The sequence below is a fragment of the Streptomyces sp. NPDC005811 genome (assembly GCF_040630405.1).
In the GTDB taxonomy this organism is placed as follows: domain Bacteria; phylum Actinomycetota; class Actinomycetes; order Streptomycetales; family Streptomycetaceae; genus Streptomyces.
Genome location: NZ_JBEXXK010000018.1, coordinates 1 through 115,343, shown reverse-complemented (window position 1 = coordinate 115,343; position 115,343 = coordinate 1). Strand labels below are relative to the sequence as shown.

General features: G+C 73.3%; 96 protein-coding genes and 2 pseudogenes (1 of these 98 running past the window's edge). 47 read left to right on the top strand and 51 right to left on the bottom strand.

Features of this window, described 5'->3' with window-relative positions; translation table 11 throughout:
* Positions 1-989: the end of a glycosyl hydrolase gene (locus ABZ490_RS20885; RefSeq protein WP_358992056.1), read on the top strand. Its footprint begins 2,026 nt before the window's first position; the window shows 989 of its 3,015 coding nt (coding positions 2,027-3,015); the start codon falls outside the window, past its left edge; the stop codon is at positions 987-989.
* Positions 990-1,002: 13 nt separating this feature from the next.
* Here ABZ490_RS20885 and ABZ490_RS20880 read toward each other — a convergent pair whose 3' ends face one another.
* The gene (locus tag ABZ490_RS20880; RefSeq protein WP_358992054.1) at positions 1,003-1,929 is read right to left on the bottom strand and encodes an SGNH/GDSL hydrolase family protein; all 927 of its coding nucleotides are present in this window, start codon (positions 1,927-1,929) and stop codon (positions 1,003-1,005) included.
* Positions 1,930-2,117: 188 nt separating this feature from the next.
* Entirely contained in the window at positions 2,118-3,005 is an 888-nt protein-coding gene (locus ABZ490_RS20875; protein WP_358992052.1) for an oxygenase MpaB family protein, read from the bottom strand.
* Between the two features lie 218 nt (positions 3,006-3,223).
* Here ABZ490_RS20875 and ABZ490_RS20870 point away from each other — a divergent pair, with 218 nt between their 5' ends.
* Positions 3,224-3,487 (top strand): WhiB family transcriptional regulator, encoded by a 264-nt coding sequence (locus tag ABZ490_RS20870; RefSeq protein ID WP_358992050.1) that lies wholly within the window; start codon positions 3,224-3,226, stop codon positions 3,485-3,487.
* Between the two features lie 61 nt (positions 3,488-3,548).
* On the opposite strand, the gene ABZ490_RS20865 is transcribed toward ABZ490_RS20870, so the two are convergent.
* Positions 3,549-4,166 (bottom strand): TetR/AcrR family transcriptional regulator, encoded by a 618-nt coding sequence (locus ABZ490_RS20865; RefSeq protein WP_358992049.1) that lies wholly within the window; start codon positions 4,164-4,166, stop codon positions 3,549-3,551.
* A gap of 113 nt (positions 4,167-4,279) precedes the next feature.
* Here ABZ490_RS20865 and ABZ490_RS20860 point away from each other — a divergent pair, with 113 nt between their 5' ends.
* Both ABZ490_RS20860 and ABZ490_RS20855 read left to right on the top strand, forming a co-directional pair.
* Positions 4,280-5,056: an SDR family oxidoreductase gene (locus ABZ490_RS20860; RefSeq protein WP_358992048.1), complete on the top strand. Its 777-nt coding sequence runs from the start codon at positions 4,280-4,282 to the stop codon at positions 5,054-5,056.
* 158 nt (positions 5,057-5,214) lie between these two features.
* Positions 5,215-6,006, top strand: coding sequence for a beta-glucanase (locus ABZ490_RS20855; protein WP_358992046.1), 792 nt, complete (start codon positions 5,215-5,217; stop codon positions 6,004-6,006).
* 12 nt (positions 6,007-6,018) lie between these two features.
* Here ABZ490_RS20855 and ABZ490_RS20850 read toward each other — a convergent pair whose 3' ends face one another.
* The 3 genes from ABZ490_RS20850 to ABZ490_RS20840 all read right to left on the bottom strand — a co-directional run bounded on the left by ABZ490_RS20850 (position 6,019) and on the right by ABZ490_RS20840 (position 7,652).
* The gene (locus ABZ490_RS20850; RefSeq protein ID WP_358992044.1) at positions 6,019-6,393 is read right to left on the bottom strand and encodes a roadblock/LC7 domain-containing protein; all 375 of its coding nucleotides are present in this window, start codon (positions 6,391-6,393) and stop codon (positions 6,019-6,021) included.
* A gap of 66 nt (positions 6,394-6,459) precedes the next feature.
* Positions 6,460-7,305, bottom strand: a complete 846-nt coding sequence (locus ABZ490_RS20845) for a hypothetical protein (protein WP_358992042.1) — start codon at positions 7,303-7,305, stop codon at positions 6,460-6,462.
* Positions 7,302-7,652 carry a hypothetical protein gene (locus tag ABZ490_RS20840; RefSeq protein ID WP_358992040.1) on the bottom strand — a complete coding sequence of 117 codons (351 nt, stop codon included), beginning with the start codon at positions 7,650-7,652 and terminating at the stop codon, positions 7,302-7,304. The genes ABZ490_RS20845 and ABZ490_RS20840 overlap by 4 nt, the downstream gene beginning before the upstream one ends.
* 164 nt (positions 7,653-7,816) lie before the next feature.
* Between ABZ490_RS20840 and ABZ490_RS20835 the strand changes: the two genes are divergently transcribed.
* From ABZ490_RS20835 to ABZ490_RS20820, 4 genes are all read left to right on the top strand, one after another.
* The gene (locus ABZ490_RS20835; RefSeq protein WP_358992038.1) at positions 7,817-8,182 is read left to right on the top strand and encodes a hypothetical protein; all 366 of its coding nucleotides are present in this window, start codon (positions 7,817-7,819) and stop codon (positions 8,180-8,182) included.
* Positions 8,183-8,601: 419 nt separating this feature from the next.
* A complete protein-coding gene (locus tag ABZ490_RS20830; RefSeq protein WP_199844660.1) occupies positions 8,602-8,778 on the top strand; it encodes a hypothetical protein in 177 nt (58 codons plus the stop codon).
* Positions 8,779-8,821: 43 nt separating this feature from the next.
* A complete protein-coding gene (locus tag ABZ490_RS20825; protein ID WP_358992035.1) occupies positions 8,822-10,048 on the top strand; it encodes an aminotransferase class V-fold PLP-dependent enzyme in 1,227 nt (408 codons plus the stop codon).
* Between the two features lie 132 nt (positions 10,049-10,180).
* The gene (locus ABZ490_RS20820) at positions 10,181-11,329 is read left to right on the top strand and encodes an abortive phage infection protein (protein WP_358992033.1); all 1,149 of its coding nucleotides are present in this window, start codon (positions 10,181-10,183) and stop codon (positions 11,327-11,329) included.
* On the opposite strand, the gene ABZ490_RS20815 is transcribed toward ABZ490_RS20820, so the two are convergent.
* Together ABZ490_RS20815 and ABZ490_RS20810 are read right to left on the bottom strand one after the other, a co-directional pair.
* Positions 11,310-12,194, bottom strand: a complete 885-nt coding sequence (locus ABZ490_RS20815) for a hypothetical protein (protein WP_358992031.1) — start codon at positions 12,192-12,194, stop codon at positions 11,310-11,312. The two genes, ABZ490_RS20820 and ABZ490_RS20815, sit on opposite strands and share 20 nt — an antisense overlap.
* Complete coding sequence (locus ABZ490_RS20810; RefSeq protein WP_358992029.1) at positions 12,191-13,849, bottom strand: serine/threonine-protein kinase; 1,659 nt, start codon at positions 13,847-13,849, stop codon at positions 12,191-12,193. Before ABZ490_RS20810 ends, ABZ490_RS20815 begins: the two co-directional genes overlap by 4 nt.
* A gap of 158 nt (positions 13,850-14,007) precedes the next feature.
* On the opposite strand from ABZ490_RS20810, the gene ABZ490_RS20805 reads away from it, so the two are divergent.
* On the top strand, positions 14,008-14,742 hold the full coding sequence (locus ABZ490_RS20805; protein ID WP_358992027.1) for a VCBS repeat-containing protein: 735 nt from the start codon (positions 14,008-14,010) through the stop codon (positions 14,740-14,742).
* On the opposite strand, the gene ABZ490_RS20800 is transcribed toward ABZ490_RS20805, so the two are convergent.
* On the bottom strand, positions 14,727-15,158 hold the full coding sequence (locus tag ABZ490_RS20800) for a hypothetical protein (RefSeq protein ID WP_358992025.1): 432 nt from the start codon (positions 15,156-15,158) through the stop codon (positions 14,727-14,729). The two genes, ABZ490_RS20805 and ABZ490_RS20800, sit on opposite strands and share 16 nt — an antisense overlap.
* A gap of 160 nt (positions 15,159-15,318) precedes the next feature.
* Here ABZ490_RS20800 and ABZ490_RS20795 point away from each other — a divergent pair, with 160 nt between their 5' ends.
* On the top strand, positions 15,319-15,726 hold the full coding sequence (locus ABZ490_RS20795) for a hypothetical protein (protein WP_358992023.1): 408 nt from the start codon (positions 15,319-15,321) through the stop codon (positions 15,724-15,726).
* 20 nt (positions 15,727-15,746) lie between these two features.
* On the opposite strand, the gene ABZ490_RS20790 is transcribed toward ABZ490_RS20795, so the two are convergent.
* Positions 15,747-16,481 carry a hypothetical protein gene (locus tag ABZ490_RS20790; protein ID WP_358992021.1) on the bottom strand — a complete coding sequence of 245 codons (735 nt, stop codon included), beginning with the start codon at positions 16,479-16,481 and terminating at the stop codon, positions 15,747-15,749.
* Positions 16,482-16,543: 62 nt separating this feature from the next.
* Here ABZ490_RS20790 and ligA point away from each other — a divergent pair, with 62 nt between their 5' ends.
* Both ligA and ABZ490_RS20780 read left to right on the top strand, forming a co-directional pair.
* Entirely contained in the window at positions 16,544-18,634 is a 2,091-nt protein-coding gene (gene ligA, locus ABZ490_RS20785) for an NAD-dependent DNA ligase LigA (RefSeq protein WP_358992019.1), read from the top strand.
* Entirely contained in the window at positions 18,631-18,927 is a 297-nt protein-coding gene (locus ABZ490_RS20780) for a hypothetical protein (RefSeq protein WP_358992017.1), read from the top strand. Before ligA ends, ABZ490_RS20780 begins: the two co-directional genes overlap by 4 nt.
* Before the next feature lie 13 nt (positions 18,928-18,940).
* Here the strand turns inward: ABZ490_RS20780 and ABZ490_RS20775 are convergent, their stop codons facing one another.
* From ABZ490_RS20775 to ABZ490_RS20755, 5 genes are all read right to left on the bottom strand, one after another.
* Entirely contained in the window at positions 18,941-19,726 is a 786-nt protein-coding gene (locus ABZ490_RS20775) for a PaaX family transcriptional regulator C-terminal domain-containing protein (RefSeq protein ID WP_358992189.1), read from the bottom strand.
* A gap of 148 nt (positions 19,727-19,874) precedes the next feature.
* Positions 19,875-21,251, bottom strand: coding sequence for a prolyl oligopeptidase family serine peptidase (locus tag ABZ490_RS20770; RefSeq protein WP_358992015.1), 1,377 nt, complete (start codon positions 21,249-21,251; stop codon positions 19,875-19,877).
* The gene (locus ABZ490_RS20765; RefSeq protein ID WP_358992013.1) at positions 21,248-22,591 is read right to left on the bottom strand and encodes an MFS transporter; all 1,344 of its coding nucleotides are present in this window, start codon (positions 22,589-22,591) and stop codon (positions 21,248-21,250) included. The genes ABZ490_RS20770 and ABZ490_RS20765 overlap by 4 nt, the downstream gene beginning before the upstream one ends.
* 98 nt (positions 22,592-22,689) lie before the next feature.
* Positions 22,690-24,339: an FAD-dependent monooxygenase gene (locus tag ABZ490_RS20760; RefSeq protein ID WP_358992011.1), complete on the bottom strand. Its 1,650-nt coding sequence runs from the start codon at positions 24,337-24,339 to the stop codon at positions 22,690-22,692.
* Positions 24,340-24,403: 64 nt separating this feature from the next.
* The gene (locus ABZ490_RS20755; protein WP_358992009.1) at positions 24,404-25,879 is read right to left on the bottom strand and encodes a glutamate-cysteine ligase family protein; all 1,476 of its coding nucleotides are present in this window, start codon (positions 25,877-25,879) and stop codon (positions 24,404-24,406) included.
* A gap of 122 nt (positions 25,880-26,001) precedes the next feature.
* On the opposite strand from ABZ490_RS20755, the gene ABZ490_RS20750 reads away from it, so the two are divergent.
* Complete coding sequence (locus ABZ490_RS20750; RefSeq protein ID WP_358992007.1) at positions 26,002-26,562, top strand: histidine phosphatase family protein; 561 nt, start codon at positions 26,002-26,004, stop codon at positions 26,560-26,562.
* A gap of 3 nt (positions 26,563-26,565) precedes the next feature.
* On the opposite strand, the gene ABZ490_RS20745 is transcribed toward ABZ490_RS20750, so the two are convergent.
* Positions 26,566-31,656 (bottom strand): hypothetical protein, encoded by a 5,091-nt coding sequence (locus ABZ490_RS20745; RefSeq protein WP_358992005.1) that lies wholly within the window; start codon positions 31,654-31,656, stop codon positions 26,566-26,568.
* 252 nt (positions 31,657-31,908) lie between these two features.
* Between ABZ490_RS20745 and ABZ490_RS20740 the strand changes: the two genes are divergently transcribed.
* Entirely contained in the window at positions 31,909-33,426 is a 1,518-nt protein-coding gene (locus ABZ490_RS20740; protein ID WP_358992187.1) for an MFS transporter, read from the top strand.
* A gap of 38 nt (positions 33,427-33,464) precedes the next feature.
* On the opposite strand, the gene ABZ490_RS20735 is transcribed toward ABZ490_RS20740, so the two are convergent.
* On the bottom strand, positions 33,465-34,712 hold the full coding sequence (locus tag ABZ490_RS20735) for an ROK family transcriptional regulator (protein ID WP_358992003.1): 1,248 nt from the start codon (positions 34,710-34,712) through the stop codon (positions 33,465-33,467).
* A 253-nt stretch (positions 34,713-34,965) separates the two neighbouring features.
* Here ABZ490_RS20735 and ABZ490_RS20730 point away from each other — a divergent pair, with 253 nt between their 5' ends.
* The 7 genes from ABZ490_RS20730 to gap all read left to right on the top strand — a co-directional run bounded on the left by ABZ490_RS20730 (position 34,966) and on the right by gap (position 44,006).
* Positions 34,966-36,342 (top strand): extracellular solute-binding protein, encoded by a 1,377-nt coding sequence (locus tag ABZ490_RS20730; protein ID WP_358992001.1) that lies wholly within the window; start codon positions 34,966-34,968, stop codon positions 36,340-36,342.
* Positions 36,343-36,419: 77 nt separating this feature from the next.
* Positions 36,420-37,265 (top strand): sugar ABC transporter permease, encoded by an 846-nt coding sequence (locus ABZ490_RS20725; protein WP_358992185.1) that lies wholly within the window; start codon positions 36,420-36,422, stop codon positions 37,263-37,265.
* Positions 37,265-38,161 carry a carbohydrate ABC transporter permease gene (locus ABZ490_RS20720; RefSeq protein WP_358991999.1) on the top strand — a complete coding sequence of 299 codons (897 nt, stop codon included), beginning with the start codon at positions 37,265-37,267 and terminating at the stop codon, positions 38,159-38,161. The genes ABZ490_RS20725 and ABZ490_RS20720 overlap by 1 nt, the downstream gene beginning before the upstream one ends.
* A 36-nt stretch (positions 38,162-38,197) precedes the next feature.
* A complete protein-coding gene (locus ABZ490_RS20715; RefSeq protein WP_358991997.1) occupies positions 38,198-41,278 on the top strand; it encodes a glycoside hydrolase family 38 C-terminal domain-containing protein in 3,081 nt (1,026 codons plus the stop codon).
* A gap of 13 nt (positions 41,279-41,291) precedes the next feature.
* Positions 41,292-41,840, top strand: coding sequence for a DinB family protein (locus ABZ490_RS20710; RefSeq protein WP_358991995.1), 549 nt, complete (start codon positions 41,292-41,294; stop codon positions 41,838-41,840).
* 102 nt (positions 41,841-41,942) lie between these two features.
* Positions 41,943-42,899 carry a helix-turn-helix domain-containing protein gene (locus tag ABZ490_RS20705; RefSeq protein ID WP_358991993.1) on the top strand — a complete coding sequence of 319 codons (957 nt, stop codon included), beginning with the start codon at positions 41,943-41,945 and terminating at the stop codon, positions 42,897-42,899.
* Positions 42,900-43,007: 108 nt separating this feature from the next.
* Positions 43,008-44,006 carry a type I glyceraldehyde-3-phosphate dehydrogenase gene (gene gap / locus ABZ490_RS20700; protein ID WP_358991991.1) on the top strand — a complete coding sequence of 333 codons (999 nt, stop codon included), beginning with the start codon at positions 43,008-43,010 and terminating at the stop codon, positions 44,004-44,006.
* 20 nt (positions 44,007-44,026) lie between these two features.
* Here the strand turns inward: gap and ABZ490_RS20695 are convergent, their stop codons facing one another.
* Both ABZ490_RS20695 and ABZ490_RS20690 read right to left on the bottom strand, forming a co-directional pair.
* The gene (locus ABZ490_RS20695; protein WP_358991989.1) at positions 44,027-45,775 is read right to left on the bottom strand and encodes a glycoside hydrolase family 3 N-terminal domain-containing protein; all 1,749 of its coding nucleotides are present in this window, start codon (positions 45,773-45,775) and stop codon (positions 44,027-44,029) included.
* Positions 45,776-45,825: 50 nt separating this feature from the next.
* Positions 45,826-47,142: an MFS transporter gene (locus ABZ490_RS20690; RefSeq protein WP_358991987.1), complete on the bottom strand. Its 1,317-nt coding sequence runs from the start codon at positions 47,140-47,142 to the stop codon at positions 45,826-45,828.
* Positions 47,143-47,356: 214 nt separating this feature from the next.
* On the opposite strand from ABZ490_RS20690, the gene ABZ490_RS20685 reads away from it, so the two are divergent.
* Entirely contained in the window at positions 47,357-48,007 is a 651-nt protein-coding gene (locus tag ABZ490_RS20685) for a TetR family transcriptional regulator (RefSeq protein ID WP_358991985.1), read from the top strand.
* An 849-nt stretch (positions 48,008-48,856) separates the two neighbouring features.
* On the opposite strand, the gene ABZ490_RS20680 is transcribed toward ABZ490_RS20685, so the two are convergent.
* Positions 48,857-49,750, bottom strand: coding sequence for a PhzF family phenazine biosynthesis isomerase (locus ABZ490_RS20680; RefSeq protein WP_358991983.1), 894 nt, complete (start codon positions 49,748-49,750; stop codon positions 48,857-48,859).
* Positions 49,751-49,833: 83 nt separating this feature from the next.
* Here ABZ490_RS20680 and ABZ490_RS20675 point away from each other — a divergent pair, with 83 nt between their 5' ends.
* Entirely contained in the window at positions 49,834-50,721 is an 888-nt protein-coding gene (locus ABZ490_RS20675) for a LysR family transcriptional regulator (protein ID WP_358991981.1), read from the top strand.
* A gap of 89 nt (positions 50,722-50,810) precedes the next feature.
* Complete coding sequence (locus tag ABZ490_RS20670) at positions 50,811-51,206, top strand: hypothetical protein (RefSeq protein WP_358991979.1); 396 nt, start codon at positions 50,811-50,813, stop codon at positions 51,204-51,206.
* 211 nt (positions 51,207-51,417) lie between these two features.
* On the opposite strand, the gene ABZ490_RS20665 is transcribed toward ABZ490_RS20670, so the two are convergent.
* Positions 51,418-52,506 (bottom strand): LacI family DNA-binding transcriptional regulator, encoded by a 1,089-nt coding sequence (locus tag ABZ490_RS20665; protein WP_358991977.1) that lies wholly within the window; start codon positions 52,504-52,506, stop codon positions 51,418-51,420.
* A gap of 243 nt (positions 52,507-52,749) precedes the next feature.
* Here ABZ490_RS20665 and ABZ490_RS20660 point away from each other — a divergent pair, with 243 nt between their 5' ends.
* The 7 genes from ABZ490_RS20660 to ABZ490_RS20630 all read left to right on the top strand — a co-directional run bounded on the left by ABZ490_RS20660 (position 52,750) and on the right by ABZ490_RS20630 (position 63,078).
* Positions 52,750-54,039: an extracellular solute-binding protein gene (locus ABZ490_RS20660; protein ID WP_358991975.1), complete on the top strand. Its 1,290-nt coding sequence runs from the start codon at positions 52,750-52,752 to the stop codon at positions 54,037-54,039.
* A 5-nt stretch (positions 54,040-54,044) separates the two neighbouring features.
* A complete protein-coding gene (locus ABZ490_RS20655; RefSeq protein ID WP_358991973.1) occupies positions 54,045-54,935 on the top strand; it encodes a sugar ABC transporter permease in 891 nt (296 codons plus the stop codon).
* Positions 54,932-55,783: a carbohydrate ABC transporter permease gene (locus ABZ490_RS20650; protein WP_358991971.1), complete on the top strand. Its 852-nt coding sequence runs from the start codon at positions 54,932-54,934 to the stop codon at positions 55,781-55,783. The genes ABZ490_RS20655 and ABZ490_RS20650 overlap by 4 nt, the downstream gene beginning before the upstream one ends.
* Positions 55,784-55,806: 23 nt before the next feature.
* A complete protein-coding gene (locus ABZ490_RS20645; RefSeq protein ID WP_358991969.1) occupies positions 55,807-57,054 on the top strand; it encodes a glycosyl hydrolase in 1,248 nt (415 codons plus the stop codon).
* Positions 57,051-59,051 carry an endo-beta-N-acetylglucosaminidase gene (locus tag ABZ490_RS20640; RefSeq protein WP_358991967.1) on the top strand — a complete coding sequence of 667 codons (2,001 nt, stop codon included), beginning with the start codon at positions 57,051-57,053 and terminating at the stop codon, positions 59,049-59,051. Before ABZ490_RS20645 ends, ABZ490_RS20640 begins: the two co-directional genes overlap by 4 nt.
* 28 nt (positions 59,052-59,079) lie before the next feature.
* Positions 59,080-62,109 carry a glycoside hydrolase family 38 C-terminal domain-containing protein gene (locus tag ABZ490_RS20635; RefSeq protein WP_358991965.1) on the top strand — a complete coding sequence of 1,010 codons (3,030 nt, stop codon included), beginning with the start codon at positions 59,080-59,082 and terminating at the stop codon, positions 62,107-62,109.
* Positions 62,110-62,193: 84 nt separating this feature from the next.
* Positions 62,194-63,078 (top strand): hypothetical protein, encoded by an 885-nt coding sequence (locus ABZ490_RS20630; protein ID WP_358991963.1) that lies wholly within the window; start codon positions 62,194-62,196, stop codon positions 63,076-63,078.
* A gap of 28 nt (positions 63,079-63,106) precedes the next feature.
* On the opposite strand, the gene ABZ490_RS20625 is transcribed toward ABZ490_RS20630, so the two are convergent.
* The 4 genes from ABZ490_RS20625 to ABZ490_RS20610 all read right to left on the bottom strand — a co-directional run bounded on the left by ABZ490_RS20625 (position 63,107) and on the right by ABZ490_RS20610 (position 66,574).
* A complete protein-coding gene (locus ABZ490_RS20625) occupies positions 63,107-64,486 on the bottom strand; it encodes a DUF2079 domain-containing protein (protein ID WP_358991961.1) in 1,380 nt (459 codons plus the stop codon).
* Between the two features lie 82 nt (positions 64,487-64,568).
* Positions 64,569-65,141 (bottom strand): hypothetical protein, encoded by a 573-nt coding sequence (locus tag ABZ490_RS20620; RefSeq protein ID WP_358991959.1) that lies wholly within the window; start codon positions 65,139-65,141, stop codon positions 64,569-64,571.
* Positions 65,134-65,637 (bottom strand): SigE family RNA polymerase sigma factor, encoded by a 504-nt coding sequence (locus ABZ490_RS20615; protein ID WP_358991957.1) that lies wholly within the window; start codon positions 65,635-65,637, stop codon positions 65,134-65,136. Before ABZ490_RS20615 ends, ABZ490_RS20620 begins: the two co-directional genes overlap by 8 nt.
* A 127-nt stretch (positions 65,638-65,764) precedes the next feature.
* Positions 65,765-66,574, bottom strand: a complete 810-nt coding sequence (locus tag ABZ490_RS20610) for a helix-turn-helix transcriptional regulator (RefSeq protein WP_358991955.1) — start codon at positions 66,572-66,574, stop codon at positions 65,765-65,767.
* Positions 66,575-66,712: 138 nt separating this feature from the next.
* On the opposite strand from ABZ490_RS20610, the gene ABZ490_RS20605 reads away from it, so the two are divergent.
* Entirely contained in the window at positions 66,713-67,447 is a 735-nt protein-coding gene (locus ABZ490_RS20605; RefSeq protein ID WP_358991954.1) for an SDR family oxidoreductase, read from the top strand.
* Positions 67,448-67,477: 30 nt separating this feature from the next.
* Here the strand turns inward: ABZ490_RS20605 and ABZ490_RS20600 are convergent, their stop codons facing one another.
* Entirely contained in the window at positions 67,478-67,957 is a 480-nt protein-coding gene (locus tag ABZ490_RS20600; RefSeq protein ID WP_358991952.1) for a nuclear transport factor 2 family protein, read from the bottom strand.
* Positions 67,958-68,124: 167 nt separating this feature from the next.
* On the opposite strand from ABZ490_RS20600, the gene ABZ490_RS20595 reads away from it, so the two are divergent.
* The gene (locus ABZ490_RS20595; RefSeq protein ID WP_358991950.1) at positions 68,125-68,814 is read left to right on the top strand and encodes a hypothetical protein; all 690 of its coding nucleotides are present in this window, start codon (positions 68,125-68,127) and stop codon (positions 68,812-68,814) included.
* Between the two features lie 36 nt (positions 68,815-68,850).
* Here the strand turns inward: ABZ490_RS20595 and ABZ490_RS20590 are convergent, their stop codons facing one another.
* Complete coding sequence (locus ABZ490_RS20590; protein ID WP_358992183.1) at positions 68,851-69,678, bottom strand: NAD(P)H-binding protein; 828 nt, start codon at positions 69,676-69,678, stop codon at positions 68,851-68,853.
* A gap of 113 nt (positions 69,679-69,791) precedes the next feature.
* Here ABZ490_RS20590 and ABZ490_RS20585 point away from each other — a divergent pair, with 113 nt between their 5' ends.
* Positions 69,792-70,178, top strand: a complete 387-nt coding sequence (locus tag ABZ490_RS20585; RefSeq protein ID WP_358991948.1) for a helix-turn-helix domain-containing protein — start codon at positions 69,792-69,794, stop codon at positions 70,176-70,178.
* 59 nt (positions 70,179-70,237) lie between these two features.
* Here ABZ490_RS20585 and ABZ490_RS20580 read toward each other — a convergent pair whose 3' ends face one another.
* Positions 70,238-70,828 carry a TetR family transcriptional regulator gene (locus tag ABZ490_RS20580; RefSeq protein ID WP_358991946.1) on the bottom strand — a complete coding sequence of 197 codons (591 nt, stop codon included), beginning with the start codon at positions 70,826-70,828 and terminating at the stop codon, positions 70,238-70,240.
* A 187-nt stretch (positions 70,829-71,015) separates the two neighbouring features.
* On the opposite strand from ABZ490_RS20580, the gene ABZ490_RS20575 reads away from it, so the two are divergent.
* The 5 genes and pseudogenes from ABZ490_RS20575 to ABZ490_RS20555 all read left to right on the top strand — a co-directional run.
* Positions 71,016-72,023, top strand: coding sequence for a patatin-like phospholipase family protein (locus ABZ490_RS20575; RefSeq protein WP_358991944.1), 1,008 nt, complete (start codon positions 71,016-71,018; stop codon positions 72,021-72,023).
* Between the two features lies 1 nt (position 72,024).
* Positions 72,025-73,524, top strand: a complete 1,500-nt coding sequence (locus tag ABZ490_RS20570) for an NAD(P)/FAD-dependent oxidoreductase (protein WP_358991942.1) — start codon at positions 72,025-72,027, stop codon at positions 73,522-73,524.
* Positions 73,525-73,756: 232 nt separating this feature from the next.
* Positions 73,757-73,936: a hypothetical protein gene (locus ABZ490_RS20565; protein WP_358991940.1), complete on the top strand. Its 180-nt coding sequence runs from the start codon at positions 73,757-73,759 to the stop codon at positions 73,934-73,936.
* Between the two features lie 93 nt (positions 73,937-74,029).
* Positions 74,030-75,367, top strand: a complete 1,338-nt coding sequence (locus tag ABZ490_RS20560; RefSeq protein ID WP_358991938.1) for a cytochrome P450 — start codon at positions 74,030-74,032, stop codon at positions 75,365-75,367.
* Positions 75,368-75,550: 183 nt separating this feature from the next.
* Positions 75,551-76,525, top strand: a pseudogene (locus tag ABZ490_RS20555) (chitinase); the annotation flags it as partial.
* Positions 76,526-76,711: 186 nt separating this feature from the next.
* Here the strand turns inward: ABZ490_RS20555 and ABZ490_RS20550 are convergent.
* Complete coding sequence (locus ABZ490_RS20550) at positions 76,712-78,877, bottom strand: hypothetical protein (RefSeq protein WP_358991936.1); 2,166 nt, start codon at positions 78,875-78,877, stop codon at positions 76,712-76,714.
* A 148-nt stretch (positions 78,878-79,025) separates the two neighbouring features.
* On the opposite strand from ABZ490_RS20550, the gene ABZ490_RS20545 reads away from it, so the two are divergent.
* Positions 79,026-79,604 (top strand): carboxymuconolactone decarboxylase family protein, encoded by a 579-nt coding sequence (locus tag ABZ490_RS20545; RefSeq protein WP_358991934.1) that lies wholly within the window; start codon positions 79,026-79,028, stop codon positions 79,602-79,604.
* On the top strand, positions 79,601-80,455 hold the full coding sequence (locus tag ABZ490_RS20540; RefSeq protein WP_358991932.1) for an RNA polymerase sigma-70 factor: 855 nt from the start codon (positions 79,601-79,603) through the stop codon (positions 80,453-80,455). The genes ABZ490_RS20545 and ABZ490_RS20540 overlap by 4 nt, the downstream gene beginning before the upstream one ends.
* 231 nt (positions 80,456-80,686) lie before the next feature.
* Here the strand turns inward: ABZ490_RS20540 and ABZ490_RS20535 are convergent, their stop codons facing one another.
* From ABZ490_RS20535 to ABZ490_RS20510, 6 genes are all read right to left on the bottom strand, one after another.
* Positions 80,687-81,922: a cytochrome P450 gene (locus ABZ490_RS20535; RefSeq protein WP_358991930.1), complete on the bottom strand. Its 1,236-nt coding sequence runs from the start codon at positions 81,920-81,922 to the stop codon at positions 80,687-80,689.
* Between the two features lie 33 nt (positions 81,923-81,955).
* A complete protein-coding gene (locus ABZ490_RS20530; RefSeq protein ID WP_358991928.1) occupies positions 81,956-83,341 on the bottom strand; it encodes an FAD-dependent oxidoreductase in 1,386 nt (461 codons plus the stop codon).
* Positions 83,338-83,580, bottom strand: a complete 243-nt coding sequence (locus ABZ490_RS20525) for a ferredoxin (protein WP_358991926.1) — start codon at positions 83,578-83,580, stop codon at positions 83,338-83,340. Before ABZ490_RS20525 ends, ABZ490_RS20530 begins: the two co-directional genes overlap by 4 nt.
* 112 nt (positions 83,581-83,692) lie before the next feature.
* A complete protein-coding gene (locus tag ABZ490_RS20520) occupies positions 83,693-84,334 on the bottom strand; it encodes a hypothetical protein (RefSeq protein WP_358991924.1) in 642 nt (213 codons plus the stop codon).
* Positions 84,335-84,461: 127 nt separating this feature from the next.
* Complete coding sequence (locus tag ABZ490_RS20515) at positions 84,462-84,962, bottom strand: GNAT family N-acetyltransferase (RefSeq protein WP_358991922.1); 501 nt, start codon at positions 84,960-84,962, stop codon at positions 84,462-84,464.
* Positions 84,963-85,007: 45 nt separating this feature from the next.
* The gene (locus ABZ490_RS20510; RefSeq protein WP_358991920.1) at positions 85,008-87,032 is read right to left on the bottom strand and encodes a SpoIIE family protein phosphatase; all 2,025 of its coding nucleotides are present in this window, start codon (positions 87,030-87,032) and stop codon (positions 85,008-85,010) included.
* A gap of 223 nt (positions 87,033-87,255) precedes the next feature.
* On the opposite strand from ABZ490_RS20510, the gene ABZ490_RS20505 reads away from it, so the two are divergent.
* The 3 genes from ABZ490_RS20505 to ABZ490_RS20495 all read left to right on the top strand — a co-directional run bounded on the left by ABZ490_RS20505 (position 87,256) and on the right by ABZ490_RS20495 (position 90,141).
* Positions 87,256-87,756, top strand: coding sequence for a hypothetical protein (locus tag ABZ490_RS20505; RefSeq protein WP_358991918.1), 501 nt, complete (start codon positions 87,256-87,258; stop codon positions 87,754-87,756).
* A 180-nt stretch (positions 87,757-87,936) separates the two neighbouring features.
* Positions 87,937-89,577: a cytochrome c oxidase subunit I gene (gene ctaD, locus ABZ490_RS20500; RefSeq protein WP_358992181.1), complete on the top strand. Its 1,641-nt coding sequence runs from the start codon at positions 87,937-87,939 to the stop codon at positions 89,575-89,577.
* A 3-nt stretch (positions 89,578-89,580) separates the two neighbouring features.
* Entirely contained in the window at positions 89,581-90,141 is a 561-nt protein-coding gene (locus ABZ490_RS20495; RefSeq protein ID WP_358991916.1) for a hypothetical protein, read from the top strand.
* On the opposite strand, the gene ABZ490_RS20490 is transcribed toward ABZ490_RS20495, so the two are convergent.
* The 6 genes from ABZ490_RS20490 to ABZ490_RS20465 form a co-directional block, all read right to left on the bottom strand.
* The gene (locus tag ABZ490_RS20490) at positions 90,126-90,893 is read right to left on the bottom strand and encodes a GNAT family N-acetyltransferase (protein WP_358992179.1); all 768 of its coding nucleotides are present in this window, start codon (positions 90,891-90,893) and stop codon (positions 90,126-90,128) included. The genes ABZ490_RS20495 and ABZ490_RS20490 overlap by 16 nt on opposite strands.
* 102 nt (positions 90,894-90,995) lie before the next feature.
* Entirely contained in the window at positions 90,996-92,588 is a 1,593-nt protein-coding gene (locus tag ABZ490_RS20485; protein ID WP_358991914.1) for a protein kinase, read from the bottom strand.
* 143 nt (positions 92,589-92,731) lie between these two features.
* Positions 92,732-95,632, bottom strand: coding sequence for a poly(A) polymerase (locus ABZ490_RS20480; protein WP_358991912.1), 2,901 nt, complete (start codon positions 95,630-95,632; stop codon positions 92,732-92,734).
* Positions 95,632-97,374, bottom strand: a complete 1,743-nt coding sequence (locus ABZ490_RS20475; protein ID WP_358991910.1) for an RNA ligase family protein — start codon at positions 97,372-97,374, stop codon at positions 95,632-95,634. The genes ABZ490_RS20480 and ABZ490_RS20475 overlap by 1 nt, the downstream gene beginning before the upstream one ends.
* A 100-nt stretch (positions 97,375-97,474) precedes the next feature.
* A complete protein-coding gene (locus ABZ490_RS20470) occupies positions 97,475-99,961 on the bottom strand; it encodes a SpoIIE family protein phosphatase (RefSeq protein WP_358991908.1) in 2,487 nt (828 codons plus the stop codon).
* Positions 99,962-100,043: 82 nt separating this feature from the next.
* Positions 100,044-100,493 carry an Lrp/AsnC family transcriptional regulator gene (locus ABZ490_RS20465; protein WP_358991906.1) on the bottom strand — a complete coding sequence of 150 codons (450 nt, stop codon included), beginning with the start codon at positions 100,491-100,493 and terminating at the stop codon, positions 100,044-100,046.
* Between the two features lie 120 nt (positions 100,494-100,613).
* Between ABZ490_RS20465 and ABZ490_RS20460 the strand changes: the two genes are divergently transcribed.
* Together ABZ490_RS20460 and ABZ490_RS20455 are read left to right on the top strand one after the other, a co-directional pair.
* The gene (locus ABZ490_RS20460; protein ID WP_358991904.1) at positions 100,614-101,405 is read left to right on the top strand and encodes a hypothetical protein; all 792 of its coding nucleotides are present in this window, start codon (positions 100,614-100,616) and stop codon (positions 101,403-101,405) included.
* 103 nt (positions 101,406-101,508) lie between these two features.
* Positions 101,509-101,703 carry a zinc-binding dehydrogenase gene (locus ABZ490_RS20455; RefSeq protein ID WP_358991902.1) on the top strand — a complete coding sequence of 65 codons (195 nt, stop codon included), beginning with the start codon at positions 101,509-101,511 and terminating at the stop codon, positions 101,701-101,703.
* A gap of 133 nt (positions 101,704-101,836) precedes the next feature.
* On the opposite strand, the gene ABZ490_RS20450 is transcribed toward ABZ490_RS20455, so the two are convergent.
* Genes ABZ490_RS20450 through ABZ490_RS20440 form a run of 3 tightly spaced genes read right to left on the bottom strand, consistent with a single transcriptional unit; the run spans position 101,837 to position 103,902 of the window.
* On the bottom strand, positions 101,837-102,292 hold the full coding sequence (locus ABZ490_RS20450; protein ID WP_358991900.1) for an Lrp/AsnC family transcriptional regulator: 456 nt from the start codon (positions 102,290-102,292) through the stop codon (positions 101,837-101,839).
* Positions 102,293-102,352: 60 nt separating this feature from the next.
* Entirely contained in the window at positions 102,353-103,252 is a 900-nt protein-coding gene (locus tag ABZ490_RS20445) for an amidohydrolase family protein (protein WP_358991898.1), read from the bottom strand.
* Entirely contained in the window at positions 103,249-103,902 is a 654-nt protein-coding gene (locus tag ABZ490_RS20440; RefSeq protein WP_358991897.1) for a TetR/AcrR family transcriptional regulator, read from the bottom strand. Before ABZ490_RS20440 ends, ABZ490_RS20445 begins: the two co-directional genes overlap by 4 nt.
* A 256-nt stretch (positions 103,903-104,158) precedes the next feature.
* Between ABZ490_RS20440 and ABZ490_RS20435 the strand changes: the two genes are divergently transcribed.
* Positions 104,159-105,124, top strand: coding sequence for a D-alanyl-D-alanine carboxypeptidase family protein (locus tag ABZ490_RS20435; protein ID WP_358991895.1), 966 nt, complete (start codon positions 104,159-104,161; stop codon positions 105,122-105,124).
* Positions 105,125-105,155: 31 nt separating this feature from the next.
* Here the strand turns inward: ABZ490_RS20435 and ABZ490_RS20430 are convergent, their stop codons facing one another.
* From ABZ490_RS20430 to ABZ490_RS20400, 7 genes and pseudogenes are all read right to left on the bottom strand, one after another.
* Positions 105,156-106,481: an MFS transporter gene (locus ABZ490_RS20430; RefSeq protein WP_358991893.1), complete on the bottom strand. Its 1,326-nt coding sequence runs from the start codon at positions 106,479-106,481 to the stop codon at positions 105,156-105,158.
* A 93-nt stretch (positions 106,482-106,574) separates the two neighbouring features.
* Positions 106,575-107,747, bottom strand: a complete 1,173-nt coding sequence (locus ABZ490_RS20425) for a glycoside hydrolase family 43 protein (RefSeq protein ID WP_358991891.1) — start codon at positions 107,745-107,747, stop codon at positions 106,575-106,577.
* A 38-nt stretch (positions 107,748-107,785) separates the two neighbouring features.
* Positions 107,786-109,882: a hypothetical protein gene (locus tag ABZ490_RS20420; protein WP_358991889.1), complete on the bottom strand. Its 2,097-nt coding sequence runs from the start codon at positions 109,880-109,882 to the stop codon at positions 107,786-107,788.
* Between the two features lie 13 nt (positions 109,883-109,895).
* Complete coding sequence (locus tag ABZ490_RS20415) at positions 109,896-112,346, bottom strand: glycoside hydrolase family 2 TIM barrel-domain containing protein (RefSeq protein ID WP_358991887.1); 2,451 nt, start codon at positions 112,344-112,346, stop codon at positions 109,896-109,898.
* Positions 112,347-112,398: 52 nt separating this feature from the next.
* Entirely contained in the window at positions 112,399-113,862 is a 1,464-nt protein-coding gene (locus ABZ490_RS20410; RefSeq protein WP_358991885.1) for an MFS transporter, read from the bottom strand.
* Positions 113,863-114,135: 273 nt separating this feature from the next.
* Positions 114,136-115,116 (bottom strand): LacI family DNA-binding transcriptional regulator, encoded by a 981-nt coding sequence (locus tag ABZ490_RS20405; protein ID WP_358991883.1) that lies wholly within the window; start codon positions 115,114-115,116, stop codon positions 114,136-114,138.
* A gap of 142 nt (positions 115,117-115,258) precedes the next feature.
* Positions 115,259-115,342, bottom strand: a pseudogene (locus ABZ490_RS20400) (50S ribosomal protein L17); the annotation flags it as partial.
* Position 115,343: the final 1 nt, after the last annotated feature.

Sequence of the window (115,343 nt, the reverse complement as noted above, 5' to 3'; positions counted from 1 at the left end):
ACAAGGCGGCCGTCGGTGACGCCCTCGCCGGGCTGGGCGTCACCCCGGACGTGCGCCACGCCACCGCGTCCACCCTCCTCAACGCCCACCGCGCCACCGGGGACGCCGACTTCTACTACCTCTGCAACGGCAAGCACGCGGAGACCGTCAAGCCGCCCGTGGCCGCGATCGACCACGACGTCACGCTGCGCCGCACCCGGGGCCGCACGGGCGTGCCGTATCTGCTCGACCCCTGGACCGGCCGGGCCGTGCGCCTCGCCCGCTACACCGAGGACGGCGACGACGTCACCCTGCGGGTCGCCCTCCAGCCCGGACAGGCCGTGATCGTGGCACTCGGCCGCCCCGGCCTCTTCGGCGACCGCCAAGGGAACCGCCCGCATGCCGTCAGCACCGATGCCCCTGAAGTCCTCTACACGGAGAGGGGGTTGACGATCCGTGCGGCCGCGCCCGGCACGTACACCACCCGGCTGTCCACGGGGCGCACCGTCACCGCCACCGTCGCGTCCGTGCCCGACCCGATCACCCCGGAGCGCTGGGACCTGGAGGTCGAGGACTGGTCGCCGGGAGCCGGTCCGACGCAGACCGAACGCCTGCGCCGCACCCTCGCGCTCGACACCCTGCTGCCCTGGTCACGCATCCCCGACCTCGCCGACTCCGCCGGCATCGGCCGTTACCGTACGACGGTCACCCTGCCGGACGACTGGACGGCCGCCCACGACGCCCGGCTGGAGCTCGGCCAGGTCAGCGACACCGTACGGGTCACGGTGAACGGGACACGCGCCCCGGCGGTCGACCGGCTCCACCCCGTGGTGGAGGTCGGCGCGCTGCTGCGCCCCGGCCGGAACCTGATCGAGGTGGAGGTCGCGACCCCGCTCGTCAACCGCCTCAGGGTCGCGCAGCCCGCCGTCTTCGGTACCGTCGCCCGCCAGGACCACGGACTGTCCGGGCCGGTGCGGCTGGTGCCGTACGCCCGCCGGGTGCTGTCCTGACCGAAGGGGCGCGTCAGCGGCCGGGCCGCCCCTTGCCGATGCGGTGCAGGACGGCCTCGGCCATGGCGGCCTCGCCCTTGGCGTTGGGGTGGGCGGGAGCCGCCGGGGAGGCGGGCCGGAGCGGTTCGATCCAGCGGTCCGCCGCGGGCTTGCACATGTCGTGCCCGACGGTCGGCCCGTAGGTGTCGACGTACTCCGCCCGGCTCCCGTACGCCACCAGACGCAGCATCAGGTTCAGGCGCTTCTCGGTGTCCCGGAGGTAGGGGAAGTCCCCCGCCGCGAAAGGCACCGAGGGGGCGCAGCCGCTGCCGTCGTCGGGCAGGAGGTCCGGATAGCCGACGACGAGCACCCGCGCGTGCGGCGCCCGGCGGTGCACGTCCCGCAGCACCTGGGCCACCTTGGGCGCCGTCCGGGCGATCGTGACGCTCAACTGGTCGACCCCGGAGGCCCCGTAGTACTTCTGGCAGGGGCTGCCGGCCGGGTCCTGCGCGGCCAGCGCGGCGCAGGTCCCGATGATGGTGCCGAAACCGACGTCGTTGCCGCCGATCTGCACGGTCACCAGGTCGGTGTTGCGGCCCACCGCGTCGAGCTGGGGACCGTTGGTGCCCTGTGCCTTCCACATCTCCGCGGTCGTCGCCCCGGAGCAGCTGACGTCCTTGAAGGGTGTGGTACCGAGCCGCGCGGCCACGAGCGACGGGTAGTTGTGGTCGGACCGGGCGCAATTCGCGTCCGTCTGCTGGGGGATGAGGGGACCGGAGGTGTACGAGTCCCCGAGGGCCACGTACGCCTTCGACTTCCCGCCGCCCCCGCCCCCGCCCCCGTGTGCCGCCGCGGGCACCGCCGATGCGGCGACCAGGGCACAACCACCCAGGACCGCAAGGAAGGTGACCCCTCTGCGACGCTGTCCGACCGCAGCCTCTCCGCGTCCCTCGCGCTGCATCACAGCTCCTCCCCCTCCGAGCCCGTCCGGGCCGGCGCCGGCGGCCCGGACGGCCGCCGTGCTGTTCGACGGAGTTTGTATACCGCCCGGTAGCCCGCCAGGGCCAGAGGTGGGAAGGACTGTGTTCGCGCGTCTGTACGGGATGCCGAGGGGCCGGGGCCCGCGGGGGCGAGCCGTCCGTCACGGGATCAGCCGCCGGCCGAGGTCACCCGCTGCCGGGCCGGTGCCATCGCCCAGCGGATCGTCGCGGTCGTGGCGCGGCCGAGCGGCAGCAGGCAGACGTCCTCGACCAACGGCAGCCTGGGCAGCCGCAGTTGCTCGGAGGCCCAACGCGGCAGCAGCGCCACGGCGTTGGCGGCGAGCACCCCGTAGGGGAGCCGGGCGACGAGCGGTACCGGAGGGTGCAGCAGCAGGAAACGCGCGGCCTCCCGGGCCTGTGCGGTGACCGCCAGCTCGGGACGGTACGCGGCCAGCCGCTCCGCGAGTTCCGCCCGGTCGCGGGGCGGGTCGGGGACGCCCAGCTCCCGCGCGACCCGCGCCATGTCCTCGACATAGCCGTCGCACTCGTCGTCCGACAGGGGACGCGCGCCGTAGCGCTGATGGGCGCGCAGGAAGCTGTCCGTCTCGGCGAGGTGCACCCACCCGAGCAGATGGGGATCGGAGGCGTGGTACGGCTCTCCGTCCGCGGTGAGTCCCCGCACCCGCTCGTGCACCGCCCGCACCCGGGCGCACGCCTGCTCGGCGTGTTCGGCGGTGCCGTATGTCGTCGTGGCCAGGAAGGTGCTCGTGCGCTGGAGCCGGCCCCAGGGGTCGCCCCGGTATCCCGAGTGGGCGGCGACGGCGGCCATGGCGAGCGGATGCAGCGACTGGAGGAGCAGCGCGGACAGACCGCCGATGAACATGGAGGCGTCCCCGTGCACCCGGCGGACCGGACGCTCCGGTCCGAACCAGCGCGGGCCGGGCGTGCCGTGGATACGGGCCCGGCGGCGGGCGCCGTCCGGCCCGGCGACGCGGCTGAACAGGCCCTCGCCCAGACGCTCACGGGGGCCGCGGCCCCCGGCTTCGGCCGGTCTCATGGGTGCCGTGACCTCCTCGTCGCCGCGGGGGCGCCCGTCGCCGCCCACCGCCCGGAACCGCGTCCTCCGCGGCCATGGCCCAAACGGTTCGAAGTGCCTATATTTCTTTCTACCTCCGCCGGGTCCGCAGATGCGAAGGGCGTCAGAGGGCGTCGAACGGCGTCGTCGTGCGGCCGGGCTGCCCTGCGGAGTCGGCGAAGCGGTCGCCGGAGGTGCCGATGAACTCCTTCCCCTCCTTGAACTGGCGTGAGGCGGCGGCCTGCCGTTCCGAGGACCCCGAGCTGTTCTTCCCGATCGGTGAGGACGGCCCGTCCCGGCGGCAGATCGAGCAGGCGCGGGCGGTCTGCCGCAGCTGCCCGGTGATGCGCGCCTGCGGGACCTGGGCGGTCCGGCACGGCGAGCGGCACGGGGTGTGGGGTGCGATGACGGCCGGGGAGCGCCGCGGTCTCCGGCCGAGCCGGCCGCCGGTCGCCGGGCCCTGACCGGATGCCGCTCGGCGGGACCCGTCCGTGTGCCGCTCGGCGGGCCCCGCCCGTGTGCCGGTCAGGCGCGCACACCGCGCAGCAGATGGCCGACCAGGCTCGTCGCGAACTCCTCGGTGAGGGGCGGTCCGGGCAGCAGCAGCCGGTGGTAGCAGGCGCCCCAGAGCTGATCCACGAGCACCTCGGGATCGACGTCGGCCCGCAGCTCCCCCTGCTCCCGTGCCCGCCCCATCCGCCGGACCGCCAGTTCCCGGCGCGGGAGGGAGTAGCGCTGCGCCAGGGCGGCGGCGAGGTCCGGGTCGGTCTGGGCCTGGCCGATCAGTTCGGCGATCACCCGGCCGGCCGGGGTCCCGGTGAGCACCCGGACGAACGACCGCAGCTGTGCCGTCAGGTCGGCCTCCAGATCGCCGGTGTCCGGGAAGGCGAGCGCGGACTCCACGGCGTGGAAGTAGCCGTCGAGCGCGAGCGCCCCCTTCGACGGCCACCACTTGTAGATCGTGGTCTTGCTGGCACCGGCCCGCTCGGCGACACCCTCGATGGTGAACGCGCCCATGCCCCCTTCGAGCAGCAGGGCACCGGCCGCGTCGAGGACGTCGGCGCGCACCTCGTCGGCGGGCCGTCGTCCACGACCGCGCCGAGCGGGTCGGGCGGGCCGTGCCGACTGTGCTGACTCCGTCATACGGCGCCGTCCTCCCGTGTTTCGTCCGATCGGCCCACCCTGACATATGGACGCGGCGTTCACCACATGTTTATATGGACGCATCGTTCATTAGTGAGTGGGAGGCAAGGACCATGTCCGAGACCCGGACGGGGAGCGAGACCGAGACCGAGACCAAGCGGACCCCTGCGCGGGTCGCCCTCGTCACCGGTGCCTCCGGTGGCATCGGCCGGGCCGTCGCCCGGCGGCTCGCCGCCGACGGGATGGCCGTCGGCGTGCACTACGCGGGCAACAGGGCCGCGGCGGACGAGACCGTCGCCGCCGTCGAGGCGGTCGGCGGCAGCGCGGTCGCGGTCGGCGGGGACGTCGCCGACGAGGACGCGATGACCGCGGCGTTCGACGCGGTGGAGCGGGCCTTCGGCGGCATCGACGTCGTGGTCCACACCGCGGGCGTCATGATCGTCGGCCCGGTCGCCGCGTACGATCTCGACGCCTTCGACCGTCTGACGCGGACCAATGTGCGCGGCACGTTCGTGGTGGCCCGGGAGGCGGCCCGGCGGGTCCGTGCCGGAGGCGCCGTCGTCACCTTCTCCACCTCCGTGACCCGGCTGGCCTTCCCCGGCTATGCCGCCTACGCGGCGAGCAAGGGGGCCGTGGAGGCCATGACGATGGTGCTCGCCCGTGAGCTGCGCGGCCGGGACGTCACGGTGAACGCCGTCGCCCCCGGGCCCACCGCCACCCCGCTCTTCCTGGAGGGCAAGGACGAGGAGGCGATCGCGCGCCTCGCCGCGCAGCCCCCGCTGGAGCGCCTCGGCACCCCGGAGGACATCGCCACCACCGTGGCCTTCCTCGCCGGCCCGGGCCGCTGGATCAACGGACAGGTCCTGTTCGCCAACGGGGGCATCGCCTGAGCGGTGGCGGCAGCCGCCGGTCGGCGTTCCCGCTGCTGGGAGCCATTTTTCATACCGCGAGGCGCGACACGCTGCGGCCGTCACTCACACGGGTTGTCCTCGCGGCGGATCCGCCGCCCACCCGCATGCCCTGGACATATGCGGAGCAGCATCCGGCCATGGAGAATCCCGCATCCGACAGTTCGCCCGAGGCCACCGCGGCCCGGCGCGGACCCGCGGCCGTCCTCACCGCGGACTTCACCTCCACCAGCCAGTGGGTGGCGGGGCGTTCGTGGGCGTATCCGAACGGCGGACCGATCAATCCCGACGACAACAAACTGGACTACCTGGTCTCGGATCCCGCCTACTCCCGGTCGGGGACGTTCCGGGCCACCCGTCGCCGCGACGGGAGGTGGAACGCGGGTCTGCTCACCACGGAGGGGAGCGAGGAGGCCTTCACCGTCCAGACCGGTGACGTGCTCGATGCACGGGTGAGACTGCCGTACGAGATGGGGGCCTGGCCCGCGATCTGGACCTGGCGGGACGGCGACCAGGAGATCGACGTCTTCGAGTACCACCCCGACAACCCCGATCTGCTGGAGCTGAGCAACCACGTCCGCGGCGGCGGTTTCTACTACCGGGACCCGGCGATCCGCCCCGGCGCCTGGATCGACCTGCGGGTCGAGTTCGGCAGACGGTCCGTCGTCTGGTGGGTCAACGGCCGGCAGGTGTTCGTCGACCGGCGGGGGGTGGGCCGCGGCTGGTACGCGTACCTGATCGTCAACCTGTCGGTGTGCGCGGGCCGGTACCACCCACCGCCCGAACCCGGGGTCACCGAGATGTCGTACGAGGTGTCGCGCCTCGTGGTCATGCGTCCGCCCTATCTGCTGGAGGAGGACGACGACGAACCCGAGTGCGCGGAGGGGACCGAAGGGGCCGGGGAGGTGGAGGCCGAAGGTGATCCGGTATGAGCCGGCGGGCCGCTAGTCCGGCGTGTCGGCGTCCAGGATGCCGCCGAGCTCCGCCACCAGCGCGGGCATCTCCCGGCGGAACGCGGCCAGGTCCAGGCCCTCGTCCGCCATGACGGCGAGCAGCGCGCGCTCCCCGACCGCGGTGACGATCACATGCCCGGCGCTGCACTGGGCGCTCATCTCGCGCAGGGTGCCGGTGGAGGCCTGGTCGGCCAGGCGGCGTCCGAGGGACAGGGTGGCCGCGGCGACGGCGGCCATGGACTCCGCGTGTGTCTTGCTGACGTCACTGGCGACCACCAGCCCGTCGACGGTGGCGAGGGTGCTTTCGGTGACACCCATCACCTTGTCCCGCAAGGAGATGAGGATGTCGTTCACGGGGTCGCTCATGTTGTCTTCTTCCTGGTGAGCGGTGCGGGCGGGGACGGGACGGGCGCGACGGGGGAACCGGCCGGGTCAGGCGCGGTGTCCGGGGGAGGCCGGCGGGGAGTCGGCGCGGCGCGGCAGGCGCCGGGGGAGTCCGGTCGTCGCGGGGACGGGCGGGGCGGCGGCGGGGGTACGGGGCGCGGTGCTCGGGCGTCCGGCGGCGCCCGGCGGGGTCGCGTACTCGACGAGTCGCAGCCCGAGCAGATGCCGGAGGTCGAGCAGGACGGCGAACAGTCCGCGGCCCAGCGAGAACGCGAGGTCACGGGGTGTCCGGCGACCGTCGACCGCGGTCAGGAGGTCCAGGTGACGGGGGGAGAGGCGGGCGGTGGATTCCGGCAGGCCGGCGGAGGAGGTCGGGTGGACACGGTCACGGGCGGACCGCGCGATGGTGCCGGGCTCCTTCTCCAGCATCCCGAAGCGGCGCGTCGTCTCGGCGACCAGGCGCTCCGGAGGCACCCCGGCTCCGGCGTGCAGCACGGGGACGGGATCGCCGACCTCCCAGTCCGCCGGCCGGTTGAGGGACAGGGCGAAGGCCGCGTCGAACAGGGCGCCCAGGCAGACGACCTCCAGCTCCCCGGCGCCGATCAGCCCGGCGGCGACCAGCTCCCGCGCCAGATGCTCGTGGGTGCTGTCGGTGGCGCGGACGGCCGTCCACGCCTCCTCCGTGAGGCGGCCGGACTTGAGCAGGATCGCCTCGGCCCCGGGAGCGCCCGGAGTCTCCATGGCGACCACCAGGCCCTCGCGGACGTGCAGGGTGCCGCCGGGACTGCCGGTGACGGAGACGGTGCAGGAGCGGCGCTGCGCGTGCAGGCCGGACAGAAGGGAGGGGAGGTTGCGGGGGGCGGGGGACTTCTCGGCGTCGTCGTTCCGGCTCATGCCAGCAGCGCGTCCGCGTGCCGGGTGAGGTCCTGGAGCACCCAGGCCAGGTTGGTCCGGTCCCGGTCCACGGTCGCGCACAGCAGGACCGGATCGCGGTCCCGGGCGACGCTCAGGGTCACATGGTGTGTGCTCGGGGTGGTCACGACGATGCTCTCCAGCTCGTCGGCGCATCCCGCCTGCCGGAGACCGCCGTCGGCGAGACCGACGAGGTCGTGGGCGTCCTGGCTCGCGCCCGTTTCCCCCAGCGAGGCGTAGGAGAGGCCCGTCACCGAGTCCACCACAGCGGCACCGGCGATGCCGGGCGTCTGCAGAACTCGGGTGAGGGCGGTCTCGAGTAGAGCCATTGGTTGCCCCTTCGCTTGCCCTGCCGAGCACAGTACTTTATTTGCCAACTATCGCAAGACTGGCCAAAGATGTGCTCGTTCGATATCAACGCTTCCAGGAATAACACTGGCTGTCGTTGTAAACGATCAACACCGGTCGGTCTGTACGGAAATGAGGCACCAGCGTGAACATTGAGAGCACGCTCAAGGAAGCGATGAGCATCGAGGGTGCCCTGGGGGTGGCCCTCGTCGACTACGAGAGCGGGATGTCGCTCGGTATCCTGGGCGGCGGGCCCCAGCTGGACCTGGAGCTGGCCGCGGCCGGAAACACCGAGGTCGTCCGGGCCAAGCAGCGCACGCTGAAGTCGCTCGGTCTGCAGGAGGAGATCGAGGACATCCTCATCACCCTCGGCACGCAGTACCACTTGATCAGGCCCCTGGCCCGGGCGCGCGGCGGGCTCTTCCTGTACCTCGCGCTGGACCGCGGCCGCAGCAACCTCGCCCTCGCCCGGCACCGGCTCAAGGCGCTGGAATCCGAACTCGAGATCTGAACCCGGTAACAGACGGACCCCCGCACCACGGAAGTGGTACGGGGGTCCGTATCCGAGCGCCGGGCAGGCCTTGCACCTGCATTTCCCCGCAGGAAGCGGGGCGTCTTTCCTTGGACCACCAACGCATCACCGAGGAACGGCAGTTCCGCTCTTCAGCTCTGGCCTTAGCTTAGCGCATAGTTGCGGCATCGCTGCACCATGAAACCGGAGTCAAAGTCTCCGATTTGTCACGGACGAGCATCCATGGTCTTCGGCAAGGGCCGAACCGGGGACAATGCGATGATGTCGCCGACACCGGTTTCGCTGCGGGGCCGTCAGGCGACGTCACGGCAGCGCCGATCCGCCCGCCGGATCGGTGCCGTGTCCGAAGCCGTTCCACCGCGTCGGCCCGTCCGACCGTCCACGAAAGCAGAGCCACCGTGTTCTCCGTCTTCGACGACACGCCGATCTACCACCGCCTCGTCAGTGAACGCGGCGACATCCCCGCCCAGGTGCGCGGCGAGGCCGAACGCATCAAGCGCGACCTGGACCGCGTCATGGCCGGCGGCCCCTCGATCAGCCCCGGACTGCCCGCACCCAGGGGTTTCTTCTCCTGACCCCCGGACCGCGACCCATCTCGAAGCGCGAAGGGGGAACAGCATGAGCGAGGGCGACGTCCTCACCGCGCCCCGTCCGCTGACGCTGCCCGACGGCCGGCCCGCGGCGGCGGCCTGGACCCTCGACCCCGGCCTGCGCCACCTCAACCACGGCTCGTTCGGCGCGGTCCCGGGCGTGGCGCAGGAACGCCAGAACACGCTGCGCGCCGAGATGGAACGGGCCCCCGTCGTCTGGTTCCCCACCCTGCCCGCACGGCTCGCGGCCGCGCGCACGGAGATCGCCGGCCGGCTGCGCACCGACCCCGAGGACCTGGCGCTCGTCCCGAACGCCAGCGCCGGGGCCAGTGTCGTTTTCGCCGCGCTCGCCGACCGGCCCGGCGGGGACATCGTGGTCACCGACCACGGTTACGGCGCCGTCACCATGGGCGCCGAACGGCTCGCCCGCCGCTGGGGCGGCCGGGTGCGCACCGCACGGGTGCCGCTCGCCGCCGACGCCGACCAGGCGCACCGGGCCGTGCTGGCCGAGGTGGACGATCAGGTCGCGCTCATCGTCCTCGACCAGATCACCTCCGCCACGGCCCGGCTGCTGCCCGTCGAGCGCGTCGCCGCCGAGGCGGCACGTCGCGGCATCCCCCTGCTCGTCGACGGCGCGCACGCCCCCGGCCTCCTCGCCGCGCCCCTCGCCGGCCTCGACTGTGACGCCTGGGTCGGCAACCTGCACAAATGGGGCTGCGCACCGCGCGGTTCGGCCGTACTCGTCGCCCGCGGCCCCCTGCGGGACGACCTCCACCCGCTGATCGACTCCTGGGGCGCGTCCGAGCCCTTCCCGGACCGCTTCGACCACCAGGGCACCCTCGACGCCACCGGCGCCCTGGCCGCGCCCACCGCCCTGCGGTTCATCGACGACACCTGGGGCTGGGACACGGCCCGCCGCTACATGGACGACCTGGCGGAGTACGGCGCCCGGGTCGTCGCGGACGCCTTCGCCCGCTCCGGGACCCCGTCCGAACCGGTCGACGTGGGCATGCCCGTCCCCGGGATGCGCCTGGTCCGCCTGCCCGGCGGTCTGGGGGCCGACCGGATCGCGGCCGACGCGCTCCGCGACCGGGCGCCCGCCGAACTGGGCGTCGAGGCCGCGTTCACCAGCTTCGACGGCCTCGGCTACCTCCGCCTGTCCGCCCATGTCTACAACACGCCCGAGGACTACGAGCACTTCGCCGAGACCTGCGTACCGGTCGTGGAACGCTGGGCCCGCGAGCCGTCCGGCTAGCGCGGACACCGACTTCCGGTACCGGAGCGGCCCGTTCGGCCCCGTCCCGGCCGCCGAGGCACCCACCTTCGTCGCACCCGCACCGACCATCGGCCGACTGCGCGCGCCTCCTCGCCCCGACACGGTGGAGGCATGGAGAAGACCGAAGGGATCAGCCGGGCCCGCTTCCTGGGCGGGGCCGCGGCGGTAGGTGCGGCCGCCGCACTCGGACCGGCGGGAGCCGCCCGCGCCGCCGCAGGGCGCCGTGGACTGCGGCACCGCGGTGTCGTCTACACCGTGGGGGAGGGCGAGACCCCGGCGACCGCCTGGAACGCCCGCCGGATGCGCGCCGACCTCCGGGCCGTCCGACACGACCTGCACGCCGACACGGTCGACGTCACCGGCGACGGCGTGGAACGCCTCCGGGCCACGGCGTGCGAGGCGGCCGAACACGGACTGCACCTATGGCTCCAGCCCACCCCGGCGGACATCCCGCAACGCGACATCCTCGAACACCTCGCCGAGACCGCCCGCTTCGCCCAGCGACTGCGCCGCCAAGGGGCGAGCGTCGACCTGAGCGTCGGCTGCGAGTTCCAGCTGTTCGTGCCCGGCATCGTCCCCGGCGACACCGTGCTCGACCGGGTCCATGCCCTCCTGACCGGCGCCTACGACCCCGTCGTCACCCGGCGCAGACTCGACGCCTTCACGGCCCGCGCCGCCCGCACCGCCCGCTCCGTCTTCGACGGCCGCCTCTCCTACGCCGCCGCCGAGGACGACCGTGTCGACTGGTCCCTGTTCGACGTGGTCGGCATCGACTACTACTCCGCCCATCGACGCCCCGCCGACCATGTGCGCGAGCTCCGCCGCCATCTGCGCCACGGCAAGCCGCTGGCCATCACCGAGTTCGGCACCTGCGCCTACCGCGGCGCCCCCGAGGCCGGCGGCATGGCCTGGGACGTCGTCGACCTCGACAAGCGGCCGCCGGAGATCAAGGGCCACCTCGTGCGCAGCGAGCGCACCCAGGCCGACCACGTGGTCTCCCTGCTGCGGGTCTTCGAGTCGATGGGCCTGTACGCGGCGATGGCCTTCGAGTTCGTCACCCCGGACGCCCCGCACCGGGCCGACGACCCCCGCCACGACCTCGACCTGGCGAGCTACGCCCTCACCCGGACCGTCCAGGACCGCCCCGGCGACCCCCGCTCCGACTGGCACTGGGAACCCAAGCAGGCCTTCCACGCCCTGGCCCGCCACTACGCGGCCGCCGCCCGTGGCCGCCGACCCGCTACGGACAGTCGTACGTGAAGACCGCCCGCGCCGTCCTGGCGCCCGGGGACAGCACCCGCAGCTCCGCCGTCGCCGCGTAGTGGCCCTGTCCCTGGAAGGTCCACAGCAGATGCACCCGCACCTCCCGGCGCCCCTCGGCGACCGTGGCGTGCAGGACGTCGGACCGGGTGCCGTCGTTGCGGACCCAGCGGTAGGAGAGCCGGCCCGCGTGCCCGTCGGTGCGGACGACGCCCACGACGTCCGCCGTCGCGTCGCAGCCGGTGCTGTCCCGCTCGGCCGCCGCCGAGACGCCCCTCACCGAGAGGCCGGGCGTGTCGTACTGCCGCCAGAGCAGGAACAGGACGGCGGCGACCAGCACCAGCGCGGGCAGCGCGTGCCGGCGCAGCCGACGGTGCCGACGTGCCGGGGGCGCGGCGGGCACGGTCACCGTGTGCACCCCGTCCGCCGACCCCGCGGTCGCGCCCGGCCGGGCGGTGACGCCCGGCCCGAACCGCAGCACGGTCCCGTCGACCCGCCCCCGCGGAACGGCCTCGCCGCCACCTGAACCGGCCCCCGCCACCGCCGTACGGTCGTCGGAGCCCGGGGCCGTCAACGCCGTGCCGTGTTCGGCCCGGTGGTCCAGCACCGCCGTACCGTGCTCGGCGCGGTGGTCCAGCACCGCCGTACCGTGCTCGGACCGGTCGTCCAGCACCGCCGTACCGTCCGCCGCCCCGGGGGTCATGACCGCCGTGCGGTCGTCGGTCGCGGGGGTGATCACCGCCGTGGCGTCGTCGGACCGTGCGTGCACCACGGTCGTGCCGTCCTCGCCGCGTTCGACCCAGAAGCTGTCCAGGGCTGTGGCGCTGTAGTCGTCCCGGTCGTAGTCCTCGTGAGGCGTGGTCATCGGAGCTGGCACCCCCGGGTCAGGAGTTGCTGGGAGGCGCCGCCGTCCGCGGAGGCGGGGCTGGTGGAGGCCTGCACGGTCCAGTAGCAGCCGGTTCCCTGGAAGGTGTGCTCGACGGTCAGCGTGTACTGACGGGCACCACTGCGCCGGTACGACTCACTGCCGTCCGCGGTCCCCGCCTGTCCGGCCGCGTTGCCGGTGAACCAGGCGAGGGTGATGGTGACGGGGCCCGTGCCGTCCGCGGTGACCGTGATCGTGGTGGTGGCGGTGGTGGTGCCCGTCTGCCGGAAGGAGGACACCGTGACGTCCTTGACGGCGGTCGTGGCGGACGGGGACGGCGACGGGGACGGGCTGCTCGTCGGGCTCGCCGAATCGCTCGGGGCGGGCGCGGACCAGGAGGTGTCCGGTGAGGCCGACGGGTCGGTGGCGACCGCCGACGGCGAGGCGGACCCGTCGTCGGCCGACTCCGACGGAGAGGCGCTGGGCGGTGCGGAGGACGCGGATGCCGACGGCGAGGCCGATGCCGATGCCGACGCCGTCGGCGGCGGGCCCGTGTCGGACACCTGGCTGGGACTGGTCGTGGCCCGCGCCCGGGTCTCCTGCCGGGAGGCCGCTCCCGCGCCCTGGCCGACGCCCTGGCCCAGGAGGAGCGCGACGAGCACGGCGGCCGCCGCCACGGCCGCGCCCGGCAGGGTGGGCCGCCACGGGCGCAGCCGCCCGCCGGAGGCGTCCCGGCCGAGCACGGTGCGCGCCTCGTCCTTGATGGTGCTCAGACCGGACCCGGTGCGGCCCGAGGGCAGGAGGAAGAGCAGCGACGCGACGAGGGCGGCGAGCCGTCCCCGGCCGCGCTCCTCCCAGTCCTCGCCGTACTGCCCCACGGCGGCCCGCTCCAGGTCCGCCACGAACTCCGCCGCGTCCGGGGGGCGTTCGGCCGCCGTCTTGGCCAGTCCCCGGCGGACCAGGGCGCGCACGGCCTCGGGCACCTCCTCCACCGGGACGGGGTCCTCGGCGTGCTGCACCGCGAGCTGGGCCATGTTGTCGCCGGGGTAGGGCTTGTGGCCGGTCAGACACTCGAAGAACGTGGCGGTGGCCGCGTACACGTCCCCGGCGGGGGAGGCCGGCGCACCGGTCCACTGCTCCGGCGCCATGTAGGCCGGCGTGCCCGCCACGCCCGCGCTGAGGCCGGCGTCCACCGCGATCCCGAAGTCGACGAGCTTGGACGCGCCCTCCGGGGTGACCAGGACGTTCGCCGGCTTGTAGTCGCGGTGGACCACACCGGCCCGGTGGGCGTCGGCCAGACCGAGCAGCGAGCCCTTCAGGACGGCCAGCGCCGACTCCGGCGTCAGGGGACCCTCGCGGGCGAGCAGGGCCCGCAGGGACACGCCGTCCACCAGCTCCATCACGATGGCGGCGCCCTCGGTGCCCTCCACGTACTCGTAGAAACCGGCCACGTACGGGCTGTGCAGACCGCCGAGCAGTTCCGCCTCGGCGCGGAAACCGCGCAGGAAACCGGGGCGCGTCCGCAGCGACTCGCTGAGGTACTTCACGGCCACCGGTACACCGGTCGGCTCGTGCAGGGCGAGCACCACCCGCCCGCCGGCTCCGGAACCCAGTTCCAGGGACTCGGAGTACCCCGGTACGGCCCATGTGCTCATCGCCACCCCCTCTCCACGGCGCGCCCGCGCCTTTCCGGCCCCGGGAACGCTCGGGCCACGGCTGCTGAGACACGTTTTCGGCCACCACGGTTGCACTCCCCGCCGTCGATCGCGAGAGGGCCGGGCAACATCGCACCCGTGTGCGATAGTGGGGCGCCATGCTTCCCACGGCGCCCGACCGTCCGCACCGCACGCGACACAGGGGCAGGTTCGCCCCGGGCGTCCTCGTCGCGGCCGGTCTGCTGTTCCTCGCCGGCTGCGAGGACGTCCTGGGCCCGCCGCCCCCGCCCCCGGACGGGCCGTCCTCCGTCACGGCCTGTGTGACGGATGCGGGTGAACTGATCGCGGACCTGAACGACGACGGCCGCGCCGACCGGGTCGCCGACCCGACGCACCAGGGTGCCGGCCTGACCGTCACCTTCGGGTTCGGCACACCGTACGAGAACCGGGCCGGGCGGCGCGCCCTCGCCGATCACTCGGGGACCCATCAGAACTACGTCCGGGCCGTGGTGGCCGACTTCGACCGGGACGGCTGGAGCGATCTGGTGGTCGTCGCCGGCCGCAATCAGCTCGGCGACGACCCGATCCCCCCGAACGTCGCCGAACTGCGCTTCGGCCCCTTCTCGAACACCGGCCGCGCCCGCCGGATCCGGCAACTGGACCTCGGCCCCACCAAGGAGATCGAGGTCGCCGACTTCGACCACGACCGCTACCCCGACCTCTCGGCCTACACCTACACCGGCGACGGCGTGTACGCCTGGGAGGCCCGCCTGGGCGACCCCGACCGCGGACTCGGCACCGACACACGCGAGTTCACCGTCGACGACACGGGCCGGGCGGACCTGGCGACCTTCCCGGCCACCGGCCTGGACCGCTTCTATCCCCGCTGCTGATCCGGTTCGCCCGCCAGCAGTCCGACGAGCGCGTGTACGGCGTCGGCCGCGACCGGAGTGGTCAGTATCAGCACGGGATCGGGCTTCCGGAACGCGAGCCCGCTCCAGGCCAGGAAGACGGTGCCGTTTCCGCCGCCGTCCCGGTCCGAGGCGCAGCAGAGGAATCCCGCGGCCTCCCGCACGTCCTCGCGTCCGCCGGGCGTCCACAGCGGTGGTCCCTCCGTGAACCGCAGACAGTGGTGGCTGAACGACGGATACCACCGGCTCAGCGCGCTCGCCCGCGCGGCCAGCAGCAGTTCCTCGGTCGCCGGAGGAAGCCAGGAGGCGGTGCGCCGCACCTCGGAGTCGAGCGCCCGCGCATTCTGGTGTGCCCAGTCCCAGGCCTCGTCCAACGGCCATGCGCCGCGCTGCGTCATACCTCTCAGTATGGACAAAGCGCCGCATCCGGGAAGACCTTCCCGTCGCGCCGCAACAGTAATGTCACTGTCGTGTTGAAGAATGCGCGGAACAGAGATCAACTTCGCTCCAACGGGGTAGACGGTGTACAGCCGTTGTCCCTGAAAGAGGTTCCCGCCCATGCCGCCCGCCGACGCTCCGCGCCTGTCCGACTCCCCTCGCCGCAACGCCCCGCTCACCCGGGCCGAGGCGGATGTTCTGCGGATCGTCAGTGATGCGGGCCATCCCGTCTTCGTGACCGTGCATACGAACGGGCGGCACCGGTACAGCTATTGGCGGCCGCTGGACTCCGTCACCGGCAAGGGCGGCTGCTACGTGGCCCTGCCCACCGCCGAGTGCGACCAACTGCGCGCCACGGGCCGGATAACCCTGGGCGAGCCCGTCTCCGACCGGAGCCGCACGACCTACCGGGTGCGTGCCGTACGGCCCCAGGCGGCGCCCATGCGGGTCCAGGCCCCGCCCGTGACCCCGCCCGTGCCGGCCACCGTGCCGGTGCTCGCGGCACGGCGCCGGGCCCGCGCCGCCTGACCCGCGCCGCCTGACCCGCGTCAGCGGGGCACGTCGTCGGGGGAGGCGGGGAGGGCCTCGAGCCGGGGGTCGGCCAGCAGGTCGGCGATCAGCTCCGGCGACCCGCCGACGTAGGTGCCCACCAGGTCCACGTCCCCGCCCACGCACCAGGCGCGGTCCTCGGGCCACCACAGATCCGGCAGCTCGGCGAACGCGTCTGCGGAGACCGGTGAGAGCACCTCGCCGAGGGACCCGGAGAGCAGCACCTCGTCCCGGCCGGGGGTGGGGAACGTGGGCACGCCGGTGAAGTCCCGGCGGCCGTACCCCTCCCACAGCCCGAACCAGCAGTGCTCCGGCGTCCGGGTGTGCCGGGCCAGGAGCGGGACGAGGGCCCGCGCCACGACCGGCGGTGTCGGCCCCTCGTCGGGAGGCTCGTCCCACACGCCGGGCAGACCGTGCTCCGACCCGTCGTGGTGGGCGCGGTCCACGCCGACGAGCCGGTGCCACTCCGCCCCCGCCCCGACCGTCCGCCCGTACGCGGCGGCCGCCCGCGACCACCGCACCGGCCGCCCGTCGAGGGACGCCGGGTGCAGGACCCGTACGTACGCGGCGAAGCCGGGCGCCGCCACCCCGGCCACCGTGCCGAAGCCGCCACCGCCCCGCCCCGGCGCGCGCCGGGTCAGCCACGCGACCGGACCGGTCTCCCCGGTGCACACCCGCAGTCGGCCGTAGTACTCGGGAGCGGGATGCCGTTCCCCTGGTCGCGCACGGTCCATCCGGCCAGTCTGCCCGGCCGCTCCCCGGGGCATTGTCAGTGGTGGCAGGCAGGATGAAGGACATGACGACACCTGGTGCAGTTGCAGAGATCGCGGACGCCGAGACCTACGCGCGTGCGGTGCGGGACGCGGTGCGGGCGGCCGCCGCCTACTACACGGGCGGTACGTCGGACCTGGACGACGACGCCTACGACCGACTGGTACGGGCGATCGCCGCATGGGAGGCCGGGCACCCCGGGGACACGCTGCCCGACTCGCCGACCGGAAAGGTCGCCGGAGGCGCCGCCGAGGGGGACGTGCCGCACACGGTCGCGATGCTCAGCCTGGACAACGTGTTCTCGCCGCAGGAGTTCACCGCCTGGACCGCCTCCCTCGCCCGCCGCGTCGGCCATGACCTCACCCGGTTCAGCGTGGAGCCCAAGCTCGACGGTCTCGCGATCGCCGCCCGCTACACCGAGGGCCGCCTCACCCGGCTGATCACCCGCGGCGACGGGACGGCCGGGGAGGACGTCTCGCACGCGATCGGCACCATAGAGGGCCTCCCGGACCGCCTCACCGCACCCGTCACCGTCGAGGTGCGCGGCGAAGTCCTCATGACCACCGCCCAGTTCGAGCACGCCAACGAGGTGCGCACGGCCCACGGCGGACAGCCCTTCGCCAACCCCCGCAACGCCGCCGCGGGCACCCTGCGCGCCAAGGACCGCGCCTACACCGTCCCCATGACCTTCTTCGGCTACGGCCTGCTGGCCCTGCCCGCCACCGAACCGGCCCTCGCCGCCTCCCTCGCCGACGCCGCGCACAGCGACCTGATGACCCTCACCGGCTCCTACGGCGTGAACACCACCGCCACCACCGCCGTCCCCGGCACCACGGCCGCCGACGCCGACGCGGTGCTCGCCCGCGTCCAGGAGATCGCCGCGCTGCGCGCCGAACTGCCCTTCGGGATCGACGGGATCGTCGTCAAGGCCGACCTGGCCGCCGACCAGCGGACCGCCGGCTCCGGCTCGCGCGCCCCGCGCTGGGCGATCGCCTACAAGCTCCCCGCCGTCGAGAAGATCACCCGTCTGCTGGCGGTCGAGTGGAACGTCGGCCGCACCGGCATCATCGCCCCGCGCGGCGTCCTCGAACCCGTCGAGATCGACGGCTCCACCATCACCTACGCCACCCTCCACAACCCGGCCGACATCACCCGCCGCGATCTGCGCCTCGGCGACCACGTCATGGTCCACCGCGCGGGCGATGTCATCCCCCGCATCGAAGCCCCCGTCGCCCATCTGCGCACCGGCGACGAACAGCCCATCGCCTTCCCCGAGTCCTGCCCCCGGTGCGGCGCCGGCATCGACACCGGTGAGCAGCGCTGGCGCTGCGAGAACGGCCGCAACTGCCACCTCGTCGCCTCCCTCTCCTATGCCGCCGGGCGCGACCAGCTCGACATCGAGGGCCTCGGCCACACCCGGGTGGTGCAGCTGGTCGAGGCGGGCCTGGTCGCCGACCTCGCCGACCTGTTCACCCTCACCCGGGACCAGCTCCTCGGCCTGGAGCGGATGGGGGAGACCAGCAGCGACAACCTCCTCACCGCGCTCGGCAGAGCCAAGGAACGCCCGCTGTCGCGGGTGCTGTGCGCCCTGGGCGTGCGCGGCACCGGCCGCTCCATGTCCCGCCGTATCGCCCGCCACTTCGCCACGATGGACGCCCTGCGCGCCGCCGACGCCGAGGCGGTCCAGCGGGTCGAGGGCATCGGCACCGAGAAGGCCCCGTCCATCGTCGCGGAACTCGCCGAACTCGCCCCGCTCATCGACAAGCTCGCCGCGGCCGGCGTCAACATGACCGAGCCCGGCGCCACACCGCCGTCCGCCGCGGCCGCCGCCCCGGAGGGCGACGCCGACGCCCCGGCCGCGGCCGGTCCGCTGGCGGGGATGGCGGTGGTGGTCACGGGGGCGATGACCGGCCCGCTGGAGAAGCTCAGCCGCAACGAGATGAACGAACTGGTCGAGAGGGCCGGGGGCCGCGCGTCCTCCGGCGTCTCCGGGAAGACCGCGCTGGTCGTCGCGGGAGAAGGCGCCGGCTCCAAGCGGACCAAGGCCGAGACCCTCGGCATCCGCCTCGCCACCCCGGACGAGTTCGCCGTCCTGGTCGCGGACTTCCTCGGGTGAGGGTGGGCTCCGCACGGACCCGGCTCGTCCTGCTGCGCGGGAACTCGGCCTCCGGGAAGTCCTCGGTCGCCCGGGACCGGCCGGGTGCGGCGAACATCGGCCTCGCCCGGTACGCCACCAAGCCGCTCGCCCGCGAGGCCGGCGAGCGCGAACTGCGCCAGTGGTACCGGGAGCTGGATCTGCTGCCGGGCGGAGTGGAGACCGTCATCGGCGCCGAGAGCGGTCTCCCCGAGACCGTCGACCGGATCATGCGGGACACCGGTCTGGACGGCGTCCCGGCCCTGGAGCCTTGAGGGCGGCGGCCGTTCAGCGCGGCGGCGCGGTCTCCAGGAGTGCGCGGGCCGCGCGCAGGGCGGGTGCCTCCGTCTGCGCGGCCACCTGACGGAAGGTCTCCTGGGCCGCGCGGGCCGGCCAGGCGGGCGGCAGATGGCGGGCGGGGAGCCGGGGGTCGGTGCGGATGGTCCACAGCCATTCGCTGACCAGCCGCAGCCGGGTCCCGATCGGATCCTCCCCGGAGCCGGCGCCCAGGTGTGCGGTCCAGCGCTTGTCGAAGGTGACGTACCGGGCGGCGATGGACTCCAGGTCCCAGGTGTCGCGGATCATCAGCTCGATGTCGGTGGCCTGGCCGGCCCGTGCGTGGAAGATCTTGACGTGGTCGGCGAGACCCAGCTCGTCGACGACGGCGGACACGTCGACGTCGCCCGGGGCGATCCAGAGCCCGCTGTACAGCGCGCCGAACCCGGACCAGGCGAGCCGGGAGCGCAGATCGTGGCGCTGGCGCTTCCAGGAGTCGGGGAGGGAGAAGCCCAGCAGGGTCCAGGAGCCGTCCCAGTCGTCGTTGACCGCGCCCTGCCGCCAGATGCGGGTGCGGCCGTCGTGCAGGATGCGCGTGGCGTGCGGGGTCAGGCCGAAGTACATCCGCCGGCCCTCCCGCTGCCGCCGGAGCAGACCCCGGTTGACCATGCGGGTCAGGGTGGACCGTACGGCCTGCTCGCCGACCCCGACCCGGCCGAGGACGTCGATGATGCTGCCCGAGTACACGCAGAGGTCGCCCTCCTCCAGCACGTGATTGCCGAAGAAGGCGAGCATCAGCGACTGCGGGCGCGACTGCGGGGCCTCCGAGGCGTCGCCGTCCGCTGGGTCCGGGGTGTCGTCGTGCGAGGTGTCCGGGATGTCGTTGTCCGCCACGGGAGCAAGCGTACGACCGCCCGCGCGTCCTGCCGCGGGCGGTCGTACCAGGTCACCGGCCGTCGGCCGGGTGGGCAAGGTCGTAGGGCCGCAGGTACGGGGTGGGGCGGTAGGCGGTGTAGCGGGCGGGGGTCGTGGGATCGGCCGCCGCCGCCCGGGAGTTGAGCGAGCCGGCGTCCGTCGCCGGCCAGTGACCGGTGGTGAGGCGGTCCTCCAGGGTGTGCAGGGCGGCGAGCTGTTCGGCGGCGCTGAAGGTGCAGTGCCCGGCGTTGTCGGTGTACGCCTGCCGCAGCAGCGCCGACGCTCCGGCGGCGGTGACGGCCCGGCGCAGGGCGCTCTCGGTCTGCACCGGGACCAGGGCGTCGCCGATCGTGTGGACGGAGAGTTGCGGTCTGGTCAGTTTCCCGGTGAAGGAGCTGGTCCGGCTCATCCAGGCGACGGCGTCCGGGTCGGCGCCGATGCGCGGGGCGCGGTTGAGGGCCGCGAGGTCCTTGCGCAGGGACAGCCCCGCCTCCTTGTACAGCGCGGTGACCTCCTTGTGCACGGACGACTCGGCGAGGAGCCGCGCGTAGTCGACGCCGGTGTTCCACGACGGGTTGCCGCCGGCGCGGGCCTCGGCCTCCTGCCGCCGGTTGAAGCCGGCGTTGAGCAGGCCCCGGACGGCCGTGTACTGGTTGGCCTGCTGGGCGTCCCAGTCCGTCGCCGCGGGGCGGGCCTGCGTGGGCTGGTTCCACACGGGGATGTTGTGCAGGGCGGCGGCGAGCGCGATCCGGGCCCGGCCCGGGGCGGTCGTCTGCGCGGAGTCGACCGCCGCGGTCAGCGCGGTCGCCGCGGCGGTGGCGGACTGCTGGTCCGGGAGGTCCACGAGCGGGATGCCGGAGTCCGGGGCGAGCAGGGTCTTCAGGGCGAAGACCGGGTCGAGGGTGTTGTTCCAGTTGGCGACGCCGCCGTGGACGAGTCCGCACAGCGAGAGCGAACCGTCGATGCGCCGCGGGGCGCGCTCGGCGATCGCGGTGGTGACGAGTCCGCCGTACGAGCGTCCCCAGGCGACGGTGCGGGAGGCCGCGCCGAACCGCTCGGTGAAGGCGTCGAGGGTGGCGAGCTGGTCGGGGACGGCGTCGGTGACCGCCCAGCCGGTGCTGGCGTAGGACGAGCCGACGAGGGCGTAACCCTGCTGGAGGAGCAGTGTCTTGGTCGCGTCGTCGGGGGCGTCCTGGGCGGGGTTGGCCGGCCCGGCCGCGTAGCCGTGGCTGAACAGCAGGACCGTGCCGTTCCAGTCGGCGGGGACGTCCATCAGGTACGTCGCCCCGGAGGGGAGCCGGCCCTCCAGCCGGGCCGGTTCGGCGCTCGCCGCCCGGGCCGTGGCCTGCGGTGCGGTGAGTAAGAGCAGGAGCGCTGCCACGGAGGCGGTGCGGGTGCGGATCGTCATGCGGTGATCTCCTGGGTGTGGGGGGCGGAGGAGCTCTCGGCGGGGTCGCCGGAGAGGGACGTACGGCTGGTCTCGTGGACGAAGCACACGGTCAGCGCGGTGACGAGGGAGCCGCCGCAGAGCAGCAGAGCGACCGGGGTGCCGCTGTGGCTGCCGGCGACCAGACCGCCGGCGATCATCGGGGAGAACCCGGCGCCGATCAGGGTCGCGCCCTGGTAGCCGAGGGAGGCGCCGGTGTAGCGGACCCGGGTGCCGAACATCTCGCTGAACAGGGCGCCCAGCGGCCCGTACATCGCGGACTGGGCGATGCCGTGGCCGAGGACCACCGCGAGGATCAGCAGCCCCGGGGACCTCGTGTCGACGAGGGCCATGACGGGGAAGGCCAGCGCCGCCGAGAGGAGGGCGCCGGCGAGCACGACCGGGCGGCGGCCGACCCGGTCGGACAGCGTGGCGACGCAGGGCAGGACGACCAGGGCGACGGCGGCGGAGACCGTGAGCGCGGTCAGTACCTGCGGCCGGGCGTAGCCGATGCCGGTGGCGTAGGCGATCAGATAGCTGGTCAGCAGCGACTGGGCGGTGAAGGCGCCGATGCCGACACCGCAGGCCAGCAGGACCGGGCGCGGCCGCCGCAGGACGTCGAGGACCGGCAGCCGGGACTCGGTGCGCCGCTGCTTCACCTCGGCGAACAGCGGACTCTCCACCACCCGCAGCCGGACGAAGAGGCCGACGCCGAGCAGCAGCACGCTCAGCAGGAACGGCACCCGCCAGCCCCAGGCGGTGAACTCGTCCTTCGGCAGGGTGACGACGAGGGCGACGACGGCGGCGGAGATCAGGGAGCCGAGCGGAGCCCCCATCTGGGTGAAGCCGGACCACAGCCCGCGCCGCCGCTCCCCGGCGTGCTCGACGACCATCAGCGTGGCGCCGCCCCACTCACCGCCGATGGCGATGCCCTGCACCACCCGCAGGGCGATCAGCAGGACCGGCGCCCAGACGCCGATGGTGTCGTACGTCGGCAGCAGCCCGATGAGGAAGCTGGCGCCGCCCATGAGGCCCATCGTGAGCAGCAGCATCGACTTGCGGCCGAGGCGGTCGCCGAAGTGGCCGAAGAGGACGCCGCCGAGCGGTCGGGCGACATAGCCGGCGGCGAAGGTGCCGAACGCGGCGATGGTGCCGACGGCGGGATCGGCGCCGGGGAAGAACAGTTCGCCGAAGACGAGGGCGGCGACCGTGCCGTAGACGAGGAAGTCGTAGAACTCCACGGCGGTGCCGAGCAGTCCGGAGAGGGCGACCCGGCGCAACTGGCGGGCCTGTTCGGGGGAGGGGGTGGGGGACGGGGACATCGCGGTCTCCCTTGAGCGGGGGGAGGGACACCGTGAAGTTAGGCTCTCTGGTGATGGTCGTCAATAAAGTGCACAACATTAATCGGAGGCCGAGGCCGTCAGGCGGGGACCGAGAGTGCCGCGAGGAGGCCGGACAGGGCGGCGGCGGTCTCGGCGAGCGGGAAGCGCGCGCCGAGCAGTCCGTCCGGGCGGACGACGAGACCGGTCGGACCGTCGGGCCGGTACAGCCGGGCGAACTCCCCGCCGGTGTCCCGGTACGCGGCGACGGCCAGGGTGTCGGGCGCCACCGCGGCGGCCTCGCGGGCGAGGACGGCCACGGTCGCCGGCCTCGCCGCCCCCAGCGGTTCCCCGGCGGCGGCGACCGCCTCCGCCGCCTCGGCCAGGTCCCCCGCGTGGGCGGCGTACAGGAGCACGACGAGGCCGGCGCGGCCGCGCAGGACGTCGAGCAGCCGCAGCGGAAAGGCCGCCAGGGGCAGGGTCAGCCCGGCGCAGTCCGGTGCGCGGTCGCCCGGCTGGGGCGCGTCGGCGGGCCCGTACGGGCTTCCCGCGAGCGGGCCGCCCCGGTGACCGACCAGCAGCTGGGCCTCCCGCAGCAGGACGGTCCGAGGGTCGTCGGGGTCGGCCTCGATGCCCTGCGTGGCGTGCCGCACGGTCCGCCCGACCACCTCCTCGCCCACCGGGCGGCGCTCGGCGTCGTACGTCTCCAGCAGCGCGGGCCCGGCCTCCCCCCGGACCACGAGGGCGAGTTTCCAGGCCAGGTTGCCGGCGTCCTGGATCCCGGTGTTCATGCCCTGGGCGCCGGTGGGCGGATGGATGTGGGCGGCGTCGCCCGCGACGAAGACCCGCCCGGCGCCGTACCGGTCCACGATGCGATGGCTGATCCGGAACACCGAGGACCAGCGCAGCCGGGAGAGGGTGGCCGGCTTCGGGGCGAGCCGGTCGACGACGGCCTGGAGATGCGCCAGCCCGGGGGTCCGCCCGCCCTCCAGACCGTGCGCCACCCCGTCGCCCCCGCCGGACGCCCGCGTGGACAGCTCCGGCGGCACCAGCATCGACATGCGGTAACGGCCGGCACCCGGCAGCGGGATGCACACGAGCACATCGTCCGTGCTGCCGTTCTCGGCGCGATGGCTGGACCGCAGCCCGTACCCGTGCGGCAGGTCCCAGTCCGCCTCGACGTCGCCCAGCATGTACTCCTCGGCGAAGGCGTCCCCCTCGAAGGCGAGCCCCAGGCCCTTGCGGACCGTGCTGTGCGCCCCGTCGCAGCCCACGAGATACCCCACCCGCAGCTCCTCCTCGGCACCGGAGGACGTCCGCAGCCGTACGGTCACCCCGTCCGGGTCCTGGCCGAAGGACAGCAGCTCGGTGCCGCGCTCGACGACCGTGCCGAGCTCCGCGAGGTACTCCTCCAGCAGCCGTTCGGTCGTGTACTGCGGCAGCGCGGCGAAACCGTACGGCACCTCGGGCGGCAGCGCCGTGTCGATGCGCGCCGTCTCCCGGCCGTTGACGTGGACGAGCTGGCCGCGCAGCACGGCCGCCGACTCCAGGACCGTACGGGCCAGGCCCATCCGGTCCCAGATCTCCAGGGTGCGCGGCTGGATGCCGACCGCCTTCGCGTACGGCAGCCGGGCCGGCAGCCGGTCGACCAGCCGGCACCGGACACCGTGCCGGACCAGCTCGGCGGCGGCGCTGAGCCCGACCGGGCCCGCCCCCGCGATCAGCACGTCCACGGTCGCTGTGTGCCCCACGGGGAGCCTCCCGGTGTCCGACGGTGGGTCAGTGGTCGGTCGGTGACCGGTCGCCGGTGACCGGTCAGTCGACGGGCCAGGTGTGCACGGGGGCGTTGAGGTGCATGTAGTCGATGTACTGCTGGGTCATCAGCCGCAGCGCCTCATGCCGGTCCAGGTGCGCCGCGCCGATGCGGTGGAACATCTCCTTCTGCCAGACCGCCCCGTTGCGGGCGGTGACACAGCGCTGCTCGATCACGCCGAGCAGCGGCTCCCGCCAGGCCGCGTCCATGCCCGACAGCTCCAGCCCGCGGTGCGCCAGCGGCAGCAGCCGGCGCAGGACGAGCTCCGGCACCGGCACCTCGCCCATGCCCGGCCAGTACAGCGGGGCCTCGATGCCGTGACGGGCGGCGGTGTGCAGATTGTCCTCGGCGGCCTGGAACGACATCCGCGACCACACCGGCCGCTCCTCCTCGACCAGGGCGCGGGTGAGCCCGTAGTAGAACGCCCCGTTGGCGAGGGTGTCGGCGACGGTCGGCCCGGCCGGCAGACAGCGGTTCTCCACCCGGACGTGCGGCTCGTCGTGGGCGACCGCGTAGACCGGGCGGTTCCAGCGGTAGATGGTGCCGTTGTGCAGGGTCAGCTCGCCCAGCTCCGGGATGTCACCCTCGTCCAGGGTCCGGGCCGGGTCCTGCTCGTCGCACAGCGGCAGCAGCGCGGGGAAGTAGCGCAGATTCTCCTCGAACAGATCGAAGACACTGGTGATCCACCGCTCCCCGAACCACACCCGGGGCCGTACGCCCTGCGCCTTGATCTCCTGCGGGCGGGTGTCGGTGGCCTGCTCGAACAGCGGGACGCGGGTCTCGTGCCACAGCTCCTTGCCGAACAGGAACGGCGAGTTGGCCGCCAGCGCGACCTGCACCCCGGCGATGGCCTGGGCGGCGTTCCAGTAACCCGCGAACTCCTGCGGGGAGACCTGCAGATGGAACTGGGTACTGGTGCAGGCGGCCTCCGGGGTGATCGTGTCGGCGTAGGTGCGCAGCCGGTCGACCCCGTCCATCTCGATCCGCAGATCCTCGCCGCGCGCCGCGAACACCTGGTCGTTGAGCAGCCGGTAGCGCGCGTTCTCCGACAGGGTGTCCTCGCCGACGTCCTCCTGGCGCAGGGTGGGCAGGATGCCGATCATGATCAGCCGGGCGTCGGCGGTCCTGGCCCGCTGGTCGGCGTGGTTGAGGGCCTCCCGGATCTCGGACTCCCAGGCGTCGGGGCCGCCCTCCGTGAGCCGCCGGGGCGGCACATTGATCTCCAGGTTGAACCGGCCCAGCTCGGTCGACCACGCCGGGTCCGCGATCGCCTCCAGCACCTCGCTGTTGCGCATCGCCGGCTCGGCCTCGTCGTCGACCAGGTTCAGCTCGATCTCCAGCCCCACCCGGGGCCGCTCCGACACGAACCGCTCCTCGCGCAGCATCTGCGCGAGGACCTCCAGGCACTCCTGCATCTTGATCCGGTAGCGGCGACGGTCCTCTCGGGTGAAGACCAGCGCCGGGACGTCACGCCCCATCGATCCTCCCGGCTGCTCCGAGGACGCCCCTCACCTCCAGCGTCCCACCACCCCCCGCGGCTGACCATGCGAGCGGCCCCGAGGGGCTCCCACCGGCCGCGGGCCTGTGCTTCTCTGGGGGGATGGCTGTGGAGATCGTCTACGAGACGCACGCCACGACGACCGACAACGAGGCCGGGATCGCCACCGGGTGGCTGCCCGGGGAGCTCTCCGAGGCCGGGCGGGCGCAGGCGAGGGAGCTGGGGGCGCGGCGCCGGGACGACGGGATCGACGTCGTCCTCGCCTCCGACCTGCGGCGGGCCGTGGACACCGCGGACATCGCGTTCGCGGGGACGGCGATACCGGTGCGGCACGACCGCCGGCTGCGGGAGTGCGACTACGGCACCTTCAACGGCTGCCGGGTCGCCGACCTCGCGGCGCGCCGCTCCCGGCACATCGACACGCCGTTTCCCGGCGGCCAGAGCTACCGCCAGGTCATCCGGGCGACCGAGGACCTCCTGCGCGACCTGGCAGCCGAGCGGGACGGACAACGGGTCCTGGTCGTCGCCCACTCGGCGAACCGGTGGGCCCTCGCGTGCCTGCTGGGCGGAGCGTCGATCGAGGACCTCGTCGACGCCCCGTTCCGCTGGCAGCCGGGCTGGGAGTACACCCTCGGGACCGGGGCGCGGACCGGGCCACGGTGAGGGTCACTCGGCGTCCGGGCGGGTGCGGAGGTGGTTCTGCGGGTCCCGCAGCGGCTCGGCGTGGTCCGGGTCGGCCAGCATGCGGCGGACCGCGGGCGCCGGCATCCGGACGACGACCGGCTCGGGCAGCGTCACGTCCTGCACGGCCGTCGACCGCCTGCCGGAGCGCACCCGGTCGGTCACCTCCGCCACCACCCGCACGTCCAGCGTGAACTGCACGAGTACCGCTTCGGACTTGGGCTTGTGCAGCGGCAGGGAACCGGACGCGTTCGCCGCCGTCGACGTGGCGCTGCCGGACCCGTCCACGGTCCCGAGGAACTGGTTCATCCGGAACTCGTCGGCGTTCAGCGTGCCCGCGCCGAACAGACCGCGCGCTGCTCTGCCGTGCTCGTTGGCCTGCTGGCCGTCCGCACCCGTCGGGCGGGGCGCGTCCAGCCCGCTTTGCGCCACCGTCTCGAAGGTCATCCTGTCCCCGACGCCCAGCACCCGCCCGGCGCGCAGCCGGGCGTGCAGCGAGGTGCGCAGGTCCTGCCCCGTCGCACCGGTGGCATGGACCGGCGGAAGATCCACCCCTGCCGAGGTCAGCAGGGGCAGGGCCGCGATCAGCCACTCCGTGGACACGGCCTCGCGCAGCAGATGGAACGCCGCCTCGCCGCCGGTGCGGAACCGCGCGTTCCCGCCCGCCCGCTCGACCGCGTCGTCCACCGCCTGCCGCACCCGGGGCGTGCCGGTGAACCCGTTGGCCTGCGCCTCCATCGGCAGCCGGGCCCCGGTGCGCCGCCACGGGCCGAGCCGGTCGGCGCCGCCCTCCGCCGGGTCGGCCGCGCGTCGGCCGGCCTGCTGCGGCGGCACCGGCGCCAGCCGCGAGAGCGCCCGCAGATCGGACTCCAGGACGCGGTGCGTCAGGCTCAGGCCCTCCAGACGCGCCAGCGCGACCCGGCGGTTGCCCGAGAAGATCTGCAGACTCGCCTCGATCGGTACATGCATCCGGGCGGACGGCGCGGCCGACGCCTCGGCGACGGTCTTCACCCCGAGCTGGGCCCGCCCGACGCTCGTCGACCGGCGCGCGTCGCTCGCCGACAGGCCGAGACCGGCGGCCGCCCCGACGCTCTTCACCTGACCGGCGCCGCCGTCCGGCTTCCCGGAACCCGCGAGGACCGCCTCGACGCCCCGGGTGTCGCTCTCGTCGTGGGCGGCGGCCCGCTGCGCGGCGGCGGAGGTGATGTACTCCATGTCCCGGCCGTCGGACGCCGTCTCGAGGAAGCCGCCCCGCCCGGTCCTGCGGATGCCGAACACCGCCCGGTAGGGCCGCTTGCGCCCGTCGAACAGCTCGACGTCCACGCCCCCGTCCATGGCGCTCGACAGCAGACCCGCCGAACCGTCCCGGTCCAGCACCCGCAGCAGCCGCTGCACATTGTCGTTGCGGTCGGTCAGCCGGGTGCGCGGCAGCAGATCGTCGGCGAGGGAGGCCCCCAGCCGGCCGCGGATCCGCTCCAGCAGCGGCACGAAGTCCGGCAGGTCCTCGATCATGCCGAAGCCCAGGGGGAGCGACTGCGCGAGGGCCGGGACGGTGACCGGCGGCAGCAGGGAGGAGCCCGCCGACGCGCCACCGGAGGTCTCCGCGGCACGGCTCCTCCCGGCGGCCTTCGCGCCGCCGTCCCGCTCCGCCGACGAGGTGCCCGACCCGGAGGCGGCCGCGGCACCCCGGCCCTCCTCGCCCGGCACCCTCAGCCCCGTCGCCCGCAGCTGCCGCTCGGTCAGCCACACACCGACGGCCGCCGGTACCGTACGGCCGCCCCGCGCCACGTACGGACTGCCACCGGCCACCGCGACCTCGGCGACCATCCGCACCACCAGGTCGCACCGGACCAGGTACAGCGGGCTCTTGCGCGAGGTGTGCGCGTTGCGTTCGACGGTGCCGGCCAGAGTGGACGCCGTGGTGTCGCCGCTGCCCAGGAAACGGCCGGCCGAGACCCCCTCGGCGATACGCCACTCGGTGCCGTTCTCGGCCCCCGTCAGGCCGCCCTGCGCCGAGACCGTGCGACTCGCGCCCTCCTGGCCCGTCACCTGGTGCCCGCCCAGGACGAAGGTCTCGGTGCCGGCCCCCGTGCCCTGGTGGACGACCCGGGGAGCGGTCAGCGCGAGGCGGGTGCCGACCGCGCCGTTCAGCGCGGCCAGCCGCCGCGCGTACCGCAGGTTCTGCACCACCCAGCCCGCGGAGACGGCCTGCCGCAGCGCCGCCGTCACCGCCTGCGGGGCGAACCGCTCCTCGATCGCCAGCCGGGGGGCCAGCCCCTCCGTCTGGAGCGCCCGGTCCTCCCGTGCCTCCTGGTTGCGGGCGGCCGCCCGTGCGAGCAGCTCGAACGCCAGGTCCCGCAGCGGCTGCCCGTCCCCGACGGTCTCCACCAGCGTCCAGTCCCGGACGGCCCGTACACCCGGCTGCCGCGGGGCGAGCCCGGCCAGGTCGCCGATGCCCGCCGCCGCGAAGCCGGCGGGTGCGCCGGCCGGGCCGGCCGTGCGCGCGGCGGTCGCGGCGTCCAGCCGGCCCTTGGCCTCGCCGTCCAGGGTGAACGCGGTGGGGGTGAGCAGCCGTACGTCCTGCGCGTCGAGGGGCAGCGTCGTCAGCTCCTCGGCCTCGGGCACGTCCCGGCCCGGCGCGCCCGGGGTGAGGGAACGGGCCGTCTTGCGCTGCCGGGTCGTCATCGTCACGCCGACGTTCAGGCTCAGCGAGCCGCCGAACACGCTCGCGTCCTCGGACCCGTTGGTGAGGACATCGGTGCGCAGGGTCGGCCCCGCCTGGCCGCGCCGGGTCGTCGTACGGCCCTTCTCGCCGCGCGCCGACAGCGTGAGGGCGCCCGGGATCAGCCGGAACTGCCCGAGCGCCATCCCGCCGACGCTGCGTGAACTGGCCCGCCCGCTCTGGAGGTTGCTGGTGACACCGGAGTGGCTGCGCACCAGCCAGTCCTTGGTGTCGCCCAGGTGGCCGGTCTCCCGGAGCGAACCGGTCACCTTCAACTGCACGTCGTGGGTGTGCAGACGGGACTTGCGGCGCAGCCTCACCCGGATGCCGGTCGACAGCAACTGGTCCTTGTGAACCCGCAGGTTGGTCTCCGACAGGACGGTGACCAGCTCACGGTAGTTGCGCCGCTGGACCTCCGCCTCCTCCGCGCTCGGCTCACGCGCCCGCGCCTCCTCGCCGAAGGCGGGCAGATAGCCGACGAGCCGGGCGTCCGTGGTGAACAGCTCCCGTACGGCCCGCATCATCGGCGCGGTGTCCAGCCGGCTGATCGCCACACTGGAGCCCATCGCGCCGAAGGGCAGATGCCGTACGGCATGGTCGGTTGCGGCCTCGCCATGGTCGGGGGCGGTCTCGCTCCCGGCCCCCTCCTGCCCGCCCTCGGCGTCCCGCGGGGCCTGCGGCGGCCGCCGGACGAACTCCCCGGCCGTCACCCCCTCCGGCAGCGGCAGCCCCAGCTCCTGGGCCTCGTCGGCGCGCAGGCTGATCCAGACCTGCATGGTGTGCCGGGCCGTACGGCCGCCGCCGCGGGCCCGGGTGAGGGGCGACGAGGGGCCGGTGCCCTCGATCGTGAAGAGCACGGTGCCCAGATAGAGCACCTTGTCGCCGCGCACCTCCGCGCCCTGCCGGCTGGACACGGTCTGCTCGGCCACGCTGAACCGGGTCTGGCGCGCGCCCACCACGGGCATGACCGTGCCCCGGACGGCGGCCGCGTTGCCCAGCACACCGAACCCGCCCGCCGGGCCGACGCCGAAGGCGCCGCCGCGCCCCTTGCCCGCGGTGTCCGTCACCCCGTGCTGCGCCTGCTGGTGGGTGCGGAGCTGGGTCTTGCCGGTGCTCCAGCCGGGGGCCAGCGCGGTGATCGCGGCGTGCATCCGGTAGGTGCCGGTGGTGGTGCCGTCCCGGCTGGTCAGGTCCTCGCCCACGATCCCGTCCCGCAGCAGCCGCGGCAGGTCCTCCAGCACGGTCGCGGTGGCCGTGGCCTCGTACAGCCGGGCCCGGCCGGGGGCGCCGGGCCAGGTCAGCGACGGGTGCAGGGCGGAGGCGACCGCGTCGAACAGCCCGCCGCCGCCCTGGTGCGGTGCCGCGGTGTCGGAGACGGCGAGCGGGGCCATGGAGTCGGCGAGCGACACCGCCCGCGCGGTGTCGGCGGCCACCGGGGCCGGGCGGAGCGCCGGCCCGTCGGCGGCGGGCACCAGATGCTCCACCGGCACCCGCATGGTGAGCGTGCCGGGCCCGTCGAAGTGCTCGGCCTCCCGTGCGCCGTCCTTCATGATCCGCACGCGGTAGCGGACCTTGCGCGGCACCTCGACGGACCCCTTGTCGCTGCGCAGGACGCGCGGCTCCGCGACACTGCGCTGGCTGCGGGAGTCCCGGGAGGACTGGAAGGGCTGGGCGTTGACGGTCGCCGCCCCGCCGACCCAGACGCCCGGCGCCACCGGGGCCATCCCGAACGCGGTGAAGGCGGCGCCCTTCGACGCGGACGAGCCCGTGCTCCCGGCGACCGTGGCGGCCGTGTGGTGCTGCACGTCCACCTTGGTGGCGGCGTCCTCGGGGCCGGGACCCTCCGGGGAGAAGAGGGCGTTCCGGTCGTCGTCGGCGCGCGAGACGCGGACCGTGACGTCGTAGCGGTCCGCGCCGCGCGCACCGGTCACGGCGAAGGCCCGGCCGCTCCCGTAGAAGGACTCGGGCCGCCCGGCGAGTTCGGCGCCGATCTCCGCGACCGTGCCGTCGCGCCGCCCGACGACGTCGGCCAGGGTGGTGGTGACGAACGCGTCGCCGATGAGACCGTACGCCGTGGACAGCCCCGGCGCCGTCATGTCCCGCAGATACGGGGGGAGTTCCAGGGCCCCCTCCTCGACGACGGCCGGCAGCGCGGGCATCGGCGACCGGCCGCGGGCGGCGGACGTCCCCGCCGCTCCCAGGGCCGCGACGGTCGCCGCGTTGCCCGCCGTCTGCTGCAGGCCCAGCAGGGGGTTCGGGCGGCCGTGGCGGCCGGTCGGGCGGGGCGCCGGAGCCGTCAAGGACGTTCGGGAGGTGCCGTGACGGTCGTGGTCCGCCTGAAGTGGATCTCGCACGCGCGTCAGCGTAGGGACGCCCCGCGTCGCCCGCGGGCCGCGCGCCGAGTGTTCAACTGCCGTACGCCCGAGGGTCGTTCACGCCATCGTCAGGCACGCTTCCAGCCTTCGCCGCTCGCCCGGCGCCCCGCTCGGAATGCGCTCCCCCGCGGGCCGTCGCAGACTGGCCGGGTGAGCCGAACGCACACGCGTCGCGGCGAGAGCGCGCTCGGTGCGGGCCGTGCGGCCTCCCAGCCGCTGGCGCTCGCCGCCATGATGTTCGCGGTCGCCATGACCTTCATCGACCAGACGATCGTGTCGATCGCGGCGCCCGACATCGTCTCCGAACTCGGACTGTCCAGCTCCGGCATGCAGTGGGTGGTCAACGCCTACCTGCTGGCCCTGGCCGCGTTCTTCGCCCTCGGCGGCCGCCTCGCCGACCTGTGGGGCCCGCGCCGCGTGGTCGTCGCGGGCACGCTGGTCTTCGTGATCTCCTCGGTGCTGTGCGGCTGCGTCCCCACCGGGGACGCCGCGCTGACCTGGCTGATCGTCTTCCGGGCGACGCAGGGCCTGGGGGCCGCGCTGCTCTTCCCGGCCGCGCTCGCCGTGGTCGTCGCGGTGTTCCCCGTCGAGCGGCGCGGGCGGGCCCTCGCCCTGTTCTTCGGCGTCACCGGCGCCCTCACCGCGCTCGGGCCGCTGCTCGGCGGCTGGCTGACCGACTGGACCTGGCGGGCGATCTTCTGGGTCAACGTCCCCGTCGCGGTCGTCGCGCTGATCCTCACCGCGCTCGCCCGGATCTCCGACCGGCGCCGGGACGAGACCCTCGACGTCCGGGGCGCGCTGCTCATCGCCGTCGGCATGGGCGCGAGCGTGCTCGGCTTCCAGCAGGCCTCGGTCTGGGGCTGGGACAGCGCCGCGACCTGGGCCTGCATCGCCGGCGGGCCGGCCGTCCTGTACGCCTTCTGCCGCCTCGAACTGCGCACCCGCCACCCGCTCGTCAACCTCGCGGTGTTCCGTGACCGCGCCTTCGCCGTGGACGCGCTGGTGCTGTTCTTCGCCATGCTGGCGTTCGTCCCGGTGTTCTTCTTCGCATCCGTGTACGCCCAGGTCTCCCTGAGCGCCTCACCCAACCAGGCGGCCCTCTACCTGCTGTACTTCTTCATCGGCTTCGCCCTCGCCTCCCAGTGGGGCGGCCGCATCCTCGACCGGCGGGGCGCCCGGCCGGCGATGAAGACGGGCTGCGTGGTCGGCGCCGTCGGGTTCGCGCTGTGGGCCGGCAAACTCACGGACCTGTCCATGCACGACCAGTGGCCGTACGCCGCCCTGGCCGGCGCCGGCATCGGCCTCATCCTCGCCCCGGCCTCCACGGACGCGGTCAACCGCGCCATCGACGCCTCCTACGGCGAGGTCACCGGCATCACCCAGACCGTCCGCAACTACGCGGCCAGCGTCGGCCTCGCCGTCTACGGCACGATGCTCACGCACACCATGACCGACCGTGTCGTGGACACCCTGGAGACCCGCGGGGTGCCGTCCGGCACGGCGCACTCCGTCGCCCAGGACGTGACCCAGGCGATCACCGGCAACGCCGACGCGCGCACCCCCACCGGTACCGGCCCGGTCGCGACCACCATGCGGGACGCCATGTCCGCGATCCGGATGGACTTCGCGGAAGCGAACCAATGGGTCTTCTACGGCATGGCCGTCGCCCTCGCCGTCGGCTTCCTCTGCGCCCTGCGCCACCCGGGCGACCGGGCCACCGCAACCACCCCGGAGACCCCCCAGGGGTGACCACGGCGACTGGCCCAGGTCTCCACCGGCAGGTGCGCTCAGCCGCCGGCCCCGTCCGTGAGCATGCGCCAGCCCGGGGCGTAGTTTCCGTGCAGAATCAGTGACGCCGCGCCGATCGCGCCCACCGTGTCGCCGATGACGCTCTGCTCGATCACCACGGGGCGGATGGAGCGGGCCACCGAGGTGCGGTTGACCGCGCTGTCGATCTCCTCCAGCAGGATCGGCTCGATGCCGCGCAGCGCCTCGCCGCCGAGGACGACCCGGCCCACGTCCAGCAGGCTGGCCGCACCGCGCGCGGCCTGGGCGATCAGGCGAGCGGCGCGTCGTACGACGTCCCCGGCGTCGGGATCACCGGCGCGGGCGGCCCGGCGCAGCGCCTTCCAGTCGTCGTGGAGGGAGGCGGGCGCACCGGTCACCCCGATACGGTCGGCGGCGAGGGGGCCGTGCCGCCGCAGCAGGTCGTCGATGATCGCGGCCGGGCTGCAGTAGGGGCCGAGGCAGTCGGTGGCGCCGCAGTGGCAGACCCGGTCGCCGGGCTCGACGGGCATATGGCCGAACTCCCCGGCGTTGCCCGAATCCCCGTGCAGGACCGTGTTGTTGAGGACGATCCCGGCGCCGATGCCGGTCCCCAGGTAGATGAACAGGAAGCTGCCGGCCCGCGCCTCGCCGCCGATCCAGCGCTCGCCTATCGCGGCGGCCGTCGCGTCGTTGTCCAGGGCGACGGGCAGACCGGTGGCCTTGGCGAACATCTCGACGAGCGGCACCCGGTCCCAGCCGGGCAGGTTCGGCGGTCGGACGACACAGCCCGTGGAGCCGTCGATCGGGCCGGGCGCGGCGATGCCGAGGCCCAGCAGCCGGGCCGGGTCCACCGCGGAGCGGACGATCAGCCGCTGCGCCGCACGGGAGACCCGGTCCACGACGTCCTCGGGCACGTCCGGGGCGGTGAGCCGCAGCCGACGGCTGACGATCACCTCGCCCGCCAGGTTCACCAGCACGATCACGGCCGAGTCGGGATCGAGATGGACGCCGACCGCGTACGCGCCGTCCGGTCGGGGGGAGAGCAGCGTCCGGCGCTTGCCGCCGCTGGACGGGGCGTGCCCGGTCTCGGTGACCAGACCCGCGTCGAGCAGCTTGCGGACGACGTTCGACACGGTCTGATTGGTCAGGCCCGTGAGCGCGGCCAGCTCGACACGGCTGACCGCGCCGCGCGTGCGGATGGCGTCCAGCACCACGGCCTGGTTGTAGCCGCCCACGCGCGGCAGATTCGTTCCGCCGAGCGTCGTCACCTGTCCATCACCTGACCCCCGCCTCATGTCCACATCGCGACGTCCCCGCCATCACACCACGCCGCATGGCCGGAAGTTTACATGCCGGAGGCGTTGACTTAGTCCATCCATTGGATTTAGCTGTCGCCCACCAAACCGGGTCGAGGGGACCGGGCGCGCAGGGTGACGCAAGGGAGGCGCCGCCCGCACCGAGCCGGCGCGTCCGCGTCCTACGCGGCTTCCCACAGGTTTTTTCGTTCCGGAGGAAACCCCAGTGCGCTCGAAACTCGCCATCGTCACCGCTCTCACCGCCGCCACCGCCCTCACCGCGACCGCCTGCGGGTCGGGCTCCTCCGGGAGCTCGGGCAAGACCGTCAAGGTCGTCTACTGGCAGAACCTCAACAGCAGCAACAAGCTCCAGGCGAACTACCTCGCCTCGATGGTCAAGGAATTCACCGAGGCCAACCCCGGCACCACCGTGAAGCTCGTCCCCGTCACCGCGTCCGAGAACGACTACTACACCAAGATCCAGCTCATGATGCGGTCCCCCTCGACCGCCCCCGACCTGGTCTACGAGGACACCGCGCTGATCAACTCCGACATCGCGGGCGGCTACCTCAAGCCCCTCGACGCCTACACCGCGAAGTGGGCCGACTGGTCGCAGTACGCCACCGCCGCCAAGGGCGCGGTCACCGGCGCCTCCGACGGCAAGGTGTACGGCGTCCCGGACAACACCGACACCCGCGGGATCTGGTACAACAAGACGCTCCTCGCCAAGGCCGGGATCTCCGTGCCCTGGCAGCCCAAGACCTGGGACGACGTCCTCGCCGCCGCCCGGAAGATCAAGGCGAAGCTGCCCGGCGTCACCCCCATGAACATCTACACCGGCACCGCCGGCGGCGAGGCCTCCTCCATGCAGGGCTTCGAGATGCTCCTGTACGGCACCCCGGCCGGCGACAAGTCCCTCTACGACGCGAGCCAGAAGAAGTGGGTCGTCGGCAGCCAGGGCTTCAAGGACGCGCTGACGTTCGTCCACACCGTCTTCGGCGAGAAGCTCGGCCCCTCCGTGGACCAGGCCCTCGGCGCCAACTTCGGCACCACCGTCGGCACCGAGCTGATCCCCGAGGGCAAGCTCGCCATCGACATCGACGGCTCCTGGATGCCCAACAACTGGGGCTCGACCAGCGCCAAGCCGTGGACCGCCTGGGAGAGCACCATGGGCACGGCGGCCATGCCGACGCAGAACGGACAGGCCCCCGGGAAGACATCGATGTCAGGCGGCTGGGCCTGGTCGATCCCCGCGAAGGCGGGCAACGCCGACCTCGCCTGGAAGTTCCTGGAGTCCATCCAGACCAAGACCAACTCGGCGAAGTGGAACGCCCTCAACGCCACCATCGCCACCCGCACCGACGTCGCCGCCGACGAGACGTACCTGAAGTCCGTCCCCACCAACGAGTTCTTCACCGCCCTCGTCGCCGACACCCACTACCGGCCCGGCCTGCCCGCCTACAACCAGGTCTCCACCGCCATCCAGAAGGCCATGGAGTCCGTGACCACCGGCCAGGCCTCGGTCGACAAGGCCGCCGCCACCTACGACAGCGACGTGGCCGCCGCCGTGGGCGACGACAAGACGGTCAAGGGCACCTCGTGACCGCACTCGCCCCAGCCCCCCGCGGGACCGACGGCCACCGCCGGTCCCGCGGGGTCCCCGCGTCCGTCCGCGGCCTCCTGCGGGGCCTGCCGCTGCTCCCCGCGGTGGTCCTGCTGGTCGTCTTCCTCGCCGGCCCGATCGCCTACTGCGTGTACTACGCCTTCACCGACATGCAGCTGACCGGCGCCTCCGGCACCCACTTCACCGGCTTCGACAACTTCACCCGCGCCTTCCAGGACTCCGACTTCCTCAACTCCGTACGCCTCACCCTGGTGTTCGTGATCGGCTCCGCGGTCGTCGGACAGAACACCCTCGGACTGGCCCTGGCCGTCCTGATGGAGAAGGCGTCCAAGCCGGTCCGCTCGCTCACCAACGGCGTGGTCATCGCCGCCTGGGTGCTGCCCGAGGTCGTCGCCGGCTATCTGATGTACGCCTTCTTCTACGACCAGGGCTCCCTCAACTCGCTCCTCCAGACCCTGCACCTGCCGCGGCAGAACTGGCTCTACACCGCGCCGATCCTCGCGGTCTGCCTGGCCAACGTCTGGCGCGGCACCGCCTTCTCGATGATGGTCTTCTCCGCCGCCCTCAACGACGTGCCGAGAGAACTCGTCGAGGCCGCCGAGATGGACGGCGCGGGCCCCTGGCAGCGGCTGTGGCGGGTCACCCTGCCGGTCATCCGGCGGTCGATCCTCACCAACCTGATGCTGATCACGCTCCAGACGCTCTCCGTCTTCGGCCTGATCTACACCATGACCCGCGGCGGCCCCGGCAACAAGAGCGAGACCCTCCCCGTGTTCATGTACCAACAGGCGTTCCAGAACAGCCTCATCGGCTACGGCACCGCCATCGCGCTCGTCCTGCTCGTGGTCGGCGCCCTGTTCTCCGCCGTGTACATCCGGCTGCTCCGACTGGAGGACGAGTGATGGCCGTCGCCGTCAAGACGCCCACCGGCTCCGCCCGCCGCGGCCGGACCGCCCCCCGTCCCGCGTCCCCGCGACGCCGCTCCCGCCTCGGCCGGCTCGGCGTGAACCTCGTCCTGCTCGCGGTGTCGGTGACCTACGTCCTGCCCCTGCTGTGGATGGCCCTCGCCTCCGTCAGCAACCTCAACACCTTCCGGCTGAAGTGGCCCGACACCTTCGCCCTCGACAACTTCGACGCCATCCTGAACGTCGACACCACCTACCGGCCCATGCTCAACAGCCTGCTCCTGTGCGGCTTCGGCACCCTGATCACGGTCGTCGTCTCGATCCTCGCGGCCTACCCGCTGTCCCGCTACCGCTCCCGGCTGCGCCGCCCGTTCCTCTACACGATCCTGTTCTCCACCGGACTGCCCATCACCGCCGTGATGATCCCGGTCTACAGCATGTTCGTGCAGGTGAACCTGATCGACTCGATGCCCGGCACGACCCTGTTCCTGGCCGCCTCCGCGCTGCCGTTCGGGATCTGGCTGATGAAGAACTTCATGGACGGCGTGCCGATCGTCCTGGAGGAGGCGGCCCGCATCGACGGCGCCAACGCGATGCAGGTGCTGTGGCGGGTCGTCCTGCCGCTGATGCGCCCCGGCGTCACCGTGGTCACCATCTTCACCTTCATCGGCATGTGGGGGAACTTCTTCGTCCCCTTCATCCTGCTGCTGTCCCCGGAGAAACTCCCCGCGTCCGTCGGCGTGTTCACCTTCCTCAGCGCCCACGACCAGACGCAGTACGGACAGCTCTCCGCCTTCTCGCTCATCTACTCGCTGCCCGTCGTCATGCTCTACCTGCTGCTCTCCCGCAAGCTCGGCGGCGGCTTCGCCCTCGGCGGCGCCCTCAAGGGATGAGCACCCCTTCCACGACCCCCCACGGAGAAGACAGCCATGCACAACGACCGTGAACTCACCGAGCAGCGACTGCGCCGGGTGCTCGACGAGCGCATACGGCCCGCCGTCCACGCCCGCTCGGTCCCGCTGCACATCGAGGTCTGGGACGTCCCCGGCGAACCCGTGCCCGTGCAGGAGGGCCTCACCGCCCCCTACCGCCCCGCCCGGACGGGCGACCGGTGGGGCCCGGCCTGGACGACGAGCTGGTTCAAGGTGAGCGGCACGATCCCCGCCGACTGGGCCGGACTCCCCGTCGAGGCCGTCCTCGACCTCGGCTTCGCCACCCACTCGGCCGGCTTCTCCGCCGAGGGGCTCGTCTACCGCGCCGACGGCACCGCCGTGAAGGCCCTCAACCCCCGCAACACCTGGCTGCCGGTGACCGGTTCCGCCGCCGGGGGAGAGGCGTTCACGGCGTACATCGAGGCCGCCGCCAACCCGGTCGTGATGCACACCGCCCCCGGCGAACTCACCTTCGGCCCGACCTCGGTGGGCGGCCGCGCCCCCTGGCTCGGCGACCCGGCCGCCGACCCGGGCGAACCGCTCTACCGGCTGCGGCGGCTGGACCTCGCCGTCGTCGACCGGCCGGTGTACGAACTCGTCCAGGACCTCGACGTCCTCGACCAGCTCATGCGGGAACTCTCCCCCGACTCACCGCGCCGCTGGCAGCTCCTGCGCGCCGCCGAACAGGCCCTGGACGCCGTCGACCTCCAGGACATCGGCGCCGGCGCGGCCGCCGCCCGCGCCGCCCTGGCCCCCGCCCTCGCGGCCCCGGCGCACGCCAGCGCCCACCGGGTCTCCGCCGTCGGCCACGCCCACATCGACACGGCCTGGCTCTGGCCGCTGCGCGAGACCGTCCGCAAGGTCGCCCGCACGGTCTCCAACGTCACCCAGCTCATGGACGACCACCCGGAGTTCAAGTTCGTCATGTCCCAGGCACAGCAGCTCGCCTGGCTCAAGGAACACCGGCCCGAGGTCTACGCCCGCGCCCAGGAGAAGGCCAAGACCGGGCAGTTCCTGCCCACCGGCAGCCTCTGGGTGGAACCCGACACCAACATCAGCGGCGGCGAGGCCCTGGTCCGCCAGTTCGTCCACGGGAAGCGGTTCTTCCTGGAGGAGTTCGGCGTCGAGACCGAGGAGATGTGGCTGCCCGACACGTTCGGCTACAACGCCGCCCTGCCGCAGCTGATGAAGCTCGCCGGGGTGCGCTGGTTCCTCACCCAGAAGATCTCCTGGAACACCACCAACAAGTTCCCGCACCACACCTTCTGGTGGGAGGGCATCGACGGCACCCGGATCTTCAGCCACTTCCCGCCCGTCGACAGCTACAACGGCGAACTCTCCGGCGCCGAAGTCGCCCACAGCGTAAGGAACTTCCAGGACAAGGCCGGTTCCAACAGCTCCCTCATCCCCTTCGGCTACGGCGACGGCGGTGGCGGCCCCACCCGCGAGATGCTCTCCCGCGCCGCCCGCCTGGCCGACCTGGAGGGCTCCGCCCGCATCGCCGTCGAGGGACCCGCCGACTTCTTCCCGCGCGCCCACGCCGAGTACGAGGCGGCCGGCGGCGCCCCCGTCTGGTCCGGCGAGCTGTACCTCGAGTTCCACCGCGGCACCCTCACCAGCCAGCTCGCCACCAAGCAGGGCAACCGGCGCAGCGAACACCTCCTGCGCGAGGCAGAGTTGTGGGCCGCGACCGCCGCCGTACGGCACGGACACCCGTATCCGTACGACGCCCTGGACCGCCTGTGGAAGACGGTCCTGCTCCACCAGTTCCACGACATCCTGCCCGGCACCTCCATCGCCTGGGTACACCGGGAGGCCGAGGAGACCTACGCCGCCGTCGCCCGGGAACTGGAGGACCTGATCGACGCGGCCCAGGGAAGCCTCGCGGACGACGGCGAGGGCACCCTGGTCTTCAACGCCGCCCCGCACGCCCGCGCCGGGGTCGCCGCCCTCGGCGCCGCGCCCCGCGCCGACGACCCCGCCGCCCCCGTGCGCCCGCGCGCCACCGACGACGGCCTCGTCCTCGACAACGGGCTCGTCCGTGTCACCGTCGACACCGACGGCCTGATCACCTCCGCCCGCGACCTCACCGCCGACCGCGAGGCCCTCGCCCCCGGCGCCCGCGCCAACCTCCTCCAGCTCCACCAGGACTTCCCCAACCAGTGGGACGCCTGGGACATCGACGCCTTCTACCGCAACTCCGTGCGCGACCTCACCGAGGCCGACTCGGTCACCGCCGGCGAGGACGGCGCCGTACGCGTCGTCCGGTCCTTCGGCGCGTCCCGCGTCGAGCAGACCCTCACCCTCCCCGCGGGCTCCCGGCGCCTGCTCGTGGACACGGTCGTCGACTGGCACGAGAGAGAGAAGCTCCTCAAGGCCGCCTTCCCGCTGGACGTCCGGGCCGCGCACTCCACCGCCGAGATCCCCTTCGGCCACGTCGACCGCCCCACCCACACCAACACCAGCTGGGACGCCGCCAAGTTCGAGGTCTGCGCCCACCGCTTCCTGCACGTCGGCGAACGCGACTGGGGCGCCGCCCTCGTCAACGACTCCACCTACGGCCACGACATCACCCGGGACGTCCGCCCCGACGGCGGCACCACCACCACGGTCCGCCTCTCCCTGCTGCGCTCCGCCCGCTTCCCCGACCCCGACCAGGACCAGGGCGTCCACCGGCTGCGCTACGCCCTGCTGATCGGCGCCGACCTCGCCGACGCGGTCCGCGAGGGCTACCACCTCAACCTCCCCGAACGCACCCGGCCCGGCCGCACCCCGGTCGCCCCCCTGGTCACCGTCGACCACCCGGGCGTGGTCGTCGAGGCCGTCAAACTCGCCGACGACCGCAGCGGGGACGTCGTCGTCCGGCTCTTCGAGGCCCACGGGGTCCGCGCCCGCGCCACCCTCACCCCCGGCTTCCCCCTCGCCTCCGCCGAGACCACCGACCTGCTGGAACGCCCCCTGCCCGACCCGGCGAGCCATCAGGCCGCCGACGGCGAGGTCCGCCTCTCCCTGCGCCCCTTCCAGATCCTCACCCTCCGTCTGCGCCGCTCGGCCGGACCCGATGTCAGTGGTGCCTGACACACTCGGCCGTATGACCGAGACCCCCGCACCGCTGCACTACGCACCGAGGTGGAGCGACGACGACCGCCCCGCCCCTCCGTCCACGGGGTGCGAGCGGGAGACCCTGAGCGCGGTCCTGGACTGGCACCGGGCGACCTTCGCGCTCAAGTGCTCCGGCCTGACGCAGGAACAGCTGAACGACAGGGCGGTCCCGCCGTCCGCCCTGTCCCTGCACGGGCTGGTACGGCATCTGGCGGGCGTCGAACGCTGGTGGTTCCGCATCCAGTTCGCCGGCGAGGACGTCCCCCTGCTCCACTACTCCGACGACGACCCCGACCAGGACTTCGAGGCACTGGACGGCGAGGCGACCGAGGACCTCGCGGTCTGGCGGGAGGAGTGCGAGCGCTCCCGGCGGATCACGGAGGCGGCGGCCTCCCTGGAGGAGACCGGCACCCGCAGGAGCACCGGTGAGCCGGTCTCCCTGCGCCGGATCCTCGTCGACATGATCGCGGAGTACGCCCGGCACAACGGCCACGCGGACCTCCTGCGGGAACGCCTCGACGGAGCGACGGGCCTGTGATCACCTCGCCCACGGCCGAGGACCGGGCCGAGGCGGTGGTGGGCGAGGTGCTCGACACGACGGCGGTCGGCGCGGACGGCGAGCCGCCGTAGGCTGTACCGCGTGTCGTCCTCCCGCCTCCGACGCGTCGCCGTCCTCGTGCTCGAAGGCGCCAAGCCGCTCGACGTCGGCATCCCCGCCCAGGTGTTCACGACCCGCGCCAGCATGCCGTACGAGGTCCGGGTGTGCGGAGCCGAACCCGGCCTGGTAACCGGTGGCGACGGGCTGTCGTACCACGTGGCCCACGGTCTGGAGGCCCTGGAGTGGGCCGAGATCGTCTTCCTCCCCGGCTACCGCTCCCCGGACCGCGAGGACCCGCCCCCGCGGGTCGTCGACGCCCTGATCGCCGCCCACGCCCGCGGCGCCCGGCTCGCCGCCATCTCGACCGGGGCCTTCGCGCTCGCCGCGACCGGCCTGCTCGACGGCAGACGCGCCACCACCCACTGGCACTACACCCGGGCCCTCGTGGCGAAACACCCGCTCGTACGGGTCGACGAGAACGTCCTGTTCGTGGACGAGGGCAGCGTCCTCACCTCGGCCGGTGCCGCCTCCGGCATCGACCTGTGCCTGCACATCCTCCGTGGCGACCTCGGTGTCTCCGCCTCCAACCACGCCGCCCGGCGGCTGGTCGCGGCGCCCTACCGCAGCGGCGGCCAGGCCCAGTACGTACCGCGCAGCGTGCCCGAGCCCCTGGGTGAACGGTTCGCCGCCACCCGTGAATGGGCCCTGCACCACCTCGGCGAACCCCTCACGCTCGACACCCTCGCCCGGCACGCGGCCGTCTCGGCGCGCACCCTCTCCCGCCGCTTCGTCGAGGACACCGGCTACACCCCCATGCAGTGGGTGATGCGCGCCCGGATCGACCGCGCCCGTGAACTGCTGGAACGCTCCGAGCGCGGTGTCGAGCAGATCGCCGGCGACGTCGGCCTCGGCACCGGCTCGAACCTGCGGCTGCACTTCCAGCAGATCCTCGGGACCACCCCCAGCGAGTACCGGCGCACCTTCACCCGGGGCGAGTAGCACCTCCCCGCGGCGCCTGGCGAGATCCTTGCGAACCATGGCGCTCACGCCGTCGCCGCCGGTGCCCGCCGCACGCGAGGCTGGGGGCGACTCGAAGGGACACGATTCATGACTCGCATCGCCATCAACGGATTCGGCCGCATCGGACGCAACGTGCTGCGCGCGCTGCTGGAGCGCGAGACCGACCTCGAGGTCGTCGCCGTCAACGACCTCACCGAGCCGACCGCCCTCGCGCGCCTCCTCGCCTTCGACTCGACGTCCGGCCGGCTCGGCCGACCGGTCACCGTCGAGGACGGCGCGCTCGTCGTCGACGGCCACCGGATCCAGGTGCTCGCCGAGCGCGACCCGGCACAGCTGCCGTGGGCCGCGCTCGAGGTCGACATCGTGCTGGAGGCGACCGGCCGCTTCACCTCCGCGAAGGCCGCCCGCGCCCACCTCGACGCGGGTGCCCGCAAGGTCCTCGTCAGCGCGCCCTCCGACGGCGCCGACGTGACCCTCGCCTACGGCGTCAACACCGACGCCTACGACGCCGAGCTGCACACGATCGTCTCGAACGCCTCCTGCACGACCAACGCGCTCGCCCCGCTGGCCGCGGTGCTCGACGAGCTGGCGGGCATCGAGCACGGCTTCATGACGACCGTGCACGCCTACACGCAGGAGCAGAACCTCCAGGACGGCCCGCACCGCGACCCCCGCCGCGCCCGCGCCGCCGGCGTCAACATCGTGCCGACCACGACGGGCGCCGCCAAGGCGATCGGCCTGGTGCTGCCGAACCTCGACGGCAAGCTGTCCGGCGACTCGATCCGGGTGCCCGTCCCGGTCGGCTCGATCGTGGAGCTGAACACCACCGTCGCCCGTGACGTGACCCGCGACGAGATCCTCGCCGCCTACCGCACGGCGGCCGAGGGCCCCCTCGCGGGCATCCTCGAATACTCCGAGGACCCCCTGGTCTCCGCCGACATCACGGGCAACCCGGCCTCGTCGATCTTCGACTCGGAGCTCACCCGTGTCGACGGCCGCCATGTCAAGGTGGTCGCCTGGTACGACAACGAGTGGGGCTTCTCCAACCGGGTCATCGACACCCTGGGGCTGCTCGCCGCCCGCTGACCCCCGCGGTCTCCCGTCCCCTACGGCACGTCGATGCCGTGGCCGTAGGGGAAGACCGGGTCCTCGGTGTCGTTCGGCACGTCCGGGCGGGACGCCTCGACCGCCGCCATCGAGCGGGGGAGTTCGAACGGCAGCCGGCCCTCGGCGCGGGCCAGGCCGAAGGCCACGTCCAGCAAGGCCGCGTCGGACGCGCCGTAGTCCGCGACCAGGGCCGCCGCGCGCTCCGCGATCTCGGGGAGCACCGCGGGCCGCTCCAGGTTGACGCACACCACGGTCGGGACGGTGTCCAGGAGCCGCAGGATCTCCTCCAGCTCCTCCTCGCCGAAGGCCAGCGACCCCGCGTGGAAGAAGGACTCGAAGGCGCCGGGGCGTTCCTCGTACGGCGTGCGCAGCCGCAGCACGGCGACCTCCGCGTCGGCCGGGTCCGCGACGACATTGCCGTAGGCCGCGGCCGCCTCCGCGCTCATGCCCCGGACATACAGGTCGGGGCGCCCCCGCAGGGGCAGCAGGCCGCCGTTCGTGAGGACGGTGAGCGAGCGCCGCTGGGCCGCCTCGCCCGCCGCCGTGAACTCGGCGGCGCCCACGGTCTCCTCGGCGCGGTCGGGGTCCACGTAGGGGTTCTCGAACAGCCCCAGCACGAACTTCTCGCGCAGCAGCCGTCGTACGGAGGCGTCGATCCGCTCCTCCGGGATCCGGCCCGAGCGCACCAGCTCCACGATCACCTCGGGGCACTGCTCCCCGCCGAACTGGTCGGTGCCCGCGTCCAGCGCCTTCGCCGCGCGCTCGGCGACGCTCAGGTGCTCGACGCCCCAGGCACGGGCCTCGGCGGGCTCGCCCAGGATCTCGGCGTCGGTGAGCAGCCCCCAGTCGGTGCAGATCACACCGTCGAAGCCGAGGCGCTCGCGCAGCAGCCCGGTCAGCACGTCCTTGTTGAAGCCGAACCCGACCTCCTCCCAGTCGGTGCCGACGGGCTGCCCGTAGTACGGCATCATCTGTGAGCACCCGGCCTCGATCGCGGCCCGGAACGGGGCCAGGTGGTACTCGCGCCTCCCGCCCGGGTACACCTGCTCCTTGCCGTGCGGGAAGTGCGGGTCCTCACCGTCCTTCTGCGGCCCGCCGCCGGGGAAGTGCTTGACCATCGCCGCCACGGACCGCGGGCCGAGCCGCGGCCCCTGGAGGCCTCGTACGTACGCCGCCACCAGCTCGCCGCTCAGCTCCGCACCGGAGCCGAAGGTGCCCGACTGGCGCGACCAGCGCGGCTCGGTGGCCAGGTCGATCTGCGGATGCAGCGCGACCCGGAAGCCGACGGCCAGGTACTCGCGGCGGACGGTGTCCGCGAACCGCTCCACCAGCGCGGCGTCCCCGATCGCGGCCAGCCCCAGCGGCTCGGGCCAGGCCGAGAACGCCCCCGAGTTGAAGGAGGCGCCCGGGTTGTCGGTGAACGCGTGCCGGGGATCGGTGGACAGCGTGACCGGGATGCCGAGGCGGGTCGCCGCGGCCAGCTCCTGCATCCGGTTGGCCCAGCGGGCCATGGCGCCCGCGTCGCCCTGGCCCAGCAGGTTGAAGTGGGTCAGCTGACGGCCTGTGACCAGCTCGGTCGTGCCGTACCGGAGGAACGGGCCGTCCTCGGCGAGACCGCCGCCCGGCGCCATGCTCAGCATGGTGTGGAAGAGCTGGCCGGCCTTCTCCTCCAGGGTCATCCGGGCCAGCAGGTCCTCGACGCGCTGCTCGACGGGGAGGTGCGGATCGCGGTACGCGGGGGTGGTCATCCGGGCTTCTTCCTTGGCCGTGGGTGGTGCGGGGCGGGGATCCGGGCCGGCTACTTGACGGAGCGGATGAACTGGACGGCGAGCGCGCCCAGTACGGCGGCGATCGCGCCGAAGAGGAACAGCGCGCCGTAGTTCCCGCCGCCGCCGATCGCCAGGAAGGCGGGGGCGACGATGGGGACGAGGGACTGGGGCAGCGCGTTGCCGATGTTCAGCACGCCCATGTCCTTCGCGGACTCCTCGGGGTTGGGCAGCACCGCGGCGGCCAGGGCCATGTCGACGGAGAGATAGAGCCCCTCGCCGAAACCGAAGACGACCAGGGCGGCGACGTACATCCCGAAGTTCTGCGCGGAGGCGATCAGCGCCAGGCTGACGGCCATGACCAGGGAGGAGCCCAGCACGTACGGCTTGCGGCGCCCGGAGCGGTCGGAGAGCTGACCGCCGAGGAGCGAGCCGGCGGCGATCGAGACGACCATGGCGAGGGTGCCGACCAGGACCTTCCCGGTGACCGCGGTGTCGTCGTACCCGAGACGGTCCATCAGGAAGTACACCTGGTAGCTGGTCACACAGGAGGCGCCCGTGAAGACCAGGAACCGGCCGGCGAAGTTCCAGGCGAAGTCGGGGTGCCGGCGCGGGTTCACCCAGAAGCTGCGCAGGAACTCCCGGAGGCTGTACGGCTCGAAGGCGCCGGCGCGGGCCGGCCGGTCCTTGATGACGACCGCGAGGCAGCCGACGGCGGCCAGGCCGATGACCCCGGGCACCAGGAAGGCCAGGGCCATCGAGCCGCTGAACACCTGGGCGAGCGCCGAGCCGCCGATCATCGCGAGCGAGGTCGTGATGCCGATGAAGCCGGAGACCCGGGCCTGCTGCTGCGGCGGGATCAGATCGGGGACGCAGGAGGTCAGGGCGGCCAGGGTGGCGTTGATGCCGAGCTGGGCGACGGCCCAGCCCGCCATCAGCACCGGCACGCTCCCGCCGAGGGCGACGACGAGCAGCCCGACGAGCCCGGCGGCCATACCGCCGACCAGCCAGGGCCTGCGGCGGCCGAAGCGGCTGGTGGTGCGGTCGGACAGGGCGCCGAAGACCGGGTTGCCGAGCATCGCGAGCAGGGCGCCGACGCTGAGCACCTGACCGAGGGCGGCGCCGCGGTCGGCCTCCGGCACGATCTGGCTGACCCGCAGCGCGAGGGTCACCATCACCGGGGTGAGCACGGCGAGGTAGGCGCCGAACTGGGCGAAGGCGAGGGCGAGGATCAGCCGGGGGGAGGCCTTGGGGGAGGCGTCGGCAGGGGGGACGGGCGTGACGGCGGGCGCGGCGGTCGACGCGGGGGAGGTCGACTCGCCGAGCGGGGCGTCGTGGCTCAGGGCCATGGCGGCTCTCCATGGGGGACGGGGGCGGCTTCTTCGCCGCACCGGCCTGATCAGGGAAGCAGCAAAACCGAGTGGGTACTAGGTTTTGATCAAGTGGCCTGAATCACTCTGCGCATGGCTTGAAAATAGGGGTCATTGCTCCGCTGACCGGCGGTCCCGGACATGTGCCCCACAGCATGAGGGAGCGGTCTGTGGGCGGGCTATGGTGACCGGCATGGAGCAGCAGGAGAGCAGCAGGGCGGGCAGAGCCGCGGGCCGCGGAACGTACGCCGTGGGTGACGAGCGGCGGCTGCGCATTCTGGACGCCGCCGTCGAGCACTTCGCCCAGTGGGGCTTCCACGCCTCCTCCCTGGCCCGGATAGCCAAGGACGTGGGCATCACCCAGGGCGGCCTGCTGCACCACTTCCGCAGCAAGGAGGACCTCCTCGTCCAGGTACTGGAACGCACCGAGCAGCACGACAGGGAGAGGTTCTTCCTCGAGGACTTCTCCACGGCCACCGAGTGCTACGCCAACCTGGTCCGGCTCACCGAGTACAACGCCGCCCGGCTCGGCCGCACCCGGATGTTCAACGTCCTCGCGGCCGAGGCCGGCGATCCCGGGCACCCCGCCCACCCCTACTTCGTACGCCGCTACGCCGAACTCGTCACCGTCATGTCGGCCTCGCTCCGACGCGCCGTGGAGAGCGGCGAGTTGAAGGAGGGCACCGATGTCGTCGAGGTGGCCGAGGAGACCGCCGCGGTGATGGACGGCCTCCAACTCCAGTGGGTCCTCGACCCCCACCGCTTCGACATGGCCAGCCGCTTCCGCGCCTACGCGGACCGCTTGCTCCGCTCGATCACGACAGAGCACACGGGCCTGCCGTAGCCCCGCCCCTCGCCCCAGCCCCGCCCCAACCTCGCCCCCGGCCTCCGGCCCCCCTCCGGCCTTCGGCGCACCCTCTGGCGTCCGGCCCGGCTCTCCGGCCTTCGGCGCACGCTCTGGCGTCCGGCCCGACTCGCCGGCCTTCGGCCCACGCTCTGGCCTTTGGCCCGGCTCCCCGGCCTCCGGCGCACCCTCTGGCGTCCGGCCCGACTCTCCGGCCTCCGGCCCACGCTCTGGCCTTTGGCCCGGCTCCCCGGCCTCCGGCCCGCCCTCTGGCGTCCGGCCCGGCTCTCCGGCCTTTGGCCCACGCTCTGGCCTTTGGCCCGGCTCTCCGGCCTCCGGCCCGCCCTCTGGCGTCCGGCCCGGCTCTCCGGCCGTTGGCCCACGCTCTGGCCTTTGGCCCGGCTCTCCGGCCTCCGGCCCGCCCTCTGGCGTCCGGCCCGGCTCTCCGGCCGTTGGCCCGACTCCCGGCCTTCGACCGTGGCTTCCTGGCCTTGGGCCGCCCTCTGGCCTTCGGCCCCGGCCCCTCTGGCCTTCGGCCCGACCCTCGGCCTTCGGCCCTGGTCCCCAGCCCCCGGCCTCCGGGTCCCAGCCCCCGGCCTCCGGGCCCCCGGCCCCGGCTCCCGGGCCCCAGCCTCCGGCCCTGTCCATGTCGGCCCTTGGGCCGTGTCCGCAAGGTTCCGCCTGCCCCGTGACGCCCGGCACGCACCCCCACTCACCGCGCCGGGCGAAGCCCCAAGCGCATCCAGCACGCCGAGAGCACCCCCCCATGCTCGGCTGCGCTCGCGCGGGGCCCTCGCGACGCCGCAGGGCCCGCCCTCCGGGCGGATGACGGGGCCTTTCCGACCCGGCCTAGGCGATCCGTACCGCTTGGCCCGTCACCCGGGTTCGGTCCAGTTCCGGGGCCACGTCGATCAGGAGATCGCTGGGGCGGCCCATGTCCTCGCCCTGGCGGATGCTGATCCTGGCCGGGGCCGTGACGAGGCCGAGTGCGCTGAGGTAACCGCCGAAGGCCGCCGCCGCCGCGCCCGTCGCCGGGTCCTCCACCACACCGCCGACGGGGAACGGATCCCGTGCGTGGAAGCGCTCCGGCGACTCGCGCCACACCAGGTGGACGGTGGTCCAGCCGTGCCGCCGCATCACCTCGGCGAGACCGTCGAAGTCGTAGTCGAGGTCCGCCAGGCGGGCCCGGGAGGCGGCGCCCAGGATCAGATGGTCGTTGCCGGCGAACGCCACATGCGGCGGCAGCGCCGGGTCGAGATCGCCGGCCGCCCAGCCCAGCGCCGCGAGGGCCGCCTCCAACTCGGCGCCGGAGGCGGGGCGGGAACGCGTCGGCACACTGGTGAGCGTGGCCAGCACCGCGCCGTCCTCGCCCGCCCGGGTCGCCACCGGGATCTCGCCGGCGGGGGTGTCCAGGACGATCCCACCGGGACCGAGCCGCTCGGCGAGGGCCACGGACAGGGCGACGGTCGCGTGCCCGCAGAAGGCCACCTCGGCCAGCGGGCTGAAGTACCGCACCCGGAACCGCCGCGCCGCGTCGTCGCGCTCCGTGACGAAGGCCGTCTCCGAATAGCCCACCTTCGCGGCGACGGCCAGCATCTCCGCCGCGTCGAGTCCGGAGGCGTCGAGGACGACCCCGGCGGGGTTGCCGCCCGCCGGGTCGTGGGTGAAGGCCGAGTAGCGCAGGATCTCGGCGGTCGGCTCGGACTGGTTCACCGGGCTCGCCCCGGTCGCGTCGGTGGTCATGCCCCCACGCTGCCATCCCCGATCCATCGAGTCCAACGATGAACACCGATCCTGCCCATCGGAATATCGCATAGGCTGATCCCGTGGACACCCGCCTGCTGCACAGCTTCACCGCACTCGCCCGGACGGGCAGCTTCACCGCCGCCGCCTCGGAGCTGCACCTCGCCCAGTCCACGGTCACGGTGCACATCCGCACCCTGGAACAGGAACTCGGCACCCGCCTCTTCGACCGTCTGCCCACGGGCGCGCTGCTCACCGAGTCCGGCCGCCGGCTGCTGGGCAGGGCCGAGGACGTCCTCGACGCCGTGGCCCGGCTGAGAGCCGACGGCGGCGGGGACGGGACCGTGGCGGGAAGAGTGTCCGTGGGAACCCCCGAGTCCCTGTGCGCGACCCGGCTGCCGCAGGTGATCGCCGCCCTGCGGGTGAGCCACCCCGAGGTGGACGTCCAGCTGGACGCCGCCGGCACGGCTAAGTGCCTCGAGGGGCTGCGCTCCGGCCGCCTCGACCTGGCGCTGCTGCTGGAGGAGGACACCGACTTCCCCGATGTCACCACCGAGCCCCTCGCCCACGAGCCCCTCGCCCTCGTCTGCGCCCCCGGCCACCCGCTCGCCGCACCTGCCCGGGACGTGACCTGGGCGGACCTCGCCGTCGAGAGCTTCTTCCTGCTGGAGCAGGGCTGCTCCTACAGCGACGAGCTCGAGCGCCGGCTGCTCGCCGTGCCCGGGGCCCGGCCCCGGCTGACCCGGTTCGGCAGCGTGGACGCGGCACGCTCCTGCGTCGCCGCCGGCCTGGGTCTGACCCTGCTGCCGTTCACGACCGTCGAGGAGCAGCTGGGCCGGGGACGGCTGGTACGGGTCGGCGGACCCGGGTTCGCCGCTGTTCCGGTACGGCTGGCCCGTCACCGCAGGCGGTGGACGGCACCGGCCGCACAGGTGGTCACGCAGGAGCTGGTACGGCACTTCGCCGGCTGAGCGGCGGAGGGCGCCCCGGACCGAGTGAGCGGACGCCGCCATTGCAAAGGGGTCGCCTCCCGCCGGGAACGCCTGGCACGCTGGCGGCCGTGGTGGACACACAGTTCTCCGACGCCCGTCTCGCCGCGCTGTACGACCTCTGCTGCCCGTGGGACGCGCGCGGGGACTTCACGCTCTACCTGCCCCTGGTGATGACCTCCTTCTCCGTCCTGGACCCGGCCGCCGGGATGCTTCAGGTGGCCCGGGCGCGCCCGGACGTCGAGTGGATCCTCGTCGACCGGGTCGCGTTCACCCACACCTACTCCAGCCCCGGCTGGGACGTCCCGCGCCGGAGCCGTAGTGTGCTGCGTTTCCTCGGACCGGAGGCACTGGCGGGGTTCCTGACGGAGGCGGGCCTGGTCGTTGCGGAGCAGTACGGCGACTGGGACCTCAGCCCGCTCACGGAGACCAGCCCGGAGATCATCACGGTCGCGCGCCGCGGCTGACCTCGGGACCGGCCGCCGCCGAACGACTGCCGGTCCGCCGCTCCGTCGAACGACTGCCGGTCCGCCGCTCCGTCAGCGGCTGCGGATCGCCGTCGTGGCGAGGAATCCGGTCGCGGCGGCGGTGATGAGGGCGCAGACGGCGAGCAGAGTGGTACGGCGCATGGAACGGCCTTTCCCTAGCGGGTGGAGGAGGTGCCCTGTACAACGCCGGTCATGCCGGACTCGGCTTGCCACGACCGCGTTTGCCACCCGCATGGACGCGCCCTCCCCCGGGTGGCGCAATCGGCCCGGCCCCCTCCCGGAGGGCCCCCGTGCTGCCCCGCACGATCAGCCCCGGCACCGGCACCCGCACCGTCCCCGCCGGCCCTCCGTCGAGCAGCGCCACCAGTGCGCGCGCCGCCGTCCGCCCGAACTCGACGCTGTCCCGGGAGAGCGCGGACAGCCACGGCTTGACCATGCGGCACAGGGCGGAGTCCTCCCAGGACACCACCGACACGTCGGCCGGTACGGTGAAGCCCAGTTCCGCCGCGGTCGCGACCCCGGCGACGGCCATCACGTCGTTGTCGTAGATCAGGGCGGTCGGGGGAGCGGTGCCGCCGAGGACCGCGCGGGTGACCGCCGCGCCCTCCGCGTCCGAGTAGTCGGTCGGCACCGACCGCACCTCCGTCAGCCCGCGCCGCTCCGCCTCGGCGCGCAGGGTGCGGATCCGGCGCTGGGTGTGGGCGAGGTCGGGCAGTCCGGCGATGTGCACGATCCGCCGGTGGCCGAGCGTGTACAGCTCGTCCACGACCGACGCCATGGCCCCGGCGTCGTCCGCCCACACCGTCGACAGCCCCGGATGGCGTTCGTCGGGCGCGCCGCCGATCACCACCGCGGGCAGTCCGAGTTCGTCGAGGAGGGCGGGGCGCGGGTCGTCGGTGCACGGGTCGACGACCAGGACGCCGTCCACCCGGTTCTCGGCCCACCAGCGCCGGTACACCGCGCACTCCTCGTGGACGTCCCGGGCGATCTGGAACAGCAGCCCGAGGTGACGCTCCGCCAGCACCTCCTGGATGCCCGAGACGAGCTGGAGGAAGAAGGAGTCCACGCCCAGGGTGTCCGCCGGGCGGGCGAGCACGAAGCCCACGGTGGCCGCGCCCTCCCCGGAGAGCGCCCGGGCGGCGGTGCTGGGCCGCCAGCCGAGCTGTTCGGCGACCCGCCGCACCCGGTCCCGGGTCACCTCCGAGACCCCCGGACGGCCGTTGAGCGCGAAGGACACCGCGCTCTGGGAGACACCCGCGCGCTGCGCGATGTCCTTCATGGTGGGCCGGCGCGCCGGCGACCGCCTCCCTGACAAGGAGTTTCCCCCATTTCCCCGATAAACCCCCGACCGGTTTCCGGCCAGTATGCACTAATGCGGTTCAGCTCAACCAGTGATCCAACCACCCTAAAGCGCATAAGCAACTAAACAAATTAGCTGGGCTTTCTCCATTGACGGGCCGGTCAACTGCCGTGCAGGGTCTGCGTCGTTGGCCAACTCCACGGCAAAGGAGGCCGTTTCACCGTGCGTATTTCCCGCAGAATCCTCGCCGTCGCCACCGCCTGTGTCGTCCTGTCGCTCAGCGCCTGCGGTTCCGGAGGTGACGGCGGCGACCCGGCCGACGCGTCCGGAAAGATCGAGGGCGACATCACCTTCCAGACCTGGAACCTGCGCGCCAACTTCAAGACCTACTTCGAGGGCGTGATCGCCGACTTCGAGAAGGAGTACCCCGGCACCCACGTGAAGTGGGTCGACCAGCCGGCCGAGGGCTACGCCGACAAGATCAGCGCGGACGCGGCCGGCGGCACCCTGCCCGACGTCGTCAACGTCTCGCCCGACCTCGTCGCCCCGCTGGCCAAGGCCGGTCTCGCCCTCGACCTCGACAAGGCCGCCGGGAAGTACCGCAAGGAGTACCTGGACGGCGCCTGGGCCAGCCATCGCATCCCGGGCATGACCGGGACGTACGCCTTCCCCTGGTACCTCAACACCGGGCCGCTCTTCTACAACAAGACCCTCTTCACCCGGGCCGGACTCGACCCGGAGCAGCCGCCGAAGACGTACGACGAACTCTTCGCCGACGCCCTGGAGCTCGCGGAGAAGAGCGACGGCAAGGTGGCCACCCTCGCCAACGTGCCCACCGTCGAGGACTTCGGCCGCTACGGCGTCCCCCTCATGAACGACGAGGGCACCGGCTTCGCCTTCAACGACGGCAAGGGCGTCGAACTCCTCACCCGGTACAAGGAGCTGTACGACGCCAAGGCCCTCGACCGGCAGGCGCTCACCGCCACCCCCGAGTCCTCCGGCAAGAAGTTCCTCACCGGCGCCGTCGCCATGAACCCGGGCAGCGCCCTCGACCTGGGCAACTTCAAGAAGCAGGCGCCGAGTCTGTACGAGAACATCGGCATCACCGATCAGATCACCAGCACCGGCCACGTCAACATGTACGTGATGGGTGTGATGGTGAACGCGCGGAGCACGCGCACGCCCGCCGCCGTCGCCTTCGCGCACTTTGTCACCGACGCCGAGCACCAGATGTCGTTCGCGAAGCAGGTCGCCATCTTCCCGAGCACCGCGGGCTCGCTGGACGACCCCTACTTCACGAAGGAGGACGGCACCGACGAGACCCGCGTCCGCGTCGCCGCCGCCAAGTCCCTGAAGAACGCGGTCAATTACACGCCCGTCCTGTTCAGCGAACAGATGAAGACCGCGCTGCGCAACGAGGTCGCCAAGGCGCTCCAGGGCAAGGAGAGCCCCAAGGAAGCCCTCGACAACGCTGTCAAGGAGTGCGACACGCTGCTGAAGCAGCAGGGCTGAGCCGGATGGCCGCCGTCCCCGCGCGCGTCCGCCGCCAACTGCCCACCAGCCCCTGGCTGTTCGCCGCACCGGGGCTGCTGGTCGCCGGAGCCTTCGTGCTCTACCCGTTCCTGTCCACCCTGCTCAACTCCTTCACCGACCGCCGCACGCTCCTTCCCGGCGGGTTCGTGGGCCTCGCCAACTACCGCGAGATGCTGCACGACGACATGTTCTGGACCGGACTGCGCAACAGCACGCTCTACGTCCTCGGCGTCGTCCCCGCCCTGGTCGTGCTGCCCCTGCTGCTCGCGCTGCTGGTGCAGAAGAACATCCCGGGCATCACCTTCTTCCGCTCCGCGTTCTACACCCCGGTGGTCGCCTCGATCGTCGTGGTCGGACTGATCTGGGTGTGGCTGCTCGACGAACGCGGCCTGGTCAACGCGCTGCTGGAGGCCCTCGGCGCCGGGCATGTCGGCTTCCTCAGCGACCAGTGGCTGCTCCTGCTGAGCGCCATGGCGGTCACCGTGTGGAAGGGGCTCGGCTACTACATGATCATCTATCTGGCGGCGCTGGCCGGCGTACCCCGCGAACTGCACGAGGCCGCCGCGGTGGACGGCGCGGGCCCGGTGCGCCGCTTCCTGACGGTCACCGTGCCCGCCGTCCGCTCCACCATGGTCCTGGTCGCCGCGCTGTCCTCGGTCGCCGCCTTCAAGGTGTTCTCCGAGGTCTATCTGATGGCGGGACCCAGCGGCGGCCCCGCGGGCGAGGACACCACCCTCGTCATGCTGGTCCAGCGCACCGGCACCGGCCTCACCGGCCGCGTCGGCTACGCCTCCGCCCTCTCCGTCGTCGTCTTCGCCGTGACGGTCGCGCTCATGCTGCTGGTGCTGCGCGCGGACCGGAGGGACGAAGGATGAGGGTCACCGACGAGCACGGCCGCCGGGTGCGGGGCCGCGAGCTCGCCCTGCGGTACCTGCTGCTGCTCGCCGTACTCGCCCTGACCGTCGGCCCGTTCCTGTGGCAGCTGTCGACCTCGCTCAAGGGACCCACCGAGGACATCTACAGCTCGCCGCCGGGCTTCCTGCCCGAGGACCCGACCCTGCACAACTACGACCGGGTCGCCGACACCATCCCGGTGTGGGACTACGCGGTCAACTCCCTGAAGGTCGCGGGCGCCAACGTCGCCACCAACTGCGTCGGTTCGGCCCTCGCGGGCTACGCGCTCGCCCGGCTCCGCTACCGGGGACGCCGGCCGGCCACGCTCGTCTTCGTGCTCGCCATGCTGGTCCCGGTCGAGGGCATCATCATCGCCCAGTTCACCACCATGCGGGACCTCGGCCTGAACAACACCCTGATCGGCGTGGTGCTGCCCGGCTGCGTCGGAGCGGTGAACGTCCTGCTCATGCGCAACGCCTTCCTCAACCTGCCGTACGAGATCGAGGAGGCGGCCTTCGTCGACGGGGCGAACGTGTGGCAGCGGTTCCTCAGGATCGCCCTGCCCTCGGTGAAGGGCACGGTCGCCGTCGTCGCGATCTTCGCCTTCATGGGCGCCTGGGACGACTTCCTGTGGCCGCTCATCGTGCTCAGCGACCCCTCGAAGTTCACCCTGACCATCGGCCTGAACTATCTGCACGGCACCTTCGCCAACGACGAACGCCTCGTCGCCGCCGGCACCGTGATCGCCGTGGCCCCGCTCATCGCCCTGTTCGCCTGCCTCCAGCGGTACTTCTTCCGCGGGGTCGGCGAAGGCGCCGTCAAGGGCTGACCCCCGTCCCGCGAGGAGACCGCATGCCCCCTGCCGTGCGCTTCGGCGTCAACTACACCCCGAGCGAAGGATGGTTCCACCACTGGCTGGACTTCGACCTCGACTCCGTGCGCGCCGACCTCGACTCGATCGCCGCGCTGGGCCTGGACCACATCCGCGTCTTCCCCCTCTGGCCCTACTTCCAGCCCCACCGCACCCTGATCCGGCCCCGGGCGGTGGACGACCTCGTCCGCCTCGTCGACGCGGCCGGCGAACGCGGGCTCGACGTCACCGTGGACGGGCTGCAGGGCCACCTGAGCAGCTTCGACTTCCTGCCGGCCTGGACCCGCACCTGGCACCGCCGCAACCTCTTCACCGACCCCGACGTCCTCGACGGCCAGGCCGCCTATCTGCGCACCCTCGCCGCCGCCCTCGCCGGCCGGCCCCACTTCCTCGGCATGACCCTCGGCAACGAGATCAACCAGTTCTCGGCCGGACCGCACCCCGACCCCGACCGCGCGACCGAGGAACAGATCGACGCCTGGCTGACCCGGATGCTCGCCGCCTGCGAGGAGGGCGCCCCCGGCCGGCTGCATCTGCACGCCGAGTACGACGCGACCTGGTACCAGGACGACCAGCCCTTCACCCCGGCCCAGGCCGCCCGGCACGGCGCGCTCACCGCCGTGCACTCCTGGGTCTTCAACGGCACGGCCCAGCGCCACGGGCGGACCTCCGTCCCCGCCGAGCACCACGCCGCCTACCTCGTCGAACTGAGCAAGGCCTGGGCCGTGGACCCGCACCGCCCCGTCTGGCTCCAGGAGGTCGGCGCCCCCGCGCCCCTCGTCCCGGCCGAGCACGCCGCCGCCTTCACCGAGGCGACCGTACGCAACGCCCTCGACTGCCCCGACCTGTGGGGCATCACCTGGTGGTGCTCCCACGACGTGTCCCGGGCGCTCGCCGACTTCCCCGAACTCGAATACGGACTGGGGGTGTTGACGAACGACCGCCGGCCCAAGGACCTCGCCCGCGCCCTCGCCCGGGCGGCGGCCGCACCGCCGTCCACCCCCGCGCCCCGCACCACCGCGCTCGTCGTCCCCGCCGACCCGTCGGCCCGCTCCGCCTGCGCCCCCGGCGGCCCGGTCTACGACGCCTTCTTCCGGCTGACCGCCGACGGCGCCCGCCCCACCACCGTCCTCGACCCGCTCGCCGACGACAAGGACCACCTCGGCGCGCGCGGCATCACCGAGGTCGTCACCCCGGACCAGGCACTCCCAGGAGGGAACCGCCCGTGAACCCCACCCGACGCACCGTCCTGCTCGCCGCCGGCGCGGCAGCGTTCCTGCCCGCACTGCCCCCGCCGCCGGCGCGGGCCGCCACCGGGGCCACCCCGCCCTACGCCGCCTACTGGTACCCCGACTCCCTCCCCTCGGGCACCCCGGGCACCGGCATCACCTGGCGCAGCCTGAAGAGCTGGACCGCGGCCGACGACACCGACCTCGCGTTCAACGCCGCCTCCGTCCCGCTCGCGCCCCGCTTCACCCCGACCCCGGCCAACACCATCGCCCGCGCGGACCAGGCCCGCATCCAGTCCCTGGTCTCCTTCGGCCCCACCTCCCTCAACCCCTCCCAGGGATCCGCCACCGCCGACTACTACGCCTTCACCCACTGGGCGTACGTCGACGAGCTGGTCTTCTGGGGCGGCTCGGCGGGCGAGGGCCTGATCCTCGCCCCGAACGCGCCGATCGTCGACGCCGCCCACCGGCACGGCGTCCCGGTCCTCGGCAACATCTTCCTGCCGCCCGTCGCGTACGGCGGACAGCTCCAGTGGACCCGCGACCTCGTTCAGAAGGACACCGACGGGCACTACCCGCTCGCCGCCCAGCTCGTCCGGGTCGCCGCCGCGTACGGCTTCGACGGCTGGTTCGTCAACGCCGAGACCGGCGGCGGCAACACCGCCCTCGGCACCGCCATGCTGGGCTTCCTGACCGAGCTGAAGTCGCTCGCCGCCGCCCAGGGACAGCGGGTCACCTGGTACGACGCGATGACCGTGAACGGCACGGTGAGCTGGCAGGGCGCCCTCAACTCCCAGAACCAGGCCTTCTTCCAGAGCGCCGACGACCTGTTCGTGGACTTCCGCTGGTCGGCCGCCACCCTCGCCGCCTCCGGCACCCGGGCCGACCAACTCGGCCGCAGCCGCTATGAGTTGTGGGCGGGCGTGGACGTCGAGGCGAGCGGCTCGAACAGGTCCGTCGCCTGGGACGCGATCGTGCCCACCACCAAGGCCCACATCGCCTCCCTGGGCTTCTACCGGCCGGAGTGGACCCGCAACCACCTCCCCTCGGGCGGCAGGGCCCCGGCCGACTTCCACGCGGCAGACGACCGCTTCTGGACCGGACGCTCGCTCGACCCCTCCCGCCCCGACGGCGCGGACCCCTGGCGGGCGCCCGCCGTGTCGGTCGCGGACCGTTCCACGGTGACCGGCGTGCCCTTCGCCAGCACCTTCAACACCGGGCACGGACTGCGCTGGTACGAGGACGGCGAGGTCACCGCGGACACCCCCTGGAACCACCTCGGCCTCCAGGACCGCCTCCCGTCCCGGCAGTGGGCGGTGCGCACCGCGGGGACGCGGCCCACCGTCGCCTTCGACTTCGCCGACGCCTGGCACGGCGGCAGCAGCGTGCTGGTCACGGGCACCCTGGACGCGCCGGTCACCGTCGACCTCTACGCGACGAGGCTCCCGCTCACCGACACCACCGTCGTCGAGCTGACCCACCGCACCGACACCGGGAGCGTGACCGTCGAGCTGGCGGTGGCCACCGCCGAGCCGGACGCACCGGGGGCGACACCGCCCTACACCTGGCTGCCGGTGGAGACGGGCGACGGCTGGCGGACCTCGACGGTACGACTCGACGGGCTCACCGGTACCGTGCACGCGCTCGGTGTCCGGCTCACCGCGAGCGGGGGCCCCGTCGGCTGGCGGCTCGGCGCCCTCGCCGTACGGGAGGAGGCCGCCACCCCCGCCACCCCGGCAGGGCTGCGGATCACCGCCGCCTCCGGAGGCGACCTGCGCCTCGCCTGGGACGCCGCCCCGGACGGCGTACGGCACCACACCCTGCACCGCCTCCTGCCCGACGGCACCCGCCGTTTCCTCGCCGGCACCTGCCAGACCGCCTGCTTCCTCACCGGCCTCGCCCCGGAGCAGGGCGAGGCGGCGGCGCGGTTCGAACTGCGCGCCGTAGGGGAGCTGTACACAGCGTCGGCCCCCGCGACCGTGTCCCACACCTGGTAACCCGTCACCCAGCCCTGGAGCACCCCGTATGCATGACGACCGCAGCCTTGTCGAAGCCCGTCTCCGACGCGTCCTCGACGAACGCATCCGTCCCGCCGTGTACCCGCAGTCCGTACCGCTGGACGTGGCGGTGTGGCACGCGCCCGGGGAACCGGTGCCGGTCGCCGAGGGGCTCGCGGCCGGGCCCGAACCCATCGCGGTGGGATCCCGGTGGGGTGCTCCCTGGGGGACGAGCTGGTTCCGGGTGACCGGGGTGGTGCCGCAGGCCTGGGCCGGGCGGACCGTCGAGGCGCTCCTCGACCTCGGCTTCGACGAGAACATGCCCGGCTTCCAGTGCGAGGGCCTGGTCTACCGGCCCGACGGCACCCCCGTGAAGGGGCTCAACCCGCGCAACCAGTGGGTGCGGATCGGCGCGCCCGTCGAGGGCGGCGAGGAGGTGCGCCTGCACATCGAGGCCGCCTCCAACCCGGTCATCCTCGACTACCACCCCTTCCTGCCCACCTCGTTGGGCGACAAGGACACGGCGGGCAGCGCACCGCAGTACACCCTCGCCCGGATGGACCTGGCGGTCTTCGACGAGACGGTGTGGCAGCTGGTGCTGGACCTGGAGGTGCTCGGCGAGCTGATGGCCGAGCTTCCCGTGGAGTCGGCCCGGCGCTGGGACATCCTGCGGGCGGTGGAGCGGGCCCTGGACGCCGTCGACCTCCAGGACGTGGGCGGCACGGCCGCCGAGGCCCGTTCACGCCTGACCGGCGTCCTGTCCGCACCCGCCGTGCCCTCCGCCCACCGCATCAGCGCCGTCGGCCACGCGCACATCGACTCGGCGTGGCTGTGGCCGCTGCGCGAGACGGTCCGCAAGGTGGCCCGCACCACGGCCAACATGACGGCGCTGCTCGACGACGAGCCCGAGTTCGTCTTCGCCATGTCGCAGGCCCAGCAGTGGGCCTGGGTGAAGGAACACCGCCCGGAGGTGTGGGCCCGGGTGAAGAAGGCGGTCGCGGACGGGCGGTTCGTGCCGGCCGGCGGGATGTGGGTGGAGTCGGACACCAACATGCCCGGGTCGGAGGCGATGGCCCGTCAGTTCGTGCACGGCAAACGGTTCTTCCTCGACGAGTTCGGCATCGAGAACGACGAGGCCTGGCTGCCCGACACCTTCGGCTTCGCCGCCGGACTGCCGCAGATCATCAGGGCGGCGGGCTCCCGGTACCTCCTCACACAGAAGATCTCCTGGTCGCGGACGAACAGGTTCCCGCACCACACCTTCCGCTGGGAGGGCATCGACGGCACCCGGATCTTCACGCACTTCCCGCCGGTCGACACCTACAACTGCTCCATGAAGGGCGCCGAGATCGCCCACGCGGCCCGCAACTTCAAGGACAAGGGGGTCGCCCGCCACTCCCTCGCCCCCACCGGCTGGGGCGACGGCGGGGGCGGCACCACCCGCGAGATGGTCGCGAAGGCGGCCCGGCTGCGCGACCTCGAGGGCTCCGCCACCGTGACCTGGGAGACCCCGGCCGCCTTCTTCGCCAAGGCCCGGTCCGAGCACCCCGAACCCCCGGTCTGGGTCGGCGAGCTGTACCTCGAACTGCACCGCGCCACCCTCACCAGCCAGGCCGGCACCAAACAGGGCAACCGCCGCAGCGAACACCTCCTGTACGAGGCCGAACTCTGGGCCGCGACGGCCGCCGTCCGCACCGGATTCCCCTACCCCTACGAGGAGTTGGACCGCATCTGGAAGACGGTCCTGCTCCACCAGTTCCACGACATCCTGCCCGGCTCCTCCATCGCCTGGGTGCACCGCGAGGCCCGTGCCACCTACGCGCGGCTGGCCGCCGAGCTCACCGCGATCACCGACGCGGCCCAGCGGGCCCTGGCCGGCGAGGGGAACACCCCGCTCGTCTTCAACGCGGCCCCGCACCCCCGCGACGGCGTCCCGGCCGGCGGAGCGAACACCCCCGCCCTCGAAGGCCGTACGACCCTCACCGCCCGCCCGGACGGCGGCCACCTCCTCGACAACGGGCTCCTGCGCATCGCGATCGACGCGCGGGGACTCGTCGTGTCGGCCCACGACCTCGAAGCCGACCGGGAGACCATCGCCCCCGGCCGGTCCGCCAACCTCCTCCAACTCCATCCGGACTTCCCGAACATGTGGGACGCCTGGGACGTGGACGAGTTCTACCGCAACACCGTCACCGACCTCGTCGACGCCGACGAGGTCACCGCGGGCGAGGACGGCGCGTCGGTGCGGATCGTCCGGTCCTTCGGCGCCTCGCGCGCGGTCCAGGTGCTGTCGCTGCCACCGGGGGAGCGGCGACTGGTGATCGACACGGAGGTGGACTGGCACGAGACGGAGAAGTTCCTCAAGCTCGCCTTCCCGCTCGACGTGCACGCCGAACGGTACGCCTCCGAGACCCAGTTCGGGCATGTCCACCGGCCCACGCACACCAACACCAGCTGGGAGGCGGCCCGGTTCGAGGCCTGCAACCACCGCTTCGTGCATCTGGAGGAACCGGGCTGGGGAGTCGCCGTGGTCAACGACTCGACGTACGGCCACGACGTGACCCGCACCGTCCGCGACGAACCCGGCGCCGACGGCGGCACCACCACGACCCTGCGGGTCTCGCTGCTGCGCGCCCCGCGCTTCCCCGACCCCGAGACCGACCAGGGCGTCCACCGCTTCCGGCACGCCCTGGTGCCGGGCGCGACGATCGGCGACGCCGTGCGCGAGGGCTGGCGGATCAACGTGCCCGCCCGCACCGTCACCGGCTCCGGGACCGTCACCCCGCTGATCGCCGTCGACCGGGACCAGGTCGTCGTGACGGCGGTGAAGCTGGCCGACGACGGCAGCGGCGATGTGATCGTCCGCTTCCACGAGGCCCACGGTGCCCGCGCCCGCGCCACGCTCACCGCGGGCTTCGACATCACCACCGCCACCTCCACCGACCTGCTGGAACGCCCCCTCACCGACGCCCCGGCCCTGGCCGTCGAGGGCGGGCGGATCACCGTACGGCTGCGCCCGTTCCAGCTGATGACGCTCCGCCTGGGACGGGCCGGGTAGGACACCGCCCCGTACCGGACCGGCTGTCAGTGGTGGGCCGTACCTTGGCGATCAGCGGAACACCCGAGGACAGGAGCACCCCTCATGGCATCCAGCGACAGCCCGGCGGCCGTCCCCACCCCCTGGGACGCCGCGCTGAGCGAGGCCTTCGGCATCCTCCTGGGCGGCGAACCGGCCGCCGGCGATCTCGACGACCCCGCGGCGCGGTACGGGGTCTACTACGCGGACGACTCCCTCGACGAGTTCCTGTTCCCGAACACCTGGATCACCCCGGAGACGCTCACCGACCCCGCACCGGGGCGACTGCCGCTCCAGGGCGGCGACGAGTACGTCTTCTCGCCGTCGGGCTGGCGATTCGACCTGAGCGCGTCCCTGTTCCGCTTCGACGCGCACCTGCTGGACGCGACGGGACCCTGGGGCGAGGGCGGACACAAGGGGCCCCGGCCGTTCGGGGAGGACTTCGTCGCCGACGTGCGGGCCGCCGCGCTCGACGGCGCCCCTGAGGTGCTGCTCCTGGGCGCGGACCTCGGACCGCTGCTCCGGCGGCACGGCGTGGACCCGGCCGACCCCGGTACGGGGAGGCTCAACGTCTGGCTGACTGTGCTGTTGCGCGTCGCCACCGACGGCACGCTCACCGACGCGATGCGCGCCGCCACCTTCACCGCGGACGGCCCCGGACACCTGACGTCGTTCGACGCGGAGGAGCGCGTCAGGACGGCCGAACCGCGCTGGGAGGACGCGCTGGCGGCGATACCGGACGCCGGACTCCGGGACCATCTGCGCCTGCTCTGCCTCGACGAGGAGGACGCCCGCGACGGCGGCGCCCACTGCACCGGCGGCGACCGCTGGCCCTGCACGACCGACGTCCTCGACGACCTGGGCTGCTCCCTCGTCACGGGCTGGGAGTTCGGTGAGTCGCAGGCCGGTACCGCGGTCGTACGGCTGCCGGTGGCACCACCCGTCGGCTGACCACGGCGGCTGCCGGGGTCCGGTGCGCTCAGGAGCGGCGTTCCAGGACGACGTACCCGTACGCGGCGTCCAGGACGGCGTATGCGGCGTCCGGATGGAGCTGCCGGGCGTACGCGTCGATGTCGCGGATCCAGTGGCTCGTGTTGTCGAGAGCGAGGTAGTCGGGGGTGACGCTCCCGGTGTCGCCGGTCCAGAAGACCCGGCAGCGGGAGGTGAGACGGGTGGCGGGGCCGATGTTGGCCTCGACCGTCGCGCCGTCCGGGATCCGGTCCAGGAGGCGCTCCACACGGGGAACGCGCGCGGGGATCTCGTAGGCGGCCGCCTCGGTCAGGGCGGACAGGGGGAGCGTGGTGGTCAGGGCCAGCGCCGCCGAGGCCACGGCCGCCGGCAGCTGCCGGGCGTACGCGCGCATCCACGGCCGCGGACTCGTCCGTGCCCGGGGGAGCGCGTCGGCGAGGGCGAGCGAGACGACCGGCATCAGGATCGCGCTGTAGTGATAGCCCGTGCCCCAGTAGTGGCTGTCGGAGGACAGGAAGCGCCAGCCGAGGGTGGGCAGGGCGACGGCGAACAGCGGTGAGCGCAGGGCGAGAAGCCCACTGGTCGGGATCAACAGCCACAGGAGGGTGCGGAGTTTGGTGTCCGCGCCCGCGGAGAGGGAGAAGCCGCCGCCCACCTTGGTCCAGTAGGCGTAGTCGCCGGCCGTGTTGAACGACGGGATGACGACCAGGAGGGTCACGACCGTGGCCGTGACACCGAGCGCCGCGAGACCCAGCGCGCACAGGGCGGCACGCGGGTGTCCGCGGCGGGCCCGCAGGGCGACGACCAGGGCGAGGGCCGCGACCGTCAGCCCCAGGTCCTCCTTGACCAGCACCAGCGGGGCCGCCCACAGCAGGGCGTGACGCCACCGCCGGGCCAGGACGTTCTCCAGGCTGAAGGCGACCAGGGGGACGGCGAAGCAGATCTCGTGGAAGTCGAAGTCGACGGCCTGCTGGAGCCCCCAGGACAGTCCGTACGCGACCCCCAGCGCCAGGCCCTGCCGACGCCCCAGCAGCCGGACGGACTCCCGGGTCACGGGCAGCGCCGACAGCGCGAACAGGGCGGCCTGAGCGACGAGCAGGGTGACGGGGGTGGGGAAGAGCCGGTAGACGGGGGCGAGGAGTGCGGTGACCGGGCTGAAGTGGTCGCCGAGGACGTTGAAGCCGGGGCCCTTCAGATCGACGATCGGCGCCCGCAGGTGCGCGTACCCGCGGACCGCCTGTTCGAAGATGCCCAGGTCCCAGGACCGGGTGCCCAGGTGGAGGTGACGGAGTGTGGAGAGCGTCGCGTACACGGCGAACAGGGCCGTCGCCAGGACGTAGGGGTCCCGGCGGCCGGGTGCGGCGGGGCGCAGGTCACGCGGGGGAGACATGACCGGTACCGGCAGGGAGGGCGCCGGGAGTGCGGGCAGGGGAGGGGCGTCCTGCGGAGCCTGGGGCACGGTGGTGACGTCCTTACGAGCCGGGGGCCGGGGCGAACGCGGCGACCGACCCCGCCGCGCTGTCCGAGGGCTGGGCCGACCCGACCGGGCCGGAGACGGAGCTGCCGTCCGGGGACGGCGACACGCTCGCCCGCCCGGACTCCTCCGCGGACGAGGCCGTGGGCGCCATCGACGGCGAGGCCGTGTCCGTGCCGCCCGCGTCCCCGTACGAGGCGGCCCCGCCGGCCGGGGCACCCGATTCCGTGGCGCCCCCCGGCGGGGGTGCGAGGGAGGAGGACGCGGACGGCGTGACGGTGAGGGTCGGTGAGGGGGCGGGCGGGGAAGCCGGCGGGGGTGTGAACACCGGTGCGGCCGGCGGGGGATCCGGCGGCAGCCCTACGGCGGCCAGGGCCCCGGCCGTGCCCAGCACACCCAGCGCGCACGCGACGGCGGTCGCCAGCACCCTGCGCCGGCGCCGGGTGCCCAGGGCCTCGATCCGGGCGACCGGCACCGGCACCACCCGGTCGCGCACGTCGGCGGCCCGCTTGAGGGCGGCGGCGAGGGCGTCGTCCGGTCGCCGGCCGTGGGGGTCGGTGGGCTCAGACACCGTGGTCCTCCTTGTGCGCGGCGTCGGACAACTGCGTGGCGAGCTGGGCGCGCGCCCGGGAGAGATGGGTCTTGACCGTGCCGGCGGAGATCCCGGTCTCGGCGGCGACCTGTTCCACGCTGAGATCGCAGACGTAGAACAGGACGGCGATCCGGCGCTGCCGCTCGGAGAGCCGGCGCAGCGCCGCCACCAGGACGACGGTGTCCGGCTCGGGGGCCGGACCGCTGCCCTGCTGCCCGCCCGCGTGACGCCGCCAGGCCTCCAGGGACCTGCCGCGCCTGCGCCACCGGCTGACGGCGAGCCGCCAGGCGACCGTCCGGATCCACGCCTCCGGTCCCGCGTCCCGGTTCAGCCGCGCCCGCCGGGCCCACGCCCGTACGAACGCCTCCTGCACGACGTCCTGCGCCTCGTGCAGATCGCCGGTCATCAGATAGAGCTGCCCCACCAGGGACTGCCGGGAGCGCGCATAGAACTCCTCGAACTCCTCGACGGTCATGGGGCTCCCCGCTGGTGATCACGTTTCACGGTCTGTACGCCCCGGGGGAGCACGCGGTTGACACCGCGCGGGAACTTTTTTCACGGATCCCGTCGGCACCGTACGAGGGATCCCTGTGGGAACGCCCTCAGGTCAGGGCGCCGAGGAGGGCGAGGGCCTGCGCGTCGGGGCCGGAGGGTTCGGCCTGGTAGACGATGAGCTGCTGGCCGGGCGCGTCGCGGACGTCGAGGGCCAGATAGGTGAGGGTGAGCGGGCCGACGTCCGGGTGCAGGAAGTGCTTGGCCTCCTGGGTCTTGCCCCGCACGGTGTGGGTGTTCCACAGCCGGGCGAAGTCGGAGCTCTCCGTGGAGAGAGTCCGCACGAGGTCGCGCAGGCGCGGGCTGTCCGGATCGAGGCCGGCCGTCTCGCGAAGGTGGCCCACCACGGCCTGGGCCGTCCGGTTCCAGCGGGTGTGGAACCGGCGGCCGGCCGGGTCTAGGAACGTCATCCGGGCGAGGTTGTCCAGGCCGGAGAAGGGCGAGTGCAGGACCTCGGCGAGGGCGTTGGCGGCCAGGACGTCCAGGGTGCGGTCGACGACGTACGCGGGGGAGCCGGGGAAACCGTCCAGGAGCCGGAGCAGGGCCGGGCTCACCCGGTCCGGGGTGTGGCGAGGGGGGAGGGCGGGGGCCGTGCCGGCCAGCCGGTGCAGATGGGCCTGGGCGTCGGGGTCCAGCCGCAGGGCCCGGCCGAGCGCGTCGAGGACCTGGGCCGACGGCCGGCGTTCGCGCCCCTGTTCGAGGCGGGCGTAGTAGTCGGCGTTCACCCCCGCCAGGACGGCGACCTCCTCGCGGCGCAGCCCGGCGACCCGGCGGACGCCGTGGGCGACCATGCCGACCTCGTCCGGGGACAGGGCGCCCCGGCGGGCGCGCAGGAACTCTCCCAGATGATTGCCGGCCATGACCGCACCCTAGACCCCGGCTCCGGCGGCCTGCCTGGGTGTGGTGCACCCAGGGAGCACACGTCCTGGCCGGTCGTCGCCGGCCTGCCCAGACTCGATGCCGCAACCCCAGCTGTCTCATCGAACGGAAGTACGGGCATGTCCCACGCATACAAGGTCGTCGCGGTCACCGGAGCGAGCAGCGGTATCGGTGAGGCGACCGCCCGCCGGCTCGCCGCCGACGGCCACCGTCTCCTGCTCGGGGCGCGCCGCACCGACCGGCTGGAGACGCTCGCCGAGGAGCTGACCGCCGCGGGCGGCACCGCGTCCTTCTGCCGTCTGGACGTCACGGACGCCGCCGACGTCCGCTCCTTCGTGGCCACGGCCCGTGAGCGGTACGGCAGGCTGGACGTCATCGTCAACAACGCCGGAGTGATGCCGCTCTCCCCGCTTCGGGCGCTGAGGGTCGACGAGTGGGACCGGATGATCGATGTGAACGTGCGCGGAGTGCTGCACGGCATCGCCGCCGCCCTGCCGGTCATGCGCGCCCAGGGCGGCGGGCACATCGTGAACATCGCCTCCGTCGGCGCGTACGAGGTCTCGCCCACCGCCGCCGTCTACTGCGCCACCAAGTTCGCCGTCCGCGCGATCACCGAGGGGCTCCGCCAGGAGTCCGCCGGGGACATCCGGGTCACCCTGGTCTCCCCGGGGGTCACGGAGTCCGAACTCGCCGACGGGATCTCCGACCCGGCCGCCCGCGAGGCCATGAAGGCCTACCGCGCGGTCGCCCTGCCCGCCACCGCCGTCGCGGACGCCATCGCCCACGCCGTCTCCCAGCCGTCGCAGGTCGACGTCAACGAGATCGTCGTACGGCCGACCGCCGGCGCCCAGTGACCGCGCCCGCCCGGGTCCGGAGGGTCCCGCTCAGGAGTCCCGGCCGACCGGAGCCAGGCGTTCGGTCGGGCCGCCGAACGCGAGGTGCAGGGTGCGGGTGCTGAGCAGCCAGGTGCCGTCGATCCTGCGGAAGGTGTCCTCGTAGTGGCCGATGTTGGCGGGCAGCCGGGGGGCGACGAAGGTTCCCTCGGTGTGCCCGTCGACACGGTAGGTCGCGAAGTAGGTGAGGGCGCCGGCGGTGTCGGGGGAGTCGACGGTGACCAGGACGTTGGTGCAGATACGGCGGGAGAGGCGGTCGGCGGGACGGGAGCCGAAGTACGCGCGGAGCGCCTCGCGGCCCTCGACGCACCGGGAGTCGTACGGCCATTCCCAGCGGCCGTCGGGGGTGAAGAGGTCGCAGACCGTGCTCGGATCCCCGAGGTCGAGCCGGCGGACGAACTCCAGGATCACCCGCTCACAGGCGCGTTCGGCGAGAAGTCGCTCCGTCGGGTCGAGATCACGAGAGGCCATCTGCCCTTCCTACCAGGCGTACCGACCGGGTCACGACCCCTTTTGCCTGGCCGTTCGGACCCGCGATTCGGACAAGTGGGCGTGGCCGGGCGGGCTGTGACAGGGCTGTGACTGGAAAAGTGACCTGCGTCACGGCCGGTGGATCGGGTGCGCATCAAGATCATCGAGTGCGAAGAAACTTTCTACCGGCCCGTCTGACGGGCCGTCCGGTCGTCGCGGGCGCGGCGGCCATCGGGGTGGTCGCGGGCGTGCTGATCGGCTGGCCGGGCCTCGACACCGTCAACGGCTGCGGGCTCGCGGTCAATCGCTATCCGTCGGAGACGGCGAAGGAGTGGGTGCGGTACGCCGACGTCGTGGTCGTGGGCCGGGCGGTCGAGGAGCGGGAGAGCGGGCGTGAGGAGCTGTCGGCCGGCAGCTACAGCTACGAGGTGGAGCGGACGGTCCGGCTGGAGGTCGAGGACAAGCCGTTCACCTCCACCACCCGCTCCCATCCCGCCGTGGGCTCCACCCTGGACTACATCGGCCTGGGCTGGAACGTGCTGCGCTCCGACGGCAAGACCCTGGTCCCCGAACTCACCGGCGACGCCCCGCGGGTCGTGCCGGACCACACCTACGTCCTCGCCCTGCGCTGGGAGGACGAGCGCTGGGTGTCGCTGGGGGAGGGTGCGGTGGTCCCGTTCGACGGGCAGTCCGTCGGCAACGGCGAATGGTGCGGGCAGGTCGTGGACACCGACGGGTTCGCCCAGGGCGAGCGGACGGGCCGCAGGAGCGACCACAGCCTGGAGAAGACCCTGCTGGGGCAGGGGCTGCCGGCGCTGAAGAGCGCCCTGGACGGGGCGGCGAAGAAGTCGTCCTGAGGCCGCCCCGTCCTGTCGCCCGGCCGTCGCCCCCGTTCACTTGAAGGCCGGGGCGTTGCGGTTCGCCCATCCGGCGAAGGCGCGGGCCGGGCGGCCCAACAGCCGTTCCACGTCCGGGCTGACGCGCCGCAGCGCGGCGGACGGCGTGCCGAGCATGTCGAGGGTGCGTTCCACGACCGGCTCGGGCATGAACCGCACCATCGCCGCCCTGGCCTCGTCCCGGCTCTGTTCGACGAACCGCACCGGTTCGCCCAGGGCGTCCCCGATCGCGGCGGCCTGCTGCCGGGGCGAGACCGCGGCCGGACCGGTGAGTTCGTAGGTGCGGCCGGTGTGCGCGGCGTCCCGCAGGGCCGTCGCGGCGACCTCGGCGATGTCGGCCGGATCGACCACCGGCAGCGCCACGTCCCCGAACGGGGCCGTCACCACGCGCCGTTCGCGCACCCCGTCGGCCCACAGCAGCGTGTTGGAGTGGAACCCGGCCGGCCGCAGCAGCGTCCAGTCCAGACCCGAGCGGGTGACGGCGTCCTCCAGTGCGGGGGAGTGGTCCCCCGTACCGACCCCCTGCGAGGACAGCAGGACGACCCGTCGGACGCCGCCGGCCCGCGCCGCTTCCAGGGTGCGGCCGAGATCGCCGCCCGCGGCCAGGAACTCGCCGGAGGTCAGTACGAACAGCGCCGCCGCCCCGTCGAGGGCGGGCGCGAGACTCCGCGGATCGGCCAGGTCGCCCTGGTGGTACCGCGCCCCCGCGGGCGCCTCGTCCGCCGGGACGCGCCGCGAGACGGCCGTCACCTCCTCGCCCGCCGCCACCAGCGCCCGCACCAGCGGCCGCCCCACGTTGCCCGTCGCACCGGTCACCACGATCATCTGCACGCACTCCGTTCCGTGTTCCGCGTTTCTTGCGTTCTCGGGATACGGCGAAGCTACTATCGGCAGGACAGTAGGTACCTAGAGGAAAGTAATGGGAGAAGGGGGCGGATGTGACGGAGAGCACAGCGCAAGGTACCGGGGTCGCCCCGGAGAACGCCTGCCCGATCGCGCCCGTCGTCGACATCGTCTTCAGCCGCTGGACCACGCCGGTCCTCTGGACGCTCAACGAGTACGGCCGTCAGCGCTTCGTGGAGCTGGAGCGCCGGATCGCCACGATCACCCCCAAGGTGCTCACCCAGCGGCTGCGCCAGCTGGAGCGCGACGGCCTGGTCGTGCGGACGTACCACGCCGAGGTGCCGCCGCGCGTGGAGTACGAGATCAGTGAACTCGGCCGCAGCCTCTCCCCGTTGTTCGCGACCCTCGCCGACTGGTCCCCCAACCTGGACAAGGTGGAACGGGCCCGCCGGGCGTACGACGCCAGGACCGGCGGCCGCTAGGTGAGGTGATCACGAGTGCCGACAACGCTCGTGATCACTACGCCTGGGCTGCGCGGCGCCTACCGGTCCAGCCGCAGCACCAGCCGCAGCGTGTCGGTGAGGACGGCCGTCGGGACGGACGGGTCGGCCACGCGCTGCAGACCGAGGCCGATGCCCAGGCTGAGCAGGGTCATCGCGGCCTGCTCCGGCGGCATGGCCGGCGCGGTGCCCAGCTCCTGGGCCAGCGCCTCGATCAGCAGGGCCAGCGCCGCGCGGATCGCGGTGACCCGGGCCGTGATCTCCCGCCGGAGTTCCTCGTCGTGCCGTACACCGGTGAGGAACTCCACCTCCAGCACGGTCCAGGTCTCGCCGATGTTGGCCTCGCTCCAGGACGCGAAGGCCGCCAGCCGGTCCTCGGCCCCCGGATCGCGCATCACGGACTCCGTGAGCAGCGCGAGCTGCTCGGCCCGGATGTCGTCGAGGACGGCCAGACACAGATGGCCCTTGCTGCGGAAATTGGAGTAGACGGCGCCCTTGGAGTAGCCGGCGGTCTCCGCGACGTCGCTGAGCGAGGTCACGCCGTACCCGTCACGCAGGAACAGTTCCCGTGCGGTGGCGACGAGTTGCTCGCGCGTGCGCTCCTGGCTCTCGACGCGGCTGAGACGGGCCATGTCTCGCTCCCTCTCCCGTCCTGCGCGGTGTGCTGTGCCCCGGGGCGACCCCCGGATCCCTCGGCTCCCCCGGATCTTAACTCCGCCGAAGGGCTGCCCTCGGCTTTCGGATACCGCTAGTATCCCGATCTCGTCGGTACCCCGATCTCATCGGTATCCCGAAGACCCAAGAGGGCGGAGAATCCACGTGACCGCGACGGGCACACGTACGACACGTACGACCCCTTCCCGAGGACTGGTGCTCGGCTGCGGCGGAACGCTCGGCGCGGCCTGGACGGTCGCCGCCCTGCACTCGCTGCAGCGGGCCCTGGGGTGGGACCCCCGCCGGGCCGAGGTGCTGGTGGGCACCTCGGCCGGGGCGGAGCTGGCCGCGCTGCTCGGCGCGGGGGTCGGCGTGGAGGAACTGCTGGCCGCGCAACTCGCCGCCGAGGACGCGCGTCCCGAACTGGTCCGGCACTTCGCGGGCCCGCCCCGGGCGGTCCCCCCGCGCCCCGCCTTCTTCCCCGGATCGCCGGAACTGTCCCGCCGGGCCCTGCGGCGCACCGCTCCCACGCTGGCCGGCCTGTCCGGCCTGCTGCCCCAGGGGCGGGGCGACAGCGGGTGGCTGGCGGACCTGGCCGACGTCCTGGCCCCCGGCGGAGGCTGGGTCCCGCATCCGGCGACCTGGCTGGTGGCCACCGACTTCGACACGGGACGCCGTACCGTCTTCGGTCACCCCGACACCCGGCCCGCCGCGCTGCGGGACGCCCTGCGCGCGTCCTGGGCCGTCCCCGGCTGGTTCCCGCCCGTGCGCATCGCCGGCCGCCGGTACGCCGACGGCGGCATCCTGTCCACCGCGTCCGCCGACCTCCTCGTCCCCCTGGGCCTCGACGAGGTGTACGTCGTCGCCCCCATGAGCTCGGTCGCGCCGGGACCCCGCCGCGGGCTGGGCCGGGCCGAGGCGCTGCTGCGCCGGGTCATGACCCGCACCCTCGACGCGGAGTGCGCCGCGCTGCGCGCCGCCGGCACCGAGGTCGTCCGGATCGAGCCCACCCCCGCCGACCTGGAGGTGATGGGCGGCAACTTCATGGATCCCCGGCGGCGGCTCGCGGTGCTGGAGGCCGCCCTGCGCACCACACGGGCCCTCGTCCGCGACCACCTCCGTGCGGCCGCCCCCGCCGCGCCCTCCGCCGCCGACCCCCGGACAGGAGCCTGACATGCCGCACCCCGACCACCCCGACCACCCCGCCGCGACGGCGAACCCCCGGCCCGCCACCGTCGAGGCGCTGATCATCGGCAGCGGACTGTCCGGCATCGGGGCGGCCGTCGCACTGCGCCAAGCCGGCGTACGGGACCTCGTCGTCGTGGAGAAGGCGGACGACCTGGGCGGCACCTGGCGGGACAACACCTACCCCGGATGCGCCTGCGACGTCCCCTCCGCCCTGTACTCCTACTCCTTCGCACCGAACCCCGACTGGACCCGGGCCTTCGCCCGCCAGCCCGAGATCCGCGCCTATCTGCGCGACACGGCGGACCGGTACGGCGTCACGCCCCTGATCCGCTTCGGCACCGAGGTCCTGCGCGCCCGGTGGGACCCCCGCGAGGCCCGCTGGCGGGTGGAGACCACCCGCGGCGACTACCTCGCGCGCTTCCTCGTCGCGGCGGCCGGCCCCTGGCACGAGCCCCTGCTCCCCGACATCCCCGGCCTGGCGGACTTCCCCGGCGAGGTCTTCCACTCCGCGCGCTGGCGCCACGACCACGACCTGACCGGCGCCCGGGTCGCCGTCGTCGGCAGCGGGGCGTCCGCCGTGCAGTTCGTGCCCGCCATCCAGCCGCGCGTCGACCGGCTGCACCTGTTCCAGCGCACCGCCCAGTGGGTGCTGCCCAAACCCGACCACCCGGTGCCGACCGCGGAGCGCAGGCTGCTGCGGCGCCTCCCGGGCGCCGGGCGGGCCCTGCGGGGCGCGGAGTACGCCGCCCTGGAGGCCCTCGGCGTCGGCTTCCGCCACCCTTCGCTCCTGCGGGCGGTGCAGAAGGTGGGCGCGCTCCACCTCCGGGCCGCCGTCAAGGACCCGCGGCTGCGGCGCGCCCTGACGCCCGACTACACCCTCGGCTGCAAGCGACTGCTGCTCTCCAACTCCTACTATCCGGCCCTGACCAGGCCCAACGTCACCGTCCACCCCACCGCGGTCGGCGCCGTCGAGGGCAGCCGGGTGATCGGCGCGGACGGCAGTACGGCGGACGTGGACACCATCATCCTGGGCACCGGTTTCCACATCCTCGACATGCCGATCGCCGCGCGCGTGTGCGACGCCGACGGTGTGAGCCTCGACGACCACTGGAAGGGCAGCCCCGACGCCTACCTGGGCACCACGGTCACCGGATTCCCCAACGCGTTCATCCTGCTCGGCCCGCACCTCGGGACCGGCCACTCCTCCGCGTACACCATCCTCGAGGCCCAACTCGCCTATCTGAAGGGGGCGGTACGGCATTTCCGGGCGTCGGGCAGGTCCAGCATGGATGTGCGCCCCGAGGTGCAGGCCGCCTTCGCCGCGGAGGTGCAGCAGGCCCTCCCCACCACCGTGTACAACGCGGGCGGCTGTTCGAGCTACTACCTCGACACCAACGGCCTCAACAGCTTCAGCTGGCCCTGGTCGACGGGCCGGCTGCGCCGCAGGCTCGCGCGGTTCGACCCCGAGGCCTACGACGTCGCGTAGGGCGGCCTCGCCGGACAGCCGCCGTCTCACCCCTGGCAGACGAGGCCGTCCCGGCCGGCCCGGTCCCCGTGGTCGGCGAGCCGGTCCAGGACACCGCTCAGGGTCTTCCCGCCACGGATGGCGCCGCGCCACCCTCGGACTGCCCGCCTCGTCCCTGTCCGCCGCACGCCTGGCCGAGCGCCGCCCGCGGCGCACCCTCATCACGACCGGGTTCGCCGTCACCCTCGCGGGCGTGGTCGTCCTCGTCGCGCCGGTCGCCGCCCACGGCACCGCCTGGGCCTACGTCCCCGGTCTGTCCCGCGGTGTCTCCCACCTCGGTTCCTCCTTCGGCACGGTGATCGCCGGGACCGTCCTCGTCCCGGCCACCCGTCGTGCGCCGGCCGCGCGCACCACCACACCGACGTCACCCTGACGGGCTGTCACCGCGCGTGCCTTCTCCCGTACAGTCCGTAGGGCCGCCGCTCCGACCCGAGCGAGGCGGCAACCGGCGACCAGGAGAAGGCACTTGGACAGCGAAGAAGCAGGTCTGCGCCCCCGCCCGGACGTCCCCGTTGCGGGACGCCCGGTCCCGGAAGCCGATCCGGGCCGCGTCGCGCGCCGGCAGGCGGCGGGCGGCGAACTGGTCGACCTGCTGACCCAGGTGCGGGAAGAGATCGGCGGAGTCGCCGGGGTGCGGCTCGGGCCCGGCCTCACCGTGCTCGTCACCGACCCGGACGCGGTCCAGCAGGTGCTCGCGCGGCGGCCGGACCGGTACGTCAAACGGTCGCACCGGGCCCGGCTGCTGGTCGGTGACGGAGTCCTCTCCGCCACCGGGGACGCCTGGAAGCGGCAACGCAGGCTGCTCCAGTCCCAGTTCACCGGGACCGGGATGCGCCGCTACGACGGGCGGATCGCCGGTGCCGCCCGGACCACGGCGGCCCGCTGGGCCGGGTACGCCCGGACCGGGGAGGCCTTCGACGTCGGGCAGGAGATGCGCCGGTACGCCCTGGACGCCATCTGGCGCTCCCTCACCGGGTACGCCGTCGACGAGGAGACCGAGCGTGCACTGACCTCGGTCGCGGCGGTGGCGGCCGCCCTGCCGACGCTGCCCGCCGACGCCGGCGACGCGCGCGACGCCGTGGCCGCCGACCTCGCGCGGATCGACGCCGTCGCCCGGCGGGCCGTCGAGACCGCCCGCGAGGGCGAGGCGGGCCCCGACGGCCCCGGCCTGCTCCAGGTCCTGCTGGACGCCGCCACCGAGCACCCCGAGTACACCGAGCGGCTGATCCGCGACGAACTGGTCACGCTCCTCGTCGCCGGGCACGAGACCACCGCCACCACCCTCACCTGGCTCCACCTCCTCCTCGACCGGAACCCCGCCGCCCGCGAGGAGGCGCTCGCCGCCGGGCCCGAGGGCTCCGCGCAGCGCACCCGCGCGATCCAGGCCCTGGTCCACGAGACGCTCCGGCTGTACCCGCCCGCCTGGATCCTGCCGCGCCACGCCGCCGAGGACGACGTACTCGGGGGCTACGCGGTCGAGGCGGGCACCGACCTCCTCGTCTGCCCGTACCTCACCCACCGTGACCCCGCGCTCTGGCCGGACCCGGAGCGCTTCGACCCCCGCCGCTTCACCGCCCCGGCGGGCCGGCCCGCCCACCCGGGCGCCTACCTCCCCTTCGGCATCGGCCCCCGCGCCTGCCTCGGCACGCAGTTCGCCCTCCGTGAATCCACGGTCCTCCTCGAACAGCTCCTGCCCGCCCACACCGTGACCTTCCACCGCACCCCCACCGGGACGTCGTACGGCATCACGGTCCGCCCCGAGGGTCCCGCCGTCGTCACTCTCGCACCGGCTGAGGTCAGTTAATTGTAAAGAACCTTGACAGTTAAATGGTCTAGTCCAACCATGGTCGCTGTTCACCTCGTGGGCCGTGTGCCGCCACGCGCGGCCCCGTCACGCCCTTTCACCACGGGAGCGTCAGTGAGACGACCTGGTTCTGTGCGCACGTTGCTGTCCTGTCTGAGCGCGACCTCGCTGTCCGTCGGACTCATGGCCCTCGGGGGAGGGGCCGCGCTCGCCGCCCCGGACACCCTGCCGGCCGCCGCGAAGCCCCGGCCCGCCCAGGTGGTGGCGCCGTACTTCGAGACCTGGACCGGGGAGAGCCCGGCCGAACTCGCCGCCGCCTCCGGCAACACGTACCTCACCCTGGCTTTCCTCCAGACGGCCGCGCCGGGCTCCTGCACCGCGTACTGGGACGGCGACAGCGGCCGGCCGATCTCGAAGGGCACCTTCGGCCGCGACATCGCGCGGCTCCAGGCACGCGGCGGCAACGCCATCCCGTCCTTCGGCGGCTGGTCCGCGGACACCACGGGCACCGAACTCGCCGACAGCTGCACCGACGTCGACGCCATCGCCGCCGTCTTCAAGAGCCTCGTCACCACGTACGGCATCACCCGCATCGACCTCGACGTCGAAGGCGACTCCATCGACAACGCCGCCGGCATCGACCGCCGCAACAAGGCGATCGCCAAGGTCGAACGCTGGGCGGAACACACCGGCCGCCGCGTCGAGTTCTCCTACACCCTGCCGACCTCCACGACCGGACTGGAGGCCAACGGCCTGGCCGTGCTCCGCAACGCCGTCGACAACGGCGCACGGGTGGACGTCGTCAACCTCATGACCTTCGACTACTACGACGGCGCCGCCCACGACATGGCCGCCGACACGGTGACGGCCGCCACCGGACTCCACGGCCAACTGGCCGCGCTCTACCCGAAGAAGAGCTCCACCCGGCTCTGGAACATGATCGGCGTCATCGAGATGCCCGGCATCGACGACTACGGCCCCGAGGAGACCTTCACCACCGAGAACGCCGTCACGGTGGAGAAGTGGGCCGAGGCCCGGGGCATCAACACCCTCTCCTTCTGGGCGCTCCAGCGCGACAACGGAGGCTGTGTCGGCACCGGCGGCTCCGACTCCTGCTCCGGCATCGCCCAGGACACCTGGTACTTCAGCCACACCTTCGAGGCGCTCACCGCAGCGCACCACCCGCACCACTGACGACCTGACGACCCGACGACATGACGACGCCGGGGTGCCCCGCGGCACCCCGGCGTGAAGTCGAAGGGGAGGAGAGCGAACGGACTGGAATCAAAGGGAGTGATGAGAAGGAAGCCCGTTCATGGCCTCGCCCGAAGGCAACGGTAGCAGTCAGCCGGGGATCAGGTCGCGCAGGTTTTCCCGGGTGACGACCACCGAGTCCGGGTGCAGCCCCTCGGGCCGCTCCAGACCGATGTACGTGACCGGACCGTCCGGGACCGCCCCGCCGTCCCACACCGTGACGGTCCCGGCGCCCATCAGACCGACGAGATGCCGGACCGTGAGCTGCTCCCGCTCCACGACCGCACGCACCAGCGCCGCGACCGAGAGCCGGTTCCCCTCGACCCGGTTCAAGGCGACCCTGCCCCGCAGGTGCAGATGCAGCCACTTCGCGTACCAGGCGCCGTCGGCGCCGCGCAGGAACACCACTGGCAGCGCGACCCGGCCGGGGCCCCGCAGCTCCGACTTCATCCGCACGGTGCGCGCCTCGAACGGCCGCCCCCGCTGCTCGGCCTCGCGCAGCATGAAGCCGAAGAACGACTCCTCCACCTCCTCGAACCCCTCGCCCGAGAAGATGTTGACCTGCGGGACGACGAAGTCCCCGCGCGCCGCCCCCAGCCGCAGATCGATGAACTCCGAGGCGCCGTCCGGCGCGTCGGTGATGTCCCCCGAGTGCTCGCCCTCGACCTGCTTGAGTTCGGTGTACGACAGCCAGCCGAGGCTCTCGTACGAGGCGTCCAGGAGCAGTGCGGACAGGTCGAAGTCGGTGGTGCGGCTCGTCTGCTTCCAGTACACGAAGAACCGCAGCAGCTCCCCGTCGACCCGGGAGAGCGAGCCGCGCGGCAGCACGCCCAGCCCGGCCGCCGTCGCCTTGCCGCTGAGCGGCAGCGCCACGTCGAGGACGTCGGGGTCGACCAGCAGGTGCCCGGGCCCGGGCAGTCGGCGGCGCGTCTCCGCGTCCAGGATCTCGATCAGCCGCTCGCGCTGCGCCGCCCCCACCGGCGGGCGGGTGTCGGCCGTGACCCGGCCGCGGCCCATGCGGTTGACGAACACCCGGCTCGCGGCGGGCTCTTCGGCCCGGTTGTGGAAGTGCTCACGGACCGACAGCAGCACCCGCCCGGAGACCTTCGGGGCGACCTCCTCGACGGCGGCCACCACGGCCTCGCGCTCGTCCTCGGTACGGCACCGGCGCAGCAGGCGGTCCAGCGAGCGGAACAGCCGGCCCGGGGCGGCCGTCAGCAGCCGGGCCGCCCCGACGACGTCGTCCGCGCCCAGCAACTCCTCCACACGGCTGTCGAACGAAGGGGCCGCCCGCTCGCCCCGCGCCACCGCGAACACCTCGGCGGCGTGCGGCCAGTGCGGGTACTCGTGCGGATGCAGCCGCTCGCCGAGCCGCTTGAACGCCTCGCGGTGCGCGACGACGTCGGCCAGCTTGGCGGGCGCCGCGGCCACGACCGCGTCGAGGCCGGCGAGCAGGGCCCGCCGCACCCGCCGGGTCGGCGACCGGAACCGGGTCGGCGCCGCCAGGGTGGGGTCACCGCCCGACAGCGCGCAGGCCAGCCGCAGCACATCGGTGACCGTGTCCAGCAGCGGGTCCGCGCCGGCGTGCAGCCGGGCGACGTTGACGACGGCGCGGTTCTCCCGGACGGGGATCGCCTCGGGCTGGGGACCGTCGACACAGTGCCGCGCGAGCACCCCGAGATCGCGCAGGCCCTCCTCGCCCAGCGGGGTCACGCTGCCCGCGAGCGCCAGATACAGCGCGGTGACCTCGGCCTCCGGCGTGCCGCCCAGGTGCAGGACCGTCAGACGGTCGCCCGCGGCGGCGATCAGCTCCTCGTGCGCGGCGAGCATCTCCTCGTACGCGTGCCGGTACGTGCCGTACGACGGCAGGGTGAGCAGGTCGACCACGCCCGTGCTCAGCTGGGCGAGCGTGCTCGCGCGGGACGCGTCGTCGGCGAGCGCCTCGGTGAGGCAGCGGGCCCAGAAGTTGTACGTGTCCGGGACGTTGGCCGGGAAGTCGATGAAGTAGACGTTGTGCCGGACATGGTCGCCGACCAGCTCACGGACCGTCCGCAGGGTCCGTACGGCGGTCTCGGCGACCGTCTTCTCGTCCAGCCCCGACAGATGCCCGAGCAGCTCCGCCGAGAGCTTGAAGCCCACCGACAGCAGAGCGGCGTCCAACTGCCGTGCCGCGCCGCCTCCTTCGCCGACGGGGCCGACGGGGGCGGGCAGACGGTACGTGTGACGGATGACCAGGTGTTCGAGCGACCGGAACATCCCGGCATGATCGCAGAAACCGCCCCCTTCGGGCATGCGGGTTATCGGGCTCCTGCCGCACCCCTGTCACATCCGGCGCCCCGCCGGTGTCTTCATGCCAGGACCGACACCAGAACCCCGACACCAAGACCGCCACAAGGAGAACGACATGACGCTGCGGCTCCCCAAGGCCGAGATTCCCGCCCAGATGAAGGAGAACATGGTCAAACAGTTCGGCGCCGTGCCCGAGAATCTCGAGGTGCTGTGGCACAGCCCCGAAGTCACCCGCGACAACATGGAGTTCGGCGGCCGGGTGGGCGCGTGGGCCGCGGCCGACGCGAGTCTGAAGTCGTTCGCGCACATGGCGGTCGCGGCGCTGGTCGGCTGCAGCTGGTGCCTCGACGTCGGCTACTTCCAGGCGCGGAACCAGCAGCTGGACCTGACCAAGGCCAGCCAGGTGCCGCGCTGGCGGGAGGCGGAGGTCTTCACCCCGCTGGAGCGGGACGTGATGGCGTACGCCGAGGCCATGACGCACACCCCGCCGACCGTCACCGACGCGCAGTACACGAGCCTGCTGGAGCGGCTGGGCCCGGAGGCGATGGTCGAACTCACCGCGTTCGTCGCCTTCGTCAACCTGGCGACGCGGTCCAACGTGGCCAACGGCGTGAAGTCGCAGGGCTTCTCCGACGCCTGCGAGGTCCCGCTGGCCGCGCGCCCCGGGACGTCCGGCGCGGCGCCCACGGCATGACCGAGGACCCGTTCGTCACCCATCACGGCCTGCTCTTCACGGTCGCCTACGAGATGCTCGGCTCCGCCGCCGACGCCGAGGACGTGGTGCAGGAGTCCTGGCTGCGCTGGGCCGACGTGGACCGCGCCCAGGTGCGGGATCCGAGGGCGTACCTCGTGCGGACCGTCACCCGGCAGTCGCTCAACCGGCTGCGGAGCGTGGCCCGCAGCCGCGAGGACTACGTCGGCGAGTGGCTCCCGGAGCCCCTGTTGACCAGTCCCGACGTCGCCGAGGACGTCGAACTCGCGGAGAGCGTCTCCCTCGCGATGCTGACCGTGCTGGAGACGCTCGCCCCCGTCGAACGGGCGGTGTTCGTGCTCCGCGAGGTCTTCGACGTGCCGTACGGCGAGATCGCCGGGACCGTCGGGAAGTCGCCCGCCGCCGTACGGCAGATCGCGCGCCGGGCCCGCGAGCACGTGGCGGCCCGCCGGCCCAGGGTGCGGGTGAGCCTCTCGGAGCGGCAGGCCGTGGTGGAGCGGTTCCTGGCCGCGCTGCGCACCGGCGAGCTGCGGGAACTGCTGGACGTGATGGCCCCGGACGTCGTCCTGGTCGCGGACGGCGGCGGACTTGCGAACGCCGCACGGGTCCCGGTCCACGGGGCCGACACGGTGGCGCGGCTGCTCGCGCACCCCGGCCGGGTGGTGACGGTCGTCTGGCTCAACGGCGAGCCCGCCGGCCGGGTCGAGATCGGCGGACAGGCGGCCGTGGTGAGCCTGGTGGTCGAGGACGGGAAGGTCACCCGGATCCACGCGCACGCGAACCCGCTGAAACTGACCCGCCTCGACGCACCGGCCGCCCTGCGCACGAGGTGACCACGAGATGGCCGCGACGTGAGCCGCGGTGCGGCGGGACCGGGCCCGGGCAGCCGATGCCCAGGTCGTGTCCGCAGAGCCCCTCCCCCAGAGGGGGTGCCCCCACTCGCCGCGCCGGGCGAAGCCCCGAGTACATCCCGTACCAGGGTCTCCGCCCGGCGCGCCGAGAGCACGGACCGGACGCCGCAGGACCCGCCCTTCGGGCGGACGACGGGACTGCGCGGACACGACCTAGGCCCGGATCCCGTCGCACGTGATCCGCAGGTGCCGGGGCCCGCGCAGCACCGCGTTCCGGCGGTACGGCGGCGGGTCCTCCAGCAGTCGCGGGTTCTCCAGCCGCCGGGCCAGTTCCGCCAGGGCGAACTGGGTCTCCAGCCGGGCCAGGGGCGCGCCGAAGCAGCTGTGGATGCCGCTGCCGAGGCCGAGGTGCTGGATGTCCCGGCGGTCGGGGTCGAAGCGGTCCGGGTTCTCGAAGCGCCGCGGGTCCCGGTTCCCGGACGCCAGCACCAGCCACAGGGAGGAGCCCTTGGGGATGGTGACGCCCCGGACCTCGACATCGGCGAGGGTGACCCGCTGGGGCACCAGCTGCACCGGAGGCTCGAAGCGCAGCAGCTCCTCGACGACGGGCACGGCCAGCCGGGGATCGGCCCGCAGCCGCTGCAGCACCTCGGGGTTGCGCAGCAGGGTCAGCATGCCGTTGGTGACCAGGTTGACGGTGGTCTCGTGGCCCGCGATCAGCAGCAGCGCGGCGGTGCTGAGCAACTCCATCGTGGTCATCGAGCCGTCCTCGCCCTGGGCCGTGGCCAGCGCGGAGAGCATGTCGTCACCGGGGTTCCTGCGGCGCTCCTCGATCAGCCCGGCCAGGTACATGCCCAACTGCATCCGGGCGTCGTGCGCGCCCTTGCCGCGCTCGGCGGGATCCGCGTCCGGATCGGGGTCCAGGCTCGCCGCGATGGCGTCCGCCCAGGCGTGGAACCGCGCCTCGTCCTCGCGGGGGATCCCCAGCAGCCGGCAGATCACCGTCACCGGGAACGGGTACGAGAACTGGTCCACCAGGTCGAAGCGGTCCGGATCGCCGATGCCGTCGATGAGACCGGTGACGATGTCCCGCAGTTCGCCGCGCATCCCGTCGATCCGGTGCGGGGAGTGCGGCGGTCCGAACGGACGGTTCGTCATCCGGCGCAGCCGGTCGTGCTCCGGCGGGTCGAGCCGCAGGAAGCTCGGCGGCAGCGCGCTCTCCTGCTGGTCCGGCTCGGCCAGCGGATCGTGCCCGGTCTGCGCGACGGTGCGGGAGTCGGAGCTGACCCGGGGATCGTGCAGCAGACCGAGGATCTCGTGGTACGTGCTGATGACGTACGGCCCGTCGTCCTCGTGATGGACCGGCGTCCTGCGCAGCTCCTCGTAGATCGGGTAGGGGTCGGCGCGGTTGGCGTAGTCCAGGATCCGGTGGAGCGGCGAAGGCGTCATGGCGGGTCCTCGTGGGCTCGTGGCCGTGGCGGGTCAGTGCGCGGGGGTGAACGTCATCCGGCGGTCGGCCGGCGAGTACCCGCTGAGGGTCACGGTGGGGCCGTGGGTCGGCACCGACGGGTCGGGGAAGTCCGCGTCGAGCGGCCGCCGGCCCTCCGCGCGCCGGTCGACCGTGGCGAACTCCGGCGGGAACGGCGCGGTCGTCTCGATCAGCCGCTGGTAGAACGGCAGCCAGCGGGACTGGTCGAAGGAGACCGCGCCGATGATCCGCCCCTGGTAGCCGTACACGCCGACGAACCGGCGCTCCTCCAGCGAGCCCTGGGTGATCAGGATCTCCGTCCCCAGCGAGGGCACCCCGACCGACTTGATGTTGACCCCGAACTGCGAGGACCAGAACGCCGGCACCTCCATGTGCGGGATCCGGTCGGTGCTCTCGCTCAGCATGTTGTGGGCCGCCACCCGTGCCTGGGAGACGGCGTTGCCCCAGTGCTCCAGCGACAGGAACTGGTAGCCGAACAGCGGGTGCGGGCAGCGGGCGACGTCACCCGCGGCGAACACGTCGTCCGTGACGATCCCGCGGACGTCGAAGGCACGGCAGCCCGCGTCGCAGGCGATCCCGCGGGGCCCGGCCCCGAGCCCCGAGCCGGCCAGCCACTCGGTGTTGCGGGTGGCGCCCAGCGAGACGACCACGACGTCCGTCTCCACGGTGGAGCCGTCGGAGAGCTGCGCGGCCCGCACCCGCCCCGCGGCGTCGCCCTCCAGCGCCGTCACCATCACCCCGCACCGCAGGTCCACGCCGTGCCGCCGCTGCAGATCGGCGGCGACCGCGCCCACCACCCCGCCGAGCGCGCCGACCAGCGGAGAGGCCCCGCGCTCGGCGACCGTGACGGCCAGACCGCGTTCCCGGCACGCGGCGGCGATCTCCGAGCCGGTGAACCCGGCCCCGACGACCAGCACCCGCTTCGGCCCCGCCGCCAGCCGCCGCGCGAGCGCCGCGCCGTCGTCCCGGGTCCGCAGCACGAACACACCGTCCAGCTCCGCCTCGGCCTCGCGCGGCCAGGGCCGCGCCCGCACACCGGTGGCGATCAGCAGCCGGTCGTACGGCACCTCGTCGCCGTCGGCCAGCCGCACCCGCCGGCCCGCCATGTCCAGCCCGGTCGCGGCGACGCCCAGCCGCCAGGTCGCGTCGACCTCCTTCAGCCGGGGCAGCGCGGTCCGCTCGGCGGTCGCCCGGCCGAGCAGCACCGTCTTGGACAGCGGCGGCCGGTCGTACGGCGCGTACGGCTCGTCCCCGATCATCGTCAGGGAGCCCGCGAACCCCTTCTCGCGCAGGGTCTCCGCCGCCCGCAGACCCGCGAGGGAGGCGCCGACCACGACGACCCGGCCCTCGCGGCGGAGCCGTTCCAGGTCACCGCTCACCGGTCGGACACCGCCCCGGCCGCGGCGTCAGCGGTATCCACGGAGTCCACCGCGTCGACGAGCACGGCCTGCACCGGGCAGGCCGCGGCGGCCTGCGCCAGCTTCTCCCGCTGCCCCTCGTCCGGCTCCGGGTCGTAGAGCAACGCCTCGTCACCGTGCATGGCGAAGACCTCGGGGGCGAGGAACGCACACTGCGCGTATCCCTGGCAGCGGTTCAGATCGACGGCAATCCTCGGCACGGGATCGCTCCTCTCCTACGGCCCTGTCGAGCCCCTTGCGACCAGCCTCGGGGCCCGCGGGACGGGCGGCGACGAGGAGCGGCCCGTTCGGGTGAGGGGGAGGCCGGCCCGCTCACGTCGAGGCGGGCCGCCGCCTGGGCGTCGAGGCGCGTCCGCCTCGCAGGATGTCCAGGCTGACGATCAGCGCCCAGGCCGGGAACACCAGCTCCGACCAGGGCAGACTCGTCCCGGCGAGCAGCAGCGTCAGGCCCGTGGCGAAACCGAGGAGCACGAGGGGGCGCGGCAGGACGCCGAGCCGACGGCCGATGGTCGAGGTCGTGATGATGAACACCGCCGCCATCCGCATCGAGTACGTGGTCAGCAGGGTGTAGGCGAAGTTGCGGCCGAAGGGGGCGTTCTGCTGGTCCTCGTCCAGCACGGTCACCGCCGCCGCGGCGCACCCGAACAGGGTGGCGACGAAGATCACGCCGCTGCCGAGGAACACCGTGGCCATGAACCGGTCCTCCGCCTCCCCGACCTGCTCGCGCAGAGCCCCCATGAACCACAGGAACGCGATCCCGGCGTACGGCAGCAGCCCCAGCGCCGTCTGCACGGTCCTGCGCTGCGCCGCGTCCACCGTGATGTGATGTCCCTCCGCCCCGCCGGGCAGGGCGGTCCGCAACAGGACGATCGCCACGGCCATCAGGACCGCGAAGACGACACCGGCGATCCCGGCGGCCCGGACCGTCCCGAGGGGCTCGCGCTTCCGTTCCATGGTCTCCCGCTCTCTGTACGCACCTCTTGCGTCCAGACACCCGCGATCCGGCGGGTTCCGCCACCGGGACCACCCGGGAGGGAGCGAGCGGTGGGCCGTACAGGTCACCGAACGGGCCCGGGACCCCTCAGAGGGCGCGCTCCATGCACACCAGCCGCTCCCGGTCGTCCCACGACTCCACGACGGTGAATCCGAGCCGCTCGTACAGCGCGATCGCCCCCGTCCGCCACCGCCACACCGACAGTCCCACCGTGCGCACGCCGTTCTCCCCGGCCCGGGCCAGCGCGGCTCCGATCAGCGCGGACGCCACCCCGCGGCCCCGCCGGTCCGGCTGTGTCCACAGCCGCTTCACCTCGCACCGCCCGGCCACGGACCCGGTCACCACCACACAGCCCACGGTGGCACCCTCGCTCACCGCGACCAGCACCTCGTCCCGCCCGAACGCGCCGAGCGGATCGCGGACCTCCTCCCGGTAGCGCTCCGGCAGCTCCTCCACCCGCTCGACGCCCTCGCCCTTCTCGTCCTGGGTGCGCAGGTGGTAGGCCGCCAGCAGCCCGGAGAGCCCGCCGTCGGGAGAGAGGTCCTGCCCCGTCCAGCGGACGACGGCGATCCCGTGCTGATCAGTCATGCCGCCAGCATCACACGCCGTCCCGCGACCGAAGAGGCCCCCCGGTCACTGCGGGCGGGCCATCAGGACCGCGACGTCGTCCTGGGCGGGGTGCGGCAGCATCTGTTCGAGGACGCCGTCGCAGAGCGCGGAGAGCGAGGGCGCGGGGCGCCGCAGGGCCCGGGCGAGGCGGTCCAGGCCCTGGTCGAGGTCGCTGCCGCGGGCCTCGATCAGCCCGTCGGTGTACAGGACCAGCAGGCTGCCGGGCGGCAGCGGGACCTCCTCGGTCGCGAACCGCCGCCCACCGGTGCCCAGCGGGGTGCCCGGGGACCCGTCCAGGAAGGTGATCGCGCCGCCCGGCGTCATCACGGCCGGCGGCGGATGGCCGGCCCGGGCGATCAGACAGCCGCCGGTCGCCGGATCGTGCACGGCGTACACGCAGGTCGCCATCTGGTCCTCGCCCATGTCGGCCACCACGGCGTCCAGCGAGCGCAGCATCCGGGCCGGACGGATCCCGTGCCGGGCGAGCGAGCGCACCGCCGCGCGGAGCTGGCCCATCACCGCCGCCGCGTGGATGCCGTGGCCCATCACATCGCCGATGACCAGACCGGTCCGGTCGTCCGGCAGCGCGATAACGTCGTACCAGTCACCGCCGACGTCGTGCTCGCTGGCGGGCAGGTACCGGCCGGTGAGATCGAGCCCGGGCACGTCCGGCAGTGCGCTGTTCGTCAGGCTGCGCTGAAGTGTGAGGGCCGCCGCCCGCTGCCGGGTGTACATCAGCGCGTTGTCGATGTTCAGGGCGGCACGCGCGGCCAGCTCGTCGATGAGCACGCAGTCCTGCTCGTCGAAGGGCTCCCGGCTGCGCAGCCGGGTCACCACGATCGCGCCCAGCGCCTTGCCCCGGGCCACCAGCGGGACCAGCCGTGCCGAGCCCAGACTCATCAGGTAGGCGCGCAGCTCGTCGGCGCGGGGGTCGGTCACCAGGGCCCGGACGTCCGACCGGTACAGGTTGGTGGGGCGCCCCTCGGTGATGACCCGCTCGTACAGCGAGCCCTGCTCCAGCCGGGACGTCAGCCCGGGGCGCAGCTTCGCGCGCGGCGCGGCGGGGTCGGCGAACAGGGCGGCCATGCGCCGCACCACCCCGTGCACGGCGTCGGTGGGCTCGTCGGGCGCCATCACCTCCTCCAGGAGCTGTACGTCGGCGGAGTCCGCGAGCTGCGGCACCAGCATCCGGACGATCTCCTCGGACGTCTGCTGCAGGTCCAGGGTGGTACCGACCCTGGTGCCGGCCTCCGCCAGCAGTGCGAAGCGGCGCCGGGCCCGTTCCGCGTCCCGCTCGGCCTGCTGGCTCTCGGTGATGTCGATGAGGGACGCGATGAGCCCCAGGGTGCGGCCCGCGCCGTCGAGCAGCGGGGCGTAGGAGCAGGACCAGGTCCGCTCCCGGTGCGGGTCGGCGGAGGTGCGTCCGCTGCGGCGGACGTCGACGACGGCCGTGCCCCGGTCCAGCACCTCCTGCATCGTCGCCTCCAGGGCCAGCGCGTTGACCCCGGGCACGACCTCCGTGAGCCGCTTGCCCACGTGCTCGGCGGGCGAGACCCCGTTCATCCGGGCGAGCGCGTCGTTGACGCGCAGGAAGCGCAGATCGGTGCCGAGCGTGGCCAGACCGATCGGCGACTGGCTGAACAGGCTCTCCAGCGCCGCCAGCGAGTCCCGCATCCGCAGGACCTGGGAGGTCTCCACGGCGATCAGCATCGCCCCGGCCCGCCCGTCCGGACCGGTGGCCGGGACGATCCACATCTCCATGGTGACCTGATGGCCGTCGCGATGGCGCACGGACAGGGTCCCGACGACCGTCTCCCCGCTGTGCACGCGGTACGTCAGCTCATCGGCCAGCTCGCGGTTGCCCTCGGGCACCAGCAGGGCCGAGGCGGGCCGGTCGAGCACGTCCTCGGCCCGGTACCCCAGCAGATCCTGGGCCGCGAGCGACCACTCCACGATCCGGCCGTCCGCGTCCTCCCGCCACAGCGCGATCGGCAGCAGCTCGCGCAGCACGCCCGCGTACCCGACCGCCTCCAGGGGCTGTTCCGGCACCTGGCCCGTTCTCCGGGGAGCATCCACCGTATGACCTCACCCTGGGCAATATTTCATACGAAAACACCATATCTGGAACTGTGGCGACCGCCGTGTCCGGCGCCACCGACGCCCGGCGCCGGGCCCACCGCGCCGAGCGCTCCCGGTCAGGGCCGTTCGGCCCTGGTCAGGCCCGCGCGGCGCTGACTTCACTGGCGCGAGGACCGAACGGAAGGAGCGGTGGATGATCGCGGTGGTGGGCCACGCCGACGTGACCCCGGAGAGCCTCGGACTCATCGAGGCCGAACTGGTGGCTCGGCTGGAGAGGGAGCCCGACGGCGACCCGGGAGTGGTGCGCGCCGGGGGCGGCGCCCCGGTGGCCTTCGCACGGGCGCTGCGGGTGGCGGGGCGGGACCTGGTCGTGGTGATCCCCACCAGCGGCATGGTGCCCGCGCTGCTCCCCGAGCGGGACCGGATGCCGACGGGGGAGCTGCTGCTGCTCGCCCGGGAGGTACGGCTGCTGACGTACGACCCCGGCGACCGCGACGCGTGCGTCGGCGCCGACGAGGAGATCGTCGCGGGCTGCCGGCGGCTGGTGGCCGTGTGGGACGGCTCGCCCTCCGACGGCCGGGACGCCACCGCGCATCTGGTGGCCTACGCCCGCGCCCGCGGCGTCGAGGTCGAGGTGCTCTGGCCGGCGGGCGCGGCCCGCACCACCCTGCGCGTGGCGCCGGGACGGCGGTGACGGCCGGGGCCCGATCCGGGCCGGGCGGGACCTTCGGGCCCCCGGTCCCGGGACCGGCCGGGGCCGTTCGACCCTACCGGCGCCCCTCTCACCTGCGGTGATCTTGGGTCGGCGAGAAGCCGAGCCGTCAGGGAAGCAAGGGGAGGACACACACCGGTGGACGAGGCACGTACGGAACTGGTGGAGATCACGCCGGGGAGCGCCGTGGGGGCCGCGGCCCGGCCCTCCTGGGTGGAGTGGCTGACGACCACCGACCACAAGAGGATCGGCACGCTGTATCTGGTGAGCGCGTTCGTGTTCTTCATCGTCGGCGGCGTCCTGGCGCTGCTGATGCGAGCCGAACTGGCTCGTCCGGGGCTCCAGTTGATGTCGAACGAGCAGTTCAACCAGGCGTTCACGATGCACGGCTCGATCATGCTGCTGATGTTCGCGATGCCGCTGTTCACCGGGTTCGCCAACTGGATCATGCCGCTCCAGATCGGCGCCCCGGACGTCGCCTTCCCCCGGCTGAACATGCTGGCCTTCTGGCTCTTCCTGTTCGGTTCGTCGATCGCGGCCTTCGGCTTCCTCACCCCGGGCGGAGCCGCGTCCTTCGGCTGGTTCCTGTACGCCCCGCTGTCGGACTCCGTGCACTCGCCGGGCCTCGGCGCCGACCTGTGGATCATGGGCGTGGCGCTGTCCGGGTTCGGCTCGATCGCGGGAGCCGTCAACTTCATCACCACGATCATCTGTATGCGCGCCCCCGGCATGACCATGTTCCGCATGCCGATCTTCACCTGGAACGTGCTGCTGACCGGCGTCCTCGTGCTGATCGTGTTCCCCGTGCTCGCGGCGGCCCTGTTCGCGCTGGAGTGCGACCGCAAGTTCGGCAGCCATGTCTTCGACGCGGCGAACGGCGGCGCCCTGCTCTGGCAGCACCTGTTCTGGTTCTTCGGGCATCCCGAGGTCTACATCCTGGCGCTGCCGTTCTTCGGGATCGTCTCCGAGGTGATCCCCGTCTTCAGCCGCAAACCGATGTTCGGCTACATGGGGCTCGTCGCCGCGACCATCGCCATCGCGGGCCTGTCGGTGACCGTGTGGGCCCACCACATGTACGTCACCGGCGGGGTGCTGCTGCCCTTCTTCTCCTTCATGACGTTCCTCATCGCCGTCCCGACCGGCGTGAAGTTCTTCAACTGGATCGGCACCATGTGGAAGGGCTCGCTGTCCTTCGAGACACCGATGCTGTGGACCACGGGCTTCCTCGTCACGTTCGTGTTCGGCGGCCTCACCGGAGTGATCCTCGCGTCACCCCCGACGGACTTCCATCTCTCCGACTCGTACTTCGTCGTCGCCCACTTCCACTACACCGTCTTCGGCACGGTCGTGTACGCGATGTTCGCCGGCTTCCACTTCTGGTGGCCCAAGTTCACCGGGAGGATGCTCGACGAACGCCTCGGCAAGATCACCTTCTGGACGCTCACGGTCGGCTTCCACCTCACCTTCCTGATCCAGCACTGGCTCGGCGCGGAGGGCATGCCCCGCCGGTACGCCGACTACCTGGCCGCCGACGGCTTCACCGCCCTCAACACCCTGTCCACCCTCGGGGCGTTCCTGCTCGGCCTGTCGATCCTGCCGTTCCTCTACAACGTCTGGAAGACCGCCAGGTACGGCACGCCGGTCACGGCGGACGACCCCTGGGGCTACGGCCGCTCCCTGGAGTGGGCCACCTCCTGCCCGCCGCCGCGCCACAACTTCACCGGCCTGCCGCGCATCCGCAGCGAGTCGCCCGCCTTCGATCTGCACCACCCGGAAATCCTCGCGCTCGAGACGGAGGTCTAGGCCGTGGTGCAGCCCGTCGCCGCTCTCGGCGCCGCCATGGTGACCGTGTCCGGCTGTGTCTGGTACCTGCCGGCCCTCGTCGACCTGCGGGCCGGCGCCGACCGCCCCGACTCCCGCCGCACCGCGGCGGCCGCCTGTCTGAGCGGCTGGAGCACGACCGGGGTCATCGCCCTGCTGCTGTTCCTGGCGGAGGCCTGGTCGGCGCCCGCCGCCGCGGCGGCCACCGGAGCGGCCGTCACGGCGGTCCTGTGGGGCCGTGCGGCCGTCCAGCGGCGGCGCGAGGCACGGCAGACCGCGCGCGACTGGGCGGCACTGCGCGCGGACCCGCGTCCCGCCGGCGCCGGCCGGGGCCGGCCGGGCGTAGCCGTCCTCCTCGCCTGCGGGCTGTTCACGGCGGCGACCACCGCGGCACTGCTGACGGCCGGGGCGGGGGAGCGCGGCGCGCCCTGGCTGCCGCTCGCCGTGGCGCCGACCGGGATCGTCGCCCTGTCGGTCGCCCTCGCGGTCGCGTACGCGGGACCGGCCCGCCGCCGGACCGGGACGGGCGGCTACCGCAGGCCGTAGAAGCTCAGGGGCGAGTTCGGTGCGAAGCCGATGCGGGGGTAGACGGGCGCGCCGGCCGCGGTCGCGTGCAGGGTGGCCCGGGTCAGTCCGGTGGCCCGGGCCCCTTCGCACAGGGCCTTGCGGGTCACGGCCTCGCCGTAGCCCCGGCGCTCCCACCGCGGGTCCGTCGCGACGAGGACGACGAACAGCCGGCCGTCGGCCTCGACGGTCGCGGCGCAGGTCACGGGGGTGTCGTCGCGCAGCCCCAGCCAGGCGTGCACGTCCCGCTTCCAGAGCGTCGAGCCGGCCAGTCCGTCGCGCCCGTCGGCCAGGGGGAAGCCGTAGGCGCGGGAGTTGAGGTCGGCGTAGGCGAGCAGGTGCTCGTCGGTGCTCACCCGGACGAACGTGAGGTCGGGGTGGGCGGGTTCGGGGAGCGGGAGCAGGTCCCCGGCCATGCCGGTACCGGGGAAGGCATGGGCGAGACCCGCCCGCTCGGCCGCCTCCGGGAGACCCGCGCGAGCCCCGGCGTCGAGGAGGTCTTCGAAGATCCAGAGGAAACCGGGGTGCCGTTTCGCCCGCATGATGTCCGCGGCCTCCGCCAGGCGCCGTCGCGTCAGGGCCGCGTCCGCCCCGGCCTCGGTGAGCGTGACGCAGTTCCAGAAGGCGAAGCGGCAGTCGGCCCAGCGGACGGCGATCCCCGGCAGGTCCCTGACGTCCGCCCCGGCGTCACGGTCGAGGACCATGGCCCGCCAGACGGTGGCGAGTTGCTCCATCGACTCGACCGCGTCCGTGACATCCGCACGACCCGTACGACCCGTACGAGGGTTCACATCGACTCCTTTGCTCGTGGGGGGCGTCGAGCAGACCCGGACGTCCTACTCGACCGTGACGAACCGGAGCCGCAGGCGGGTGCCGGGATCCTTCCGGCGGACGACGAATTCCCGCACGAGCGCGGCCAGGACGACCACACCCCAGGCGACCGAGAACACGCCGATCTGGCCCTCCGCGTCGAACGCCAGCCAGCCGACCCCCGTACCACCGAGGGTCACGCCGGCGGCTGCCGCGAGGTGCGAGGGGCGCCGCGCACCCAGCGCGTGGACCAGACAGAGCACACCGAGGGCGAGCAGTGGAAGGGCGAAGACCTCGATGTGGTCGAGCCCGGTGTAGTCGTAGCCGTACTCGCTGTTGTACGAGTAGCCGTACTCGTCGGTCGAGCCGCCCGCCTCGACGCTCGCGACGACCAGGGCCCCGGCCCCCCACCACAGGAGAGTGGAGGTGAGGGGGAACCAGCGGAACAGGGCGAGCCCGAGCACGGCGGTCACCACCCACACGGTGACGAGTTCCTCGGTCGAGCCTTCGTACAGCTGGTCGTGGCCGATGCTGACCACACCGGAGGCGACGATGCCCAGCAGGGCGACGATCCTGTCGAGGGTGACCCTGGACCGACCCGGCGTGCCGGACGGCCTCGGCGGCGCGGGCGCCGCGCGGGTCTCCTGCTGGGCCAGCGCCGTGTGCCCCGGCCCCGCCGGGGGATCGGCGGCCGTGCGGGCGGGCGGGACGGTGGGGGCGGGAGGCGCGGGCGGCACGGTCGGTGCGACCGGAGCCGGGGCGGCCGGCTGCCGGGTCGGCGCCGCCACCGGCGCGCTCAGCGTGGCGAGGGTCTCCGCCAGCGCCTCCCGCAGCTCCGCCGCGCTGCCGAGCCGCTCCTCGCGGTCCTTCGCCAGGGTCCGCAGGACGAGCGCGTCGACGGCGGCCGGGATCTGCGGACGCAGCCGGGACGGGACGAGCGGATCCTGGCTGATGTGCTGGTGCATCACCGCGAACGGGGAGTCGCCGACGAACGGCGGGCGGCCGGTCAGGAGTTCGTACAGCAGACAGCCGGTGGAGTACTGGTCGGAACGGCCGTCCACCGACCGCCCGGTGAGCTGCTCGGGGGAGAGATAGGCGGGGGTGCCGACCGTCATGCCGGTGGCGGTGAGCCGGGTGGTGGTCTCCGCGACGACCTTGGCGATCCCGAAGTCCAGGACCTTGATGTCGCCCCCGGACGTCAGCATGACGTTGGACGGCTTGACGTCCCGGTGGATGAGGCCCTGGCCGTGACTGTGGGCGAGGGCGTCGGCGATGTCCCTGCCGACGGCCAGGGCCCGTTCGACCGTGAACGGCCCCTCGGCGAGCGCGTCGGTGAGCGTGCGCCCCTCGATGAACTCCATGACCAGGAACGGTGTCGTCTCACCGTCCGTGGTGTCCTCGCCGACGTCGTGCAGCACGGCGACGTTGCGGTGGTTGAGCGAGGCGACCGTGCGTGCCTCCCGGCGGAACCGGACGCGGAACTCCTCGTGACGGGTGAGGTCCGGCGGCAGGACCTTGACCGCCACCGTACGGCCGAGCTCGCGGTCCGTGGCCCGCCAGACCTCCCCCATGCCCCCGCGCCCCACGGCCTCGACCAGTTCGTATCTCTCCGCGAGCACCCGGATGACTCTGCCCCCCTGACGGCATGCGGCAGCCCGACGTCGTACCGGCTGCCGTGGATTCGCCCGCCACCCTACTGGCGAAAAACCACCCGGGGGACACACGGGAACTTGCCGCACAAATGTGCGTATTACGCCCAGTGTCAGTCCGGCGTGGGCACCGCCCCGCCCTCGACGCACTCCCACGCGACCCCGGGCAGACCCGTGAGCCAGCGGTCGGCGACGCTCGCGAGCCGCTCACCGGCACCAGGCGAGGTACGCCCGAGCCCGATCGCGTACCGCACGGCCCCCGGCTCGGCGGGCAGCGTCCGCGGCCAGGCGTGGGCCTCCGCCACCCCCGACTCCTCCAGCGCCGCGAGCAGCGCCCGCATCCGTCCCCGTACCCGCCCGTTCAGCTCGTCGAAGTCCTCCGGACGGCGGGCCGGGACCGTCACCACCGCCCAGGACGCGTGGCGCCGGTGCAGGGGCGGCGCTGACAGCAGCGCCGGCCGGGGATCCGCCCCGGACCCGGCCGCGGTCTCCACGACGTCCCAGGCCCGGTACAGCTCCTGGCTCAGCAGATCCCTCGTACCGGCCCCGACCTGCCCGGTGCAGGAGCGCACGGGCGCGCTGGGGGTCAGCACCGTCACGGCGGCGTCGCCCTCGGCCGCCGGGGCCTCCCCGGTGAGGGCGACGGGCTCGCGCCAGTCCCACGCGGCCCAGGTGCCGAAGAACCGCCGCAGCAGTTCGCCGTCGTCCGCACCCTCCGGTGCCTCCCGGACCGTACGGGCCGCGAGCACCGCCCAGGCCACCCCGGGCAGCCCGCCGAACGGCGCGGAGTCCAGCCCGCGCGCCCGCGCCCACGCCTTCACGACGCGCGCCAGCGACGCGAACCCCGGCGCTTCCGCCGCGCCCACCGCCGCCAGGACCGCGTCGGCGTCGGACACCGCGCTCAGCGCGACCGCAGCGGCCTCGCCCAGCCCGGCCCGCCGCGCCACCGCGTCCCGCGGCGGTACCGGCCCCGTGCCCACGACCACCAGGTCCACGTCGAGCCCTTCGGCACACAGCCGCAGCCCCGGCACGCGCGCCCCGACGACCTCACGCACCCGCGCCGCGTCCGGCAGCGCCGCCGTGACCCGCTCCCGTACGGCCGCGAGGTCCACCGCCCCCGGCAGCGCGGCCACCACATCGAGGTCGGCGCCCGCGAGCGCGCAGCCCATGCGCCGGGACCCGGCCACCTCGACGGTGCCCTCGGGGAACGCGTCCGCCAGCCGCCGCACGACCCGCTCGGCCGCCGCCCCGTCCGCGTCGGGCAGGACCTCCCGGCCCGCGGCGGGCCCGGCCCAGTCCGCCCAGTCCCGGTCGGGGCGGCCGACGGCGGGTTCGGGCAGCCAGCGCACCTCGCCGCTGCCGAGGGCGACCGTGGCCCGCGGCCGCATCGGTTCGTCGCCGCGCCGGGACAGCAGGACCAGTTCGCCGACCCGCGCGGTCATGGGGGAGAGGCGGGCCGCGCAGTCGACCTCGACCGCGTGCGGATCGGCGGTCCTGCCCAGGCTCAGATGCGGGGTGAACCCCTCGTGGCGCCCCCGGCAGCGCGGGAAGCGCCGTACGAGGGCCTGCCACAGCTCCGCCCACGGCGTCTCGTCGGCCGCGGTGGGGTCCAGCCACACCGTCGTGCCGTGCCGGTGCCCGAAGGTGTGCAGCCCGTCGAGCCGGGCCGTGAACGGCTGGACCTGTGCGGCGGCCGTGGCGAGCAGCGGCGCCGCCCGCTCGAACTCCGCCTCCGGGACGAACCCGAACAGCACGTTGACATGCGGCGGCCAGCGCCGGATCTGCACGTCGTGGTCCCGGCGCACGTCCTGGATCGCGGGCCACAGCTCACGCGGCGGAATCCAGGCGAGCGCCGTACGGGGTGTCGGCGCGAGGTCGAGCACGTCGACGGGCGCACCGGTGCCGCAGTACAGCTCGGCGGCGACCCCGTAGTGGTCGGAGACGTACAGCCCCTGCGGGCCGGGCGTGTCGCCGAGCAGCGCGGCGCCGGTCACGCGCGGGCCGTCGGCGGCGCGGACGAAGACCCGGTCGAGGCGGGAGGCCCGGCTACTGAGGGAGGAGACGGCGGCCAGCGGGTTCACGCCCGGGTCGAAGGTGGGGGAGTCGTCGCCCGGGCCGTGGGTCTCCGTCCAGGCGTCGAGCATGCCGAGGGTGCGCGCCGGGCCCGGTCCGCCGTCGTTGAAGTCGCCGACCAGGACCAGACCGCCCGTCACCCCCGACAGTCCCTCGGCGAGCCGGGTCAGTTCGGCGGCGCGCCGGCCCGGCCCGTCCTCGGAGTGGTCGCTCGTCAGATGGGTGGCGGCCACGGTCAGCGGTCCCGACGCGGTGTCCACCACGAGGGCGGTGACGGCCTTGTGCGGCCCGAGGACATGCACGGCCCCCTCCCGTACGGGCAGCCGGCTGAGCAGCAGCAGCCCGCAGTCGTCGACGTCCTTCCCGTAGGGGTCGGTGGCGAGCGTGTAGCCCGCCCGCGTCCAGTCCGCGTCCAGCAGCAGGGTCAGCAGCCCCGCCTCGACCTCCTGGAGGGCGATGACGTCCGCGTCGGCGCGCTCCAGCGCGTCGAGCAGCAGCGGGCGGCGCCGGGCGGTGTCGATGCGGTGGCTGTCGTAGCGGTCCCAGAGCGTGTTCCAGGTCAGGATCCGCACCCGGTCGCGCCCCGTGCCGGGCGTCGACCGCGCCGACGGCGGCGCGGGCCGCCATCGTCCGGCCGCCGGGTCCCAGGCGTGCGGGGTGCGCGCGGTGAAGAAGGGCGCCCGCAGCAGCCGCGCCTCGCGCACCCGGCCGGCGCCGGAGGCGTCGATGCGGTCCACCCCGGTGGCGCGGTCCCACACCAGCTCGCCGTCCGCCTCCACGAACAGCACCCGGTGCCAGGGGATCTCGCCGCCCGGCACGAACGCCGGCAGCGGCACCCGCTTCGGCGCGGCATGGCGCTGGTTGATGCCGAGCACGAACCGCGCGGGGTCGAACCGCGGATCCCAGCGCACCCGGTGGTAGATCTCCTCGCTGGTACGCATCAGGCGTCCTCCCCCTCCAGTGTGCCGTCACGGTCCTGCACGGTCCCGTCCGCGCCGACGTACCAGGTCCGGTGCGCCTGGCCGGGGTACGGCGGCACGAACCGGCGCAGCTGCCCCGCCAGCACACCGGCCGGCACCGGATGCGCCCGCCCGGCGTTGCGTCGTACGAGCTCGTCCTCGGGCGTGACCAGCACGGCATGGGTGACCAGCGCGTCGCGCCGGTGGGCCACGGCGTGCACCAGGGACCGCTGGTGCGGGTTGAGCGAGGTGGCGTCCCACACCACCGGCTGCCCCGCGCCGGCCGCGAGCGCCCGGTCCAGCCGGTCCAGTCCCTCCCGCAGCACCTCGCCGTTGGCCTTCTGGTCGGCCCGCGCGCCGCGGGCCTCCCGCAGCTCGTCCAGCGAGACGTACGCCGAGACGCCCTCCAGCCGCGCCGCGAAGGCGCTCTTGCCGCTCCCGGACGGCCCCACGAGCTGCACCAGCCGGGGCGACCCCCCGCCCCGCCACCGCCAGGTCGCCGCGACGGCCTCCGTCACCGTGCGGACCCGCCCCCTGGCGTACGCCTCCCGGGTCTCCGCCCAGCAGCGGTCCGCCGCCGCGCCGCCGATCCCGTCGGACGCCAGCGCCTCGCGCAGCCCGGCCCGCAGCGCGCCGAGCGGCGCCTCGCCGTACAGCCCGGCCTCCTGCGCGTGCAGCGCGGACCACTCCACCTGCTCGCGCGCCTCGTCGTCCCCGGCGACCGTCCCCGCGAGCGCGTGCAGCACCCCGAGATCGGCCGCGAACGACAGCCGTACGAGCCCCGCCCGCCGCTCGCCGTCCGGGTAGGGCCGGTGCAGCCCGCCGTGCAGCCCCACCAGATCGGCGACCCGCCGCGCGAGCGGCATCCCCAGCGCCCCGGCGGCCCCGCTCAGCAGCCGCGCCCGTGGGGTGCGGTGCAGCAGCGCGGCGAGCACCCCGGCGAGCCGTGCGTCCCCGCCGCGACCGAGCACGTCCAGCCGGGCGGCCACCTCCGCCGCGGCGGCCGGGTCGGGGCCGGGCAGGTCGGGGCCGGGCAGGTCGAGACACGCGGCCAGCGCCGCCGCGTCGGGTGCCGCCCCGGACCGTACGGCCCACAGGGGTGCCGCGGGGCCGAGTCCGTTCGCCGTCACCGCCGTGTGCATCCAGTGCGTGTCCGTCGTGACATGCCCGGACCGCACCCACTTGGCGATCCGACCGGCGAACTCCGCCCGCGCGAAGCCCTCCACGGTCCGTACGACGAAGCCCTCCTGCCGCCCCGTCTCCACCCGCAGCCGCCGCAGCGCCCGTTCGTCGAACACCCCGCGCCACAGCACCGGCGGCACCGGCACCCCCAGCCCGCGCAGGAACCGCACGGTCTCGTCCCAGCCCAGGCACCGGTCCCGGTCGTCCCAGACGGAGAAGCCGTAGAAGTAGCCGTCCAGGGTGTCGTACGGCAGGGAGTGGCGGGCGTACATGTTCTCGCCGCACACCCGCCAGCCCGCCGGTATCCGCACCGCCACCCGCCCCTGGAGCGCCTTGACCCACGCCCGTGACGGATGGTGCGCGGAGTCCACGGACCGCGCGTGCAGTCCGTCCGCGTACAGCGTGGTGTTCTCCCCGTCGAGCTTCTCGGTGACGACGACCTCCCGCCCGGCGAACCCCTCGAGGCCGGCGGCCCGTACATCGTCGGCGGAGACACCGGGTGACCAGGGAAGATGGGGAGTTCGGGGGTAGGCGGTGCGCATGGTTGGCCACTATAGGAGCGCGGGAAACGGGGGCTCCAACGGTTTACGGGACGGTGTGTGCGACAGGGGTGTCGAAGGCGGAGACCGATCGGTCGCGCGCTCACCCTGGGGCGGCTACGGACCCGCTCGCCGGGTCCAGGGCCAGCGACGCCCAGATCGTCTTGCCGGTGCCGGTGTGGCGGGTGCCCCAGCCGCGGCTGAGCTGGGCCACGAGAAGGATGCCGCGGCCTCCCTCGTCGTAGGTGCGGGCGCGGCGCAGATGCGGCGCGGTGTTGCTGGAGTCCGACACCTCGACCAGGAGCCGGCGGTCGCGCAGCAGCCGCAGCCTGATGGGCGGTTCGGCGTGCCGGATCGCGTTGGTGACCAGTTCGCTCACCACCAGTTCGGCGACGAAGGACACCTCCGGCAGACCCCAGGCGTCGAGCTGCGAGGTGACGAGCCTGCGGGCCCGGGACACCACGGACGGGTCCGCCGGCAGGTCCCAGGTGGCCACCCGCCCGGGATCGAACACCCGGGTCCGGGCCACGAGCAGGGCGATGTCGTCGCCGGGACGCTCGGGCGGCACCGAGGAGAGCACGGCGTCGCACACCTCGTCCGGCGACGCCGCCGGCCGGGACAGGGCCCGGCGCAGCCGCACGGTCCCCTCGTCCAGGTCCTGCTCCCGGGATTCGAGCAGCCCGTCCGTGTACAGCGCGATCAGGCTGCCCTCGGGAAGGACGAGCTCGGTCGTCTCGAACGGCACCCCGCCCAGCCCCAGCGGAGGCCCCGGAGGTACGTCGGGGAAGTCCACCTCCCCGCCGGGGCCGACCACGGCGGGCGCCGGGTGGCCGGCACTGGCCAGCGTGCACACCCGGGAGACGGGGTCGTAGACGGCGTACAGGCAGGTGGCGCCCAGCCCCGTCGCCATCTCGGCGGCCTGGTCGGGCGGTACGTCGTCCTCCGGGGCCACCTCCCCGGCGAGCCGGATCACCAGGTCGTCCAGGTGGGTGAGGAGTTCGTCGGCCGGGAGGTCGATGTCGGCCAGGGTCCGCACCGCGGTCCGCAGCCGCCCCATGATCGCCGAGGCCTGGACGCCGTGCCCGACCACGTCCCCGACGACCAGCGCGACCCGGGCCCCGGAGAGCGGGATCAGATCGAACCAGTCCCCGCCCACCCCGGCCAGGGTGTCCGAGGGCAGATAGCGGAAGGCCGCCTCCACCGCGGCCTGGGCGGGCAGCCGCCGGGGGAGCAGGGTCCGCTGGAGCGTCAGCGCGGTGTCCCGTTCACGGGTGTACCGGCGGGCGTTGTCGATGCAGACGGCGGCCCGCGCGGTGATCTCCTCGGCGAGCAGCAGATCCCCCGCGCCGAACGACTCCGGCCGCCGGTGCCGCAGGAACACGGCCACGCCCAGGGTGTGCCCGCGGGCGGCGAGCGGCACCGCCATGACGGAGTGGATGCCGAAGGCGCGGACCGCGGACAGCCGTGCCTGGTGCCCCGCCGACCAGTCGGCCGACCCCGGGTCGTACTCGGCCCGGAGCACCGCCCGGCCCGTGGCCAGGCACTCCGCCGTCGGGGAGCCGGCCGGCCAGGCGTCCGTCTCACCGGGGTTCAGCACGGCCTCCGCGACGCCCGGCAGCACCGACTGCTGGGCGGCCCGCCGCAGCCGGAACACCCCCTCGGCCGCCTGCCCGTACCCGGGCTCCCCGGCCTCCGCCCGCTCGATGTCGGGGAGCAGCTCGACGGTGACGAAGTCGGCGAACTCCGGCACGGCCACGTCCGCCAGTTCCTGCGCCGTGCGGGTGACGTCCAGCGTGCTCCCGATCCGGGCACCGGCGTCGCCGAGCAGCCGCAGCCGCTGGTGCGCCCAGTACTGCTCGGTCCGGTCGTGCGCCGACAGGCCCACCCCGCGCAGCACGCCGTGCGCGTCCTTCAGCGGGAAGAGGGAGAGCGACCAGGCCTGTTTGCGGGGCTCGCCCGCGACCCGCACCTGGACCTCGACGTCCTGCGGGCGGCCCGTCCGCATCACCTCCGCCATATGGCGTTCCACCCGGTCGAACTCCGGATGGGCCACGATCTCGGCGTGCCGCAGCCCGCGCATCTCCGTCTCACCGAGGTTCATCGCATGCTCGGAGAAACGGTTCGCGTGGACCAGGCGCAGCCGGGTGTCGTACACCTCCATCGAGCAGCAGGAGGCCTGGTAGAAGCCCCACGCGGCCAGGGCGTCGGACTCCGGGGCGGCCGCCGCGCCGGTGAGCGCGGACAGCACCAGCCAGTCGCCCCCGCCGCCCTGCGCCGTCCGGTGGTGGGCGAGCAGCCGGACGTCCACGCCGTGCCCGTCGCGGTGCCGCAGCCGGACCGTGCCGGTCCATCTCGGCAGGTCCGGCAGTCGGCGCAGGGTCTCCCCAGGTGGCTCCCCGTCGAGCAGGGCGGCGGCCGGACGCCCGACGATCTCCGCCGCCGGGTGGCCGAGCAGCCGCCGGGCGCCCTCGCTCCACTCGGTGACCGTGCCGTGCTCGTCGACCACGGCCCGCGCCGTCAGGTCCTCGCCGGGGACGTGGAACGGCCCGTCCGGCGGTCGGTCCCCGTCGGCGTGCGTCGGTTCCACCACCGTCTCGCCTCCACCCGTGCGAGCGCCTGCCCTCTCACCCCATACTGCGCGGCCGGTGCCCCGGGGCGCGAGGCCAGGGCGCTCAGGGCTCGACCGCGCGCCCCGCGTCCAGCTCCACCTCGTGCAGGACGAGCCGGCTGCGCACCTCGCGCACACCCAGCTCCGCCTTGAGACGGTCCACGACCGTCTCGAACTCACGCGCGTCGGCACACGCCACCCGGAGCTGGAAGTCGTACTCGCCGGTCATGCGCACCGCGCTGATCACCTGCGGCACCGCGCCGAGCTGTTCCTCGAAGGACCGGCGGTCCACCGCCTCGCGCAGCCGGATGTCGCTGATGAGCTGCATCCCGCGGCCGAGCGCCGCCAGGTCCAGCTCGGCCCGGTAGCCCTGGATGACACCGGAGGTCTGCAGCCGGCGCACCCGGTCGGCCACCGTGTTCGCCGACAGACGCACCTGACGGCCCAGCTCCTGATAGGTCGCCCGGCCGTCCCGGAGGAGCAGGGCGAGCAGCTGTCGATCGATTCGGTCCACCTTCCCATTCTAGGAATCCTCGCCGAGTGGGGCCAAAGGGCGAGTATTCCTCGGCCGTCGACCCCTACTGTCCGATATATCCGCAACAAATTCGGGCAGATCGGCGCGAAAATCATCGGCATGGAATCCGTGCTGCTCCGGGCCGCCCTCGCTCCCTCCCTCGCCCTGCTCGTCTCCCTCGTCGCCCGCCGTATGGGTCCACGGCGCGGCGGCCAGCTGCTCGGCGCACCGACCACCACGGGGCCCTTCCTCGCGGTGACCTGGATGAACTCCGGCCCCGCGACGACGGCTTCGGCCGCGCGCGGCAGTGTCGGCGGGCTGCTGGTCGTGGCCTGCTACAGCCTCGCCTACGCACGGCTGGCCCCGGCCCGCCGCCCGGCGCCGACCCTCCTCCTCGCGCTGCTCTGCGCGCTGGCCGCGGCCGTCGTCGGGCCGGCCTCCGGCACCGTCTGGGTGTCCGCGGGGCTGACCGTGTCCGTGGTCGCCCTCGGGCTGCTGACCTGGCCCGACGCAGCCAGCGACGGTCCCGCGCCGGGTCCAGCCCGGCGGTGGGAGATACCGACGCGGATGGCGCTCTCCGGCGCGATCGTGACGGCGGCGCTGGTCGCGACCGCCGTGATCGGGCCACTGGCCGGAGGTGTCCTGGCCGCCCTTCCGGTGCTGCTGTCCGTGATGGGCCCCTCGATCCACCGGACGGCCGGTGCCGGCCCGGCGGCCGACCTGATGCGCGGCGCGCTCACCTCCGTCGCCGGCACCCTCGGCTTCCTGCTGGTCCTCTCCTTCGCCCCGCTCGCGTACGGACCCGCCGTGGCCTTCCCGCTCGCCCTGACCGCGTTCGCGGCGACGGACTCCCTGGTCCGGTACGGCGGGGCGCGCCTGCCGGGGCGATCGGTCAGCGCAGGAGCGGCTTGATGAAGCGGGCGGCGTCGGTGACCCCTTCCACGCCGTCCTGGACCGGGTCCTCGTTCTCGGTGGTGAGCCGGGCGTCAGGCGACTCGAACCGACCCCATGGACGATGACCGGCAGGGCGGCGATCGCCCGGGGCGAGCCGGAGCTCTACACCCGCCGGCTCGCCGAACTCTGGCGATTCCACGCCGACGGCACGCTACGCCCCCACGTCCACGCCGAGATCCCGCTCACCGAGGCGGCCCGTGCCCATGACGTCATCGAGTCCCGCCGCAACCGGGGCAAGGTCGTCCTGATCCCGTGACGGTGTCAGTGCCGTGCGGCGAGGCTCTCGCCCAGCCGGTCCAGGGCACTCGACGGCGCACCGGCCGACGACCGGAGCCTTCCGTGGCCGGACGGGGCGCTCAGGCGGCCTGCGGTCAGGCGCCGGGTGGGTCTCAGTGGCCCACCGGACGTCGCGGCAGGGGTGACGAGTACACGACGCTGGTCGTGACGGAGCCCAGGGTGCCGATGCGGCCGGTGATCTCCTCCAGGTGGCGCATGGAGCGGGCCGCGACCTTGATGACGAAACAGTCGTCGCCGGTCACATGGTGGGCCTCGAGGATCTCCGGCATCGCCTCGACCAGGTCGTGGAAGGGCTTGTAATTGCCGTTCGGGTAGCGCAGCCGCACGAACGCCATGATCGTCAGGCCGACCTTCTCCGGGTCCACGACCGCCGCGTAACCGCTGATGATCCCCGCCTCCTCCAGCCGGCGCACCCGCTCGGTGACCGCACTGGGCGACATGGAGACGGCTCGCGCGAGATCGGTGAAGCTGGCCCGGCCGTCGCGCTGGAGGACGTCGAGGATGCGCCAGTCGACGGCGTCAGGGGTGAACGGGGAAAACGCGGTCATGGCGGAGAAGTAGCACGGATTCCCCGGCCGGGGCAATCAGACGCCGTGGATCCCTGCCGCTCACCCCAGCCCGAACAGGCGCACCCCGTTGTCGTGACAGACGCCCCGCAGCCACGCGTCGCCGAGCCCCAGGCGCTCCAGCGCCTCCAGCTGATGGACGTACGGATAGGGGATGTTGGGGAAGTCGCTGCCGAGGAGGACGCGGTCGCCCAGGTCGGCGAGCCGGGACAGGGCCCCCTGGGGGAACGGGGCGAAGCGGTCCGCGAAGTCGGTGAAGGCCATCGTGGTGTCCAGCCTGACCTCCGGGTACCGGTCGGCGAGGGTCAGGAAGTCCTCGTACTCGGGCATCCCCATGTGCGCGACGATCAGCCGCAGGCGGGGGTGCCGGGCGAGGACCCGCTCCACCCGCTCGGGGCCGGTGTACTTGCCCGGCGCGGGACCCGAACCGCAGTGGATCACGATGGGGATCCCAGCCTCGGCGAGCAGCCCCCAGGCCGGGTCGAGGAGGTCGTCCGCCGGGTCGTACGCCCCCACCTGGACGTGGGCCTTGAAGACGCGCGCGCCCGATTCGACCGCCTCCTGGACGTACGACTCGACGCCCGGCTCGGGGAAGAGCGTCGAGGTGTGGAGGCAGCCCGGGGTGCGGCGGGCGAAGTCGGCGGCCCAGCCGTTCAGCCACCGCGCCATCTCGCCCTTGTGCGGATAGACCATGGACGTGAAGGCGCGGACGCCGAACTCCCGGAGCACGGCCAGGCGTTCGGCCTCCTCCGCGCGGTACGTGATGGGCCACTCGACACCACCGGTCAGCGGGCCGAGCGCGTCGAAGTAGTCCCAGACCTTGCGCAGCACGTTCTCGGGCATGAAGTGGACATGCACGTCGACGAGCCCCGGCAGCCCGAGCCGCTCCTGGAACCGCCGTACCTCGACCGCCTCGCTCGCCCAGTCGTGTGTGTCCGTCATACGTTCCTCTCGGAGTCGTCGGAGTCGGGGGCGCGGGTGTGCGGGGGTGCCGGTCGGGCGGTCTCGCGCACCGCAGCGTCGAGCAGCGGGCCGAGTTCCCGGGACACGGTCGTGAGGGCCCGTACGTCCTGTTCCGCCCGGGCCATGATGATCGCGCCCTCCAGGGAGGTGATCATGAGCGTGGCGAGCGAGCCGGACCGCTCCCGGGGGACGCCCAGCCCGGTCAGTGCCTCCGCCAGCGGCACGGTCCAGGCGGCGAAGGCGGCGGCCGTGGCCTCCCGTGTGGACGCGGTGGTCTCGGCCCAGTCCACCGTCGCGGCGGCCAGCGAGCAGCCGCCCGCGAAGCCGGCGGTCTCGTACTCGTCCGTCCACTGGCGCACCATCTCGGCGAACAGGGCGCTCGGCGTCGGCTCCGGCAGAGCCGCCAGGAACCGGGCGACGCGCCGGCCCGCGTACCGTCCCGCCCAGCCCACGGCCTCGTTGACGAGCTGTTCCTTGCCGCCGGGGAAGTAGTGCTGGAGCGAGCCGCGCGGTGCCCCGGCATGGGCGGCGACCTCGCGCATCCCGGCGGCGGCGACCCCGCCGCGCCGCAGCAGCTGGGCCGCGCTGAACACCATCCGCTCGCGCGGGCCGCGCTCGGACATCGCCATCCCCGCCTCCGTCCCTTCGTTCCTTCGTCGTTCCTTCGTTCCTTCGCCCGGTCGTGCGGAACCTGTGGGGACCCATCCTATGACCACCGTCATAGCGCGGTGTCGTCCTGGCTCCGGGCCGGGACAACCCCACTGTCCGCCAAGGAGGTTGACGGGATCCGGACTCGGAACCTCCGCTCCTATCCCCTAGAGTGCCCTCAGTTCGGGGGCGGGCAGGGGGCAGGGCGCGTCCGCGTGGAGTCGAGAGAGGGCAACCATGCAGGGCACCAACGACGAGCCGGTCCCGGGGCACCACAGAAGGCCCAGTCGGCGAAAGTTCCTGTGGCTGGCCACGGCCGGCGCCGGTGCCGTCGGCACGGCCGGGATCGGCTGGTCGGCCTTCGGTGACGAGAGCCCGCCGCCGCGGGTGTACTCCTCCCAGCAGGACATCGACGACCGCCGAAGCGCCGTCACCGCCGTTCTGGACGCCGCGGATCCGGCGGCGGTCGCGGCCTGGATCACCGGCACGGGCACCGCCCCGGACGCCCTCCCGGCGGAGCTGGACACCCAGGTCAACGCCCTGGCGGACGCCGCCGCGGCCGGCACCGGCACCGACCGGGCCGCGGTCCTCGTCTCCCGGGTGCGGACCGCCGCCACCCAGCGGACCATATGGGACCGCAAGTACGGCTTCCTGCGCACCGGTTCGGGCGGCGCCGGCACCTTCGGCGTCATCACCGACGAGACCCGCGCGAAGTACCCCGCCGAGCTGGGCACGGACCCGCAGTGGGACCCCGACAAGGAGTCCCACCGCACGGTCTGGGCGTCGCTGACGCCGGACGAGCGCCAGATCGAGATACTCCGCACCTCGACCGCGCCGGGCGTCTCACGCCACCACCTGGGCTCCGACGCCGACTTCTTCGACACCACACCGCAGAACTGGACGGACGGCGGCCCGCAGGCCGCCCACTACGCCTGGCTGCGCGCGAACGCCTCCCGCTACGGCTTCCTCCAGACGTACACGGCCGCATCGGCCCAGGACTCCCCGGCGATCAGCCAGGAGCGCTGGCACTGGTCGTACGCCCCGGTCGCGGAGGCGGTCCTGGGCTTCGTCCGGGCGAACGACGACCTGATCAGCGGCGCGCTGGACCGGCTGTGGAGCTACGACCCCGCGCGGTTCACCTACATCCGGGCGAACTGGCGCAACTACATGTTCCACGTCAACGAGCAGGCGTACTTCGGCTGAGCCCGGGCACCCGGGCGGGTGCCCGGCCGTGCTACGGGACGGACCTCACGCGGGTGGCGATGGCGAGGCCGCCGAGAAGCGTGAGGGTGGCGGCGATGACGTACAGGAGGGTGTAGTTCCTGCCGTTGTCGTGGGCGCCGATCAGGAGGAGCACCGGCGCGATCAGGGGGGCCAGTCCCTGGGCGAGCGTGGTGGAGAACCCGTAGATGCCCGCGTAGCGGCCGGCGCTGGTCTCCCGCTCGGGGAGCACGTCGAGCATGATGGCCTGGTCGACGGTGGCGAAGAGTCCGAGGCCGAGGTTGCCGAGCACCGCTCCGGCGATGATCACGGGCAGTGTGGGGGCCAGGGCCATGGTGACCGCGCCGGTGGCGAACACGCAGGCGCCGATCAGCACGAAGACGCGGCGGCGGCGCAGTCTGTCCGAGAGGAAGCCGCCGCCGAGCGCGCCGAGCATGGTGGCGACCACTCCGGCGCCGCCCAGGACGGCGACGGTGCCCGAGACGTCCTTGACGCCCACGCCCGTGCGGTCGGCCAGGAAGAACGCGGTGAACGTCGAGGTCAGGGTGAGTCCGAACATGAAGAGGAACTTGCCGAGCCAGTTCCAGGCGAAGTCGGGGCTGCGGCGCGGGTCGAAGACGTAGGAAGCGGCCAGAGCGCGGAGATCGAGCCGCCCCTCGGGGAGCGGCATGCCGCGGCTGTCCGGTTCGTGGACGAAGCGGACGAAGAAGACCATGGACACGGCCCCGACGGCTCCGGGCACGAGGAACATCAGCAGGCTGCTGTCCGACAGGGCGCCGGCGAGGAGGGCCCCGCTGACGGGGGCGAGTTGCTGGACGACACCGGTCAGCGCGGCGACCCTGCCGCGCTGTTCCTCGGCCAGCCGGTCGGCCTGGGAGGCCGTCAGCAGGGCCAGGATCGTGCCCCAGCCGATCTGCGCCAGCATCCAGCCCAGCGCGAGGACGAGGATGCCGTTGGCCAGGGCCATCACCAGCAGGGCGAGCAGTCCGACGGCCGTCCCGGCGATCAGCAGGGGGCGTCGGCGGCCCAGCCGGCTGCGGGTGCGGTCGCTGAGCATGCCGAACAGCGGGGCCGTCAGGAGGGCGGTGACGCCGCCCGCGCCCGTGATGTAGCCGAGGTACTCCTCGTGGCCGGGCGCCAGTTGGTCGACCCGGATGGCCAGGGAGATCGCCATCGGGGTGACGATGGCCATGAACACGCCGAAGACGGCGAGCACCATCAGCCGGACGTAGGAGTCCTCCGCCTTCCCCGCGTGGCCGGGGTCCGTCGTCTCAGGGTCGGCGGAGCCGGTGAGGAGCGATCCGTCGGTGGGCGGTTGCGGGGGAGGGGGCAGTGCCATGGAGACCTCGTGTTCGGGGGACCGCACGCGGGCACGCCTGCGGTCGGGGAGGAGGGGACGGGGGCGGCCGAGCGGGGCGCGGAGACGGTGAGGTCACCAGGACGTCGGGTCGTCCTCGATCGTGATCGTGGTCTCGTGCTCGACGAGGCGTCGGACGACCGCCCGTTCGTCGGGGGTGTTGTTGGGCTGGTGCAGGGTGAGGGCCAGGCCTCCGTCGGCGAGCCGGAAGATCATTCCGTGGCCGCCGTCCGCCGGCCACAGGGCCTGCTCCTCCTGCGTCCAGGGGCCGGTGATCCGCCCTGAGACGGAGTGGGCGACGCCCATCGCGTAGCCCTGGTCGCCAAAGCTGGACCAGAGCATGACGAGGTGGCCGCTGCTGAGCCGGAGGAGGAAGGGCCCGTCCGTGACGTGGGCGGGGAACGTCGCGGACACCCCCGACAGGGGCTTGGACCAGGGGGCGTCCGAGGCGTTGAAGAGGAGGACGGGCGTCCCGGTGGTGTGCCGGAGATCCTCGCTGAGGCGCTGCGCGAGGACCGCCCCGTCGTGGATCTGGGTCCACTCGTGGCAGTACACGATCCAGGGCGCACCGGCCTCGTCGATGTGCAGGGTGCCGTCGAGGCACTGCCACTTGCGGGGGGTGACGGCTCCGTCACTCCATGGGCCGAACGGTCCCCGGGGTGTGTCGCCCACGAGGATCTGTGTGCCGCGGTAGCCGTCCGGAGCGGTGAAGGTGGCGAACATGTACCAGCGGTCCCGGTACGCGTGGACCTCGGGGGCCCAGAAGGAGCCCTCGCTCCAGAACCCGGCGGGTGGCCGGAAGGCGGCGAACGGACCTTCCCAGTGCAGGAGGTCGGTGCTGCGGTAGGTGTCGAACCCGATGCCGGGACCGTCCCAGATGTTGGGGTCCGTGCTGCCGTAGAGGTGGAAGGTGGAGGTGGCTCGGTCGTGCAGGACGAACGGGTCACGGATCTGGATCCGGTCGAGTGTCAGACCCTGCCGCACGGGTTCCGGGGCGGCGGCTGTGAGCGGTTCGTCCCCCGTCACGAGCCGCCCGCCGTTCACCGCGCGGACCAGGCCGTCCACCATCGGCTGGGAGATCTTGCCCTCGCTGAGCTCGACCAGCCGGTTCAGGGAGAACACCCTGGCCGGCCCGAGCTGGGAGGCGTCCTGGCCCAGCCGGGTGAGCAGTTCCCGGATCAGGGGGCCGCCCGTGGGGTCCTCCAGCCAGTCGCCGAGGGTGCTCCGGCCGGTCAGTGCTGTGGTCACGCGTACTTCCTTGTCAGGGGGGTGCGGATACGCCCGGGTCACGGCCACGGGGTGAAGCCCTCGTGCCGTACCGACCAGCCCTCCGCGGGGAAGCCGGGAGACTCGCCGTCCGCTCCGTCCCAGCCGGCGGCCATGAGGGAGACGGCCGCGAGGAGGGCACCGTTGGAGGGGAGGTAGACCGGCAGGAAGCTGCCGATCTGGGGGCTGTGGCCGGTGGGCAGGTAGTGGTTCTTGGGGGTCTGCATGAGCAGCGCGTCCACCGCGAGGTCGGGGCGGCCGACGCGGGTCGCGGTCATCGCCATGACGGGGAAGTCCCAGCCCCAGGCGCTGTTCCACTCCCAGTCGGCCCGGACGTCCTGGAGCGTCGCGGTCATGACGGCGGGGTCGACGAGCGGGGTGTCCGGGACGACACCCAGGGCGCACAGGAGCGCCGGATGGTCGTCGCGCTTCAGGTACGGCTCGGTGGCGATGGCGGTGTACCGGCCGTCGCGCCGATGGGGGAGGGCCAGTCCGTCCTGGACGCGCTGCCACTCCTTGTCCCGCTCCCGGCCGGAGCGTTCACGCCAGCGCTGAGCGATCTCCAACCCCCACCACCAGTAGGCGAGTTCGAAGGTGGGGTCCTCGGTCGTCCTCGCGTCGTAGAACTCCTGCGCGGGGAGCAGCGGGGCCGGCAGGTGGTAGGTGCCGTCGCGTTCCTCGACGAAGGAGGCCATGAACGCGGCGGTGTCCTCGACGAGTTCGGCGAAACGCGGCACCAGGTCGCTCTCAGGGCGGCTGCGGTACAGCAGTTCGAGGAGATAGAGGGGGTGTGGCTGCTGCCAGATCAGGAACACCCCGATGTCGGAGGGGCTTTCACGGCCGTCGGGGCCGGTCTGCTTGGGCCAGCGGGCTCCCGCGTAACGCTGGCGACGGGCGGTGGCCCGGGCCTCGGGGAGGATGGAGAGGTACCAGTCCAGGCTGCGTCCCAGGAGTTCGGGTCGGCCCCACGTGGCGAAGTGCGCCGCGTGCCACCAGTGCATCTCCAAGTGGTGCTTGCCATGCCAGGAGTTGGTGATCAGACCGGTCTCCTGCGGCGGCAGGGTGCCGGAGCAGTTCACCGCCGTGAGGTACTGCGAGAGCACCACCCGTCGCTCCAGCTCGGCGGCTCGCGGATCGGTGCTGCCGGTGAAGTCGATCGCGGCGCCGGAGGTCCAGAAGTCCTCCCACCATACGGCCGACGCCGCCGCGAGGGAGGCGAAGTCGCCGCCCACGGCCGTGGCCTCGCCGTCGGGGGAGAAGTGCGCGACGAGTTCGAGGGTGTCCGAGTCCGTGGTCAGCAGGTATTCATGCGGGTTCGACGTCGGTCGTACGACACCTGCCGACCAGGTGAGCCGGACGGTGTAGGTGGTGTCGTCGAGGGTTCGGCGGAAGACGCACCCGGTGTCCGTGGCCTGGTCGAGGTCGGTGCGGTGGCGCTCGGGCGAGGTCCAGTCGCTCGTCTGGAAGAAGCCGTCACTCGCGTAGGGGAAACGGATCACGACGCCGGCCAGGCCGTCGGCGAGCAGTTCGGACTCGATCCGGTGGGCGACACGGGCCCGGTGCGGGTCGGCGACGGTGGTGACCGCCGTCTCGTGGCCGGCGTAGGTGAAGCGGCTGCTGATCGTCCCGGTCCACAGGTCCAGGCACTGTTCGGTGTCCCGCAGGGCCTCGGGGCCGGTCTCGGGCTCGGCGTCGGGCGCGGGGCGCAGCAGGAGGCCGATACGGCCGAGGTCGAGCCGTTGCGGGTTCGCGCTGAGCCAGGCTCCGGGACGCATCTCCTCGGGCAGGTCGCCGCTCATCATGGCGGCGATCCCGAACCTGTCGGGGTAACTCACGCTCCCCCGAACCGTGTTGTGCTCGGACATGGCGTCCGGGAGGGTGTACCCCTCGGGGTTGGGCATGGCGTGCCAGCCCCAGGTGCTCATGGTCGCGGTGTTCACGGCGAGTCGGCGTTCCGCCGCAGCGGCGGACTGGTCGTGGTACGCCGGGAACGACTGCATGCCGGTGATGTCGCACGTATGGGCGAAGTCGCCGTTGCCGACGGTGAGGGCGTGGGAGGGGTCCGGCTCCGTCAGACGGACGGTGTGGCGGCGGACCAGGGATTTCCTGTCGATCACGAGATTGCTTTCCTTACTCGACGGTGATGACGGCCTCGACCGGCTCGCAGTCCGGCGCGGTGGCCAGGACGCGGATCTTGCCGCTGCCGGTGGGTCGTACGACGGCCAGAGCGCGGCCTTCGTGGGTGCGCCGCTCGGTCGCGTCGAAGCGTTCCTCCGACGCGGGGGCGGCGCTGCCGAAACCGATCAGCTCACCGGCACCGGAGACCTCGACGGAGACCGGGCGGTCGGCGGCGGTGTGCAGGGTGCCCTCGGCGTCGGTGAGGGTCAGGGTGACGTAGGCGAGGTCACCGCCGCTCGCCCGGACGACCGGGCGGTCGGGCTCGGCGACCAGCCGCACGGGGCCGTTGGCCCACCGGAGCCCGGTGCGGCCGGTCTCGACGCCGTCGCGGTAGGCCACGGCGACCAGTTCCCCGGGGACGTACACGACGTCGAACTCGGTGCGGAAGCGGTGCTCGGCACCGACCGGCCGGCGCCCGAAGGAGTTGCCGTTGCCGAGGAGTTCGACCTCGTCGGCATCGCTGTACACCTCGACGGTGATCGGCTTGCCCTCCCAGCCGGGCCAGGTCCAGCTGGCGAGCGAGTCGCTCCACGCCCAGGGCCCGCCGACGGGGGTCAGGCCATGGGTCTCGGGCCGCCGCACGGCGATGTACGGCTCGGAGCGCAGGCCGAAGACGATCTCGCGGTAGTAGGAGGCGGGGCGCCGGTGCCCGGTGATGTCGAGGTCGCCGCAGCCCGCGAGAAGGTGGGGGAAGGGAGCGGTGTGTTCGGGGCGGGGATTCTCCGGTGTCGCGAACTGGGGGCGTCCGATGCCGACTTCGCCGAGGTAGTCCCAGCCGGTCCAGGTGAAGTCGCCGATGACGTGGCTGTGTTGCTCGACCAGCTTCCAGTTGCCGTCGATGCGGGTGGGGAAGGTCTCGGTGCCCAGGATGATCCGGTGCGGGAACAGTTCGCGGTCGAGGCCGTAGCGGGCCTCGGCGTAGTTCATGCCGGCGACGTCCAGGACGGCGAAGGACTCGGCGGTGCGCCGGGTGACCAGGTCGGAGGCGCTGACGTAGTTGATCATGTCGCCGGCGTCGGTCATCCGGGAGTTGATGCCTCCACCCTCCTCGGCCTCCTCCGAGCGCTGCCCCCGCAGGGCGGCCAGCTCGGACATCACGGCGAGGAAACCGTTGACGGCGTTGGTGACATAGCGGGTGGAGTCGAGGGAGCGGACCTTCTCGGCGAGCCGGCGCCCCCACGCGGCACCGGACGGCGAACCGACCTCCGGGATCTCGTTGCCGATCGAGTACATGATGACGCTCGGATGGTTGTAGTCCTTGGCGACCATCGCCTCGACGTCGCGCTCCCACCACTCGGGGAAGTGCAGGCTGTAGTCGAAGCCGTTCTTGGCGGAGGTCCACACGTCGAAGGTCTCGTCGACCACGAGCATGCCCAGGCGGTCGCAGGCCTCCAGCATGGCCCGGCTCATCGGGTGGTGGGACATGCGGATCGCGTTGAACCCGGCATCCTTGAGCCGCTCCACCCGCCGCTCCTCGGCGCGGGCGTGAGTGGCCGCGCCGAGCGGGCCGTTGTCGTGGTGGACGCACGCACCCCGCAGTGTGACCGTACGGCCGTTGAGCCGCAGGCCCTGCTCGGGATCGAGCCGCAGCGAACGGATGCCGAACTCCACGCTGTCGCTGTCCACCGGGTCGCCCTCGGCGCTCAACGCGACGTGACAGCCGTACAGATGGGGGTTGTCCACGTCCCACAGGCTCGCCTCACGCACGTACAGGCGTGAGCGGACGACCGCGTCCTCGCCGGGCAGCACGGTGACCTTGGTGACGTCGCCCGTGACGGCGTCGCCGGAGGCGTCGCGCAGGTTCACCGCGAGGTCGAGGGTGCGGATCGCGATCGAGTCGTTGCGCACCCGGGTGGCGACCTCGACGACCGCCCGCTCGCCTTCGAGATCGAGGGTCGTGACGCGGATGCCGTCCGGGACGATCCGCACCAGCTCGCCGGTGAGCATCCAGACGGGACGGTAGATGCCGGCCCCCGTGTACCAGCGGGCGTCCTGGTGGGCGCGCGCTTCGACACGGATCTCGTTGTCCTGGCCGTAGCGCAGGTACGGGTCGGCCTCGACGGTGAACTGCGAGTATCCGTAGGGGCGTTGACCGACGTACGCGCCGTTGATGTGGACGGTCGCGTCGCGGTAGACGCCCTCGAACTCGAACTGGACGCGCTTGCCGCGCAGTTCCTCCGGGACGGAGAACGTCCTGCGGTACTCGAAGACGCCACCGGGGAAGTAGGCGCCCGCACCTCCCTCCATGGTCACCTCGCCGTCCGGCGCGACCCGGTCCTGGCCGATCATCGCGTCGTGCGGGAGGGTGACGGCCTGGAACGGGGCCACGGGGCCGGACAGTTCGGCGAAGGGGTTCACCTTCCGCCGGGTCTGCCAGTCGTCGTTGAAGGAGGTGCGGATCATTGCCTGCCTTGTCTGTTCGGGAGAAGCGGGAGAGGCGGGAGCGGGCGGAGGCTCAGGCCGCCTGGCCGGCCTCGACCGTGTCGATGCGACGCGCCTTGGGGATGAGCGCCACCAGCACGGTGCCGAGGGCACAGAATCCGGCGACGAGCAGGAAGCCGTTCGCGAACCCGCCGTCGAGGTAGAACTGGGTGCCCCTCATGACCACGCCGTCCTGGGCCATGACCGTGAACACCAGCTGGCTGACGAGCACCTGGATCACGCTCTGGATCAGCAACTGGGAGCCGTTGGCGAGAGCCTGCTCCTCAGGGGCCACCGACTCGATGACCATGATCGGCAGCACGGAGACGAGGAGGCCCATACCCGGACCGGAGATCAGGCCGAGCAGAATGAAGTGCCATATCTCGGTGTGGAGTTGGGAGCCGACGACGTATCCGGCGGTGGTCAGGGCGCCGCCGACGGCGAGCAGGATCCGGGTGTCGACGCGACGGGCGAGCCAGCCGGCGGCGACCGCCGTCGCGATCACCAGGACGCTGATCGGTGACTGGACCGTGGCGCTCTTGGTGGCGGACCAGCCGAGTCCGTCGGACACGGTCGGGATGTGCGGCATGAGGGTGAGGATCATGGTGACGGTGCCCACGGCGAAGGTGGCGCCGGCGCCGACCGAGCCGGCCAGGAAGAGGGTCCAGACCCGGCGCCGCTTGATCAGCGACAGGGGGAGCAGGGGGTTGGCGGCGCGGGACTCGTAGGGGAGGAACAACAGTGCCGCGAGGGCGCCGAGGCCGATCCAGGTCAGCGTCTTTCCGCTGGTCCAGCCCCAGGCGGAGCCTTCGCCGATGCCGTAGACGATGGCGCTGAGGCCGCCGCCGAGCAGCAGGCCGCCGATCCAGTCCATCCGTCGTGCCGTCTCGCGGACCGGGCTCTCGGGTACGCACAGCAGTTGGAGCAGCAGGCATACGGCGGTGGAGACGACGATGAACCACAGGGCGCCGCGGAAGCCGTGGTGGTCGATCAGCCAGGCCGACAGGAACGGGCCGCCGAGGCCCACCAGGCCGATGCTGGTCGCCAGGACGCCGCTTGCCGTGCCGGCCAGGTGCCGCGGGAAGATGTCGCGGGCCAGGGCGTAGGCGATGAACGCCGTGGCCCCGTAGGCGCCGCCGAGGACGCGGCCGGCGATCAGCGTCGAGTAGTCGGTGGCGAGGGCGGCGACCGCGTCGCCGAGCAGTCCGACGATGGTGGCGAGGACCATGACGCGCTTCTTGCCGTACATCGTGGCGGCCTTCATGGTGAAGGGCGTCAGGAACGTGCCGAGCAGTGCGCCGCCGAGGGTGAACCACGCGATCTGTGTGGTCTGGAAGTGGACGGCCACCTGGGCCTGCGAGTTCCCGGCGACCAGGCCCGTGACGGGGGTCAGGGCCACGGTCCACAGGAGGGCGACGAGGGCGAGCAGATGCCGCGAGGAGAAGCGGGACTGCTCGGCCGACGGGTTCGAGACCGGCTCGGTTTCGAGGGAGGACATGGGGAGCCTTTCCGGAGGCGGTGATCGGGAAGACATGACTGAAACGATTCAGAACCTGTGTGGGGGGTGGGGGGCTTCTCGCGGTGGACCTTTTCTCGGGGTGTCCGCGTCCTGGTGGTACGGGGCCATATGCCGCTCGCGGGATCCGAGTTTCGGCTACATTACGTGAGTGATGCGCATCAGTGAAGCGCGCAAGTAGAAAATCTCAGACCGGGACCGAGGGCAAGACCGGGTGCGGTAACGAATGGGTAACCCGCCGGGGGCGGGCAGGTGTCAGGAGGAGTCGCGCTCGACCAGGCGCAGGCCGGAGCGGGGCGGGGCGAGAGGCAGGTCCCGTCCGGCGAGGCCCGCCACCACGGCCTCGGCCCGGTGCCTGCCCGCTTGTTCCAGGTCGAAGTAGACCGTGGAGAGCGGTGGGGCGGCGAAGCGCGCCATCGGGATGTCGTCGGCGCCGACGACCGCGAGATCGTCGGGAGCGCTCAGGCCCAGCTGCCGCAGGGCCGCGAGCAGCGCGATGGCATGCTCGTCGTTGAAGGCGCACACACCGGTGACCTCTTCGGCCTTCCAGCGCTGCACGAGGTGTGCCAGGTCCAGGACGTCGAGGTCGGCGGCGCCGAGGGCGAGCGGGGCCGTGAGGCCGGCGTGCGCGCAGGCTCCGGCGACCCCTTGGAGCCGTTCCTGTCCCATGCGGTGGAAGCGCACCGGTGAGGGCAGCAGATAGCCGAGGCGGCGATGGCCCCGGCCGATCAGGTGCTCGGCCTGCATGCGCCCCAGCGGCGGCATGGCGGAGAGATGGGCGTCGGTCGGCGGCAGCACCACGCGCACGCCGAGCCGGTGCAGCTCCTGGACGGTCGCCTCGTCGAACCCCTCGAAGCCGAGCACCGCCGAGGCGCCCACGGTCGCGCACACGTCCGTCACCGACCTGCCGCGCGCGGCCATGAGGTGGGTCACCAGGGTCAGGCCGTGTGCGGCGAGGGAGACGGTCAGTTCCTCCACGAAGCGGCTGATGCTCGGGCCGATGGGCAGGTCGGGGATCGACAGCAGCACGATGTCGCTGCGACCCGCCGCGAGAGCGCGGGCGGAGGCGTGCGGCCGGTACTGGAGGCGCTCGGCGGCGTCCAGCACCCGCTGCCGGGTGCCCTCGGGGATGGACTGCCCCGGCCTGTTGTTCAGGACATAGCTGACGGTCGTGGGGGAGACCCCGGCCGCCTTGGCGACATCGGCGCTGGTGATCCGCTTCGCGGGACGCTTCATGACCCTCTGCTCGTCCGGACCGTCGGCGGGCCGGGGGCGCATCGGCTCCCCTCGGGTCCTGCCCCGCCACCCACCGACGTACCGGCGGGTGAGTCGATCATACGTGCCGGGGCCGCCTTCCGGTGATGCGCATCACCGGAAGAAGCGCCTTCGCGAGGTTCGCGAGGAGCAGCTTCTCGTGCGCGGCACTGCCGCCCAGACGGGCACCCTTGGTGGGCTTCGGCATC

Coding starts and splice junctions, on each gene's coding strand:
- ABZ490_RS20800 (WP_358992025.1), bottom strand. CDS start 15,158: ATGACGCAGCGCGGCGCATGGCCGTTGGACGAGGCCTGGGACTGGGCA.
- ABZ490_RS20460 (WP_358991904.1), top strand. CDS start 100,614: ATGGAATCCGTGCTGCTCCGGGCCGCCCTCGCTCCCTCCCTCGCCCTG.
- ABZ490_RS20845 (WP_358992042.1), bottom strand. CDS start 7,305: ATGAGCCGGAACGACGACGCCGAGAAGTCCCCCGCCCCCCGCAACCTC.
- ABZ490_RS20480 (WP_358991912.1), bottom strand. CDS start 95,632: ATGCGTACCAGCGAGGAGATCTACCACCGGGTGCGCTGGGATCCGCGG.
- ABZ490_RS20415 (WP_358991887.1), bottom strand. CDS start 112,346: ATGATCCGCACCTCCTTCAACGACGACTGGCAGACCCGGCGGAAGGTG.
- ABZ490_RS20720 (WP_358991999.1), top strand. CDS start 37,265: ATGGCCGTCGCCGTCAAGACGCCCACCGGCTCCGCCCGCCGCGGCCGG.
- ABZ490_RS20690 (WP_358991987.1), bottom strand. CDS start 47,142: ATGGCCCTGAGCCACGACGCCCCGCTCGGCGAGTCGACCTCCCCCGCG.
- ABZ490_RS20455 (WP_358991902.1), top strand. CDS start 101,509: ATGACCGGCAGGGCGGCGATCGCCCGGGGCGAGCCGGAGCTCTACACC.
- ABZ490_RS20820 (WP_358992033.1), top strand. CDS start 10,181: ATGGAGAAGACCGAAGGGATCAGCCGGGCCCGCTTCCTGGGCGGGGCC.
- ABZ490_RS20515 (WP_358991922.1), bottom strand. CDS start 84,962: ATGACTGATCAGCACGGGATCGCCGTCGTCCGCTGGACGGGGCAGGAC.
- ABZ490_RS20795 (WP_358992023.1), top strand. CDS start 15,319: ATGCCGCCCGCCGACGCTCCGCGCCTGTCCGACTCCCCTCGCCGCAAC.
- ABZ490_RS20855 (WP_358992046.1), top strand. CDS start 5,215: ATGGAGAATCCCGCATCCGACAGTTCGCCCGAGGCCACCGCGGCCCGG.
- ABZ490_RS20860 (WP_358992048.1), top strand. CDS start 4,280: ATGTCCGAGACCCGGACGGGGAGCGAGACCGAGACCGAGACCAAGCGG.
- ABZ490_RS20615 (WP_358991957.1), bottom strand. CDS start 65,637: ATGACCGTCGAGGAGTTCGAGGAGTTCTATGCGCGCTCCCGGCAGTCC.
- ABZ490_RS20810 (WP_358992029.1), bottom strand. CDS start 13,849: ATGAGCACATGGGCCGTACCGGGGTACTCCGAGTCCCTGGAACTGGGT.
- ABZ490_RS20805 (WP_358992027.1), top strand. CDS start 14,008: ATGCTTCCCACGGCGCCCGACCGTCCGCACCGCACGCGACACAGGGGC.
- ABZ490_RS20825 (WP_358992035.1), top strand. CDS start 8,822: ATGAGCGAGGGCGACGTCCTCACCGCGCCCCGTCCGCTGACGCTGCCC.
- ABZ490_RS20695 (WP_358991989.1), bottom strand. CDS start 45,775: ATGACCACCCCCGCGTACCGCGATCCGCACCTCCCCGTCGAGCAGCGC.
- ABZ490_RS20865 (WP_358992049.1), bottom strand. CDS start 4,166: ATGACGGAGTCAGCACAGTCGGCACGGCCCGCCCGACCCGCTCGGCGC.
- ABZ490_RS20715 (WP_358991997.1), top strand. CDS start 38,198: ATGCACAACGACCGTGAACTCACCGAGCAGCGACTGCGCCGGGTGCTC.
- ABZ490_RS20625 (WP_358991961.1), bottom strand. CDS start 64,486: ATGTCTCCCCCGCGTGACCTGCGCCCCGCCGCACCCGGCCGCCGGGAC.
- ABZ490_RS20545 (WP_358991934.1), top strand. CDS start 79,026: ATGACGCTGCGGCTCCCCAAGGCCGAGATTCCCGCCCAGATGAAGGAG.
- ABZ490_RS20755 (WP_358992009.1), bottom strand. CDS start 25,879: ATGGGGCGTGACGTCCCGGCGCTGGTCTTCACCCGAGAGGACCGTCGC.
- ABZ490_RS20740 (WP_358992187.1), top strand. CDS start 31,909: ATGATGTTCGCGGTCGCCATGACCTTCATCGACCAGACGATCGTGTCG.
- ABZ490_RS20630 (WP_358991963.1), top strand. CDS start 62,194: ATGGCATCCAGCGACAGCCCGGCGGCCGTCCCCACCCCCTGGGACGCC.
- ABZ490_RS20590 (WP_358992183.1), bottom strand. CDS start 69,678: ATGATCGTGGTGACCGGTGCGACGGGCAACGTGGGGCGGCCGCTGGTG.
- ABZ490_RS20710 (WP_358991995.1), top strand. CDS start 41,292: ATGACCGAGACCCCCGCACCGCTGCACTACGCACCGAGGTGGAGCGAC.
- ABZ490_RS20645 (WP_358991969.1), top strand. CDS start 55,807: ATGCCCCCTGCCGTGCGCTTCGGCGTCAACTACACCCCGAGCGAAGGA.
- ABZ490_RS20430 (WP_358991893.1), bottom strand. CDS start 106,481: ATGGCACTGCCCCCTCCCCCGCAACCGCCCACCGACGGATCGCTCCTC.
- ABZ490_RS20475 (WP_358991910.1), bottom strand. CDS start 97,374: ATGCGCACCGCCTACCCCCGAACTCCCCATCTTCCCTGGTCACCCGGT.
- ABZ490_RS20685 (WP_358991985.1), top strand. CDS start 47,357: ATGGAGCAGCAGGAGAGCAGCAGGGCGGGCAGAGCCGCGGGCCGCGGA.
- ABZ490_RS20840 (WP_358992040.1), bottom strand. CDS start 7,652: ATGGCTCTACTCGAGACCGCCCTCACCCGAGTTCTGCAGACGCCCGGC.
- ligA (WP_358992019.1), top strand. CDS start 16,544: ATGACGACACCTGGTGCAGTTGCAGAGATCGCGGACGCCGAGACCTAC.
- ABZ490_RS20875 (WP_358992052.1), bottom strand. CDS start 3,005: ATGAGACCGGCCGAAGCCGGGGGCCGCGGCCCCCGTGAGCGTCTGGGC.
- ABZ490_RS20550 (WP_358991936.1), bottom strand. CDS start 78,877: ATGTTCCGGTCGCTCGAACACCTGGTCATCCGTCACACGTACCGTCTG.
- ABZ490_RS20520 (WP_358991924.1), bottom strand. CDS start 84,334: ATGGAACGGAAGCGCGAGCCCCTCGGGACGGTCCGGGCCGCCGGGATC.
- ABZ490_RS20505 (WP_358991918.1), top strand. CDS start 87,256: ATGATCGCGGTGGTGGGCCACGCCGACGTGACCCCGGAGAGCCTCGGA.
- ABZ490_RS20610 (WP_358991955.1), bottom strand. CDS start 66,574: ATGGCCGGCAATCATCTGGGAGAGTTCCTGCGCGCCCGCCGGGGCGCC.
- ABZ490_RS20405 (WP_358991883.1), bottom strand. CDS start 115,116: ATGAAGCGTCCCGCGAAGCGGATCACCAGCGCCGATGTCGCCAAGGCG.
- ABZ490_RS20450 (WP_358991900.1), bottom strand. CDS start 102,292: ATGACCGCGTTTTCCCCGTTCACCCCTGACGCCGTCGACTGGCGCATC.
- ABZ490_RS20765 (WP_358992013.1), bottom strand. CDS start 22,591: ATGTCCCCGTCCCCCACCCCCTCCCCCGAACAGGCCCGCCAGTTGCGC.
- ABZ490_RS20680 (WP_358991983.1), bottom strand. CDS start 49,750: ATGACCACCGACGCGACCGGGGCGAGCCCGGTGAACCAGTCCGAGCCG.
- ABZ490_RS20440 (WP_358991897.1), bottom strand. CDS start 103,902: ATGGCGATGTCCGAGCGCGGCCCGCGCGAGCGGATGGTGTTCAGCGCG.
- ABZ490_RS20580 (WP_358991946.1), bottom strand. CDS start 70,828: ATGGCCCGTCTCAGCCGCGTCGAGAGCCAGGAGCGCACGCGCGAGCAA.
- ABZ490_RS20600 (WP_358991952.1), bottom strand. CDS start 67,957: ATGGCCTCTCGTGATCTCGACCCGACGGAGCGACTTCTCGCCGAACGC.
- ABZ490_RS20665 (WP_358991977.1), bottom strand. CDS start 52,506: ATGAAGGACATCGCGCAGCGCGCGGGTGTCTCCCAGAGCGCGGTGTCC.
- ABZ490_RS20535 (WP_358991930.1), bottom strand. CDS start 81,922: ATGACGCCTTCGCCGCTCCACCGGATCCTGGACTACGCCAACCGCGCC.
- ABZ490_RS20490 (WP_358992179.1), bottom strand. CDS start 90,893: ATGGAGCAACTCGCCACCGTCTGGCGGGCCATGGTCCTCGACCGTGAC.
- ABZ490_RS20815 (WP_358992031.1), bottom strand. CDS start 12,194: ATGACCACGCCTCACGAGGACTACGACCGGGACGACTACAGCGCCACA.
- gap (WP_358991991.1), top strand. CDS start 43,008: ATGACTCGCATCGCCATCAACGGATTCGGCCGCATCGGACGCAACGTG.
- ABZ490_RS20790 (WP_358992021.1), bottom strand. CDS start 16,481: ATGGACCGTGCGCGACCAGGGGAACGGCATCCCGCTCCCGAGTACTAC.
- ABZ490_RS20410 (WP_358991885.1), bottom strand. CDS start 113,862: ATGTCCTCCCTCGAAACCGAGCCGGTCTCGAACCCGTCGGCCGAGCAG.
- ABZ490_RS20605 (WP_358991954.1), top strand. CDS start 66,713: ATGTCCCACGCATACAAGGTCGTCGCGGTCACCGGAGCGAGCAGCGGT.
- ABZ490_RS20880 (WP_358992054.1), bottom strand. CDS start 1,929: ATGCAGCGCGAGGGACGCGGAGAGGCTGCGGTCGGACAGCGTCGCAGA.
- ABZ490_RS20445 (WP_358991898.1), bottom strand. CDS start 103,252: ATGACGGACACACACGACTGGGCGAGCGAGGCGGTCGAGGTACGGCGG.
- ABZ490_RS20650 (WP_358991971.1), top strand. CDS start 54,932: ATGAGGGTCACCGACGAGCACGGCCGCCGGGTGCGGGGCCGCGAGCTC.
- ABZ490_RS20570 (WP_358991942.1), top strand. CDS start 72,025: ATGCCGCACCCCGACCACCCCGACCACCCCGCCGCGACGGCGAACCCC.
- ABZ490_RS20435 (WP_358991895.1), top strand. CDS start 104,159: ATGCAGGGCACCAACGACGAGCCGGTCCCGGGGCACCACAGAAGGCCC.
- ABZ490_RS20655 (WP_358991973.1), top strand. CDS start 54,045: ATGGCCGCCGTCCCCGCGCGCGTCCGCCGCCAACTGCCCACCAGCCCC.
- ABZ490_RS20635 (WP_358991965.1), top strand. CDS start 59,080: ATGCATGACGACCGCAGCCTTGTCGAAGCCCGTCTCCGACGCGTCCTC.
- ABZ490_RS20870 (WP_358992050.1), top strand. CDS start 3,224: ATGAACTCCTTCCCCTCCTTGAACTGGCGTGAGGCGGCGGCCTGCCGT.
- ABZ490_RS20850 (WP_358992044.1), bottom strand. CDS start 6,393: ATGAGCGACCCCGTGAACGACATCCTCATCTCCTTGCGGGACAAGGTG.
- ABZ490_RS20750 (WP_358992007.1), top strand. CDS start 26,002: ATGGCTGTGGAGATCGTCTACGAGACGCACGCCACGACGACCGACAAC.
- ABZ490_RS20540 (WP_358991932.1), top strand. CDS start 79,601: ATGACCGAGGACCCGTTCGTCACCCATCACGGCCTGCTCTTCACGGTC.
- ABZ490_RS20770 (WP_358992015.1), bottom strand. CDS start 21,251: ATGACGATCCGCACCCGCACCGCCTCCGTGGCAGCGCTCCTGCTCTTA.